Source organism: Burkholderiales bacterium (genome assembly GCA_036262035.1).
In the GTDB taxonomy this organism is placed as follows: domain Bacteria; phylum Pseudomonadota; class Gammaproteobacteria; order Burkholderiales; family SG8-41; genus JAQGMV01.
The window spans coordinates 342,129-423,497 of record DATAJS010000005.1; the positions used below are offsets into that span (position 1 = coordinate 342,129).

The 81,369-nt window shown below is 67.1% G+C and carries 77 protein-coding genes and 1 tRNA gene (1 of these 78 cut by a window edge); 25 read left to right on the plus strand and 53 right to left on the minus strand.

The window, feature by feature from the left end:
- The 18 genes from VHP37_04540 to greB all read right to left on the minus strand — a co-directional run.
- On the minus strand, window positions 1-517 hold the start of the coding sequence (locus tag VHP37_04540) for an MFS transporter (GenBank protein ID HEX2825591.1). The gene continues 713 nt to the left of window position 1, outside the view; 517 of the gene's 1,230 nt are visible here — the first part of the coding sequence; the start codon lies at window positions 515-517; its stop codon lies off the left edge, out of view.
- Between the two features lie 16 nt (window positions 518-533).
- Window positions 534-2,624, minus strand: coding sequence for a TRAP transporter large permease subunit (locus tag VHP37_04545; protein ID HEX2825592.1), 2,091 nt, complete (start codon window positions 2,622-2,624; stop codon window positions 534-536).
- Complete coding sequence (locus VHP37_04550; protein ID HEX2825593.1) at window positions 2,621-3,244, minus strand: TRAP transporter small permease subunit; 624 nt, start codon at window positions 3,242-3,244, stop codon at window positions 2,621-2,623. Before VHP37_04550 ends, VHP37_04545 begins: the two co-directional genes overlap by 4 nt.
- Window positions 3,245-3,353: 109 nt before the next feature.
- The gene (locus VHP37_04555; GenBank protein ID HEX2825594.1) at window positions 3,354-4,562 is read right to left on the minus strand and encodes a C4-dicarboxylate ABC transporter; all 1,209 of its coding nucleotides are present in this window, start codon (window positions 4,560-4,562) and stop codon (window positions 3,354-3,356) included.
- A gap of 203 nt (window positions 4,563-4,765) precedes the next feature.
- Window positions 4,766-5,554 (minus strand): slipin family protein, encoded by a 789-nt coding sequence (locus VHP37_04560; GenBank protein HEX2825595.1) that lies wholly within the window; start codon window positions 5,552-5,554, stop codon window positions 4,766-4,768.
- A gap of 39 nt (window positions 5,555-5,593) precedes the next feature.
- Entirely contained in the window at window positions 5,594-6,919 is a 1,326-nt protein-coding gene (locus tag VHP37_04565; protein ID HEX2825596.1) for a nodulation protein NfeD, read from the minus strand.
- Window positions 6,920-7,088: 169 nt separating this feature from the next.
- A complete protein-coding gene (locus tag VHP37_04570) occupies window positions 7,089-7,640 on the minus strand; it encodes a hypothetical protein (protein ID HEX2825597.1) in 552 nt (183 codons plus the stop codon).
- A 181-nt stretch (window positions 7,641-7,821) separates the two neighbouring features.
- A complete protein-coding gene (locus tag VHP37_04575; protein ID HEX2825598.1) occupies window positions 7,822-9,318 on the minus strand; it encodes a trehalose-6-phosphate synthase in 1,497 nt (498 codons plus the stop codon).
- Window positions 9,319-9,352: 34 nt separating this feature from the next.
- On the minus strand, window positions 9,353-10,132 hold the full coding sequence (gene otsB, locus VHP37_04580; GenBank protein HEX2825599.1) for a trehalose-phosphatase: 780 nt from the start codon (window positions 10,130-10,132) through the stop codon (window positions 9,353-9,355).
- 207 nt (window positions 10,133-10,339) lie between these two features.
- Window positions 10,340-10,993, minus strand: a complete 654-nt coding sequence (locus VHP37_04585; GenBank protein ID HEX2825600.1) for a lactate utilization protein C — start codon at window positions 10,991-10,993, stop codon at window positions 10,340-10,342.
- A gap of 17 nt (window positions 10,994-11,010) precedes the next feature.
- Window positions 11,011-12,531, minus strand: a complete 1,521-nt coding sequence (locus VHP37_04590; protein HEX2825601.1) for a CoA-acylating methylmalonate-semialdehyde dehydrogenase — start codon at window positions 12,529-12,531, stop codon at window positions 11,011-11,013.
- A 95-nt stretch (window positions 12,532-12,626) separates the two neighbouring features.
- The gene (locus VHP37_04595; GenBank protein HEX2825602.1) at window positions 12,627-14,033 is read right to left on the minus strand and encodes a LutB/LldF family L-lactate oxidation iron-sulfur protein; all 1,407 of its coding nucleotides are present in this window, start codon (window positions 14,031-14,033) and stop codon (window positions 12,627-12,629) included.
- Window positions 14,034-15,125 carry an enolase C-terminal domain-like protein gene (locus VHP37_04600; protein ID HEX2825603.1) on the minus strand — a complete coding sequence of 364 codons (1,092 nt, stop codon included), beginning with the start codon at window positions 15,123-15,125 and terminating at the stop codon, window positions 14,034-14,036. It lies immediately after the preceding gene.
- Between the two features lies 1 nt (window position 15,126).
- Window positions 15,127-16,056: a 2-dehydropantoate 2-reductase gene (locus VHP37_04605; GenBank protein ID HEX2825604.1), complete on the minus strand. Its 930-nt coding sequence runs from the start codon at window positions 16,054-16,056 to the stop codon at window positions 15,127-15,129.
- A complete protein-coding gene (locus VHP37_04610) occupies window positions 16,053-16,787 on the minus strand; it encodes a (Fe-S)-binding protein (GenBank protein HEX2825605.1) in 735 nt (244 codons plus the stop codon). The genes VHP37_04605 and VHP37_04610 overlap by 4 nt, the downstream gene beginning before the upstream one ends.
- A gap of 270 nt (window positions 16,788-17,057) precedes the next feature.
- Entirely contained in the window at window positions 17,058-17,390 is a 333-nt protein-coding gene (locus tag VHP37_04615) for a helix-turn-helix transcriptional regulator (GenBank protein HEX2825606.1), read from the minus strand.
- A 294-nt stretch (window positions 17,391-17,684) separates the two neighbouring features.
- Window positions 17,685-18,671: a S1C family serine protease gene (locus tag VHP37_04620; protein ID HEX2825607.1), complete on the minus strand. Its 987-nt coding sequence runs from the start codon at window positions 18,669-18,671 to the stop codon at window positions 17,685-17,687.
- Window positions 18,671-19,207 carry a transcription elongation factor GreB gene (greB, locus tag VHP37_04625; protein ID HEX2825608.1) on the minus strand — a complete coding sequence of 179 codons (537 nt, stop codon included), beginning with the start codon at window positions 19,205-19,207 and terminating at the stop codon, window positions 18,671-18,673. The genes VHP37_04620 and greB overlap by 1 nt, the downstream gene beginning before the upstream one ends.
- Before the next feature lie 72 nt (window positions 19,208-19,279).
- On the opposite strand from greB, the gene VHP37_04630 reads away from it, so the two are divergent.
- The 5 genes from VHP37_04630 (at window position 19,280) to VHP37_04650 (ending at window position 23,810) form a co-directional block, all read left to right on the plus strand.
- Window positions 19,280-20,050 carry an IclR family transcriptional regulator gene (locus VHP37_04630; GenBank protein ID HEX2825609.1) on the plus strand — a complete coding sequence of 257 codons (771 nt, stop codon included), beginning with the start codon at window positions 19,280-19,282 and terminating at the stop codon, window positions 20,048-20,050.
- Window positions 20,051-20,127: 77 nt separating this feature from the next.
- A complete protein-coding gene (locus tag VHP37_04635) occupies window positions 20,128-21,525 on the plus strand; it encodes an exonuclease domain-containing protein (protein HEX2825610.1) in 1,398 nt (465 codons plus the stop codon).
- A gap of 49 nt (window positions 21,526-21,574) precedes the next feature.
- A complete protein-coding gene (locus VHP37_04640) occupies window positions 21,575-22,543 on the plus strand; it encodes a tripartite tricarboxylate transporter substrate binding protein (protein ID HEX2825611.1) in 969 nt (322 codons plus the stop codon).
- A gap of 11 nt (window positions 22,544-22,554) precedes the next feature.
- Complete coding sequence (locus VHP37_04645; protein ID HEX2825612.1) at window positions 22,555-23,076, plus strand: hypothetical protein; 522 nt, start codon at window positions 22,555-22,557, stop codon at window positions 23,074-23,076.
- The gene (locus VHP37_04650; protein ID HEX2825613.1) at window positions 23,073-23,810 is read left to right on the plus strand and encodes an aldolase; all 738 of its coding nucleotides are present in this window, start codon (window positions 23,073-23,075) and stop codon (window positions 23,808-23,810) included. The genes VHP37_04645 and VHP37_04650 overlap by 4 nt, the downstream gene beginning before the upstream one ends.
- A 96-nt stretch (window positions 23,811-23,906) precedes the next feature.
- Here VHP37_04650 and VHP37_04655 read toward each other — a convergent pair whose 3' ends face one another.
- The 3 genes from VHP37_04655 to VHP37_04665 form a co-directional block, all read right to left on the minus strand.
- Window positions 23,907-24,140, minus strand: a complete 234-nt coding sequence (locus tag VHP37_04655) for a DUF3567 family protein (protein HEX2825614.1) — start codon at window positions 24,138-24,140, stop codon at window positions 23,907-23,909.
- Window positions 24,141-24,247: 107 nt separating this feature from the next.
- A complete protein-coding gene (locus VHP37_04660; GenBank protein HEX2825615.1) occupies window positions 24,248-25,168 on the minus strand; it encodes an EamA family transporter in 921 nt (306 codons plus the stop codon).
- A gap of 164 nt (window positions 25,169-25,332) precedes the next feature.
- Window positions 25,333-26,676 carry an MmgE/PrpD family protein gene (locus VHP37_04665; protein HEX2825616.1) on the minus strand — a complete coding sequence of 448 codons (1,344 nt, stop codon included), beginning with the start codon at window positions 26,674-26,676 and terminating at the stop codon, window positions 25,333-25,335.
- Between the two features lie 86 nt (window positions 26,677-26,762).
- On the opposite strand from VHP37_04665, the gene purB reads away from it, so the two are divergent.
- The 3 genes from purB to VHP37_04680 all read left to right on the plus strand — a co-directional run bounded on the left by purB (window position 26,763) and on the right by VHP37_04680 (window position 31,321).
- Complete coding sequence (gene purB / locus VHP37_04670; GenBank protein HEX2825617.1) at window positions 26,763-28,148, plus strand: adenylosuccinate lyase; 1,386 nt, start codon at window positions 26,763-26,765, stop codon at window positions 28,146-28,148.
- Window positions 28,148-29,002 carry a tetratricopeptide repeat protein gene (locus tag VHP37_04675; protein HEX2825618.1) on the plus strand — a complete coding sequence of 285 codons (855 nt, stop codon included), beginning with the start codon at window positions 28,148-28,150 and terminating at the stop codon, window positions 29,000-29,002. The genes purB and VHP37_04675 overlap by 1 nt, the downstream gene beginning before the upstream one ends.
- Window positions 29,003-29,302: 300 nt before the next feature.
- Window positions 29,303-31,321, plus strand: a complete 2,019-nt coding sequence (locus tag VHP37_04680; protein HEX2825619.1) for a DUF6600 domain-containing protein — start codon at window positions 29,303-29,305, stop codon at window positions 31,319-31,321.
- Here VHP37_04680 and VHP37_04685 read toward each other — a convergent pair.
- The 18 genes from VHP37_04685 to hda form a co-directional block, all read right to left on the minus strand.
- On the minus strand, window positions 31,318-31,854 hold the full coding sequence (locus tag VHP37_04685) for a thioesterase family protein (GenBank protein HEX2825620.1): 537 nt from the start codon (window positions 31,852-31,854) through the stop codon (window positions 31,318-31,320). The genes VHP37_04680 and VHP37_04685 overlap by 4 nt on opposite strands.
- 22 nt (window positions 31,855-31,876) lie before the next feature.
- Window positions 31,877-32,542, minus strand: coding sequence for a DedA family protein (locus tag VHP37_04690; GenBank protein ID HEX2825621.1), 666 nt, complete (start codon window positions 32,540-32,542; stop codon window positions 31,877-31,879).
- 7 nt (window positions 32,543-32,549) lie between these two features.
- The gene (gene secF, locus VHP37_04695; GenBank protein ID HEX2825622.1) at window positions 32,550-33,527 is read right to left on the minus strand and encodes a protein translocase subunit SecF; all 978 of its coding nucleotides are present in this window, start codon (window positions 33,525-33,527) and stop codon (window positions 32,550-32,552) included.
- A gap of 104 nt (window positions 33,528-33,631) precedes the next feature.
- Window positions 33,632-35,485, minus strand: a complete 1,854-nt coding sequence (gene secD / locus VHP37_04700) for a protein translocase subunit SecD (GenBank protein HEX2825623.1) — start codon at window positions 35,483-35,485, stop codon at window positions 33,632-33,634.
- A complete protein-coding gene (gene yajC, locus VHP37_04705) occupies window positions 35,482-35,805 on the minus strand; it encodes a preprotein translocase subunit YajC (protein ID HEX2825624.1) in 324 nt (107 codons plus the stop codon). Before yajC ends, secD begins: the two co-directional genes overlap by 4 nt.
- Before the next feature lie 54 nt (window positions 35,806-35,859).
- Window positions 35,860-36,966: a tRNA guanosine(34) transglycosylase Tgt gene (gene tgt / locus VHP37_04710; protein HEX2825625.1), complete on the minus strand. Its 1,107-nt coding sequence runs from the start codon at window positions 36,964-36,966 to the stop codon at window positions 35,860-35,862.
- Window positions 36,966-37,406, minus strand: coding sequence for a thioesterase family protein (locus tag VHP37_04715; protein HEX2825626.1), 441 nt, complete (start codon window positions 37,404-37,406; stop codon window positions 36,966-36,968). Before VHP37_04715 ends, tgt begins: the two co-directional genes overlap by 1 nt.
- The gene (gene queA / locus VHP37_04720; protein ID HEX2825627.1) at window positions 37,403-38,431 is read right to left on the minus strand and encodes a tRNA preQ1(34) S-adenosylmethionine ribosyltransferase-isomerase QueA; all 1,029 of its coding nucleotides are present in this window, start codon (window positions 38,429-38,431) and stop codon (window positions 37,403-37,405) included. The genes VHP37_04715 and queA overlap by 4 nt, the downstream gene beginning before the upstream one ends.
- Before the next feature lie 15 nt (window positions 38,432-38,446).
- Window positions 38,447-38,533 (minus strand) — tRNA-Leu (locus tag VHP37_04725).
- Between the two features lie 39 nt (window positions 38,534-38,572).
- On the minus strand, window positions 38,573-39,406 hold the full coding sequence (gene panC / locus VHP37_04730) for a pantoate--beta-alanine ligase (protein HEX2825628.1): 834 nt from the start codon (window positions 39,404-39,406) through the stop codon (window positions 38,573-38,575).
- Window positions 39,406-40,197 carry a 3-methyl-2-oxobutanoate hydroxymethyltransferase gene (panB, locus tag VHP37_04735; protein HEX2825629.1) on the minus strand — a complete coding sequence of 264 codons (792 nt, stop codon included), beginning with the start codon at window positions 40,195-40,197 and terminating at the stop codon, window positions 39,406-39,408. Before panB ends, panC begins: the two co-directional genes overlap by 1 nt.
- 58 nt (window positions 40,198-40,255) lie before the next feature.
- Window positions 40,256-40,900, minus strand: coding sequence for a deoxynucleoside kinase (locus tag VHP37_04740; GenBank protein HEX2825630.1), 645 nt, complete (start codon window positions 40,898-40,900; stop codon window positions 40,256-40,258).
- A complete protein-coding gene (gene folK, locus VHP37_04745; protein HEX2825631.1) occupies window positions 40,897-41,394 on the minus strand; it encodes a 2-amino-4-hydroxy-6-hydroxymethyldihydropteridine diphosphokinase in 498 nt (165 codons plus the stop codon). Before folK ends, VHP37_04740 begins: the two co-directional genes overlap by 4 nt.
- Window positions 41,391-42,758 carry a polynucleotide adenylyltransferase PcnB gene (gene pcnB / locus VHP37_04750; GenBank protein HEX2825632.1) on the minus strand — a complete coding sequence of 456 codons (1,368 nt, stop codon included), beginning with the start codon at window positions 42,756-42,758 and terminating at the stop codon, window positions 41,391-41,393. Before pcnB ends, folK begins: the two co-directional genes overlap by 4 nt.
- Window positions 42,759-42,824: 66 nt before the next feature.
- Window positions 42,825-43,589: an ABC transporter ATP-binding protein gene (locus tag VHP37_04755; GenBank protein ID HEX2825633.1), complete on the minus strand. Its 765-nt coding sequence runs from the start codon at window positions 43,587-43,589 to the stop codon at window positions 42,825-42,827.
- Window positions 43,573-44,556: an iron ABC transporter permease gene (locus tag VHP37_04760; GenBank protein ID HEX2825634.1), complete on the minus strand. Its 984-nt coding sequence runs from the start codon at window positions 44,554-44,556 to the stop codon at window positions 43,573-43,575. The genes VHP37_04755 and VHP37_04760 overlap by 17 nt, the downstream gene beginning before the upstream one ends.
- Entirely contained in the window at window positions 44,553-45,209 is a 657-nt protein-coding gene (locus VHP37_04765) for an HAD family hydrolase (GenBank protein HEX2825635.1), read from the minus strand. The genes VHP37_04760 and VHP37_04765 overlap by 4 nt, the downstream gene beginning before the upstream one ends.
- Before the next feature lie 10 nt (window positions 45,210-45,219).
- Window positions 45,220-45,900: a DnaA regulatory inactivator Hda gene (gene hda / locus VHP37_04770; GenBank protein HEX2825636.1), complete on the minus strand. Its 681-nt coding sequence runs from the start codon at window positions 45,898-45,900 to the stop codon at window positions 45,220-45,222.
- Between the two features lie 130 nt (window positions 45,901-46,030).
- Here hda and purM point away from each other — a divergent pair, with 130 nt between their 5' ends.
- The 6 genes from purM (at window position 46,031) to VHP37_04800 (ending at window position 52,167) form a co-directional block, all read left to right on the plus strand.
- Window positions 46,031-47,077, plus strand: a complete 1,047-nt coding sequence (gene purM / locus VHP37_04775) for a phosphoribosylformylglycinamidine cyclo-ligase (protein ID HEX2825637.1) — start codon at window positions 46,031-46,033, stop codon at window positions 47,075-47,077.
- A 10-nt stretch (window positions 47,078-47,087) separates the two neighbouring features.
- Entirely contained in the window at window positions 47,088-47,735 is a 648-nt protein-coding gene (gene purN / locus VHP37_04780) for a phosphoribosylglycinamide formyltransferase (protein ID HEX2825638.1), read from the plus strand.
- Window positions 47,736-47,788: 53 nt separating this feature from the next.
- A complete protein-coding gene (locus VHP37_04785) occupies window positions 47,789-48,499 on the plus strand; it encodes a DUF3108 domain-containing protein (GenBank protein ID HEX2825639.1) in 711 nt (236 codons plus the stop codon).
- Between the two features lie 19 nt (window positions 48,500-48,518).
- The gene (locus VHP37_04790) at window positions 48,519-49,550 is read left to right on the plus strand and encodes a DUF3108 domain-containing protein (protein ID HEX2825640.1); all 1,032 of its coding nucleotides are present in this window, start codon (window positions 48,519-48,521) and stop codon (window positions 49,548-49,550) included.
- Window positions 49,551-49,620: 70 nt separating this feature from the next.
- Entirely contained in the window at window positions 49,621-50,865 is a 1,245-nt protein-coding gene (locus tag VHP37_04795) for an RsmB/NOP family class I SAM-dependent RNA methyltransferase (GenBank protein HEX2825641.1), read from the plus strand.
- Between the two features lie 138 nt (window positions 50,866-51,003).
- Window positions 51,004-52,167, plus strand: coding sequence for a fatty acid desaturase (locus tag VHP37_04800; GenBank protein HEX2825642.1), 1,164 nt, complete (start codon window positions 51,004-51,006; stop codon window positions 52,165-52,167).
- A gap of 153 nt (window positions 52,168-52,320) precedes the next feature.
- On the opposite strand, the gene rpmG is transcribed toward VHP37_04800, so the two are convergent.
- From rpmG to radC, 3 genes are all read right to left on the minus strand, one after another.
- Window positions 52,321-52,476 (minus strand): 50S ribosomal protein L33, encoded by a 156-nt coding sequence (gene rpmG / locus VHP37_04805; protein HEX2825643.1) that lies wholly within the window; start codon window positions 52,474-52,476, stop codon window positions 52,321-52,323.
- A 23-nt stretch (window positions 52,477-52,499) separates the two neighbouring features.
- Window positions 52,500-52,733: a 50S ribosomal protein L28 gene (rpmB, locus tag VHP37_04810; protein HEX2825644.1), complete on the minus strand. Its 234-nt coding sequence runs from the start codon at window positions 52,731-52,733 to the stop codon at window positions 52,500-52,502.
- A 151-nt stretch (window positions 52,734-52,884) separates the two neighbouring features.
- Entirely contained in the window at window positions 52,885-53,559 is a 675-nt protein-coding gene (gene radC, locus VHP37_04815; protein ID HEX2825645.1) for a DNA repair protein RadC, read from the minus strand.
- A 110-nt stretch (window positions 53,560-53,669) separates the two neighbouring features.
- Here radC and coaBC point away from each other — a divergent pair, with 110 nt between their 5' ends.
- The 4 genes from coaBC to VHP37_04835 are packed head-to-tail and all read left to right on the plus strand — an operon-like array spanning window position 53,670 to window position 56,201.
- Complete coding sequence (gene coaBC / locus VHP37_04820) at window positions 53,670-54,869, plus strand: bifunctional phosphopantothenoylcysteine decarboxylase/phosphopantothenate--cysteine ligase CoaBC (GenBank protein HEX2825646.1); 1,200 nt, start codon at window positions 53,670-53,672, stop codon at window positions 54,867-54,869.
- A 60-nt stretch (window positions 54,870-54,929) separates the two neighbouring features.
- Window positions 54,930-55,379 (plus strand): dUTP diphosphatase, encoded by a 450-nt coding sequence (gene dut, locus VHP37_04825; protein ID HEX2825647.1) that lies wholly within the window; start codon window positions 54,930-54,932, stop codon window positions 55,377-55,379.
- Window positions 55,376-55,753 carry a CbiX/SirB N-terminal domain-containing protein gene (locus tag VHP37_04830; GenBank protein ID HEX2825648.1) on the plus strand — a complete coding sequence of 126 codons (378 nt, stop codon included), beginning with the start codon at window positions 55,376-55,378 and terminating at the stop codon, window positions 55,751-55,753. The genes dut and VHP37_04830 overlap by 4 nt, the downstream gene beginning before the upstream one ends.
- A gap of 10 nt (window positions 55,754-55,763) precedes the next feature.
- Window positions 55,764-56,201 (plus strand): DUF192 domain-containing protein, encoded by a 438-nt coding sequence (locus VHP37_04835; GenBank protein ID HEX2825649.1) that lies wholly within the window; start codon window positions 55,764-55,766, stop codon window positions 56,199-56,201.
- A 107-nt stretch (window positions 56,202-56,308) separates the two neighbouring features.
- Here the strand turns inward: VHP37_04835 and VHP37_04840 are convergent, their stop codons facing one another.
- The 3 genes from VHP37_04840 to ybiB all read right to left on the minus strand — a co-directional run bounded on the left by VHP37_04840 (window position 56,309) and on the right by ybiB (window position 58,714).
- On the minus strand, window positions 56,309-56,812 hold the full coding sequence (locus tag VHP37_04840) for a urate hydroxylase PuuD (GenBank protein ID HEX2825650.1): 504 nt from the start codon (window positions 56,810-56,812) through the stop codon (window positions 56,309-56,311).
- A gap of 286 nt (window positions 56,813-57,098) precedes the next feature.
- Window positions 57,099-57,680, minus strand: coding sequence for a superoxide dismutase (locus VHP37_04845; GenBank protein HEX2825651.1), 582 nt, complete (start codon window positions 57,678-57,680; stop codon window positions 57,099-57,101).
- Between the two features lie 74 nt (window positions 57,681-57,754).
- Window positions 57,755-58,714, minus strand: a complete 960-nt coding sequence (gene ybiB, locus VHP37_04850) for a DNA-binding protein YbiB (GenBank protein HEX2825652.1) — start codon at window positions 58,712-58,714, stop codon at window positions 57,755-57,757.
- 263 nt (window positions 58,715-58,977) lie between these two features.
- Here ybiB and VHP37_04855 point away from each other — a divergent pair, with 263 nt between their 5' ends.
- On the plus strand, window positions 58,978-59,775 hold the full coding sequence (locus VHP37_04855) for a YaiO family outer membrane beta-barrel protein (protein ID HEX2825653.1): 798 nt from the start codon (window positions 58,978-58,980) through the stop codon (window positions 59,773-59,775).
- A gap of 9 nt (window positions 59,776-59,784) precedes the next feature.
- On the opposite strand, the gene VHP37_04860 is transcribed toward VHP37_04855, so the two are convergent.
- From VHP37_04860 to VHP37_04870, 3 genes are all read right to left on the minus strand, one after another.
- Entirely contained in the window at window positions 59,785-60,468 is a 684-nt protein-coding gene (locus VHP37_04860; GenBank protein ID HEX2825654.1) for a protein-L-isoaspartate(D-aspartate) O-methyltransferase, read from the minus strand.
- A 206-nt stretch (window positions 60,469-60,674) separates the two neighbouring features.
- Window positions 60,675-61,064: a PsiF family protein gene (locus tag VHP37_04865; protein HEX2825655.1), complete on the minus strand. Its 390-nt coding sequence runs from the start codon at window positions 61,062-61,064 to the stop codon at window positions 60,675-60,677.
- A 76-nt stretch (window positions 61,065-61,140) separates the two neighbouring features.
- A complete protein-coding gene (locus tag VHP37_04870; GenBank protein ID HEX2825656.1) occupies window positions 61,141-62,097 on the minus strand; it encodes a hypothetical protein in 957 nt (318 codons plus the stop codon).
- Between the two features lie 152 nt (window positions 62,098-62,249).
- Between VHP37_04870 and glgB the strand changes: the two genes are divergently transcribed.
- The 6 genes from glgB (at window position 62,250) to VHP37_04900 (ending at window position 77,986) form a co-directional block, all read left to right on the plus strand.
- Window positions 62,250-64,127 carry a 1,4-alpha-glucan branching protein GlgB gene (gene glgB, locus VHP37_04875; GenBank protein HEX2825657.1) on the plus strand — a complete coding sequence of 626 codons (1,878 nt, stop codon included), beginning with the start codon at window positions 62,250-62,252 and terminating at the stop codon, window positions 64,125-64,127.
- The gene (locus tag VHP37_04880; protein ID HEX2825658.1) at window positions 64,117-66,285 is read left to right on the plus strand and encodes an alpha-1,4-glucan--maltose-1-phosphate maltosyltransferase; all 2,169 of its coding nucleotides are present in this window, start codon (window positions 64,117-64,119) and stop codon (window positions 66,283-66,285) included. Before glgB ends, VHP37_04880 begins: the two co-directional genes overlap by 11 nt.
- Window positions 66,286-66,296: 11 nt before the next feature.
- Window positions 66,297-69,614: a maltose alpha-D-glucosyltransferase gene (gene treS / locus VHP37_04885; GenBank protein ID HEX2825659.1), complete on the plus strand. Its 3,318-nt coding sequence runs from the start codon at window positions 66,297-66,299 to the stop codon at window positions 69,612-69,614.
- Between the two features lie 120 nt (window positions 69,615-69,734).
- Window positions 69,735-70,463, plus strand: a complete 729-nt coding sequence (locus VHP37_04890) for a hypothetical protein (GenBank protein ID HEX2825660.1) — start codon at window positions 69,735-69,737, stop codon at window positions 70,461-70,463.
- Window positions 70,464-70,698: 235 nt separating this feature from the next.
- A complete protein-coding gene (glgX, locus tag VHP37_04895; protein HEX2825661.1) occupies window positions 70,699-72,828 on the plus strand; it encodes a glycogen debranching protein GlgX in 2,130 nt (709 codons plus the stop codon).
- A gap of 55 nt (window positions 72,829-72,883) precedes the next feature.
- Entirely contained in the window at window positions 72,884-77,986 is a 5,103-nt protein-coding gene (locus tag VHP37_04900) for a malto-oligosyltrehalose synthase (protein ID HEX2825662.1), read from the plus strand.
- A 56-nt stretch (window positions 77,987-78,042) separates the two neighbouring features.
- Here the strand turns inward: VHP37_04900 and VHP37_04905 are convergent, their stop codons facing one another.
- The 5 genes from VHP37_04905 to VHP37_04925 all read right to left on the minus strand — a co-directional run.
- Window positions 78,043-78,258, minus strand: coding sequence for a hypothetical protein (locus VHP37_04905; protein ID HEX2825663.1), 216 nt, complete (start codon window positions 78,256-78,258; stop codon window positions 78,043-78,045).
- A gap of 15 nt (window positions 78,259-78,273) precedes the next feature.
- Window positions 78,274-78,786, minus strand: a complete 513-nt coding sequence (locus VHP37_04910; GenBank protein ID HEX2825664.1) for a hypothetical protein — start codon at window positions 78,784-78,786, stop codon at window positions 78,274-78,276.
- 236 nt (window positions 78,787-79,022) lie between these two features.
- Window positions 79,023-80,117, minus strand: a complete 1,095-nt coding sequence (locus VHP37_04915; protein ID HEX2825665.1) for a PA0069 family radical SAM protein — start codon at window positions 80,115-80,117, stop codon at window positions 79,023-79,025.
- A 5-nt stretch (window positions 80,118-80,122) separates the two neighbouring features.
- On the minus strand, window positions 80,123-81,136 hold the full coding sequence (locus VHP37_04920; GenBank protein HEX2825666.1) for an integron integrase: 1,014 nt from the start codon (window positions 81,134-81,136) through the stop codon (window positions 80,123-80,125).
- Window positions 81,137-81,232: 96 nt separating this feature from the next.
- Window positions 81,233-81,369 (minus strand): IS630 family transposase (locus VHP37_04925; protein HEX2825667.1); only part of this gene is annotated, 137 nt, incomplete at its 5' end.

Genomic DNA, 81,369 nt, shown 5'->3' on the forward strand with positions numbered 1-81,369 from the left:
GCGATACCACGCCGATCGCGCCGAAGACCGCGCGCCACGACACGAGCGTGATCAGCCACGCGAGCGGCACGGTCGCGGCGAAGGCGCCGGCGATGCCCACCACGTTCGCCCACGCGGTCATCGTCGCGAAGCGGCGCTCCTCGAACCAGCTCGCGTTGAGCTTCATCACGCACACGAACGCGACCGATACGCCGAGGCCGATCAGCGTGCGGCCCGCTGCGGCCATCGCGAGATCCGGCGCGGCGGCGAACATCAGCGAGCCCACGCCGGCGAGGAACGAGCCCGCGGCGAGCGTCAGGCGCGGACCGAGCGTGTCGGCGAGGACGCCGGTCGGGAGCTGCATCAGCGCGTAGACGTAGAAATAGGTCGCGGCGAGCGCGCCCAGCGCGGCGCCGCTGACGCCGAAGGCGTGGGTGAGCTCGCCCGCGAGCGCGGCGGGCGCGACGCGATGGAAGAACGACAGCCAGAAGGCCGCCACGCCGAGCGTGAAGACCGCCCGGCGCAGCCGCGAGGTCACATGGGCAGCCAGGCCGCTACTTGTACAGCACCTGCGGCAGCCACAGTCCGATGCCCGGGAACATGTACAGCATGAACAGCGCGATAACCTGTATGGCCATGAAAGGCATCATGCCGGCGAAGATCTGGTTGAGCGTCACGTGACTCGGGGCGACGCCCTTCAGATAGAACGCCGCCATCGCGACCGGCGGCGAGAGGAAGGCGGTCTGCAGGTTGAGCGCGACCAGCAGTCCGAAAAACAGCGGGTCGATGTGGAAGTGCGGCAGGAGCGGGATGAAGATCGGCATGAAGATGACGATGATCTCGGTCCATTCCAGCGGCCAGCCGAGGATGAAGATGATCGCCTGCGCGAGCAGCATGAACTGCACCGGCGAGAGCTCCATCGACAACACCCACTTCTCCACGAGCTCCTGTCCGCCGAGCAGCGCGAACGCCGCCGAGAAGATCGCCGAGCCGATGAAGAGCCAGCACACCATCGCGCTCGTCTTCGCGGTGAGGAACGAGGACTCCTTCAGGATCCCGCCGAGCTCGCGCAGGCCGCTGCCGATCGCGCTCGACTTGGGTCGGCCCGGCGGCACCGTGCGGAATTTCTCGATCATGCGATAGGCCACCGCGAGGACGAATCCGCCGAAGGCGCCGACGGCTGCGGCTTCGGTCGGCGTCGCGAGCCCGAACACGATCGATCCGAGCACCGCCAGGATCAGCAGGGCCAGAGGGAAAAACGATGCGAGCAGCATCTTGAAGACCTGCAAGCGCTCCCAGGTCCACAGGAGATAGACGACGACGAGGATCACGACGAACACACCGAGTGTGATCCAGAACCACTCCGGCGTCGGCTGCCGCTCGGCCGCGCTCGCTTTCACGTCGGGAACCTTGGCGACGTCGGGCGCCGGCGCAGGCGTCCCGGGTGGCGCGGGAGCGGGCGCGGGCTCGGCTTTCACGTCCGTGCCCGGGGGCGACCCGGTGAGTCCGCCCGCGCTCGCCGGCGGCTCCGACACACCCCCGGCGGGCGGCGGCTCGGCGAGGCCCGTGCCGCTCTCGCTCGGCGGCGGTTCAGCAAGTCCGGTCGATTCGGCGGGCGGCGTCGCAAGACCGGTGCCGCTGTCGGTGCTCGCCTGCGAACCGGTCGTCAGCTCGAGGCCTGCGGTGCTCACCTCGGTTTTCGGCGCGGTGGAGACGTCCCACATGAAAAGGGAGAGGCTGCCGAGCACCAGGAACGGCAGCAGCGAGATGAAGAGCTGTGCGATGGCGCCTCTCTTCGGCGCGCCGTTCGCTCCCAGAGCGCGGACCGTCGCGATCAGCGGGTTGCGCCCGAGCGGCTTGAGCTGCTCGGCGACCGGCGGAAGCGGCACGCGCCGCTCGCTCTCGGGCAGCGGCGGCATGAGCTCCGGCCGCCACTTGGCGAGCACGATCACGTACACGAGATAGAGTCCGGCGAGCATGAGCCCCGGAAAGAACGCACCGGCGTAGAGCTGCACGACCGATACGCCAGCTGTCGCTCCATACACGATGAGCAGCACCGACGGCGGGATCAGGATGCCGAGGCAGCCGCCCGCGGTGATCGCGCCTGCCGAGATCTTGATGTTGTAGCCCGCTTTCAGCATCGCCGGAAACGCGAGCAGCCCCATCAGCGTCACGACCGCGCCGACGATACCGGTAGCCGTGGCGAAGATCGCGCACGTGACGATCGAGGCGACGGCGAGAGAGCCCGGCACGCGCGCGGTCGCAAGGTGCAGGCTGCGAAACAGCTTGTCGATCAGCGCCGCGCGCTCGACGAGGTAGCCCATGAACACGAAGAGCGGCACCGCGATCAGCACGTCGTTCGACATGACGCCGTACGAGCGCTGCACGAAGAGGTCGAGCACCTGCCGCGGCGCGAGGTCCGGATTGACGCTGCGATAGGCGAGCCACGAAAAGAACACGCCCATTCCCATCAGCGTGAACGCCGTCGGGAAACCGAGCATGATGCCCACGACGATGAGCGCGAGCATCAGCAGGCCGAGGTGCCCGTTCTGGACCGGCTGACCCCACGGCCAGAAAACGAGAATGGAACCGATGATGAGGCCCATCAGCCCCAGGCCGAACCACAGCTCGCGGCGTATCCTCATTTACCGTGCTCCTGCTGCACCACAAGCTTGTCGAGCTTCTCGATATCCTCGTCCTTGACGTGGACCATCTCCTTCAGCTTGTCGACGTCGACCTCCTCGACGTCGGCGGTGCGCGACGGCCACTCGCCCTGCTTGATGCAGATGATGCAGCGGATGATCTCGACGATGCCCTGCACGAGCAGGATCGCGCCGGCGAAGGGGATGACCGTCTTGAAAGGATAGATCGGCGGGCCCTCGGCGGTGATGTTCGAGTGCTCGTCGATGCGCCACGAATCCGCGGCGTAATAATACCCGGCCCACACCAGCGCGACCACGCCGGGGATGAAGAACACGATGTAGAGGATGAGGTCGATGGTCGCCTGCGTGCGCGGCCGGAAAAATCCGTAGAGCACGTCACCGCGGACGTGACCGTTCACCGACAGCGTATACGCGCCCGCCATCATGAACAGCGTGCCGTAGAACATGATCATGACGTCGAACGCCCACGCGTGCGGAGCGTCGAGCGCGTAGCGCGAGAACACCTCCCACGACACGAGCAGCGTGAGCGCGACGATGAACCAGGAGAATGCGTGACCGATGAAGGTGCTGATCTTGTCGATCGTCAGCAATAGTCTTTGCATACCGCGTCATCCAGTGCCGCCGTCAGCTTCACGACAGCTTTTTCGGACGTCCACAAAAAAAAACCATCCGGCGGCCGGCCGGATGGTGTGAATGCCCAGGTTCAGGTGCTTAAGCCTTCTTCTCCGCCGGCTTCTTGCCGCCGAAGTAGTGGTTGTACGCCATGCGGCGGCTGACGTTGGTGTCGAGGTCCCAGCGCACCGCGCGCTCGGCGAAGCGGCGCTGCGATTCGTTGATCTCCTTGAACAGCGGGTTCTCGGCGATCTTCTTCTGGATGGCGTTGTCGTAGCCCGTGAGCTGGCGCTGCAGCACCGAGTCGGGCGTCTTGTAGAACTTCACGCCCTGCTTCTGCTGCATCTCCATGTAGTCCTGCGAGTAGCGGTGCACCGCTTTCCACGACATGTCGGCCGACGCGGCTTCGCAGGCGTTCTCGATGATCGCCTTGATCTTGGCGGGCAGCGCGTCGAACTTCTGCTTGTTGAACATGATCTCGAACTGCTCGGCGTTCTGGTGGAAGCTCTGCAGCATGCAGACCTTGGAGACGTCGGGGAAGCCGAGCAGGCGGTCCGAAGTCGCGTTGTTGAACTCCGCCGCATCCAGCAGGCCGCGGTCCATCGCCGGGACGATTTCGCCGCCGGGCAGCGCGTTGACCGCGGCGCCGAGGGCGGTGAACACGTCGATCGAGATGCCGACGGTGCGGAACTTGAGTCCCTTGAAGTCTTCGGCCTTGGTGATCGGCTTCTTGAACCAGCCGAGCGGCTGGGTCGGCATCGGGCCATACGGGAACGAGACGACGTTGGCGCCGATCGAGCTGTAGAGCTTGTTCAGGAGCTCCTTGCCGCCGCCGTACTTGTGCCACGAAAGAAGCATGTTGGCGTCCATGCCCCATGCCGGGCCCGAGCCCCACAGCGCGAGCGCGTTCTGTTTGCCGTAGTGATACACCAGCACGCCGTGGCCGCCGTCGAGGGCGCCCTTGGATACCGCGTCCAGCAGGCCGAAGGCCGGAACGACCGCGCCGGCCGGGAGCACCTCGATGCGCAGATCGCCGCCGGTCATGTCGTTGACCTTCTTGGCATAGTCCAGCGCGTACTCGTGGAAGATGTCTTTCGCCGGCCACGTGCTCTGCCAGCGCATGTTGATCGGCCCGCTCGACGAATGGACGGCGGGCGCTGCCGGGGCTGCCTTCCCCTTGTCCTGGGCCATCGCGAACAGGGGCATCGCGCCGGCCGCAGCGGCGGTCGTCGCGGCTGCACGCGTCAGGAACTTGCGGCGCGGGGGTACCGATTGCTCTTGGGCGGGACTGGCGGGCTTTTTGGACATGCTTCCTCCGTGGTGTGGTATCGACCCTTCGGCTTGCCCTCACATGACGCCCCGGCGGAAAGACTGGAAGCTCAGGCGGACAGCCGCTCTATTTCTTGTCTGATCCAGCTATGTCGCGGCAATCCTATACCTCGCTCCCAGGCAACGCAAGCGGGTTGCACGAACTGAGAAGCGCTCGATTCCATCGGAATATCCGCCGAGCGTCACGTGTGCGGCGCACCCCCGCGCGAGCGCGTGAGCGCCTCGGCGATCGGCGTGATCACGTCGACCGGAACCGGGAACACGATGGTGTTGCTCTTGTCGCCCGCGATCGAAGAGAGCGTCTGCAGAAACCGCAGCTGCATCGCCTCGGGCTGCTGCGCGAGCATGCGCGCGGCTTCGAGCAGCTTCTCGGCCGCCTGCTGCTCGCCTTCGGCATGGATGACCTTGGCGCGCCGCGTGCGCTCCGCTTCGGCCTGCTGCGCGATCGCGCGCACCATCGACTCGTTGATGTCGACGTGCTTGATCTCGACGTTGGCCACCTTGATGCCCCAGGCGTCGGTCGCCGCGTCGAGGATCCGCTGGATGTCGATGTTGAGCTTGTCGCGCTCGGCGAGCATCTCGTCGAGCTCGTGCTTGCCGAGCACCGCCCGCAGCGTGGTCTGTGCGAGCTGGCTCGTCGCCTCGAAGAAGTTGGCGACCTGGATGATCGCTTTCTCCGGATCGATCACGCGAAAGTAGACCACCGCGTTCACCTTCACCGACACGTTGTCGCGCGAGATCACGTCCTGGCTCGGCACGTCGAGCACGATGGTGCGCAGGTCGACCCGCACCATCTGCTGCACGCCGGGGATGAGGAAGATGAGGCCCGGGCCCTTGACCGAGGTGAAGCGGCCGAAGGTGAACACGACGCCCCGCTCGTATTCGCGCAGCACGCGCAGGCAGAAGAACAGCACGAACAGGACGACGAGTATCGCGACGCTGCCCAGCCCCATATTGAAGATCGAAGTCATGTTTTCCTTTCGTCCGGGTCCGACCCCGGCTTTTCGGGGTCAGACCCCGGTTTTTTCGACTGTAAGCAGCAACCCGGCGATCGACTTTACGCGCACGTGCTCGCCCGCGCGCAGCGGCTCGGCGCTCTTCACGCGCCACGTCTCGCCGTGCACGCGCGCCCAGCCTTCGCGCTCGCAGTCTTCGAGCATGACGCCTTCGGCGCCGCGCAGCTCTTCGCGCCCGCTCACCACCGGGCGGCGCCGCACCTCGAGCGCGAACCACGCGGTCGCGAAGACCAGCGCCGACATCACCACGGTGAAGCCCGCGACGAACGACAGGGGGATCGCGAGACCCGGGGCGGTCTCCGGATCGACGAGCACCACCATGCCGATCGCGATCGCCGCGACCCCGCCGACGCCGAGCGCGCCGAAGCTCGGCATGAAGGCTTCGCCGACGAGGAACGCGATGCCGAGCAGTATCAACGCGACGCCCGCGTAATTGATCGGCAGGAGCTGCAGCGCGTACAGGCCGACCAGCAGACAGATGCCGCCGAGCACCCCCGGCAGCACGAAGCCCGGGTTCATGAACTCGAAGAGGAGCCCGTAGACGCCGATCATCATGAGGATGACCGCGACGCTCGGGTTGGTGACGATCATGAGCAGCCGCGTGCGCCAGTCCGCCTCGACGCGCGTGATCTGCGCGCCGGCGGTGTGCAGGACCCGGTCGACGCCGTTGACGGTGACCTTGCGGCCATCGAGCTTCGCCAGGAGATCGCTGACGTCGCGCGCGACGACGTCGATCACCTTGAGCTTCAGCGCCTCGGCGGCGGGCAGGCTCACGGCTTCGCGTACCGCGCGCTCGGCCCAGTCGGCGTTGCGGCCGCGCATGCTCGCCAGCCCGCGGATGTACGCGGCGGCGTCGTTGATCGCCTTGCTGCGCATGCTCTCGCGGGTCGTCGGGACGCTCTTGCCTTTATCCTTCTTCTCGTCGGCGCGGGCAGGCTCGTCGCCGCCGCCGATCGACACCGGCGTCGCGGCGCCAAGGTTGGTCGCGGGCGCCATCGCCGCGACGTGGCTCGCATAGAGGATATAGGTGCCGGCGCTCGCCGCGCGGGCGCCGTCGGGCGCGACGTAGGTGGCAACCGGAACGGGCGACGCCAGGATAGCCTTGATGATCGCGCGCATCGAGGGATCGAGCCCGCCGGGCGTGTCGAGCTCGATGACGACGAGCGCGGCCTCCTCGCGCGCGGCTTTGGACATCGCGCGGCTCACGTAGTCCGCGCTCGCGGGCGTGATGGGGCCGTCGACGTTGACGACGACCACACGGGGCGCAAGCTCCCCTGCCGCCGCAAGGCATGCGGCGAGCGCGATCAGAACTGCCCACATCCGGCACCGCACCTTCAAAACGCCTCCCGTACGTGACTGAGCCGCCCGGCTCACGCCGGACGGCTCTTTCACTATACCGCTAGAGGCGGTCCAGTCGTAGGGTGCGTGGCAACGCACCGCTAAAGGCGCGGTGCGCTTGCGCGCGCCCTACGATGTACGATGCGTACGTCTACCTCGGTTCCTGCGGGCCCGTGCCCAGGATCTGCCCGCCCGCGTCGACGCCGGCCGCGCCGACCGCCTGCGTCTCGACGCTCGCCGGCCAGCGGAACTGCGCGGTCTTCAGGCCCTTGTTGCCGACGCTGAACTTGCTCGTCACCGTGTGGCCATTGTACGTCGCCTGCGCGGTGTACGAGCCGGCCGGCAGGCGCGCGAGGAGCCATGGGCCGTTAGACACGTCGTCGATCACGAGCTGGCCCTTGGAGTTCGTCACTTTCACGCCGACGTCGGACACGTAGTTGCCGGTGTTGAGCGCGAACACCATCTTCACGTTGGCGTTCGACTCCGAGCCGCGCAGCGTGTCGCGCGCGTTGAGGCTCACGCCGCCGCTGACCGCGGGAACGCTGGCATTCGCTTTCTTCGCGTCGGTTTGCAGCGCAATGCCGCCGTCGGCCGACTGCCCGGTCACTACACCCGGCTGTCCCTGGCCCGCGGGCCTGCTGGTGCCGTCGCGGGACATCGATTGCGCCCACGCGGTCGTCGTCGCGAGGGCGGCCGTAACCATGATTACGCCAAGCTTTTTCATAGGCTCACTCCTGATCGTCGTTGGACAGATTACGCCGGGCCGGGCATTCCGGCGCGTGCGCCATTCTGGGATGGAAGGGCAACCGGCGTGCCTGAGGCAATATACTGAGGAATAAAGTCAAAACCAGGGTCAGACCCCGATGACGCCGGGGTCCGACCCTTTAGATCGGAACGTAGTCCGGAGTAACCTCGGGAACGTAGTTCTGCGGCTGCGGGTAGTCGGACAGATCGCGCTCGATCGCCGCCTGCAGGTAGCTGTCGACCCACCAGAAGATATCGCACTCGCGCACGCCGCGCCGCAGCCGACGCATGCGATTGCGGCGCTCGTCGTCGCTCATCGTGTACGCATGGTAGATCGCGTCCGCGACCCCTTCGATGTCGTGGGGGTTGACGAGCAGCGCGCCGCGCTGGAGCTGCGCCGCTGCGCCCGCGAACTCGGAGAGGATGAGCACGCACTCCTCCTCGATGCTGCACGCGCAGTATTCCTTGGCGACGAGGTTCATGCCGTCCTTCAACGGCGTGATGAGCGCGATGTGCGCGGCGCGGTAGTACGCGAGCAGATCGCTGCGCGAAAGGCTGCTGTAGACGTACCACACCGGCACCCAGCCGCCGGGCCGCATGTACTTGCCGTTGATCTCCCCGACGAGCTGCTCGATCTCGATCTTGAGCGAATGGTATTCGGGGATGTCGACGCGGCTCGGCACCACGACCTGGATGAGCGAGATGCGCTCGCGCAGCTCGGGATAGCGGTCGAGCGCGTTCCTGAACGCGCGCAGCCGGTGCGGGATGCCCTTGGTGTAGTCGAGGCGATCGATGCCGAGGACGAGCTTGCGGTTGGGCAGCAGGCGGTGCAGCTCGTCGGCCCGCGCCGAGACGTCCGCCGACGCGGCCTGGCGCGCGAAGTTGCCGTAATCGATGCTGATCGGGAAGTTGCCGACGCGCGTCGTAAACGCGCCCGCGGTGACGGTCACGACATTGCCCTTGCCCTGCACGGTCGCCTGACCTTCCGACAGCCGCAGGCACTGGATGAAATTGCGCCGGTCGCGCATCGTCTGGAAGCCGATGAGGTCGTAGCGCAGCAGCGCGTGCAGCAGGCTCGAGCGCCACGGCAGCTTGAAGAAGATGTCCGGCGGCGGAAACGGGATGTGCAGGAAGAACCCCATCCTCACCTTGCAGCCGAGCGCGCGCGCTTCCGCCGCGACGTTCATGAGGTGATAGTCGTGCACCCACACGAAGTCGGCCTTGCCGCATTCTTCCACCACCGCCTCCGCGAAGCGCCGGTTCACTTCCTTGTAGCTCTCCCAGTACTTCGGATCGAAGACGCACAGCGAAGGCAGATCGTGGAACAGCGGCCAGATGACCTCGTTGGAGAAGCCGTGATAGAAGTTGTCGACGTCGGTCGCGTCGAGCTGCACGCCGCGCAGGTTGAAACCGAGGTCTTCGGACGCCGTGGCCATCGCGCCCTCGAGGCCCGTCGCATCGCCCGAGCTGCCGGTCCAGCCTATCCACGTGCCGCCGCGGTCGCGCAGCACGGGCACGAGCGCACTCACCAGTCCGCCCGATCCGCCTTCCGTTTTCCACTCGCCGTCGGCCTGGCGCGCGAACACATACGGGAGCCGATTCGAAACTACGATCAGGCGCTCTTTGTTTCTCTTCATTCAGCGTCCCCTGCTGAGCGTTTCCTAGGATAAGTCAATTCGATACTGCCCACATCTGCAGGAATGAAGCCAGCTCGTGCGGCGGTTTGAGCCAGAGATCGGCAGCGGTCTTCCTGAGCTCCGGGCGCACGAGCACCGCAAGCCCGCGCGGTTTCACCGCGCGGAAGGCGTCTTCATCCGTCACATCGTCGCCTAAGTACGCGACGGCGCAGTCTTCATGCGTTTCGGCGAGGACCGCCTCGACCGCGTTCGCCTTGGTGTGGCCGCACGCGCGAAGCTCGATACCGCCCTCGAAAGGCAGCATCTCGAACTGCGCCTGCCGCGTGAGCGGCTCCCAGCGCTCGAGCGCGGTATCGCGTGCGAGCGCGGCGAGCGCCTCGGACGAGCCGCGCCAGTGCAGCGCGACGCTCGCGAGCTTGCGCTCGACGCGGGTGCCGCGCAGACCGGCGACGGCGCGCGCGGCTTCGTCGAGCCGCACCCGTGCTTCGTCGGCGGGCGCCGCGACGCTGCGCGCCCCGTCGGGGCGCAGGCGCTCGCGGCCGTGCGCGCCCCAGATCTCGGGCAGCGGCGCAAGGCCCAGCAGCGGCGGCACCTCGTCGGCAGGCCTGCCGCTCACCACCACGAGGCGCGTGCCGCCGGCGCGCACGATGTCGCGCAGCGCGGCCGATGCTTCGGGATACGGCACCGCGAGCTCCGGACGCACGTGAAAAGGCGCGAGCGTGCCGTCGTAGTCGAGCATCAGCACGCGCGTGCGAGCGCGCGCGATGCGCGCCTCGAAAGTGTCGATCGCCAGGCCGGGCGTCAAAACCTGCAAGAAAGTCCCCGTAGACGTTGTCGCGCAACCGTTTGCAACGTTCGCACCAGTCGTGCACCTCGCGCGCGCGGCTGAGCTTAAAAACCTAATCGAATCAATACGAAGCCTCGCACCATCGGCGAGGGCGGGCGCATGGAGCGCGCGCGCATCGTTAAGGTAAGAATTACCGGCACCGCGCCGGCTTTTCGTGATCCGAAACGCGGCGACTCAGGCCGCGAGAAGGATGATATGCACGCGATACGGACCGTGCGCGCCGAGCGTGACGGTCTGCTCGATATCGGCGGTACGCGAAGGACCGGAAATGAAGTTGACCGCGCGCGGCATGCCGCCCGTCTCGCGCACGAGCGCCCACGCATCCTCCATCGAGCGCACCACCCGCGACGCGCGCACGACCGCCATGTGGGTTTCGGGCAACAGGCTCAGGGTGGACGGCGTGTGCCGCCCCGTCAGCGTCACGAGCGTGCCGGTCTCGGCGACCGCGCAGAAAGCGCCGGTGATGCCGACGAGATCGTCACCGCGCGCGCTGCGCGCTTCGACGTCGAGTCCGCTCCCCGGCCAGTCGAGCGCGGCCAGCTCCGGCCAGCACACCGCGCGCGTGCCGAGATGGCGCTCGGCGAGATAGCGCGCGACAGCGCGCGGCACACCTTCGAGCGTTTCGACTTCTTCGAGCGTGGAAGCGAGCGTGAGCGCGCGCTCGCGAAAGCGCGTCAGGTCGTCGAACTGATCGCGCGGGCCGGGATTGCGCGGATGCGCCGCGAGATGCGAGCGCACCGCTTCGATCTCCAGAGGTTGCGGCTCTCGCGGTTTGCCCTGCCGCTCGCGTATCCGCGCGAGCAGGCGATCCCGCGCTTCACCCTTCACCCTTCACTCTTCACGCGCTAGCCCAGCGTCGGCATGTGAAACCCCGTCGGAATCGCATCCGAATCCGGCCACCGCGTCGTGACGACCTTGGCGCGCGTATAGAAGCGCACGCCTTCCATGCCGTGCACGTGCGTGTCGCCGAAGAGCGAGCCGCGCCAGCCGCCGAACGAGAAGAACGCGACCGGCACCGGGATCGGCACGTTGACGCCGACCATGCCGACTTCGATCTCGCGCTCGAATTTGCGCGCGGCCCCCCCGGAGCGCGTGAACACCGCGGTGCCGTTGGCGTACGGATTCGCATTGATCATCCTGATCGCGTCGTCGAGCGTCTTCACGCGCACCACCGAGAGCACCGGCCCGAAGATCTCGTCCTTGTAGATCGCCATCTCGGGCTTGACGTTGTCGAACAGCGAAGCGCCGAGGAAAAAGCCTTTCTCGTGTCCGGCGACTTTGATCTTGCGTCCGTCGAGCACGAGCTTGGCGCCTTCGGTGACACCTTTGTCGACGTAACCCGCGACCTTGTCGCGATGCGCCTGCGTCACCAGCGGACCCATGTCCATGTCCTTGCCGCTGCCGGGGCCGATCTTGAGGTTCGACGCCTTCTCCGAGAGCTTCTGCACCAGCGCATCGCCGACGTCGCCGACCGCGACGATCGCCGAGATCGCCATGCAGCGCTCGCCCGCCGAGCCGTAGCCCGCGCCGATCAGCGCGTCGGCGGCGAAGTCGAGGTCGGCGTCGGGCAGCACCACCGCGTGGTTCTTGGCGCCGCCGAGCGCCTGCACGCGCTTGCCGTGCTTGGCGCCCATCTCGTAGATGTACTGCGCGATCGGGGTCGAGCCGACGAACGAGATCCCTCGCACGTCGGGATGCGTGAGCAGCGCGTCGACCGCCTGCTTGTCGCCGTGCACCACGTTGAGCACGCCGTCGGGCAGGCCGGCTTCCTTGAAGAGCTCGGCGAGACGCATCGCGGCCGACGGCACTTTCTCCGAAGGCTTCAGCACGAACGTATTGCCGCACGCGATCGCCACCGGGTACATCCACATCGGCACCATCACCGGGAAGTTGAAAGGCGTGATGCCGGCGCACACGCCGATCGGCTCGCGCATGGAATGCGTGTCCACATCGGTGCCGACTTCGGAGCTGTGCTCGCCTTTCAGCAGGTGCGGGATACCCATCGCGAACTCGACGACTTCCAGGCCGCGCTGCACGCTGCCGAGCGCGTCGACGTGGGTCTTGCCGTGCTCTTCGGTGACCAGGCGCGCGAGCTCTTCCCTGTTCTGCTCGATGAGCTCGCGGTAGCGCATGAGGATGCGCGCGCGGCGCAGCGGCGGCGTCTTGCGCCACTTCGGCAGCGCCGCTTTCGCCGACTGCACCGCGGCGTCGATGTCTTGCTCGTTGCAGAACGCGACGCGGCGCACGATCTCGCCGGTGGCCGGATTGGTGACGTCGCCGGCGCGGGTGCTCTTGGCGGCCTGGCGTTTGCCGTCGATCCACAGGTCGACGGTGTCGGGGGTTTTGATGTCGGTAGGCTTGTTCATCGTTTACTCCAGAAAGTTCTTGACCGCTGCTTCGGCCCGGCTGCGCCGGACCTCGCCGTGCAAAAGCGCGCTCATGCGGCTATCGCCGCTACATGTTATCTACGCCGCCTCGCGGCGTAGAGCTCGCGGAAGGTCTTGCCCTCCGGCGCAGGGAAATCTCGCTGCTTCGTCCAGCCGCGACCGAGAGGCAGGTCGTGGATGCGTTCATCGCTGCCGCCCATGCGCTTCAGGACCGAAACACCCAGACGCGACAGCAGCGCGTAGATCGTCGGATGCCGCGCGGCCCAGCCCCAGAGTGCGAGGCCGGCGCGCTCGGTCCATGGCCGCAGGCCCTGCTCGAACTGCCGCTCGCGCAGCTTGCGCAACAGATCGGGAAGCGGAATTTTAACCGGACACACGACCCCACACTGGTTGCAGAACGTCGAGGCGTGCGGCAGGTCGAGCGCTTTCTCGATGCCGACGTAGGTCGGCGTCAGCACCGAGCCCATCGGCCCCGGGTAGACCCAGCCGTAGGCGTGGCCGCCGATGCTCTGGTACACCGGGCAGTGGTTCATGCACGCGCCGCAGCGGATGCAACGCAGCATCTCCTGCATCTCGCCGCCCAGGAGCGCGCTCCGCCCGCCGTCGACCAGGATCACGTGGAAGTGCTCCGGGCCTTCGACGTCTTCCGCCCTGCGCGGCCCGGTGGTGACCGACACGTAGTTGGTGATCGTCTGCCCGGTGCCGTGCCGCGGCAGCAATCTCACCAGGGTAGCGACGTCTTCGAGCGTCGGCACCACCTTCTCGATGCCGGTGATCGCGACGTGCACGCGCGGCAGCGTCGTCACCATGCGGCCGTTGCCCTCGTTGGTGACGATCAGCGTGGACCCGGTCTCGGCCACGACGAAGTTCGCGCCGGTGATGCCCATGTCGGCGGACAGGAAGTGCGGCCTGAGCATCTCGCGCGCTTCGCGCGTGAGCTCGGGGATCGCGTCGGTGCGGGGCCGGCCGTGCTTCGCCTGGAAAAGGTCGGAGACTTCGCCGCGCGTCTTGTGCACGACCGGCGCGACGATGTGCGAAGGCGGCTCTTTCGCGAGCTGCAGGATGTATTCGCCGAGATCGGTCTCGACGACCTGTATCCCCGCGGCTTCGAGCGCGTCGTTGAGCGCGCACTCCTCCGACACCATCGACTTCGATTTGGCGGCCTTTTTCACCCCGTACTTCGCCGCGAGCTCGCAGACGATGCGGTTGACGTCGTCGGTCGTCTCCGCCCAGTGCACGACCGCACCGTGGGCGGTTGCGTTGCGCTCGAATTCGGCGAGATAGAGATCGAGGTGGTCGAGCGCGCGCTGGCGGATTCCCGCCGCGGCGTCCCGGATCGCCTCGAAGTTGTCGAGCTCCGCGACGCGGTCGGCGCGGCCTTTGACGAAGTTGGTCTGGAGCTTGTCGAGCGCCGCCTGCAGGTTCGCGTCGGCGAGCTTCACCCGCGCGGTGTGCTTGAAGCGGTCGGAGGTCAGTTCCATCTACGTCAGCGCATACCGTCTGACTGCGTCTTCGTCCCACTCGATGCCGTTGCCCGGCCGATCGGGGGGAACCGCATGACCATCGACGATACGCAGCGGCTCCCGCACCATCGTGCCCAGCCAGTCGACGTATTCGAGCCAGTGGGCGGTCGGCGTCGCGGCGAGGAGATGCACGCTCACTTCCGGGTACAGGTGAGACGACATCGGAAGGCCGCGCGCGTAGGCGAGCCCCGCCGCCTGCAGCCAGCCGGTGACGCCGCCGATGCGCTCGAGGTCGGGCATGGCGTAGTCGCACGCGTTGGCGGCGAGCGCTTTCTGCATGTCGTACACCGTCGAGAAGTTCTCGCCGATCTGCACCGGCGTCGCGATCTCCGCCGCGAGCGCGGCACAGCCGGCGTAATCGTCGTGACGGATCGGCTCTTCGAGCCAGTACACGCCTTCGCGATCGAGCGCGCGGCCGCGCGCGATCGCCTCGGGCACCGTGAGCGCCTGGTTGTAATCGGTCATGATCGTGACCCGCTCGCCGACGCGCTTCCTCACCGCGTGGAGCGCGGCGAGATCTTGTTCCAGCGTCGCGTAGCCCAGCCGCAGCTTCACCGCCGAGAAGCCCTCTTCGACGAGCGCTTCGGCTTCGTCGGCGAGCGCGCCGGCGGCCATGAGGCCGAGGCCGTTGCTGTTGTAGGCCGGGATCGGCCGCGGTGTCGCGCCGAGACACGCCGCAAGCGGAACGCCTGCGGCGCGCGCCAGCGCATCCCATGCCGCGACGTCGATCAGCGCCATCGCCATGCGCACCACGCCCTGCACGCCGATGAGCGTGTAGCGCTTCGCGAGCAGTGCGCGGATATCCTGCGGCGCGACCGGCCTGCCGCGTATCGCTTCGATCGCATCGTCGAGGATCGCCTGGATCGCGCGCGCGGCGGTGGCGACGTAGCAGAACTGGTACGCGCGACCGGTGATGCCTTCGTCGGTCTCCAGGTCGAACAGGAGCAGCGGCGCCGCGGTGACCTTCGCCGCGCTCGTGCCCAGCACGTGCTTCATCGGCGCGCTCACCGCCCGCGCGCGCAGCGACTTTACGGTGAGGCGAGGCGCCACGTTACGACCTCGGCTTGCCGCCCGCGTGCAGCGCGAGGATGTCCCACACCGCGCGGTTGAGCGGCGTCGGCACCCCGGCCTGTTTGCCGAGCTGCACCACGCCGCCCGCGAGCCACTCGACTTCGAGGCGGTTGCCGTGCTGCAGATCGTGGTGCAGCGACGAATCCATCGCGGGCGCGACCGAATCCGCGAACTGCAATCGCTGCTCGGCGTAGTCCTCGGGCAGGTTGACGCCGAGCGCACGGCCGACCGCGACGGTCTCTTTCATGATGTCGAGCAGGAACGCGCGCGTCTGCGGGTTCCCGCGGATCGGGCCGATCGTCGAGCGCATGCTCGCGGTGGTGCTCGACAGGCCGACGAGGAAGACGTACTTCTCCCACAGCGTGCGCTGGATGTCTTCGGAGAGCTCGGCCTGTATGCCCGCCTTCAGAAGCGCCTGCAGGAACTGCTCGGCGCGCTCGCTGCGGCGCTTGTCGTACTCGCCGAAGAGCAGGCGCTGCAGCGTTCCCGTCTGGAGGATCACGCCGGGGCGCGCGATGTGCGTTCCCACGTACGCGACGCCGCCCATCAGGCTTTCGGCACCGAACTCGCGACGCAGGATGTCGTCCTTGATCACGCCGTTCTGCAGCGACAGCACGCCGGTCTTGGGTCCGACGATCGGTTTCAGCGCACGCGCGGCGGCTTCGGTGTCCCACAGCTTCACGGCGAGGATGACCAGATCGACCGGGCCGATCGTCGCCGGATCCTCGGTGACCTTCACGTTTTTGACGAGGATGTCGCCCTGCGCTTCGTTCTCGATGAGGAGACCGTTCTCGCGCATCGCTTTCAGATGCGCCCCGCGCGCGACGAACGTCACGTCGTAACCCGCATTCGCCAGACGGCCGCCGTAGAAGCCGCCGACGCCGCCCGAACCCATGACTGCAATCTTCATCTCTTTCCTTCTGTCGTTCCTGCAAGCACTTCCGCCACGTGCAGCACGCGTGTCGTCGTGTCGCCGCGGCGCCTCAATCGTCCTTCGATGTTCAGCATGCAGCCCAGATCGCCGAGCACGACCGTATCCGCCCCGGTCGCTTCGATGTCCAGGCACTTGCGGTCGGCGATGTGCGCCGAGATGTCGCCGAACTTGATCGAGAACGTTCCGCCGAAGCCGCAGCACTGCTCCGGCTGCGTCATCTCGTTCACCGTCACACCCGCGAGTCGGAGCAGCGCACGCGGCTGCGCTTTCACGCCGAGCTCGCGCAGTCCCGCGCACGAATCGTGATAGGTCACGGCGCCGTCGTAGCGCCCCGGCACGCGCTCGACCTCGAGCACGTTCGCCAGAAAATCGGTGAGCTCGTAGGTCTTCGCGCATACCGCCCGCACGCGAGCGAGCTCTTCGGGAGCATCACGGAAGAGGTCCGGATAATGCGTGCGGATCATGCCGCCGCACGATCCCGAAGGCACGACGACATAGTCGACGCGCTCGAATTCACTCACCACCTTGCGCGCGAGCGCGAGCGCGCTCGCGCGATCGCCGCCGTTGTAGCCCGGCTGGCCGCAGCAGGTCTGAGTCTCGGGAACGATCACTTCGCAACCGGCGCTCTCCAGCAGCTTCAGCGCCGCGAAGCCGATGCGCGGGCGCACCAGATCCACCAGGCATGTGACGAAAAGCCCTACACGCATAGATCAGTCAAGAGCAAAGCAGGGACACGGAGGTCACGGAGGTCACGGAGGAAGATCGAATGTCGATTGTAAGGCAGACGACCGGTGGCGCTGGCCGTAATTACTTCTGCGCCCACTCGATTCGCGAGTCCTCGTCTTCCACCGCCTTGAACCGGTCGACCGCCGGCTGAGCGATCTGTCCTCGCCGTCGTCATCGCGAGTCGCCCACAGGGCGACGTGGCGATCCCGTGGCGCACGAGGCGCCGCCGGGCTCGATTGTTTTCGGGATGCTTATACCACCGACACCGATACCAGCCCCGCAGCGCGCCCCTTCGCTTTGGGCCGAATCACGATCTCCACGTCGCGATCGAGCAGAGTCAGAAAGCGCAGCAGACGCTCCGATGAGAACCGCGACAGCTTGTAGTTCTTGAGCTCGGATACGTGGGGCTGAGGAATGCCGAATAGCCCAGCGGTCTTCGTCTGCGTCAGCTTGCGCTCAGCAATCAAATCGTTCAGACGCATCGCAAGCTGCACCCGAAGCTTGCGTTCGCCGGCATCTTCGAAGCCGAGGTCGACGAACACATCACCGCTCCCGGTCTCGACCGTTTCACGCTTTCTTGCCATAGCGCACCTCGTAATCCGCCTGCGCGGCCTTCAGACGTTCGCGGATCAGCGCGACATCGGTCCGCGCCGTACGTACGCCCGCAGGCGATTTCTTGGAAGCCGTGAAGCCTCCACGACTGCCTCCGGGACGACAGCAGGTCTTTCTTCGACGAGCCGACCCGGTGCAGCGGTTTTTTCGGAGGACGTGACGCTGCCGGGCATAGAAATTATATCGTATTCGGTATGTGCGCCTACGTTTCGCTTCTGCTTTTCCTCCGCGTCCTCTGCGTCCTCTGCGGTAAAAGCTTTTGACGTTCAGCCCACGCGCCACGGACGCAGGTAATCCATGCGGTCCGCGGTGCGCACCGTGACCTGCTTCACCGCTTTCTCGTGCAGGACCTGCAGCGTCACGTCGCAGCCCGCTTCGCCGGCGTTCCAGAGCTTGTAATAGAAATCGCTCTGGCCGCCGATCGCCTCGCCGGCGACACCGAGGATGACGTCGCCGCGCGCGAGACCCGCGCGCGCGGCCGGCGAATCGGGCAGCGTGCGCGACACGAAGAGATGGCCTTCGTGCTGCTCCGAGTACACGCCGAGCCACGGACGCGACGGGCCGCGGCGCCGGCCCAGACTGACGAGGTCGTCGAGCAGCGGCTTCAAGAGGTCGATCGGCACGAACATGTTGCCGGGAAACGCCGCGCCGATCTCCAGCGTGTCGCTCACCCACAGCGACGCGATGCCGACGAGCCTTCCTTCCTGGTCGAGTAAGCCCGCCCCGCTGTGCTCGTAGCGCGGCGGCGCGGTGAAGATCGCGTCCTCGATCATGTATTCCCACCAGCCGGTGAAGCGCCGGCGCGCCACCACCGCCGCCGGCGAGTTCCCGCCCGCGCCGCCGTGCGCGACGATCGTGCAGGTGTGCAGCTCGCGCAGGCCTTCGGAGTGGCCGAGATCGACCGCCCCGGCATTGAGCCCGCTCGCCACGCGCACCAGGCCGAAGCCGCTGGCGTGGTCGAAACCCGCGACGCTGGCCGGATAGATGCGGCTGCCGCGCGTCATCACGAGGATCGACTGCGCCTCGAGCACGAGATAGCCGATGGTGAGGATGAGACCGCGCTTCTGGTCGATGACGATGCCGGTGCCTTCGCGCTCGGCGCCGAGCGTATCGGCGGTGCGCGCGTCGGGCGCCGCCTTGATCGAGAGCTTCACCACCGCGTCGCTCTCGCCGGCGGTCGCGTAGCCGCCGGGCGGCTCGCTGTAGGCGGCGCGCCACGCGGCGAGCGAGGCGGTGAAGAACGGCAGCGCCATTACGGCAGGGCCTCGTAGCGCACGTCGACCACTTCGATGTCTTCCACCCCGCCGGGTGTCGAGAGGCGCACGCGGTCGCCCGGCGTCTTCTTCAGCAGCGCCTTGGCGATGGGCGAGATCCAGGAGACCCGCCCGCGCGCGGGATCGACTTCGTCCATGCCGACGATGCTGATCGTCTGTTCCGACCCGTCGGCGGTCATGTAGGTGACGGTCGCGCCGAAGTAGATCTGCTCGGTCTCGCCGCGCTCGGCGGGATCGACGACGACCGCGCCGTCGAGGCGTTTGGAGAGATAGCGCAGGCGCCGGTCGATCTCGCGCAAGCGCTTCTTTCCGTAGATGTAATCGCCGTTTTCGCTGCGGTCCCCGTTGGAAGCAGCCCACGCGATGGTCTTCACGAGCTCGGGCCGCTCGTTTTCCCAGAGCTGCGAGAACTCGGCCTTGAGCTTCGCATAGCCCTGGGGGGTCATGTAGTTACGGGGGGCTTCGGCGGCCGGGGCGCCCGCCGCCGGCCGCGTCCGCTGAGGCTGGGCTGGCATGCGGCTAGTTTAATTGCTCCACGAAATTTCATCCTATAAAATCGCCCGCTTCAAATCGCTTGGGCGCGAGCGATGCCTGTCAAAGAAGCGAAATCGTCCATACAGGTGATCGAGCGGATGATGAGTCTGCTCGACGCGCTGGCGCAGCACAGCACGCCGGTCAACCTGAAGCAGCTCGCGGCCGAGACCACGCTGCACCCCTCGACCGCCCACCGCATCCTCGGCGTCATGGTCGAGAGCCGCCTCGTCGACCGCATCGAGCCCGGCACCTATCGGCTCGGCATCCGCCTCCTGGAGCTCGGCAGCCTCGTCAAATCGCGCATCAGCGTGCGGCAGGAGGCGCTGCCGTACATGCAGCAGCTCCACCAGGCGCTGGGCGAGACGGTGAACCTGTCCGTTCGGCACGACGACGAGGTCGTCTACGTCGAGCGCACCGCGGCGGGCAACTCGATGATGCGCGTCGTGCAGATCATCGGCGCGCGCGCGCCGCTCCACATCACCGCGGTCGGCAAGATCTTTCTGGCGGACGAAGGGGTCGCGGGCGCGGCGGAGTATGCGCGCCGCACCGGGCTGCCGCGCTTCACCGAGAACACGCTGGCGGACAGCGACGCCCTCGCGCGCGAGATCCAGGCCATCCGCGAGCACGGCTACGCGTTCGACAACGAGGAAGCCGAGAAAGGCGTCTCGTGCATCGGCGCCGGGATCTACAACGACGAAGGCCGCCTCGTCGCCGGGCTCTCGGTGTCGGCCCCCTCCGACCGCCTGGACAGAGGCTGGGCGCCGCAGGTGCGCGACGCGGCCGAAAGAATCTCTCGCGCCATAGGCCACCGCGCGACGGCCTGAGCCTGAGAGGAGAGAGGAGACAGGAGAGATTCCTGCTCCACGCCGTTTCTCCTCTCTCTTATCTCCTCTCTCTTCTCTTGTTCGATCAGAACCTCGTCTTCCTCGACCTCGAAACCACCGGCGGCAGCGTAGGTTACGACCGGATCATCGAGATCGGCGTGGTGGAGATCGCGAACGGCGAGCGCGTCGCCGAATGGTCGACGCTCGTCAACCCGGGACGGCGCGTCCCGCACTCGATCCAGGTGCTCACCGGCATCACCGAAGAGGATTTGCGGGCAGCGCCGGCCTTTGCGGAGATCGCGCCCGCGCTGCTCGAGCGGCTGCGAGGCAAAGTCTTCGCCGCGCACAACGCGCGCTTCGACTACGGCTTCCTCAAGACCGAGTTCGCGCGCGCCGGCCTCACCTTCGAAGCGCCGGTGCTGTGCACGGTGAAGCTCTCGCGGCGCCTCGCGCCCCAGCACGACAAGCACAACCTCGATGCGCTGATCGTGCGCAACGGCCTCTTCTGCCTCGATCGGCATCGCGCGCTGGGCGATGCGCGCGTCCTGTGGGATCTCGCGCAGATCTGGCGCCGCGAGATCGATCCCGCGACGCTCGCGGCGGCGTGCGCCGATCTCATGAAGCGACCCGCGGTGCCGGCGGGTCTTCCGCCCGATCTCTACGACACGTTGCCCGAGACCGCGGGCGTCTACACCCTGTATGGCGACGACGGCCGGTCGCTCTACGTCGGCGCGGCCGCCAACATCCGCTCGCGCGTGCTGGTCCAATTCACCGGTGAGCGCCGGTCGGGCAAGGACCTCAGGCTCACCGCGGACGTACGCCGCGTGGACTGGAACGAGACCACGGGCGAGCTATCGGCGCATTTCGAAGCCGCGCGGCTCGTCGCGCAACTGCAACCGGCGCACAACCGGCTCGCGGCCGACGAGACGTGCTCGTGGTACTGGCGCTCGGACACGCCCGAAATCCCGCCGCGCCTGATCGGCACGAACGGGATCGACGACGTCGAGCCCGAGCATCTCTACGGCGCTTTCCGCGCGCGCTCGGGGGCGAGGAACGCGATGCGCGAGCTCGCGCGCACCTACTCGCTGTGCCACAAGCTCGTCGGGCTCGAGCCGCCCGGCGCAGGTCCGTGCTCGGCGCACACGGCAGGCCGCTGTCGCGGCGCGTGTGTCGGCAAGGAGCCTGCGGTGTCGCACGCGATGCGCACGATCCAGGCGCTGTCGCGTCTGCGGATCAAGCCGTGGCCGTATCCCGGCCCGATCGCGATTCGCGAGCGCCACGTATGGAGCGAGCGCACCGAGACTCACGTCTTCGACCGCTGGCGCTATCTCGGCACCGCGCACGGTGAAGACGAGGTCGCCGAAATCGTGCGCGAGCGTGGCGCTGCGCGCTTCGACCTCGACACCTATCGCGCGCTCCAGCGCCTGCTCAAATCGCCGCCGCGCAACTGTCAAATCGTCGCCCTTGCGGCATAATGGCCCGCCTCGCCGCCGCTCGAGCGGCGGGTTTCCCGAGGAGCTTTCCATGACGACATTCAAAGCGATGGCGGCCGCCGCGGCGGCCGCGCTCGCCTGCACGTGCGCCGCGCACGCGCAGCAGTGGCCGACCAAACCGGTGCGCGTGATCATCCCGTTCCCGCCCGGCGGGCCGACCGACATCATGGGGCGCTTCGCCGCGGACACGCTCACCAAGGCGTACGGCGTGCAGTTCGTCGCCGACAACCGCGCGGGCGCGGGCGGCAACATCGGCACCGAGCTCTGCGCCAAATCGCCGCCCGACGGCTCGACGATCTGCGTGATGACGGTCGCGCAGAGCATCGCGCCGGCGGTGTATCGCAAGCTGCCGTTCGATCCGATGAAGGACCTCACGCACATCATGCTGATGGCCTCGCTGCCGAGCATGCTCACCGTGCATCCCACGCTGCCGGTGAAGAACGTGAAAGAGCTGGTCGCGCTGGCCAAGTCACAACCCGGCAAGCTGACCTACGCGTCGACGGGCAACGGCACCAGCCCGCACATGCTGATGGAGATGCTGAAGTCGATGGCGGGCATCGACCTCGTCCACGTGCCCTACAAGGGACAGGCGCCCGCGGTGCTCGATCAGCTCTCGGGGCAGGTGCAGGTCGCGTTCAACACCGCGATCGGCGTCATCCCGCAGGTGAAAGCGGGCAAGCTGCGCGGCATCGCGATCTCCACGCGCGAGCGCTTCCCGGCGATGCCCGAGCTGCCGAGCGTGGAAGAAGGCGGCGTCAAAGGCTTCGACGGCGGGTCGTGGAACGGGCTCGTCGCCCCTGCGGGCGTCTCGCAGGACATCGTGAACCGCGTGCACGCGCCGGTCGCCAAGGAGCTCAAATCGCCCGCAGGGCGCGAGGCGATGCTCAAGAACGGCGCCGTGGTCGGGGGCGGCACGCCGGCCGAATTCACCGCCTTCATCAAATCGGAAGCGGCGAAGTGGGCGAAGGTCGCGAAGTTCGCAAAGATCCAGCTCGACTGACCGCGCCGGGCGTGGTGGAGCTGTACTTTCCGCCCCTGCGCTCGCCCGCGGCCGCGATACCGCTCGCGCTCTTCGGCGCGATCGCCGCCGCGGTGCCGGCGGCGGTGATCGCGGCCCTGCTGCCGACGCTCGTCGCCAATGCAGGCAACCTGCTGGCGACGGTGCTGATCGCGAGCTTCGTCCTGCCGTTCGTCGTGTTCGGCGCGATCCTCGTCGCGATCGCGGTCTACATGCTCGCGAACGCGCTGCACGTGCGCTCGGATGCATCGGGCATCGAGACGACGCGGCTCGTCTTCGGCACGATCGTAAAGCGGCGGCGCATCGCGCGGGCCGAGATCCGGTCCATCGAGCCGCAGATCCCGACGCGTTATCAGAGCCCGTTCGGCGCCGCGCCCGCGTATCACCTTTACGCACGAATCGCCGACGGCCGCCGCGTCGTGGTTGCCGAAACCCTGCGCGGCGAAGAGGCGATGGAGCGCGTCAAGGCGCTGATCGAAGATCCGTCCGCAAATGATCCCGGAGGAAACCCGTGAACCCGACCACGACCGAAACCAACGCCCGCATCGACCTCGCCGCCGCCTTGCGCTGGGCGGCGAAGCTCGGCTTCGGCGAAGGCATCTGCAACCACTTCAGCATGGCGCTGCCCGGCGAAGACGATCGCTTCCTCATCAACCCGCAGGGATTCCACTGGTCGGAGGTGACGCCCGCCGATCTGGTCATCGTCGACGCGCACGGCCGGAAAGTGACCGGCGGGCACGATGTCGAGCCGACGGCGTTCTTCATCCACGGCGCCATCCATCGCGGCAAGCCGGGCGCGCGCTGCGTCCTCCACACGCACATGCCGTACGCGACGACGCTGACCACCTTACAGGACGGCCGCCTCGAATGGGCGAGCCAGACTTCGCTGAAGTTCTACGACCGGGTGGCGTACGACGATGCGTACAACGGCCTCGCGCTCGACGAGGCCGAAGGCGATCGGATGTGTGCCGAATTGAAAGACGCCGAGGTGCTGTTCCTCGGCAATCACGGCGTCATCGTCACGGGCAAAACGATCGCCGAAGCGTTCGACGATCTGTACTACCTGGAGCGTGCCTGCCAGCTCCAGGTCATGGCGATGCAGACCGGCCGGCCGTTACGCGTCGTCCCGCGGGAGATCGCGGCGATGACCGGCCGGCAGATGGCGGGAGAATCGCAACAGCCGCTGCTGCACTTCGAAGCGCTGAAGCGGATGCTCGACCGCGACGAACCGGGCTGGCGTGGTAACTGAGGCGTCATCCCGCGAAAGCGGGAATCCATGTTGAACTTATCGAAAGTCAAAATGGATTCCGGATCCCGTCTGCGACGCGTCCGGAATGACGGCTTGTCAGTGGAAGACGACGGGCAGGGTCAGCAGCACGTCGAACTGGTCCAGGAACTCGTCCACGTGCTCGGCCGAAGCGTCTTCGGAGATCGCCGTCTTCATCGACTCGAGAAACTTGTCGGCGGTATCGCCCGATAGGTACGTGCCGCGCGCCGCGTGCTTATCCACCAGCTCGTAGCCGTGCTGGGACGGATACTCGACGACGTAGTAGTTGTCGCTGTTGTAAATGACGTTCATGTCCTGTCCTTTTCGGCAGCGCCGGTTTCGCGGCACTTTCAGTTTCCTCGACCTTGTCAATGCAGGGCCCGTGCCTGCGTATAAATGTCGGGCCGGACAGCACTTTTTCAAGTCCCGTTGTCGGGACGCGGCGACGCGACGCGGCTCGCCCACTGGCTCAAGGCGATGCCCAGCAGGATCATCCCGAGCCCCGCATAGGCGGTGACGCCGGGCTGTTCGCCGAGCAGCACGACGCCGAGGTACACCGCGACCGCCGGGCTGAGATAGTTCACGAGCGACATGAACGTCGGTCCCGCCGAGCCGATCAGCGCGAAGTAGCAGATCGTCGCGACGGCGGTCGGACCGATGCCGAGCCAGACGATGGAAGCGATCGACGCAGCGCCGGGCCGCAGCGTCCACGGCGCGTCGTAGACCAGCGCGACCGGCAGCATCATGACAGCGGCAACCAGGAGCGTGCCGGTCGCCGCGGCGAGGAAGTCGGTCTTGATCGTGAGGCGCGCGAGCACGCTGTTCGCCGAGTAGCACAGCGCGCCGCCGAGTATCGAGAGCTGAGCGAGGATCTGGATCGCCGCGCCGCCGAGCCCCGCCACGGCCGCGGGCTCCATCAGCAGCACGATGCCCGCGAAGCCCAGCGCGAAACCCGCGCTGCGGTTGAGCGTGATGCGCTCGCCCTGCACCACGAAATGCGCGAGCACCAGGGTCGCCAGCGGCATCGCGGCGATCAGGATGCCGGCGAGCGCGCTGTCGACGAACTGCTGTCCCCACGCGATGAGGTAGAACGGGAAGGCGTTGCCGACGAAGCCGAGCAGCGCATACGCGCCCCAGATGCGCCCCCACGGCGGCAATCGCGCGCCGCGCGCGTGCACGATCGCCAGCAGCGTGAGCGCACCGAGCGCGAGCCGCGCCGCCACGACCGTGGCGGGCGGGACGCTCGCGAGCGCGACCTTGTTGAACATGAAGGACGAGCCCCACATCGCGACCAGCGAGAGGAGGAGCGCCCAGTCTTTGAGGGTGCGTTGCGGCTGCATCGGTCAATGGAACCTCGGGCGGCGCATTGGCACGCACCCTGCGCGGCGTAGGCGCTCTTCGTACGTGCGCGCGAGCGCACCGCGAAAGGCCCCGCGATCGCGGGCTATCGAGACGTAGGGTGCGTTAGCGCCGAAGGCGCGTAACGCACCGCAACGGTCCCGCCTTAATCGAACAGCCCCGTCATGCTGTCGAGCGTCTCGAGCTTCTCGAGCTTCGCGAGCACCGCTTCGGGGTCATACGCCTGCGTACCCTTTGTCAACTTGAGGAACTTCGCCCGAAGCTGCTCGCGCGACAGCGGCCGCTGCGGCATGCCTTCGTAGTCGAAAGCTTCGGTCGTCAGCTCGCGGCCGTCCTTGAGCTTCACCGTCAGACGCGTCGAGAAGCGGCCTTTCGCCTGCGCCGCCGGATATTCGCTGACGGTGGTGTTGCGGCACACGCGGCGGATCGATTCGTCGTTCAGCGTGGCGTCGCCGAAGTTACGGGGATCGGTGGGATCGCGGTGGAAGGCGAGCGCGACGCAGAACGGCACGCTGTACTGCGCCATCATCGCGTCCTGCGGCTCGAGGATGTTGTGATGGCTGACCACTTTCTCGTTCGTCGCGATCGCGACCGAAGCGATGTCCTCACCCGCGAAGCCGTGCTTGGCCCGCAGCTCGAGCGCGGCGGTGACCGGCACGTGCGCGGTGATATGGCAGGAGTAACGCTTCAGCATCGTGTTGAGCGTATGCCACTTGGTGCCGAGCTCCTGGGTGAGACGCGGCGGATCGATGTCCCTGGCGAACACGTTGAGGAAGCCGTACTTGCCGTCGAGCACGCCCTCCGGGCCGGTGAAGCCTTCGCGCGCGAGCGTCGCCGCCATCGCGCCGCCCTCCGCCGCGCGCCCCAGGTGCAGCCGCTTCACCATGCCGCCGCCCGATTTCGAAAACTCGAGCAGACCCGAGCACAGCGAGCCGCCGATGCCGAGCGCGTTGGTCATGCGGTCGGCGTCGAGCTTCATCAGCAGACCCGTCACGATCGCGCCGCCGAAGACGCCGGTGAGGCCCGGCGCGTGAAAGCCGATCTTCTCGCTCGAATGCCGCGCCGCATCGCCGATGCGGTACATCACCTCGAAGCCCGCGACGAACGCGGTCAGCAGCTCCTTGCCGCTGCGGCCCTGCGCCTGCGAGACCGGGATGCCGGGCGCCGACAGCGAAGCACCCGGATGCACGCCGACGGACGGATCGCACAGGCTGTCGAGCTCGAAGGAGTGCGCGAGCACGCCGTTGGCGAGCGCGGCGAGCTGGCCGCGCGCCTTGTGCCTGGTCCCGACGATCGAGCCTTTGCCGGGCGCGCTGGTGCGCTGCACGTACTCGATCATGATGCGGCTCCACGGCAGGTCGGCCCCGAACGTCATCGCACCGATGGTGTCGATGAGCGCGGTCTTGGCGCGGTCGATGGCGTCGGCGGGGATGTCTTCGTACTTCAGGTTGCAGGCGAATTCGGCGAGGGTGCGGGCGGGAGAGGTCATGGGGGCGCGTGTTAAAATTGTAGGGTTCAAAACCGGGGTCAGACCCCATAAAGCCGGGGTCAGACCCCGAGTATAGCGTCCCTCTCATGCCCGCCTCGCCTGCCCTCTCCGCCCTTACCGCCCTCTCTCCGCTCGACGGCCGCTACGCGGCCAAGGTCGCGCCGCTGCGCAGCCTGTTCAGCGAATACGCGCTCATCCGCTTCCGCGTCCTCGTCGAGATCGAATGGCTCAAGGCGCTCGCGGCCGAGCGCGGCATCGCGGAGGTGCCCGCGTTCTCCGCACAAACGATCGCGGAGCTCGACAAGCTCGCCGCAGGCTTCTCCGAGGAGGACGGCGCCCGCGTCAAGGCGATCGAGTCGCAGACCAATCACGACGTCAAGGCGATCGAGTACTTCCTGAAGGAGCGGCTCGCGGGCAACCAGGAAATCGCGCGCGTCGCCGAGTTCATCCACTTTGCGTGCACGTCGGAAGACATCAACAACCTCTGTCACGCGCTGATGTTGAAGCACGCGCGCGAGGACGTGATGCTCCCGGCGCTCGACGGCATCGTCGGCAAAATCGCGGCGCTCGCGCACGGTCTCGCCGACGCCTCCATGCTCGCGCACACCCACGGCCAGCCCGCGTCGCCGACGACGCTCGGCAAGGAGATGGCGAACGTCGCCTATCGCCTCAAGCGCGCCCGCGGGCGCATCGCGGCGGTGTCCCTGCTCGGCAAGGCGAACGGCGCAGTGGGCAACTACAACGCTCACCTCGCCGCCTATCCGCAGGTCGACTGGCCCGGTTTCTCGCGGCGCTTCGTCACCGCCCTCGGCCTCGAATTCAACGAATACACCATACAGATCGAGCCGCACGACGCGATCGCCGAGCTCTTCGACGCCTACGCGCGGGCGAACACCGTCCTCGTCGACTTCAACCGCGACGTGTGGGGCTACATCTCGCTCGGTTACTTCCGGCAGAAGCTCAAGGCGGGCGAAGTCGGCTCCTCGACGATGCCGCACAAGGTGAACCCGATCGACTTCGAGAACTCCGAAGGCAACCTCGGGATCGCCAACGCGCTGCTCAAGCACATGAGCGAGAAGCTCCCGGTCTCGCGCTGGCAGCGCGACCTGACCGACTCGACCGTCCTGCGCAACATGGGTGTCGCGCTCGGCCATACGCTGCTCGCGTACGACTCGTGCGTGCGCGGGCTCGACAAGCTCGAAGCGAACCGCGCGCGTCTCGCGCAGGACCTCGACGACAACTGGGAGGTGCTCGCCGAGCCGATTCAGACGGTGATGCGGCGCTACGGCGTCGCGGGCGCCTATGAGCAGCTGAAGGAACTCACGCGTGGCAAGGAAGGCATCACGCGAGAGTCCCTCGAAGCATTCATCAAGGGCCTCAGCGGCATTCCGGAGGAAGAACGGCAGCGGCTGCTCGCGATGACGCCTGCGACCTACGTCGGCATCGCCGCCGACCTCGCGCGGAAGATCTGATGACCGTCGTCGACGTCGACCGCTCGAGCTTCGAACGAGTCGTCATCGAAGGCTCGCGCGCGACGCCGGTCGTCGTCGATTTCTGGGCGCCCTGGTGCGGCCCGTGCCGCGCGCTCGGCCCCATCCTCGAAAAGCTCGCGGAGGAATACGGCGGCCGCTTCGTGCTCGCCAAGATCAACTCCGACGAGAATCCCGAGCTGTCGAGACGTTACGGCGTGCGCGGCATACCGAACGTGAAAGCGTTCATCGACGGCGAAATGGTCGACGAGTTCTCCGGCGCATTGCCCGAAGGGCAGGTGCGCCAGTTCCTCGATCGCCTGGTGCCGTCGCCGGCGGACGAACTGCGCGACGAAGCGGCGGCGGTGTACGCGCAAACGCGCGACGCCGATGCGGCGCTCGCCGTCCTCGCGCGCGCCGAGGCGCTGCAGCCCGACGACGAAGAGGTGCGCATCGACCGCGCGGCGATCCTCGCCGACGCGGGCCGCGCCGACGAAGCGCGCGCCGCGCTCGATGCCTTGAAGCCGCTCACCCAGATGGACGATCGCGTGAGCGCCTTGCGCGCCAAGCTCGACCTGGCGAAAGGCGCGGCCGGCGCCGCGGGCGAAGACGAGCTCGCGCAACGCATCGCGGCAAACCCCGGCGATCTCGATGCCCGGCTGCAGCTCGCGCACGCCCTCGCCGGCCGCCGCGCGTATCGCGAAGCGCTCGCCCAGCTCCTGGAGATCGTGCAGCGCGACCGCCGCTTTCGCGACGACGCCGGCCGTAAGACGATGCTCAAGATCTTCGAGCTCATCCCCGACGAGCGCGAGCTCGTCAGCGAGTTCCGCCGCAAGCTCGCACAATCGTTGAACTGACGCGCGGGCGTTCCCGCGCGTCATCGCGAGGAGCCCGGCAGGGCGACGTGGCGATCCCGGCGCGGCCGTAACGGTTGTCGTGCGCCACGGGATCGCTTCGTCGCGTTGCGCCTCGCGACGACGGCCGCGCCGGGGTCGCTTCGTCGCTGCCGCTCCTCGCGACGACCCGCCGTCAGCGCCGGCGGGTCGTTTGTAAAAGTCTGTAATTGCAGCGGCTTCCTGCAAACCGACTGCGTAGACTGCGCGTTATCCTACGTCGAGGCCCGCCTTTTGCGTGCCGACGGACGAACCGAGGCGCTCATGCTCCGCCGACTCAACGTCTTGTTCTCGATCGCGCTGCTGGTGTGCAGCGCGGCAGCCTATTCCGCCGAGCCCATCGATCCGCCGGGCCGCGTGGCACGGCTCAATCTGATCAACGGTCCGGTCTCTTTCGCGCCGTACGAAGCGCCCGATTCATGGGTGCAGGCGGTGGTCAATCGCCCGGTCACGTCCGGCGACCGTCTGTGGGCCGACCAGAACGGCCGCGCCGAGCTGCACGTCGGCTCGACCGCGATCCGCCTCGATGCGATGACCAGCGCCGATGTCCTCAACCTCGACGACGACGTGCTGCAGCTTCGTCTCGCGCAGGGTGCGCTGAATCTGCGCGTGCGCGAGCTGGACGCGAACGACATCGTCGAAGTGGCGACGCCGATGGGCGGCGTGCTCCTGCGGCAGCCGGGCAGCTATCGCGTCAGCGTCGATCCTTACGGCGGCACGACGCGCGTGCTCGTCAATTTCGGCCAGGCCGAAGTGGTGACGCCCTCGCAGACCTTCGCGGTGCCTTCGAGCCAGGCCGCGACCATCAACGCGTCGGGCGCTCCGTCGTTCGAGCTCGCGCAGTACGCACCTGCCAGCGAGTTCGATCGCTGGAGCAGCGACCGCGACCGCCGCGAGGACCGTTCCGTTTCGGCGCGCTACGTCTCGCGCGACATGACCGGTTACGAAGACCTCGATCAATACGGCACGTGGCGCGCGCTGCCCGAATACGGCAACGTCTGGGTGCCGACGCGCGTCGCTTCGGACTGGGCGCCGTATCGCTACGGCCACTGGGTGTGGGTCTCGCCGTGGGGCTGGACGTGGGTCGACGACGCGCCGTGGGGCTATGCCCCGTCGCACTACGGCCGCTGGGTGTACGTCGACAACTACTGGGCGTGGGCGCCCGGCCCGGTCGCTCGCCGTCCGGTCTACGCGCCGGCGCTGGTCGCTTTCGTCGGCGGCTCGAGCTTCTCGGTCTCGGTGCGCAGCGGCCCTGCGGTCGGCTGGTTCCCGCTCGGCTGGCGCGAGCCTTACATCCCCTGGTATCGCGCGAGCCATCGCCACGTGCAGAACGTGAACGTCACGCAGGTGACGAACGTCACCAACATCACCAACGTCACGAACGTTCGCTACGTGAACCGCGACCGTCCGGGAGCAGTCACCGTCGTGCCGCAGCAGGCGTTCGTCTCGTCGCGGCCGGTCGCGCGCTCCGCCGTCCCGGTCACGCGCAACGAGCTCACGCGCGCCGAGATCCTGCGCGAGCGTGCGCCCGCCGAGCCCATCCGCGCGAGCTTCGCGCCGGAACGCACGGGGCATCGCCCGCCCGCGCAAGCGGTCACCCGCGAAGTCGTCGCGGTGAATCCGCCCGCTTCGCCCACGGCTCGCGAAACGCCGTCGTGGCGCGAGCGCCCGCGCGGCGACGACGCCGCGCCGCGCGTGCAGGTGCTGCGGCGCGAACGCGATCAGGATCGCGAACGCGGGCAGCCTCCGCGTGCGGCGACCGCACCCGGCGTGGTTGCAACGCCCGGAGCGGCCGGCGCCCCCGGTGTCACCGCGGTGCCCGGCTCTGCCGCCGCGCCCGGCGCGGTGACGACTACGACGCCGCGCTTCGACCCGGAGCGTGCGACCGACCGCCGCGAGCAGCAGCGCCAGGAGCGCCGCGAAGCCGCGAACGAACGGCGCGAGCGCGTCCCGCAAGCCCAATCCCAATCCGAGGTCGAAGCACGGGCCCGAGCCGAAGCGCACGCGCGCGCCCAGGCCGAGGCGCAGGCTCGTCAGGCGCGTGCGCACGCCGAAGCGAGGGAGCGCGCGCAGCAACAACATCAGCAACAACGCCAGCAGCAACAACAGCAGCAGCAAGCACAGCAGGCTCAGGCCCGCGCACAAGCGCAGGCGCAGCGCGAAGAACGCCGCGAAGAGCGCCGTGACGAACGTCGTGAAGAGCGGCGCATGCAGAACAGCGGGAACGAGCGCCCGCCGGCAGGCCCCCAAACGGGCACCGGCTCGCGACGGCAGACGGACTAGCTTTGTTCGTCGGCGCGCTGCTTCTTGGCGCTGCCGAGCTCGGTCCAGAGGCGCAGCTCCTCCGGCATCTGCGGCGCCGGCGCATCGTGGCCGAGCAGCGCCACCACGCCCGCGTTGGAAACGCGCCCTTCCGGGCCGAGGAAGAGCCCCTTCACGAAGGCATGCGCGCACAGCTCGCCGCGCGACTCGAAGCGCTGCTCCATGTAGACGTACTTCTCGTCCCACGTGACGACCCGCGTCACCAGATCGAACGGCTGGAACGGCGCGAGCTGCCGGATGAAGTTGATCTCGGCGGCGGCGAGCACCGGCCGCCAGCGATTCCTGAAGATCGTCGACAGCAGCCCGAGCTGCACGATGAGGTGCACGCGCCCCAGGTCCATGAACGACAGATACCGCCCGTTGTTCATGTGCAGGTTGACGTCGCAGTCGTTCGGCAGCACGCGGAAGCGCACGCACGAATCGTCGAGCACCCCGCGCCGCGGCAGCCCGATCATGCGCAAGGCGAGAAAGATCAGGCGCAGGTAGAGGTTCACGGCCCGGCGCCGGGAGCCCGCGTCAGGAGCGCGGCACCGGTGCGCGCGGCGCGGCTGCGCGGCGGCCGCGGACGAACTCGATGACGCCCGGCATGATCGAGATCAGCACGATCGCGACGATGACGATAGACAGGTTCTCGCGCACGAAAGGCAGGTTACCGAAGAAATAGCCCGCGAAGACCAGCGAGCCTATCCACAGCACCGCGCCGCCGAAGGCATACGCGACGAAGCGCGCGTAGATCATGCGTCCCATGCCCGCGACGAAAGGCGCGAAGGTGCGCACGATCGGCACGAAGCGCGCGATCAGCACCGTCTTGCCGCCGTGCCTTTCGTAGAACCCCTGCGTGCGTGCGAGGTGCTGCGGATTGAGGAAGCGCGAGGTCTCGCGGCTGAAGAGGCGCGGCCCGATGAAGCGCCCTATCCAGTAATTGGTGTTGTCGCCGAGGAAGGACGCGAGCACGAGCGCGCCGAAGAGCGCCTCGACCTGCATGCCGCCGCCGGCCGCCACGGCCCCCGCCACGAACAGCAGCGAATCGCCCGGCAGGAACGGCGTGACCACGAGCCCGGTCTCGCAGAAGATGACGAGGAACAGGATGAGGTAGATCCAGCCGCCGTAGTTCGCGACCAGCCACTGCAGGTATTTGTCCAGGTGCAGGACGACGTCGATGAAGCCGGTGACGAGCTCCATCGACGCGCTACACCACGGCTTCCGGCTGTGCTTTCTTCTCCGCCTGCGCGAGGTCGTCGCGCGACACGCCCAGCCACATCACGATCGGCGAGGCGACGAGCACCGACGAGTAAATACCGAAGCAGATGCCGATCGTCAGCGCGAGCGCGAAGTAGAACAGGGTCTCGCCGCCGAAGATCAGCATCATCAGCACCATGAGCTGGGTCGAGCCGTGGGTGATGATCGTCCGCGACATCGTCGCCGTGATCGCGTGATCGAGCACGTGCGGCACCGTATAGGTGCGGAAGCGGCGGTTCCGGAACACCTCGCGCACCCGGTCGAACACCACCACCGACTCGTTCACCGAGTAGCCGAGCACCGCGAGGACCGCGGCGAGCACCGGCAGCGAGAACTCCCACTGGAAGATCGCGAAGAAGCCGAGAATGATCACCACGTCGTGCAGGTTCGCGATGATCGCCGCGACACCGAACTTCCACTCGAAGCGGAACCACAGGTAGAACACGATGCCCATCGAGACGAACAGCAAGGCAAGAGCGCCGTTCTCGAGGAGCTCGCGGCCCACCTGAGGGCCGACGAACTCGACGCGCTGGAGCTTGGCGCCCGCGTCGATCTTGCTGAGCTCGGCCATCACCTGGTTGGACAGCTGCGCGCTGGTGAGGCCCTGCTTGACCGGGAGCCGCACCATCACGTCGGCGGAGCTGCCGAAGTTCTGCACGGCGGCGTCGGTGAAGCCGAGCTTGGTGATCGCCTCCCGCACATGCGGCAGGCTGGCGGCGGCCGGCGTGCAGGACGCTTTCGGGTCGGCCTGCGGCTCCTTGCAATAGCGGATCTCCATCACCGTGCCGCCGGTGAAATCGACCCCGAGGTGCAGACCGCGCACGGCGAGCGCGCCCACGGCGATCAGGAACGTGACGAGCGAGATCACGTTGAAGATCAGCGCGTGCCGCATGAACGGGATGTCGCGCTGGATGCGGAAGAATTCCATATTAAGACCCGTGAGACGTGAAATGTGAAATGTGAAGCGACGCGCGAAACGGGGTGGTCATCGGTGCGAACACGGCGAGCCCATCACGTTTCACGTTTCACTTTTCACGTGGTTTTAGGCCGCCAGACCTGGCCGATGGAAACGTTCTCCAGCCGGCGGCGGCTGCCGTAGATCAGGTTGACCAGCGCGCGCGACACCATGACCGCGCTGAACATCGAGGTGAGAATGCCGAGGCAGTGCACGACCGCGAAGCCCTTGATCGGACCCGAGCCGAACGCGAACAGCGCGATGCCCGCGATGAGCGTCGTGATGTTCGAGTCCAGAATGGTGTTCCATGCGCGGTCGTAACCCGCGGCGATCGCCGCCTGCGGCGAGTTGCCGTTGCGCAGCTCCTCCCTCACCCGCTCGTTGATCAGCACGTTGGCGTCGATCGCCATGCCCAGGGTGAGCGCGATCGCCGCGATGCCCGGCAGGGTCAGCGTCGCCTGCAGCATCGACAGCAGCGCGATCAGCAGCAGCAGGTTCATCGACAACGCGATCACCGAGATCACGCCGAAGAGCCGGTAATAGATGATCATGAAGAACGCGATCGCGGCGAAGCCGTACCACATCGAGTGGAAGCCGCGCCTGATGTTGTCCGCGCCCAGCGACGGGCCGACCGTGCGCTCCTCGATGATCTCCATCGGCGCCGCCAGCGCGCCGGCGCGCAGGAGCAGCGCGACGTCGCTCGCTTCACGCGTGGTCATGCGCCCGCTGATCTGCACGCGCCCGCCGCCGATCTCGGTGCGGATCACCGGCGCGGTGACGACCTCGCCCTTGCCTTTCTCGAAGAGCAGGATCGCCATGCGCTTGCCGACGTTCTCGCGCGTGACCTGCTGGAAGATGCGCGCGCCCTGGCCGTCGAGGCTGATGTGCACCGCGGGCTCGCCGGTCTGCGAATCGAAGCCCGGCTGCGCGTCGTTGATGCGGTCGCCGGTGAGCACGACCTGTTTCTTGACGAGGATGCCCGCGCCGCCGCGCTCGACGTAATACTCGGTGTTGAAAGGGGCAGTGCCCTGGGCCGCCGCAGCGAGCGAGGCGGGATCCATCTTGTCCTCTTCGACCATGCGGATCTCGAGGGTCGCGGTGCGGCCGAGGATCTCCTTCGCCTTCGCGGTGTCCTGCACGCCGGGAAGCTGGACGACCACGCGATCGCCGCCCTGCTGCTGGATGATCGGCTCGGCGACGCCGAGCTCGTTGACGCGGTTGCGCAGCGTCTGGATGTTCTGCTGGAGCGCGAAGTCCGCCGTCTTGCGCTGCGCTTCGGGCTTGAGCGTGCCGACGATGCGGAAATCGCCGGCGTCGTCGATCGGCCTGAGCTCGAGGTCGGGCATGGTGCGCTGGATCTCGTCCAGGCCGCGATCGCGCGTGGCGGCATCGCGAAAGCGCACCACGACGCTCTGGCCGTCGCGGCTCACCCCGCTGTACTGGATGCGCTTCTCGCGCAGGCCGCCGCGGATGTCGTTGCCGGCCGCGTCGAGGCGCTTCTGGATCGCGCCCTTCATGTCCACCTGCAGCAGGAAGTGCACGCCGCCGCGCAGGTCGAGGCCGAGGTACATCGGCTTGGCGCCGATCGCGTGCAGCCACTCGGGGTTGTCCGACAGCAGGTTCAGCGCGACGACGTAATCGTCGCCGAGCGCTTTCTGCAGGACGTCCTTGGCGCGAAGCTGGGTATCGGTGTCCTCGAAGCGCGCCTTCACGCTCGTCGGATCGAGGAAGATGCCGTCGGCGGCGACGTTGTTCTGCTTGAGCGCGTCGCGCACGCGTTCGAGCAGCGCCTCGTCCGCCTTGAGCGTCGCGCGCACCGGCGAGACCTGCACCGCGGGCACTTCACCGAAGAAGTTCGGCAGCGTATACAGCAGCGCGATCAGCAGGATGACGCCGATCAGCGTGTATTTCCAGACGGGATAGCGGTTCACGTGTTTTTGATCGTGCCCTTGGGCAGCACCGTCTGCACCGCGGCGCGCTGCACCTGGATCTCGGTGTTCGGCGCGATCTCGACCGAGACATAGCCTTCGCCGATCTTGCTGATGCGCCCGAGGATGCCGCCGGCGGTGACGACCTCGTCGCCCTTCTGCAGCGCGTCCACCATCGCCTTGTGCTCTTTCTGGCGCTTCATCTGCGGACGGATCATCAAGAAGTACAGCACCGCGAACATCGCGCCGATGAGCAGCATGCTCTCGAAACCGCCTCCGGTCGCGCCCCCGGTTGCCTGCGCCCAGGCGTTGTTAATGAACATGTACGTTCTCCGTTGAGCCGCCGGCGCGAGCGGCCGGCGAAAAATCGTCGAATTTTAGCACCCTTCGTCAGACCCGCCGCTGCGGACGGACGCCGCGTACGCCGCATACCGGCCTTCTTCGATGGCGGCGCGGGCGCCCTTCATGACGGTCTGGAAGTAATGCAGGTTGTGCAGGGTATTGAGTCGTGCACCCAGGATTTCGTTCGCGCGCTGCAAGTGATGGAGGTAGGCGCGCGTGAAGTTCCGGCACGTATAGCAGGCGCACGCCGGGTCGAGCGGCGACAGGTCGTCGCGCCAGCGTGCATTGCGAAGCTTGATGACGCCGCGGCTCGTATACAGCCAGCCGTTGCGCGCGTTGCGGGTCGGCAGCACGCAGTCGAACATGTCGATGCCCGCGGCGACCGCGTCGACGAGGTCGGTCGGGGTGCCCACGCCCATCAGGTAGCGCGGCCGGTCCGCGGGCAGCCGCGGCGCGGTGTGCGCGAGGATGCGCGCCATCTCTTCCTTGGTCTCGCCGACCGAGAGACCGCCGACGGCGTAGCCGTCGAAGCCGATGCCTTTCAGGCCGGCGAGCGACTCGTCGCGCAGGTCCTCGTACATGCCGCCCTGCACGATGCCGAAAAGCGCGTTCGGGTTAGCGTCATGAGCGCGCTTGCTGCGCTCCGCCCAGCGCAGGCTCATGCGCATCGAGTCGGCCGCCTGGTCGCGGCTTGCCGGATACGGCGTGCACTCGTCGAAGACCATCACGATGTCGGAGTTCAGCACGCGCTGGATGCGCATCGATTCCTCGGGCGAGAGGAAGCACGCGTCGCCGTTCACCGGCGACTGGAACTTCACACCTTCTTCGGTGATCCTGCGCAACGCACCCAGGCTGAAGACCTGGAAGCCGCCCGAATCGGTGAGTATCGGACCGTCCCAGCCCATGAAGCGGTGCAGCCCGCCGTGCGCGGCGATCACCTCGAGACCGGGCCGCAGCCACAGGTGAAAGGTGTTGCCGAGGACGATCTGCGCGCCGAGCTCGCGGAGGTCGACCGGCGTCATCGCCTTGACCGTGCCGTACGTGCCGACCGGCATGAACGCCGGCGTTTCGACCGCGCCGTGCGCGGTGGTGAAGCGGCCGCGGCGCGCCGCGCCGTCGCTGGCGAGCAGCTCGAATTGCATCAGGGCATCCGTATCGCTTCGAGCGCTTCGCGCACGCGCGGCGGCATGTCGATCGGGCGCTGCGTGGAACGGTCGCAGGTGACCTGCACGAACCAGCCCTGCGCCGCCGCGAGCGGCTCGTCGTTCCTGAAGAGGCCGATCTCGAAGCGCATGCTGCTCTTGCCGACGTGCGCCACGCGCAGCCCGCAGTGCACGACGTTGGGGAACGCGATCGGGCTGAAGTAGTTGCAGCCGTTCTCGACGGTGAAATACGCGATCGCGTCGCGCCCGAGGTCGCGCCCGAGCGCGTTCGCGAGGTACGAGGTCACCGCGGTATCGATGAACGAGTAATACGTCGCGTTGTTGACGTGGTTGTAGATGTCGTTGTCCATGAGCCGCGTGGTGATCGTCACGAAGTGCGCGTAACGCTCGCGCGGCTCGGGTTTTGCGCGCGTCGTCATGGCGCCCTTTCGATCAGCATCGCGTCGCCGTAGCTGAAGAAGCGGTAGCGCTCGGCGACCGCATGGCGGTACGCCGCCCGGACGTTCTCCATGCCGGCGAAAGCCGAGACCAGCATGAGCAGCGTCGACTTCGGCAGGTGGAAGTTGGTGATCAGGCGGTCGACGACGCGGAACCGGTAGCCGGGGACGATGAAGAGATCGGTCTCGCCGGCCCCTGCGCGCAATCCGCGCGCCGCGGCGCTTTCGAGCGCGCGTAAAGAAGTCGTGCCCACCGCGATCACGCGGCCGCCGCTCTCACGTGCGGCCCCGATCGCGTCGACGGTCTGCTGCGGCACCGAATACCACTCGCTGTGCATCCGGTGCTCCGCGACGTCGTCGACGCGCACCGGCTGGAACGTTCCCGCGCCGACGTGCAGCGTGACGTATGCGACGCGGGCGCCTTTCGCACGCAGCGCGTCCAGCGTCGGCTCGTCGAAGTGCAGTCCCGCGGTCGGTGCGGCCACGGCTCCGGGCTCGCGCGCGTAGACGGTCTGGTAACGCGATTCGTCGGCCGCGTCGGGCGTGTGGGTTACGTACGGCGGCAGCGGCACCTCGCCGTAGCGCTCGAGCAGCGCGAACACGTCGCCGCAGCCTTCGAAACGCAGCCTGAAGAAACCGCGGTCGCGCTGCGTCACCGTCGCGGTGACGGCATCGCCGGCGAGCGTCACGGTGTCGCCGGGACGCGGCGGATGGCTCACTTTCATCTGCACCCACGCTTCGTCCGCCGCGAGCACGCGCTCGACGAGCACCTCGATGCGCCCGCCGCTCGTCTTGCGCCCGAAGAGGCGCGCCTTGATCACGCGCGTGTCGTTCGCCACGAGCACGTCGTTCGCCCCGATCAGGCCGACGATGTCGCGGAACGCGAGATCGCGCAGCCCGCCGGTCGCGCCGTCGAGATGCAGCAGACGGCTCGCGGTGCGCTCGGCCGCGGGCGTCTGCGCGATCAGCTCGGGGGGGAGCGCGTAATCGAAGTCGGAGAGCTTCAAGTCGGGGGGGAGTGCTGGTGCCGGGAAAGGGACTCGAACCCTTACAGTGTCGCCACCGGCGGATTTTGAGTCCGCTGCGTCTACCAATTCCGCCATCCCGGCATGGGAGGTGCGCGATTATCCCGTACTCGCGACGATCGGTCAGCCGCGAGTCACTTCGATGTTGTCGATCAGCCGCGTGCGGCCGAGGCGCGCGGCGGCGACCACCACCAGCTCGCGCTCGTCGTCGATCGGCGGCTGGAGGTCGGACTGGCGGCGCAGCGCGACGTAATCGGGATGCCAGCCGTAGTGGGCGAGCTCGGCCATCGCTTCGAGCTCGATGCGCTGGTAATCGTGCGCGCCGCCGACGAGCTGCGCCTTGGCGTTCTGCAGAACGCGATAGAGCCGCGGCGCTTCGGCGCGCTCCTCCGGCGTGAGGTAGCCGTTGCGCGACGACAGCGCGAGGCCGTCGGGCGCGCGCACGGTCTCCGCGGGAATGATCTCGATCGGCAGCGCGAACTGCTTCACCATGTCGCGCAGCACGAGATACTGCTGGTAGTCCTTCTTCCCGAAGATTGCCGAGTGCGGCTGCACCAGGTTGAAGAGCTTCAGCACGACCGTCGCCACGCCCTTGAAATGCCCCGGCCGGTGCGCGCCTTCGAGGATGTGCTGGAGGTCCGAAGGCTCCACGACGAAAGTCTGCGGCTCGGGATAGATCTCCCGCTCGTCGGGCGCGAAGACGACGTCGACGCCGACCTCGCGCAGCCTCTCGGCGTCCACCGGCAGGGTGCGCGGATAGCGGTCGAAATCCTCCCGCGGGCCGAACTGCAGGCGGTTGACGAAGATGCTGACCACCGTGCACGAGGCGCGCGGCTTGGCGATGCGGATGAGCTCGATGTGGCCTTCGTGCAGGTTGCCCATGGTCGGCACGAAGACGTTGTCGGGCTCGCGACGCAGCCGCTCGCGCAGCTCCGCGACTGAGTGAACGATATCCATCAGAAGCTGTGCTCGGGTCCCGGGAACGTCCCGGCCTTCACTTCCCTGACGTAGAGCTCGACGGCCGCCTGCACGCTGCCGCCGGGTTTCATGTAGTTCTTGACGAACTTCGCTTTCTTGCCGGGATAGACGTCGAGCATGTCGTAGAGCACGAGCACCTGGCCGTGGCAATCGACACCCGCGCCGATGCCGATCGTAGGACCGCGCACGCTGGCCGTGATCTCTTTCGCGAGCGCCGCCGGTATCGCTTCGAGCACGATCATGCCGGCGCCCGATTCCTCGAGCAGCTTCGCTTCCTCGAGCAGGCGCTCGGCGTCGGTCTGCTGCTTGCCCTGCACCTTGTAGCCGCCGAGCTGGTGAACCGACTGCGGCGTGAGGCCGAGGTGCCCGCACACCGGGATGCCGCGCTCGGTGAGGAAGCGCACCGTCTCCAGCATCGGGCGCCCGCCTTCGAGCTTCACCATGTGCGCGCCGGCCGCCATGATCTGCGCGGCGTTGCGCAGCGCGTCCTCCCGCGAGGTCTGAAACGTGCCGAAAGGCATGTCGCCGATGATGAACGCGCGCTTGGCCCCCCGCGCAACGTTCGCGGTGTGATAGCAGATGTCGCGCAGCGTGACCGGGAGCGTGGACTCGTGGCCCTGGAGCACGTTGCCCAGCGAGTCGCCGATCAGGAGCGTCTCCACGCCCGCGGCGTCGAGCACGGACGCGAAGCTCGCGTCGTAGCACGTGAGCTGGGTGATCTTGGTGCCCTCGTGCGCCATCTTCTGGAGCGCGGTCAGGGTGATACGCATGGCGTTTTCGTTCGGACGGAGAGATTCCGGGCCGGAGATTATAACCAGCCGCCGAAAATCAGCCGCCCAGCGAGAAGAATTCGCGCGGGCCGCGCATCGCCGCGATGCGCTCCATGAGCAGCGCGAGATCCTCCTGCGACTCGTGGAAGTTGAGCCGGTCCGAGTTGACGATGAGCAGCGGCGCGCCCGAATACTGGTAGAAGAACCGCGTGTAGGTGTCCGCCAGCGTCACGAGATACGCGTCGGGCATGTTCTCCTCGTACGGCACGCCCCGCCGCTGCACGCGGTCGATCAGGGTGTTGGGCGTCGCCTGCAGATAGATGACCAGGTCGGGCGCGGGCGCCTGCGGCCTCAGGTGCGAATAGATCTGCTCGTAGAGCTTGAGCTCGTCGTCCTTGAGCGTGAGGCGCGCGAACAACGGGTCCTTCTCCAGCATGAAATCGCCGACGATCGCGCGGCGGAAGAGATCGGCCTGGTTGAGCGCGGTGAGCTGGTCGATGCGCTGGAACAGGAAGAAGAGCTGCGTCGGCAGCGCGTAGCGCTCGGCGTTCTCGTAGAAGCGAGGCAGGAACGGGTTCGCGTCGGGCTCTTCGAGCATGAGCGCGGCGCCGCTCGCTTCCGCGATGGCCTTGGCGAGCGTCGTCTTGCCGACCCCGATCGGGCCTTCGACGACGATGTAGCGGTATTTGTCGGGCAGCTTCATTGTTGTTCTTGTTCGATGCGGGTGACGCCGCTCGCGTCCACGCGCGCCGCGAGCTCGCGCACTTTCCCCAACCCGGGCACGACCGCGTCCGGCGCGATCTCGGCCAGCGGCACGAGCACGAACGCGCGCTCGTGCATGCGCGGATGCGGGATCGTCAGCGCTTCCCCGGATTGCGCGGTATCGCCGTACAGGACGATGTCGAGGTCGAGGGTGCGCGGGCCGTTCTTCATTCCGCGCACGCGGGCGTATCGCTTCTCGATCGCGAGCAGCTCGTCGAGCAGCGCGCGGGCGCCGAGCTCGGTCTCGATCATCGCCACGGCGTTGATGAAATCGGGCTGATCGTCGAATCCGACGGGGGCCGTGCGATACAGCGACGACACCGCGCCCAGACGTGTATCGGGCAGCATCGCGAGCTCCTCGATCCCGCCTTCGATCTGGCGGAGCGGGTCGTCGAGATTGCTGCCGAGCGCGATATACGCCGGTGTCAGCTTCAAGTCGGCTCCGTCTCGGCGGCGCCGGCGCTCTCGCCGGCGGGCTTGCGGCGACGGCGGCGGCGCTTGCGCTTCGGTGCATCGAAGTCTTCCTGTTGCGCGAGCAGCGCGCGGCGCTCGGTCTCGTCGGCGTGCTGGAAGCGCGTCCACCACTCGCCTACGCCCGCATCGACCTCCCCGCTCGCGCAGCGCAGCAGCAGGAAATCGTAGCCTGCGCGAAAGCGCGGGTTCTCCAGCAGCCGGTACGGCCGACGGCCGTTGCGCTGCATGAAGCGCGGCTGCATGACCCAGATCTCCTTCATGTCCGCGCCGTAGCGGCGCGGGATCGCGAGCTTCTCGGCCTGCGTCTGCGCGACCTGCTCCATCGCCTGGAACAGCGCGGGGATCGGCGGCACGCCCTCGCTCTCGAATTTCTTCCAGGCCACGAGCACCTCGTGCCACAGCAGCGACGCGAAGAGAAAGCTCGGCGAGACCGGCTTGTCGCTCTTGATCCGCGCGTCGGTGTTCCTCAGCGCCATCATCACGAAGCGCTCGCCCATCGGCTGCTCGAGGATGACGTCGAGCATCGGCAGCAGACCGTGGTGCAGCCCTTCCTGGCGCAGCGCCATCACGCACTCGTACGCATGGCCCGAGAGGAGCAGCTTCAGCATCTCGTCGAAGAGCCGCGCCGCGGGCACGTTGGCCAGGAGCTTTGTCAACGCCTTGATCGGCGCGCGCGTCGCCGCGTCGATCTCGATGCCTTTGCTCGCCGAGAGACGCACCGCGCGCAGCATGCGCACCGGGTCCTCGCGATAGCGCGTCTCGGGGTCGCCGATCATGCGCATCTTTTTCTTCTTCAGGTCGTCGAAGCCGCCGTGGTAGTCCCAGACCTCCTGCGTCGACGGATCGTAGAAGAGCGCGTTGATGGTGAAGTCGCGCCGCACCGCGTCCTGCTCCATCGTGCCGAACACGTTGTCGCGCAGGAGGCGCCCGTGCTCGTCGGCCACCTGCTCTTCGGTTTCCTCGGCGGCTGCGGCGCTGGCGCGGTAGGTGGAGACCTCCACGATCTCGCGGCCGCACATCACGTGCACGATGCGAAAGCGCCGGCCGATGATGCGCGAGCGCCGGAAAAGCTCACGCACCTGCTCCGGCGTGGCGCTGGTGGCCACGTCGAAGTCCTTGGGATCGAGACCGAGGATCGCGTCCCGCACCGCCCCGCCGACGACGTACGCGGTGTGTCCGTTCTCCTGCAGCGTCTGCGTCGTTTTGAGCGCGCACGAGCTGATGCGGTCGCGCGAGATGCCGTGCTCGCTGAATGGAACGACTTTCGGCCGTCGAGCCTTGAAGATGCGGCCCGAGAAGACCTTGCCGAGGAATTTGGTGATCATCGAATGAGAGTGGGGCGGATCGAGCGCGGTCTTGCGCCGCATCGCGTCGAATTCAGCCGTCGCAAATTATACATGCGGCAAGAAGCACCTCTGCGCACCGGCGCCGATCTCGACGAGCGCGCAGCCGTACGCGCGCTCGAGGTTTTCGCGCGTGAGCACGTCGCCTGCGGCGCCAGTGGCGGCGGTGCCATCGCCGAAGAGCACGAGCGCGTGCGTGCAGCAGCGGCCGAGCCACATCGGCTCGTGCAGCACCATGATCGCGGTCTCGTCACGCTCGCTCACGCGCGAGGACACGAGCTTCAGCACGTGGGCCTGGTGCGCGAGGTCGAGGTGCTGCAAAGGCTCGTCGAGCAGCATCGAGGCGGCTTCCTGCACCAGCATCTGGGCGATGCGCACCCGCTGGCGCTCGCCGCCGGAAAGCGTCGCGAAAGCGCGGTCCGCGAATGCGGCCATGCCGACCGCATCGAGCGCGGCGCGGGCGGCGTCTTCGTCCGCGCGCGTGTATCCGGCGAGCGCCGCGCCGTGCGGATGCCGTCCCAGCACGACGTACTCCGCCGCGGTGCCCCAGTACGCGCCCGGCTCGATCTGGAGCAGCACGCTCGAGCGTCTGGCGCGCTCGCGCGGCGAGTGATCGGCGATCGGCTTGCCGTCGAGCTCGACGCGGCCCGCCGCCGGCGCGGCGAGCCCCGCCAGCGCGTGGATCAGCGTCGTCTTGCCGGTACCGTTGCGGCCGAGCACCGCCCATGCCTGGCCTTTGCCGAAAGTCACCGAGAGCGAGCGGCAAAGCACGCGCCCGGGAACCTCGAGCGTCAGATCAGTGCAGCGAAGCATCGCGCGGCCTTGACAGGAGGAGCAGCATCGCGGGAACGCCGATCAGGGCGGTGACGACCCCGACCGGGAGCTGCTGGGGCGCCCACACGCTGCGCGCGGCGGTGTCCGCGACCGTGAGCAGCGTGCCGCCGAGCATCGCGGCGAGCGGCAGCAGCGCACGGTGGCGGTGCACCCCGGCGAGCCTCAGGGCGTGCGGCGCCATGAGACCGATGAAGCCGATCGCGCCGCCGAGCACGACCGCGGCGACCGTCGCGAGCGCCGCTGCCCCGAACACCGCGAGCTTGAGCCCGCCCACGCCGACGCCGAGCGAGCGCGCCTTGAGCTCGCCGAGCGCGAGGAGATCGAGCTGGTTCGCGGCGACGATCCCGAGCGCCGCGACGACGCCGAGCACGATCCACGACGGCACAGCCGATCCGGCCTGCGACAGATCGCCCATCAGCCAGAACAGCATGCCTTTCACCTGCGCCTCGGGCGCGAGCACCAGCGCGAGGCTGATGAGCGCCGACAGCCCGGCGGAGAGCACGACGCCGGTCAGCAGCAGCCGATAGACGTTCCACTCGGCGCTGCGCCAGGTCAGGCCGAACACGATGCACAGCGCGGCAATCGCGCCCAGCAGCGCGTAGGCGTTCGTCATGGCCGCGCTCGCCCCCGCCGCGATCGCGAGCAGCGCGCCGACCGAGGCGCCGCCCGAAACGCCGAGCACATACGGATCGGCGAGCGCGTTGCGCAGCAGCACCTGGAGCATCACGCCCGCGACCGCGAGCAGGGCGCCGCAGGCGTACGCCGCGAAGGCGCGGGGCGCGCGCAGGTTCCAGATGACGTCGTGGACGATACCGGACGCGGGAAAAGCGATGCTGTCGAACACCGCGGTAAAGCCGAGCGGCAGGCTGCCGGACGCGAGCGCGGTGGCGAGGCTCGCGACGCTCGCGCACGCGAGGACGATCGCAGCCGCGCCAGTGCGGTTCACGCGAGGGTCATGACCGGCCAGCCGTGCGCGCTCGCGTGCGCGCGCAGCGTGTCGTCGGGATCCACCGCGACCGGATCGGTCACGCGCGTCAGCAGCGGCAGGTCGTTCAACGAGTCGCTGTAGAACCACGAGCGCTCGAAGGAGCCGAGCGACCTGCCCTGCGCGGCGAGCCACGCCTCGAGCCGCTGCACCTTGCCGTCGCGAAAGCACGGTATGTCGGCGACCCCGCCGGTGAACTGCCCGTCGCGCTGCTCGGGCTCGGTCGCGATGAGATGCTCGATGCCGAACTCGCGCGCGATCGGCGCGGTGACGAAGCTGTTGGTCGCGGTGATGAGCACGCGCGTGTCGTTCTGGTGGCGCGCGACGAGCTCGCGGGCGGAGTCGCGGATGATCGGCATGATCTTGCTCCGCATGAACTCGGCGTGCCATGCGTCGAGCACGTCACGCCCGTGACGCGACAGCGGCTTCAACTGGAAATCGAGGAACTCGCGGATGTCCAGCGTGCCCGCCTTGTACTGGTCGTAGAAGTGCTGGTTGCGCGCTTCGTAGACTTCGCGATCGAGCACGCCCTGCTCGATGAGGAACTGCGCCCACTCGAAATCGCTGTCGCCGGCGAGGAGGGTGTTGTCGAGGTCGAACAGTGCGAGATTCAATTCGGGTCTTTCATTTCTGTGCGGCGGCGAGGAGCTCGCGCAACAGCGGCACCGTCACGGGGCGCTTCGCTTCGAGCGAGTAGCGGTCGAGCGCGTCGAGGGTCGCGAGCAGCGCCGGCATGTCGCGCCGCGCATGGGTGAGGAGGTACTGCGACACGTCGGGCTGCAGCGTGAAGCCGCGCGCTTCCGCCCGCTCCGCGAGGGCCCGTGCCTTTTCCGCATCGCTCAGGGCGCGCACTTCGTAGACGAGCCCCCACGCGAGGCGGCTCGCGACGTCCGCGCGCAGATTGAGTTGCGCCGGCGCGACCGAGCCCGCGGCGATCAGCACGCCGCCGCTCTCGCGCAGCACGTTGTAGAGATTGAACAGCACGACCGCGCCGTCCCCGCTCAGGCGGTCGACGTCGTCGATCGCGACCGCGCGGAGCTCGTGCAGCGCGGGCACGATGTCCGCATCGCCGGTGCATGCGCGATACTCGGCGGCGGCGCCCGCGCGGCGAAACGCCGCGATCGCCGCGCGCAACAGGTGCGTGCGTCCGCTGCCCGGCGCACCCCACAGATAGATGAAGCGCTCGCCGCGATCGCCGCGCGCGAGGCTCGAAAGCCGCTCGACGAGCTCTGCGTTGCAGCCCACGACGAAATTGTCGAGCGTCGGATCGGTCGAGATCGAGAAGTCGAAGGCGAGTTGCTTCACTGCTTTGTTAAAGGCGTGAACGGGTGAACGAGTGGACGGGTGAACGGGTAAAAGCGCGGGCGTGCGCATTTTACACGCGCGAAGCGCCGGATTCGGCTAACGCGACAGCGACTTCCGGTAAAATTGCGTGATGAATCCCTCCTCCTCTCTCACCTACCGCGACGCGGGCGTCGACATCGACGCGGGTGACGCGCTCGTCGAAGCGATCAAGCCTTACGCCAAGCGCACGATGCGTCCCGGCGTGCTCGCCGGCATCGGCGGCTTCGGCGCGCTGTTCGAGATTCCCAAGGGCTACAGCGAGCCGGTGCTCGTCTCGGGCACCGACGGCGTCGGCACCAAGCTCAAGCTCGCGTTCGAGCTCGATCGTCACGACACGATCGGCATCGACCTCGTCGCCATGAGCGTGAACGACATCCTCACCCTCGGCGCCGAGCCGCTGTACTTCCTCGATTACTACGCGTGCGGCAAGCTCGACGTCGCGACCGCGAGCGAAGTCGTCAAAGGCATCGCGGCCGGCTGCGAGCGTGCGGGCTGCGCGCTGATCGGCGGCGAGACCGCCGAGATGCCGGGGATGTACACGCCGGGCGAATACGACCTTGCGGGCTTCGCGGTCGGCGTGGTCGAGAAATCGCGCATCGTCGACGGCTCGAAGATCGCGCCGGGCGACGTCGTGCTCGGGCTGGCGAGCGACGGTGCGCATTCGAACGGGTATTCGCTGATCCGCAAGATCGTCGACAAGAGCGGCGGCATCGCGCAGAGCATTCCCGCCGACGGCGGCGCGCAGCCGCTCGCCGATCTCGCGCTCGCGCCGACGCGCATCTACGTCAAACCCGTGCTCGCGCTGATGAAGGACGTGACGGTCAAAGGCATGGCGCACATCACCGGCGGCGGCATCACGGAAAACGTGCCGCGCGTGCTCGCCGACGATCTCACCGCGCGCATCGAGCGCAATGCGTGGACGATGCCGCCGCTCTTCCAGTGGCTGCAGCGCCAGGGCAACGTCGCGGAGGACGAGATGCTGCGCGTCTTCAACTGCGGCATCGGCATGGTGCTCGTGGTCGACGCCGCCGATGCCGACCGTGCGATGCGCTTTCTGACCGATCAGGGTGAGCGCGTGTGGCGCATCGGCCGCATCGACCGGCGCAGCAGCGACGAACCGCAGACGATCGTCGCTTGAGCTCGCGCGCGTGAAGCGCATCGTCGTCCTGATCTCCGGCCGCGGCAGCAACATGCAATCGCTGCTCGAAGCCGACCTGCCCGCGAGCTTCGAGGCGGTGATCAGCAACGTGCCGAATGCCGGCGGGCTTGCGATCGCGCAGCGCCACGGCGTGGCGACCTCGGTGATCGATCACACCGCGTACGCCGACCGCGAAGCCTTCGACGCGGTGCTGCGGACCGAGATCGACCGCCACCAGCCCGATCTCGTCGTGCTCGCGGGTTTCATGCGCGTGCTGACCGAGGCCACGGTGAAGCACTACGCGGGGCGCATGCTCAACATCCACCCCTCGCTGCTGCCCGCCTTTCCCGGCCTGCACACGCACCGCAAGGCGCTCGCGGCCGGCCTGCGCATCCACGGCTGCACCGTGCATTTCGTGACGCCTCAGCTCGACCACGGCCCCATCGTCGTACAGGCGGCGGTGCCGGTGCTCGACGGCGACACCGAAGCGGGCCTCGCCGCGCGGGTGCTCGCGCAGGAGCATCGCATCTACGTCCAGGCGGTGCGCTGGTTCTGCGAGGACCGGTTGAGCATCGCGGACGGCAAAGTACATATCGCAGCGGTTGCAGAGGCGGCCGGCGCGCTGCTGAGTCCTCCGCCCGACGCCCTAAAGCGTTGATCGTATGAGCCGCGGCGCGAACCCGCGCGGCGCTTCGTGGTCTAGGGTCTGTCATGAAATCTCGCATTCGATACCTCGCGCTTCTCGCCGTCCTTTGCGTCGCCGCGGCGAGCGCTCAAGCTGCGCCGCGCTCGGTGCGCGCGACCTACAGCGCCACGATGAACGGCCTGCCGATCGGGACCATCAGCGAGCATTTCGAATCCGACGGCAGCACCTACAAGATCGTCAGCGACACCAAGCCGCAGGGGCTCGCGGCGCTGATCCAGCGCCAGCCGCTGCGCTTCACGAGCGCGGGTGCGCTCACCACGCAAGGCCTGAAGCCGTCGCAATTCGACGGACGGCGCAGCGCCGGCGAAGCGCCGCAGGTCTCCGCCGAGTTCGACTGGGGGGAGAAGCAGGTCACGCTCAAGCACCAGGGCAAGATCGAATCGTTCCCGCTGCCGCCCGGCACGCAGGACCGGCTGTCGGTCATGTACCAGTTCATGTTCCTCGCGCCCGAGCGCATCCGGCAGCTCGATTTCCCGATGACCAACGGGCGCAAGATCGACCGTTACCGCTATCGCGCGACCGACGACGTGGAGATCGATACCGGCGTGGGCCGCCTGAAGACGGTGCATCTGGTAAAACAGCGGGAGCCGGGCGACACCGTCACCGAGGTGTGGATCTCGCCCCGGCACCAGAACCTGCCGGTCAAAATGCTGATCGTCGAAAAAGACGGCGTGCGCTTCGAACAACTGATCCAGAGCGTGGAGGTCCGCGATTAACGCCGCCTCCTGGAGGCGTTTGGCGCTCGCGGCCGGCCTGTCCGGCGTCGCGCACGCGCTGGTGGCCGGCTACGCGCACTTCGAGCTCCCCGAAGCCCCGGCGGACCGGATACCGCTGGCCGTGCGGATTGCCGAAGCGCCCCCGCGCGCTCCCCCATCCGTCGCGCCCCCGAAGCCCAAGCGCCGCGCTCGGCCCGACGTGCAAGTCGCCGCCGCGGTAGCCATGCCGTCGCCGATTCCGGCCGCGATCGGCGATCCTGAAGACCCGGTCGTGGAGGACGCGCCGGCGGTCGAAAGCGCCGAAGCGCCGCAGCGCGAGCCCGTGGTCGTCGCCGAGGCGCCGAAGCCCGGGCCCGAAGCCGCGCCCGAGCCCGCCGCGCCGGTGCGCAAGCTCCCGCGCAGGGGCCGCATCACGTACGACATGCTCTACGGCCGCGACGGCTTCCCGGCCGGACGCACGGTGCAGACGTGGGAAGCGGACCAGGGCCGCTATCGGCTCGCGAGCCATTCGGAGACGATCGGCATCGTCGACCTGATCCGCTCGCAGTACCGCACCTATTCGAGCCGCGGCGCGGTCACGCGCGAAGGGCTGAAGCCCGAGTCCTTCAAGATGGTGCGCAACCGCGGGCGCGGCCGTGCGAACGAGGAAGCGAGCGCGCAGTTCGACTGGAAACAGGCGACTCTCACGCTGGGCCGCACGGCCGAGCAGCGGCAGGTGAAGCTGCCGCCGAAGAGTCAGGACCTGCTGTCGTTCATCTTCCAGCTCTCGCTCGACCCGCCCGCGCCGGGGCGGCTCTCGCAGGTCGTCACCACCGGCTCGCGCATCGAGGTGTACGAGCTCGACGTGCTGGGCGAGGAAGTCATCGACACACCGCTCGGCATGATGCGCGCGCTCCCGATCAAACAGGTGCGCAAAGGCAACGAGGAATCGATCGAGCTGTGGCTCGCGCTCGAATACCGCTACCTGCCGGTGAAGCTGCGCTTCTTCGACAAGCAGGGCGAGCCGCAGGGCGAGCAGGTCGTCGCGGATATTCGGCTGATCGAAAACTGAGCGAGCGCCTCGTCCGTCACCGACTTATCCGTCACCGCCTCATCCGTCACCGCTTCACCCGTCACTTGTCATGCAACGAAAACTCCTCGACGCAGCCACCGAGGCCCTGGGCCGCGTCCTCAAGTTCGAGCAGCCCGCAGACGCCGTACTGAGCGCCTGGTTCCGCGAGCATCACGCGCTCGGCCCGCATGACCGCGCATTCGTCGCCGAAGGCGTGTTCGGCGTGCTGCGCCACAAGCGTACGCTCGAGCGTGTGGTCGGCACGCCGACCGCTCGCCGGCTGCTCCTCGGCTGGGTCGCCCGCCATTCGGGCATGACCGCCAAGGTGAAGCCGCTGGTGAAGCCGGCGGAAGCCGAAGCGCTCGAAACCTATGCCGCTGCGGCACCCGAGCTCACCCCCGCCGAGCGCGCGGAGCTGCCGGACTGGGTGTTCGAGCGGGTGGGAGCCGACCTGGGCGAAGCCGGTGCGCTTGCGCTCGGCGCCAGCCTGCAGGAGCCGGCGCCGCTCGACCTGCGGGTGAACACCCTCAAGGCCGACCGTCACGACGTCCTCAAGTCCTTGCGCGGCAAAGGTATTCCGGCCGAGCCGACGCCCTACTCACCGGCCGGCGTCCGGATTTTCGGCAAGCCCGCCATCAACCGCGACCCGCTCTTCACCGAGGGCGCGCTCGAGGTCCAGGACGAAGGCAGCCAGCTCGTCGGCTATCTCCTCGCGCCGACGCGGCACGATCTCGTGGTCGATTTCTGCGCGGGGGCCGGCGGCAAGTCGCTGATGCTCGGCGCGATGATGCGTTCCCAGGGACGGCTGTACGCGTTCGACGTTTCGGCTGCCCGGCTGGCGAGGCTCAAGCCGCGGCTCAAGCGCTCGGGTCTTTCCAACGTCCATCCGCACCAGATCGCCAACGAGCACGATCCCAAGGTGAAGCGGCTCGGCGGTAAGATCGACCGGGTGCTCGTCGACGCGCCGTGCACCGGCCTCGGCACGCTGCGCCGCAATCCCGACCTCAAATGGCGGCAATCGCCGCAAACGGTCGTCGAAATGCGCGCCAAACAGGCGGCGATCCTCAGGGCGGCGGCGTCGCTGGTGAAACCCGGCGGGCGGCTGGTCTACGCCACGTGCAGCGTGCTAACCGAGGAAAACGAGGCGATCGTCGCGTCTTTTCTGGACGAGACGCCAGGGTTCGGGATCGTAAAATGCAGCGATCTCCTGAAGCACCACGGCATCGACATCGACGTGGGGCAGACCTTGCGGCTGTGGCCGCACATCCACGGCACGGACGGCTTTTTCGCGGCGGCGCTGGAACGCGCCCGCTAGCGCGGTCGCGCGGGTAAAACGCGTTTGGCTCCAGCGGTTTGCAACGCCGCTCAAACCTCGTTAAATGTTTTGCTGCGCCGGTTGAACTTAGCTACACTCCCCCCGTCAAAAGGGGGCGTTTTTAACTCAGGGAGTCGCATGTTTACAGGGGTCTGGGATTTACCGTGGTGGGGCTACGTCGTTTACACGCTCGTCCTCACGCACATCACGATCGCCGGGGTCACGATCTATCTGCATCGTCACCAGGCGCACCGTGCGCTGGACCTGCATCCGCTCCCTAGCCACTTCTTCCGCTTCTGGCTGTGGTTCACCACCGGCATGATCACCAAGGAGTGGGCGGCGATCCATCGCAAGCACCACGCCAAGTGCGAGACCGCTGACGATCCGCACAGCCCGCAGATCTACGGCATCAAGAAAGTGCTGTGGGAAGGCGCCGAGCTCTATCGCAAGGAAGCCCTGAACAAGGAGACGATGGACCGCTACGGGCACGGCACGCCCGATGACTGGATCGAGCGCAATCTCTACAGCCGCTACAACGTCCTCGGCATCTCGATCCTGCTCGTGCTGAACTTCGTGCTGTTCGGCTTCATCGGCATCACGATCTGGGCGGTGCAGATGGTCTGGATCCCGCTCCTCGCCGCGGGAGTGATCAACGGCATCGGCCACTACTGGGGCTATCGCAACTTCCAGCCTTCGGACACCAGCCGCAACATCCTGCCGTGGGGCATCCTCATCGGCGGCGAAGAGCTGCACAACAACCATCACGCGTACGGCACGTCGGCGAAGCTGTCGAACGCGTGGTACGAGTTCGACATCGGCTGGCTGTACATCTGCATGCTGAAGTCGCTCGGACTGGCGGAAGTGAAGAAGATCGCGCCCAAGCTCAAGCTCGCGCCGGCGAAGCCGCAGTGCGATCACGAGACGCTGCAGGCAATCGTCACGCACCGCTACGAAGTCATCACCAAGTACGCGAAGTCGGTGCGCAAGACGTGCGCCGCGGAGATCGCCACGCTGCGCGCGACCAAGGTCACCATCGAGTGGTCGCGCCTGAAGCGCTGGCTGCACATCGACACCAACGCCCTTCCCGCGCCGGAGCGCGAGCAGCGCGACCAGATCATCCGGGCGAGCAGCAAGCTCGCGACGGTCTACACGATGCGCGACGAGCTCGCGGCGCTGTGGCAGCGTTCCGCCGCGTCGAAGGAGGAGCTGGTGCACAAGCTCGAAGACTGGTGCAAGCGCGCCGAGGCGAGCGGCATCGAAGCGCTGAGCACGTTCTCCCGGCGCCTGCGCTGCTACGCATAAGCGAAACGCAGAAACGAAAAAGCCCGCGAATTCGCGGGCTTTTTTTATTGCATCGCGCCCGGTCAGACCCGGCCTCTTGGGATTGCCCCCCGGTTTTTCACGGCGACAAAAAACCCGCTCGAGGCGGGTTTTTGGTCGCACCGAAAACCAGGGTTACTTGATTTTGGTTTCCTTGTAGATCACGTGCTTGCGCGCGACGGGATCGAATTTCTTGATCTCCATCTTGTCCGGCTTGGTGCGCTTGTTCTTGGTCGTCGTGTAGAAGTGGCCGGTTCCGGCCGTCGACTCCAGCTTGATCTTTTCTCTCATCGCTTAGCTCCCAGTGACGGCAGTTAGATCTCGCCGCGCTCGCGCAGATCGGCGAGGACGACGTCGATGCCCTTCTTGTCGATGGTGCGCAGCCCCGCGTTCGACACGCGCAGGCGCACCCAGCGGTTCTCGCTCTCGACCCAGAAACGGCGCGATTGCAGGTTCGGCAGAAAGCGCCGCTTGGTCTTGTTGTTCGCGTGGGAAACATTGTTCCCGACGATCGGCTTCTTTCCCGTGACTTGACAGACGCGTGCCATGACTATGGCTCCAGAATTCGCAAAACAGCGGATTTTACTGATTTTTTGCCGTGCGCTCAACCCTGGGGACAGAGGCAGGAAGGGCGGTCCGCAAGGAGGGAAACCTCGGTTTCCCTCCTTGGCGTTACCGGGCGAAGCCGAGCGGGGCCTGCTAAAGCAGGCCCCGCTCGGCAAACGACATCGCCGCGTCCCCGCCGACCACGAAATGGTCCAGCACCTTCACGTCCACCAGCGCCAGGGTGTGCTTGAGGGTCTGAGTGAGCGCCTCGTCGGCCCGGCTCGGCTCCGCAACGCCCGACGGGTGATTGTGCGCGAAAATCACCGCCGCGGCGTTGTAGTGCAGCGCCTGCTTCACGATCTCGCGGGGGAATACGCTGGTCTGGGTCAGCGTGCCGCGGAAGAGCTCTTCGACCTCCAGCACCCGGTTCTGCGCGTCGAGAAAGACCCCGACGAAGACTTCGTGCGCCTTGCCCTGCAGCCTCAGCCGCAGGTAATCGCGCACCGCCTGCGGCGACGAGAGCGCCGCGCCGCGGGCGAGCGTCTCGCGGAGCGCGCGGCGGCTCATCTCGAGCACGGCATGGAGCTGAGCGTACTTGGCGTCGCCGAGCCCCGCGATGCCTTCGAACTTCCTCTTGTCCGCGGTGAGCAGCGCGTGCAGCGAGCCGAAGCGCTTCAGCACCTCGCGTGCAAGGTCGACGGCGGTCATCCCCTTGATCCCGGTCCGCAGCAGGATCGCGATGAGCTCCGCGTCCGACAGGAACTCGGGTCCCTTCGCGAGCAGCTTCTCGCGCGGCCTTTCCTCCAGCGGCCAGTCGACGATTCTCATGTCGCGCCCTCCCCTGTCAACCGCTTGTGTGACTAACGTCGCATGTGCGTGCGTCGTCGCCAAGCCATGCGGTCTAAGCTACACTGAGCGCCGCCCGAAAGTGTCCTTACGTGACTGAAACCGCTAAGAAAAAACTCCTCCTCGGCGTGACCGGCGGCGTCGCCGCGTACAAGTCGGCCGAGCTCGTGCGCCGCCTCTCCGAGCGCGGCTTCGAGGTGCACGTCGTGATGACCGCAGCGGCCTGCCGCTTCATCACGCCCGTGACGATGCAGGCGCTGTCGGGAAATCCCGTCTACACCGACATGTGGGACGCGCGCATCCCCGACAACATGGCGCACATCGAGCTCTCGCGCGACAAGGCGTTGATCGTCGTCGCGCCCGCGACCGCCGACTTCATGGCGAAGGCCGCGAACGGCATCGCCGACGATCTGCTGTCCACGCTGTGTCTCGCGCGCGACTGTCCGCTTGCGGTCGCCCCCGCGATGAATCGCCAGATGTGGGAGCACCCGGCGACGCAGCGCAATGTCGCGCAGCTTCGCGCCGACGGCGTCGAGGTCTTCGGCCCCGCGAGCGGCGGCCAGGCGTGCGGCGAAATCGGCATGGGCCGCATGCTCGAAGCGGTGGAAATCGCCGACGCCGTGTCAGCGCTCCTCGCCCCCAAAGCGTTATCCGGAGTGCGCATGCTGATCACCGCCGGCCCGACCTTCGAAGCGGTCGACGCGGTACGCGGCCTCACCAACAAGAGCTCGGGCAAGATGGGTTATTCGGTCGCGCGCGCCGCGATCGACGCGGGTGCGAAGGTCACGCTGGTGTCGGGGCCGACGAGCCTTGCCGCGCCGGCGCAGGCGGAGCGCGTGGACGTCGTCTCGGCGGAAGAGATGCTGAACGCGGTGAAAGCGAGAGTCGCGAACGCCGACATCTTCGTGAGCGTCGCCGCGGTCGCCGATTACCGGCCCGCCAGGCCGAGCGAGCAGAAGATCAAGAAGACCGACGCCGCGATGACGCTGGAGCTCGTGCCGACGACCGACATCCTCGGCACCATCGCGGCGCTGCCGAACGCACCGTTCTGCGTCGGGTTCGCGGCGGAGAGCGAGAAGCTCGAGGAATACGCCGAAGCCAAGCGCAAGCGCAAGAAGCTGCCGCTCCTCGCGGCGAACCTCGCGCAGGAAGCGATCGGCGCGGATGACAATCAGGTCATCCTCTTCGACGACGACGGCGCGCATCCGCTGCCGCGCGCGGCGAAGGAGACGGTGGCGCGACAGCTCGTCGCGCACATCGCGAAGTTATACGGGAAGAAGCGGCGGGGCTGAGAGGCTCTGCCGGAAAGTCAGAATGGATTCCCGCCTGCGCGGGAATGACGAACGCTCCGGATGAAATCGATCGAAGTCAAAATCCTCGACGCGCGGCTGCGCGAGCAGATGCCCGCGTACGCGACGGCGGGCAGCGCCGGCCTCGACCTGCGCGCGTGCCTGCAGTCGCCGCTCACGCTCGAGCCCGGCCAGACCGAGCTCGTGCCTTCGGGCATCGCCATCCATCTCGCCGATCCCGGCCTGGCCGCGATGATCCTGCCGCGCTCGGGCCTCGGCCACAAGCACGGCATCGTGCTCGGCAACCTCGTCGGCCTGATCGACTCCGATTACCAGGGGCAGATCTTCGTCTCGACGTGGAACCGCGGCCGCGCAGCTTTCACCATCGAGCCGATGGAGCGCCTCGCGCAGCTCGTCGTCGTGCCGGTGATACAGGTCGGCTTCGAGGTCGTGGACGAATTCCACGCGAGCAGCCGCGGCGCCGGCGGCTTCGGCAGCACGGGCAAGGCTTGAAGACGGGCGTCGTGCTGTTCGCTCACGGCTCGCGCGATCCCGAGTGGGCGCGGCCGTTCCGCGCGATCGAGCGCAAGGTCGCGCAAGCGAACGCCGACAAGACCGTGGCGCTCGCTTTTCTGGAGCTCATGCAACCTACGCTGCCGGAGGCGATCGATCGCCTGGCCGCCCAAGGCTGCGCGCGCATCACCATCGCGCCGCTCTTCATGGCACAGGGCGCGCATCTGAAGCGCGATCTCGCGAAGATCGTCGAGGAGGCGCGTGCGCGTCATGCGAGCGTCGAGCTCGCAACGCTTCCCGCGGCGGGTGAAGCCGATACGGTCATGGGCGCCATCGCCGCGTGGATCGCGGACAACGTCGATTCGAAGACATGAAAGGACGACAGTGAAGCAGCTCTTCGCCGCATTGGTGCTCGTCGCAGTCAGCGCTCTGGCGCGCGGCGCCGAGCTTCCCGAGATTCCGCTGACCATCGCCGGTCACAAGGCGACCGCGGAAGTCGCCAGCACCGACCCGCAGCGCGCCACGGGGCTGATGCACCGCCGCATGCTGCCGGAGAACCGCGGCATGCTCTTCGTCTTTCCGGACATCGCGATGCACGGGATGTGGATGATGAACACCTACGTGCCGCTGTCGGTCGCCTTCCTCGACCGCGAGGGCCGCATCATCAACATCGAGGACATGCAGCCGCAGACGCAGAACTCGCACACCGCGGCGAAGCCGGCGAAATATGCGCTGGAGATGAACCTCGGCTGGTTCGCCAAGCGCAACATCAAAGCGGGCACCAAGGTCGAAGGACTGGAGAAAGCGGGCCCCGCCCGATAGACAACGAAAAGCCCGCGTCGCCGCGGGCTTTGAAGCGCCGAGCCGCCTCAAGCTTTCGGTGCTGATTCAACGCGGCCGAAAGCAGGTTTTTGCTTTCGGCCGGTTTTTTATCCGAAGACCGCAGTCCTGAACACCCCGCCGCTCGCGACCATGAAGAAGACCATGGGTATCGAGAGCATGGTGTTCGTCCTCGATGCGAGGAAGGCGACGCGGCGCGCTTTAGCCTTCTCTTCGTCGCTCGCGGGCTTCATGCCGAGGATCTTCTGCTGGTTGGGCCAGATCAGCACCCACACGTTGAAGATCATGATCGTGCCCAGCCACGCGCCGACGCCGATCGCGTAGTAAGGCGCGGCACGGAACAGGAACGCGTCGAGGAAGTGCGCGCCGAGGACGGCGGCGCCCATGACCCACGTGGCCACCGCGCCCCAGCGGAACCAGAAGAGCGCGCGCGGTGCGACGTGCTTGGTGATGCCGGCGCCGGTGCCGTCTTTCGCCGCTTCCGCGAGCGCGGGCACCTGCACGAAGTTGAAGTAATAGAGGAGGCCGATCCACATGATGCCGGAAAGGATGTGGAGCCAGCGGCCGAGCCCGAGCTGTATGAATTCGCCCATGGTCCCTCCCCTATTGCAGCGCGAAGCGAACGACGTTGTAGAGGATCAACGTGAGCACGACACCGCTTATGACCGTGCCCCACAGTGAATCGAGTGGATTCTTCATGGCGCCCTCCAAGTTGGTGTAGTAGTTCTTCTCGGACTGCGGCGGCTAGAGTACCGGAAACCGTACGGCCGAGGCAATACCGACGGTATGCGCGCAAAAAAGGGCGCTCGAGGCGCCCTTTGCGTTCATGACAACGTGGTAGCGCGTACGCCGCCTGGTTCCTCGCGGCGAAGGCGCGTCTTACGCCGCGAAGTTCCTCGCGGCGAAGTCCCAATTCACCACGTTCCAGTATGCGGCCACGAAATCGGGCCGCTTGTTGCGGTAATCGACGTAGTACGCGTGCTCCCACACGTCGAGCGTGAGCAGCGGCTTCGCCTCGGTCGTGAGGGGCGTGAACGCGTTGGAGGTGGTCTCGATGCCGACGCTGCCGTCGGGACGCCTGACCAGCCACGCCCAGCCCGAGCCGAACACCGCGACCGCGGCGGCCGAGAACTTCTCGCGGAACTCCTCGAACGATCCGAACGCCTCATCGATCTTCCGCGCGAGCTGGCCGGTGGGCTTGCCGCCGCCGTTGGGCGACATGCTGTGCCAGAAGAACGTGTGGTTCCACGTCTGGGCGGAGTTGTTGAAGATGCCGCCCTGCGATTTGCGCACGATCTCCTCGAGCGGCATGTTTTCGAATTCGGTGCCCTGGATGAGCTTGTTCAGGTTGGTGACGTACGTCTGGTGATGCTTGCCGTAATGGAACTCCAGCGTCTCGCGCGAGATGTGCGGCTCGAGAGCGTTCATCGCATAAGGCAGCGGGGGCAGTTCGTGTTGCACTTCGTGTCTCCTTACGAGTTGCTGTGTAGCGCAGCGCGCATCGCGGGGCGCGACGCACGGGACCGCCGATGATATCAGGCCGCGAGCAGACTTCCGGTCTGCACGGCGGCGATGGCTTTCGCCTGATTCATGTCGACCGTGTAGCCGGCGCCGTAGAGGCAGCAGGCGATCTGGTTCACGAGGGGCAGCGGCATCGGAAGCTCGCCGCGCATGATCGCGCGCGTCCATTCCGCGGTGCCCCGCGCATCGTTCGTGCGCGGAACATTCGACGCGCAGCGTACGCTGCCCGCTTCCGCTTCGAAGAGTAATTCGCCTCTGCCGTTGCGTATGAGCTCCAGGACGGGCCTGCGCCGCGGATCTGCAAAAGGGTCTCCGTGGCCCGCGTCGAGCAGCAGATGGTTGCCTGCGCGCTCGCGTAACAGACCACGTAGCAGCCGCCGTTCCCGCTCGTCGGCCGCGGCGACGACGGTCAGCCCTTCGCCGCGAAAGGGATCGACGAAGCGCGCGAGGCGCTCGGCGAAACCGCCGAAGCCGATGCGGCCTCTCAATGCGAGCAGATCGGCGAGGCCGGGTGACAGCACGGCGGTGGGCACGAAGGCGAAGCCCGCCTCGTCCAGCTCTTTTTGCGCCTGCGACAGCGTGACGCTCGGCAGGAGGCCGAGCTCGCGAAAGACCTGCGCCGACACGACGCGCCCCGGCGTGCCCAGCACGCCGTGGACGACGACCTGCAGCGTCAGCCGCTGCAGCGCGAGGGCGAGGAGCGGCAGGAGGTTGGGACCGTCGGCGCTGCCGATGTGGCCGGCCAGCACGACCGGGCGCACCCCCGACGGATGGGCACGCAGGCGAAAGCAGCGCTCGGACAGCGCGGACTCGCAGCCCGCGAGCTCGGCGATCTCGTCGGCGCGCGCGTCGAGCAGCGCCAGCAATGCGCCCTGCTCGAGCTCGGGAACGCCGCCGTCGAGCAAGGCCGCGGTCGTCTGACGCGCCACGGCTTCGGACAGGCGCTCGCGCCGAGTGAGAGTCTTCAACGCCACGGCCAGGCTCATCTCCGCCTTTCGGGCCGCCCTGTCGCGACCGTTAAACACGATGGCGGCTGTCAAAAGCAACGCCTATGCCAATGAGATAAGCGCTTGGCTGCAGGCGATTTCGCCCGGCGGACGCGCGCCAGCGGTGCGTTGCGTGCGCGCAACGGCCGCTTTTTGGTGCGGCAAAAGCCCTCGAAATATGCCTTCCGGAATACCCTCGAACCGTGGGTGTATTAGAATTGTTCAAACCAAAACTAGAAACAGGGGCGATCATGAGAACAGCGACTTACGCGTGGCTCATCGCCGGTTTGGTTTGCTGTCAGGGTATTTCCTACGCGGGTGAAGGGTCTTCGCTGCGCGGGCTCAAAGCCCCGCGGGACTCGGTCGAGGCGGTGGGCTTGTCCTTGGCCGCGGACCGCACCGAACAGGGACTCGACCTGCATGCTGCCGCGCTGCGTGACGACCTCGCGCCGAGGCTGACGCTGTACACCGGCACGCGCGAGTCTCTCCACTTTGCCGCGGGCCATGCCGCTTACACCACGAGCCTGCATCAGGCCGCGGGACTGCCGGCAAGCGCGATCCCGCATTCGCCTTTCGATCCGCGCTTCACGGGCGCGCCCCGCTACACGCTCTCCAGCCAGGTCACGCAAAGCCTGCCCGGCGGCTGGGGCGTCGGCTTCGGACTGCGCCAGACCGATTACGGCTTCGCGACGGGCAACCTGCTGGCGCTGTCGGCCGAGCGCTACTTCGGCAACGTTCGCGGCGCGTACACGCTGTATTCGAACGGCGCGAACGGCGGCGGCTTCGGCGCCGCGCATCGCTTCCAGGTCAACTACCTCTACGGCGAGCGCAACGTCGTCGGTCTCGCCTACACCACGGGCCGCGACATCGAGAACATGAACATCTCGGCGGTCGGCCTGCCCGTCGCGGACAGCCGCGACGTCACGCTCTCCGGCCGCCACTGGCTCTCCACCAACTGGGCGCTCACGTACGACGTGGTGTCCCAGGAGCAGAGCCTCTGGAACAAGAGCCGGCAGGGCCTGCGCCTCGGGGTGAGCCGCAGCTTCTAGGCGTTCGCCTCATTTCCCGCCGCCGGTCAGCGGCACGAAACGCACCGCGAGCACCGGGCGGCGGCTCACGCCGCCGTCGCTGCCCTTCCGGATCAGGTACAGCGTCTGCGCGCCCAGTTGCGGGCCGAGCGGGATGACCAGCCGTCCGCCCGGCCTGAGCTGGCGCGTGAGCTCGTCGGGCACCTCCGGCGGCGCGGCAGTGACGATGATCGAATCGAAAGGCGCCTGCTCGGGCCAGCCCTGATACCCGTCGCCGATGCGCGTCTCGACCGACGCGTAGCCGAGCTCCTTCAGCCGCCTCGAAGCCTCGCGCCCGAGCGGCTCGACGATCTCGATCGAATAGACTTTCGCGCCGAGCTCGGCGAGCACGGCAGCCTGGTAACCCGACCCGGTCCCGATCTCGAGCACCTTGTCGCCGGGCTTGATCTCGAGCAGATCGGTCATCAGCGCGACGATGAAAGGCTGGGAGATCGTCTGGCCCTGTCCGATCGACAGCGGCTGGTTGCGGTAGGCGACGCGCTCGTCGCCCGCGGCGACGAGCCGATGCCGCGGCACGCGCGCGAGCGCCTGCATCACGCGATCGCTCAGGGCGTCGCGGCCGGTCTCCGTCGCGGTCTCGCGGGTGGTGCGCGCGATGTCGTCGAGCATCGCCCGCTTCTCGGCGGCGTAGCGGTCCTGGGCGTCGGCGTCCATGGCGAGCGCGGAAGCAAGCAGCGCACCTTTGAGCGCGCGCCGAAAGAAAAAGGGCATACCCATAAGAGTATGCCCTTTCCCGCGCAGCGGAAAAAATGGATCCCCGCCTGCGCGGGGATGACGACGCGCGCCTGCTGGCGACTCGTCAAGCGGAAAACGGATCCCCGCCTACGCGGGGATGACGAGTCGCGCTTGCGCGCGCCTCGTCACTTGGAGAGGCAGTCTTTCATGAAGGCTTTGCGCTCGTCGCCTTTCATCTTCTTCTCGCCGGCTTCCTTGTTGCAGGCTTTCATCTTGTCCTGCTGGGCCGCCTGTTTGGGCGTGGCCTCGGCTTTCTTGTCCATCTCCCCGCCGCCCTTGAGGCACGAGCTCATGAATTTCTTGCGGTCGTCGCCTTTCTTGTCGCCGGCCTTGGCCGAGCAGTCCTTCATCCGTTCCTGCTGGGCCTTCTGCTTCTCCGACGGCTCCTTCTTGTCGCCCTTGGCGGACTTCTCGGCGGCCATCGGCGACTTCTTTTCCGCGTCCTTGGCCTTGTCCTGGGCGAACACCGGCGCCGCCGCCAGCATGAAGCACACCGCCGCGATCAAACCTTTCATATCTCCTCCCGTGAAGTGGCGCCGGCCGCTGCCGGCACTCACCTAACGCGCCAGCGCGGCGTTCCGCTGACAGCGCCTATCTTTCCGAGCCCTTGATGAATTCGTCGAGCACGGCGCACCACGCCGCGGCGAGATTGCCTCGGTTGTAACCGCCGCCGCCGAAACCCATGATGCGGCCGTCGCACAGCTCGTTCGCGAGGCCGCAGAGGCTGCGCGCCGCGTGGGCGTGTGCTTTCGGGGTGTACTGCAGGTGCGCGAGCGGGTCGCCCGCGATGCTGTCGGCGCCGCACTGGAAGATGATGAATTCCGGCTGGTGCGCGCGCACGTGGTCGACGACGCGCTCCCATGCCGCGTAGAACTCGGTGTCGCCCCAGCCGGGCTGCATCGGGATGTTGAGCTTGAGGCCCGCGCCCGCTCCCTTGCCCTGCTCGTAGTCGTGGCCGGTGCCGGGATAGAGATAATGACCGTCCTCGTGGATGTCGGCGTAGACGAGGTCCGGATCTTCTTCGTAGGGATAGTAGAGGCCGTCGCCGTGATGCACGTCGATGTCGACGTAAGCGACGCGCTTGACGCCGTACTGGCTGCGCAACGTATCGATGACGACGCCGCAATCGTTGAACACGCAAAACCCGGCCGCGCCCGCGCGGCGCGCGTGGTGCAGGCCGCCGATCGGTTGGAAGGTGCGCAGCGTCTCGCCGCTCATCACGCGGTCGAGGCCGTTGAGCGCGGCGCCGACCACGTTGGCGGACGCATCGTACACGCCGGGATACGCCGGGGTGTCTCCGTAGTCGATCGAGCCGTAGCCTTCGTGCGACAGCACGCGCACGCGCTCGACGTGCTCGTGCTTGTGAAAGCGCTCGATCTCCTCGCGCGTCGCCTCGCGCGGCTCGCGCAAGCTGACGCGGCTCGGCAAGCCTTGTTTCGCCGCCTCTTTCCAGAACGCGTCCTGCCGGTCGGGGCCGAACGGGTGTCCGTGCGGAAACCCGTAACGCCCGAGCGCATCACCCACGTAAAGCTCGACTTCCTGACTCATCGCGCACCTCCGTCGCGGAATTATGAACGATGCGCGCAGCTCCGCCCCGCGTGTGGTAATTGTTGCGCTTGCGTGCGCTCTTATGGCCCATGCCTGGTGCAAGGTCTCAAGTACAGCGGCAGGCCGAGGAATTGCTTCCGCGACTGAAAGCCATGACCAATCTCACCGATCACGACATCTACCTCTTCAGGGAAGGTAGCCACGCCCGGCTGTACGAAAAGCTGGGCTGTCACTTCGTGTCCGACGATACCGCGCATTTCGCGGTATGGGCGCCCAGCGCGCGATCGGTCGCCGTCGTCGGCGACTTCAACGGCTGGACCGCGGCCGCCAACGAGCTCAAGCCGCGCTGGGACGGATCGGGCATCTGGGAAGGCGACGTCTCCGGCGTCAAAGTCGGCGCCGCTTACAAGTACCGCATCGTGTCGCCGTACGGCAGCGCCACCGACAAGGGCGATCCGTACGCGCTGTACTGGGAAGAGCCCCCGCGCACCGCGTCGCGCGTGTGGAAGCTCGATTACGAGTGGAACGACACCGACTGGATGCGCAGCCGCGCTTTGATGAACGGCCTCGCCGCGCCGATGTCGATCTACGAAGTGCACCTCGGCTCGTGGCGGCGCGGCGCCGACGGCAAGTCGCTGACCTACCGCGCGATCGCCCACGAGCTCGTCGAGCACGTGAAGCGCACCGGCTTCACCCACGTTGAGATCATGCCCATCACCGAGCACCCGTTCTACGGCTCGTGGGGCTACCAGACGACGGGCTACTTCGCGCCGACCTCACGCTACGGCTCGCCGCAGGATTTCATGTACTTCGTCGACACGCTGCACCAGAACGGCATCGGCGTTATCCTCGACTGGGTGCCTTCGCACTTCCCGAACGACGAGCACGGGCTCTATCGCTTCGACGGCACCCACCTCTACGAGCACGCCGATCCGCGCCAGGGCTTTCACCCCGACTGGAACAGCGCGATCTTCAACTACGGCCGGCACGAGGTGCGGGGCTTCCTCACGTCGAGCGCGCTGTTCTGGCTCGAGAAATATCACCTCGACGGCCTGCGCGTGGACGCGGTCGCCTCGATGCTCTACCTCGATTACGCACGCAAGCACGGCGAGTGGATACCGAACCAGTACGGCGGGCGCGAGAACCTCGAAGCGATCCACTTCCTGCGCAGCCTCAACGAAGCGGTGTACCGCGACCATCCCGACGTCCAGGTCATCGCGGAGGAGTCGACGGCGTGGCCGATGGTGTCCCGCCCGACCTACATCGGCGGCCTGGGTTTCGGCCTGAAGTGGAACATGGGATGGATGCACGACACGCTGCATTACTTCAGGGAAGACCCGGTTCACCGCAAGTATCACCACGGCGAGCTCACGTTCTCGCTGATCTACGCGTTCAACGAGAACTTCGCGCTGCCGCTCTCGCACGACGAGGTGGTGCACGGCAAGGGCTCGCTCATCGGCAAGATGCCGGGCGACAACTGGCAGCAGTTCGCCAACCTGCGTGCGCTGTACGGCTACATGTGGGCGCATCCCGGCAAGAAGCTCCTCTTCATGGGCGGCGAATTCGGCCAGCGCCGCGAATGGCAGCACGAGGAAAGCCTCGAATGGTGGGTGCTCCAGTACCCCGACCACAGCGGCGTCATGCACTGGATCGCCGATCTCAACAGGGTCTACGCCTCCGAGCCCGCGCTGCACGAGGTCGATTTCGAGCCCGGCGGCTTCGAGTGGATCGACGCGCAGAACGGCGAGATGTCGACGCTGTCGTTCGTGCGCAAATCGCGCGACGGCCGGGACATGATCCTCGTGGTCTGCAACCTGACGCCGGTGCCGCGCGAGAACTTCCTGCTCGGCGTGCCGCAGCCGGGCTTCTGGCGCGAGATGCTCAATTCGGACGCGGCATGCTACGCCGGCAGCGGCGTCGGCAACTCGGGCGGCGCGCACTCCTCGCCCGTCCCGGCCCATGGCCGGTATCATGCGATTCGCATAACCCTGCCGCCGCTGTCGGTGGTGTATTTCAAGCATGAGCGCTAAGACCACACGAAAAGAACCCAAAGTAGCCGCCGGAAGTAACGACGCGGCAAGAGCGGCCGCGCAAGGCGCGCCGGGCACCGCAGCCGAGAAGCTCGAAGGCACGACTTTGAGGCCGCGCGCGCCCCGGCAGAGCAAATCCGGCGCGCAGAGCGATCCCGGCGCTGCGAAGCCCGCCCGGCGCGGCGGGCAGGACGGGCGCATCCGCGCGATCATCGACCGCGTCATCCCCGAAGTCGACTGCGGCCGCTTCGCGGTGAAGCGCGTGGTCGGCGACACCATGAACGTCGAGGCGCACGTCTTCACCGACGGCCACGACACGCTCGCGGTCGTGCTGCGCCATCGCCACGAGAGCGAGAGCGAATGGCGCGAGACGCCGATGGCGCTGCGCTACAACGACGAATGGCTCGCGAGCTTTCCGCTGCAACGCCTCGGGCACTATCACTACTCGGTGATCGCGTGGGTCGATCACTTCCTGTCGTGGCGCAACGAGTTCAAGCGCCGCGTCGATCCCGCGGACATCGCCATCGCCGCGCGCGTGGGCGAAAAGCTCGTCCGGCACGCGGCCGAGCGTGCCGACGGCGACGACGCGAAAAAGCTGGGCGAATGGGCACGCAAGCTCGGCTCGGCGAAAGACACCGAGGAGATCAAGCGCCTCGTGCTCGACGACTCGCTGGCGGAGATCGCCAGGCGCTATCCCGACCGCAGCCTCGCCGCCGAATACGACAAGGGCCTGCGGGTTTTCGTCGACCGCGAGCGCGCGCGCTTCTCGAGCTGGTACGAGTTCTTCCCGCGCTCGACCGGAAAGGACGGCAAGCACGGCACGTTGCGCGACGCCGCGGCGCGCCTCGACTACGTCAAGGGACTCGGCTTCGACGTCGTGTACCTGCCGCCGATCCACCCGATCGGCAAGGTGAAGCGCAAAGGCAGGAACAACGCGCTCGAAGCCGCACCCGGCGATTACGGCAGCCCGTGGGCGATCGGCTCGGACGAGGGCGGCCACAAGGCCATACACCCGGAGCTCGGCGGCATCGAGGATTTCCGCGCCCTGGTCGCGCGCGCGAAAGAGCTCGAAATCGACGTCGCGCTCGACATCGCGTTCCAGACCGCGCCGGACCATCCGTATGTCAAGGAGCATCCGTCGTGGTTCAACTGGCGCCCCGACGGTACGGTGCAGTACGCCGAGAACCCGCCCAAGAAGTACCAGGACATCTACCCGTTCAACTTCGAATCGGACGACTGGACGGGTCTGTGGGACGAGCTCAAGAGCGTCTTCGATTACTGGATCGACGAGGGCGTGCGCGTCTTCCGCGTCGACAACCCGCATACCAAGCCCTTCCCGTTCTGGCAGTGGGCCATCGGCGAGATCCAGCGTCAGAATCCGGACGTGATCTTTTTGGCCGAGGCGTTCACGCGGCCGAAGATCATGCACCGGCTCGCGAAGCTCGGCTACACGCAGTCCTACACGTACTTCGCGTGGCGCAACACCAAGCGGGAGCTGATCGAGTACTTCAACGAGCTCGCACACGGCCCGGGCGCGGAATACTTCAGGCCGAACGTGTGGCCGAACACCCCCGACATCCTCACCGAGCATCTGCAGCACGGCGGGCGCCCGGCGTTCGTGTCGCGCCTGCTGCTCGCCGGCACCCTCGCCGCCAGCTATGGCATCTACGGTCCCGCTTACGAGCTTTCGGAGCGCGTGCCGCGCGAGCACGGCAGCGAGGAATACCTCCACTCGGAGAAATACGAGATCCGCAGCTGGAACCTCGAGCGCGAGGACAGCCTGCGTTACCTCATCGCGCGCGTGAACCAGATCCGCCGCGAGAACCCGGCGCTGCAGAACGACAGGACGCTCACCTTCGTCGGCACCGACAACGACCAGCTCATCGCCTATCTCAAGGTCACGCCGGACCTTTCGAACGCGCTGCTGATCGTCGTCAACCTCGATCCCCACCACCGGCAGACCGGCTGGGTCGAGGTCGATCTCGACGCGCTCGCGCTCGCCCACGACGCGCCGTACCAGGTGCACGATCTGCTGACCGACGCCTGCTTCCACTGGCGCGGCCGCCGCAACTACGTCGATCTGGGCCCCGGCATGGGCCACGTCTTCGCCGTCGGGCGGCACATGCGCGACGAGCGCGACACCGACAACTTCGCATAAAGATAATGCCTATGGATCGCCCCGTTGCAGCGATGGCTGCGACCGACGTCATGACCGCGGACGACCCGCTGTGGTACCAGGACGTCGTCATCTACCAGCTGCACGTCAAGGCGTTCTTCGACTCGAACGACGACGGCATCGGCGACTTCCGCGGCCTCACCTCCAAGCTCGACTACATCAAGGAGCTCGGGGTCAACGCGATCTGGCTCCTGCCCTTCTATCCGTCGCCGCTGAAGGACGACGGCTACGACGTCGCCGATTACCACAACATCCACCCGATGTACGGCACGCGCGCCGACTTCCGCACGTTCATGCGCGAAGCGCACCGCGCCGGGCTCAAGGTGATCACCGAGCTCGTCGTCAATCACACGTCCGACCAGCACCCGTGGTTCCAGGCCGCGCGCCGCGCCCCGATCGGCTCGCCCAAGCGCGACTACTACGTGTGGAGCGACGATCCGGAGAAATACGCCGGCACCCGCATCATCTTCACCGACACCGAGCCGTCGAACTGGACCTGGGACGACGTCGCCAAGCAATACTTCTGGCATCGCTTCTTCAGCCATCAGCCCGATCTCAACTTCGACAATCCCAAGGTGCTGCAGGCGGTCATCAAGACCATGCGGTTCTGGCTCGACATGGGCGTCGACGGTTTCCGCCTGGACGCGATCCCCTACCTGATCGAGCGCGAAGGCACCAGCAACGAGAACGTGCCGGAGACGCACGACGTCGTGAAGAAGATCCGCGCAGCGCTCGACGTCTCGCACAAGAACAAGCTGCTGCTCGCCGAAGCCAACATGTGGCCCGAGGACGTGCGCGAGTATTTCGGCAACGGCGACGAATGCCACATGGCGTATCACTTCCCGCTGATGCCGCGCATGTACATGGCGATCGCGCAGGAAGACCGCCACCCGGTGATCGAGATCATGCAGCAGACGCCGGAAATCCCCGACAACTGCCAGTGGGCGATCTTCCTCAGGAACCACGACGAGCTCACGCTCGAGATGGTCACCAACAAGGAGCGGGACTACATGTACCGCTTCTATGCGGCGGACCCGCGCGCGCGCATCAACCTCGGCATCCGCCGGCGTCTCGCGCCGCTGATGGAGAACAACGTCGACACGATCAAGCTGATGAACAGCCTGCTCCTGTCGATGCCCGGCTCGCCGATCGTCTATTACGGCGACGAGATCGGGATGGGCGACAACATCTTCCTCGGCGACCGCAACGGCGTGCGCACGCCGATGCAGTGGTCGCCCGACCGCAACGCCGGCTTCTCGCGCGCCGATCCGCAGCGGCTCTATCTGCCGCCGATCATGGACCCGATCTACGGTTTCGAGGCGGTGAACGTCGAGGCGCAAATGCGCGAGCCCGGATCGCTGCTGAACTGGATGAAGCGGCTGCTCGCGGTTCGTAAAACCAGCCGCGCTTTCGGCCGCGGCAAGCTCACGTTCCTGCGTCCCGGCAACCGCAAGATCCTCGCGTACTTACGCGAGCTGGGGGACGAAGCGATCCTGTGCGTCGCCAACCTCGGGCGCTCCGCGCAGCCGGTCGAGCTCGATCTCGCGCGCTTCAAGGGCCGCGTGCCGCTCGAGCTCCTCGGCCGCACGCCGTTCCCGCCGATCGGCGAGCTGCCGTACATGCTCACGCTGCCCGCGCACAGCTTCTACTGGTTCAAGCTCACCACCGACGCGCCTGTGCCTCACTGGCACGAAGAACGCCTCGCGCGCGAAGACCTGCCCATCGTCATCCTCTTCGACGGCTGGATGAGCTTCTTCCGGGACAAGGTCATGCCGTGGCGCATCGCGATGGCGGAGAAGACCCGCACGCAGCTCGAGGAAGCCGTGCTGCCGAAATACGTGCAGACGCAGCGCTGGTTCGCCGCGAAAGGCGAAGCGATCAAGGGCATCCGTCTCCACGACTATGCGCTGTGGGAAAGCGGCAAGTCGACGTGGATGATCGCGCTCTTCAACACCGACGGGGGATCGCAACCGGCGTGCTATTTCCTGCCGCTCGCGCTGGCGTGGGAGGACACCGACGAGGACCGCATCCGGGCGATGGCGCCGGTGACGATCGCGCGGGTGCGGCAGCAGGCGAGCGTCGGCATACTCGCGGATGCGTTCGGCGACGAGCGCTTCGCGCGGGCGCTGGTGATGGCGATCGGCCGCGGCGGCGAGATCCCGACGGCGCGGGGCGTCATCAAGCTCGCGCCGACGCATGCGTACGCGCAGCTCGCCGGTCCCGACCTCGCGAACCTGCCGGTGCGGATAGCGGCCGGCGCGAGCAGCAACTCGATCGTCTCGATCGGCCAGCGGCTCTTCCTCAAGGCGTATCGGCGCGTGCGGCACGGCGTCAACCCGGAAGTCGAGATCGGCCGCTTCCTCACCGACGTCGCGAAGTTTCCGAACTGCGTGCCGCTCGCAGGCGTGGTAGAGCAGGCCGACAACGACGGCACGCGCACGACGCTCGCGGTGCTGCAGGCGTACGTGCAGAACCAGGGCGATGCCTGGACCTACACCCTCGAATACGTCGCGCGCTTTCTCGACACCCAGCGCGGCGCGGCCGAGGTCCCGCCGGACATCCACGGCGCGTATCTCGCGCTGGTGCAGACGCTGGGCATGCGCACCGCCGAGCTGCACAACGCGTTCGCGAAGCGCACCGGGGATCCCGCGTTCGATCCCGAGCCGGCGCTGCCGGAAGACCTCGCGCAATGGCGGCGCAAGCTGCAGGAGGAAGCGGCGGCGACGTTCGAGCTGCTCGCCAGCCGCGTCGACCAGCTTCCCCAGCCCGCGGCCGCGGAGGCGCGCGCCTTCCTCGGCCGTCGCGAGCAGGTGATGGCGCGGGTGAACGCGCTATCCATGCCGACGAACGTGGCGCTCAAGACCCGCCACCACGGCGACTACCACCTCGGCCAGGTGCTCATCAACAAGGACGATTTCATCATCACCGATTTCGAAGGCGAGCCCGCGCGCGGCCTGGAGGAGCGCCGCCGCAAGCACACCCCGCTGCGCGACGTGGCGGGTATGCTGCGATCGTTCGACTACGCCGCGGCCGCGGCGCTGCAGAAGGCGGTGGAATCGCCCGAGGACGAAGCGAAGCTCACCCCGCTCGCGGACGACTGGGAGCGCCAGGTGCGCTCCGCCTTTCTCACCGCGTACGACGAGACCGCGCGCGCGTCGGGCATCTACGCGCACAAGAGCGACTTCGACGCGCTGCTGGCGTTCTTCGAGCTGGAGAAAGCGCTCTACGAGCTGCGCTACGAGATCAATAACCGTCCGGACTGGGTGAGGACGCCGCTGGCGGGCATCATGCGATTGGTGCCGGCGGGTTGATGACCGGGTTGGATGACACGACATTTTCGTCCTCTCACCCCCGCCCCCTCTCCCCGCACGCGGGGCGAGGGGAGATTCGTGACACCGCGCCTGTAGGCGCGGCGTAAGGAGCTACCGACAATGGAATTCGACGCCCTCCTCGACCCGCTGCGCGGCGCGTGGCTGCGCTTCGGCGCGTTCCTGCCGAGCCTCACGTTCGCGATCGTCGTCGTCATCGCCGGGTGGCTGCTCGCCAAGATGGCGCGCTTCGCGGTGGTGAAGGCGCTGCGCGCGATCAACTTCAACGTGCTGACCGAGCGCGCCGGCCTCGACGAGTTCCTGCGCCAGGGCGGGATCAAGCGCGATACCAGCGACATCTTCGGCGTGCTGGTCTACTGGGTGGTGATCCTCGCCGCGCTCGTCGCCGCGTTCAACGCGATGGGCATGAACTACGTGACCGAGCTCCTGCGCCAGGTGCTGCTGTTCGTGCCGCGGCTCATGCTGGCGCTGTTGATCCTCACGCTCGGCGCGTATTTCGCGCGCTTCGTCGCGGGCGTCGTGATGGCGCACTGCCGTAACGCGGGGATACAGGACGGCGAGCTCCTGGGAAGGCTCGCGCAGTACGCGACGCTCGCGTTCGTGTTCCTGATCGCGCTCGAGCAGATGCAGATCGGCGGCGACATCGTGCGCTACAGCTTCCTCATCCTGCTCGGCGGCACGGTGCTCGCCCTCGCCCTCGCCTTCGGCCTGGGCGGCCAGGGCTGGGCTGCCGAGATGCTCGAGCGCTGGTGGCCGCGCCGCCGCGAAGACCGCCCGCGCATCGAGGACGTGACCAAGCGCAGCCAGACCGGCGGGCGCCAGGATTTCTAGTTCGAAAAGTCAAAAACTTTACCGCAGAGGACGCAGAGGACGCGGGGAAAACATCGTCATTCCCGACCGCGCGGCAGCGCGATGTGATCGGGAATCCATTCTGACTTCGAACGGTTGAAGATGGATTCCCGCCTGCGCGGGAATGACGACTCTTGCTTTTCCTTTGCGTCCTTTGCGTCCTTGGCGGTTAATATTCGCCGTCCGGCGTCAGCCGTAACGGGACATAACAACAACGATGCTCCCCTCGATCACCACCGTCTGGCCTGGACGCCCGTATCCGCGCGGCGCGACGTGGGACGGCGAAGGCGTGAACTTCGCGCTGTTCTCCGAGCACGCCGAGAAGGTCGAGCTCTGCCTCTTCGACGAGAAAGGCCGCAGGGAAGTAAAACGCATCACGCTCACCGAGCAGAGCGACCAGGTGTGGCACTGCTATCTGCCCGAAGCGCGGCCGGGCATGCTGTACGGCTACCGCGTCCACGGCCCCTACAAGCCCGAGGAAGGCCACCGCTTCAACCCCCACAAGCTCCTGATCGATCCCTACGCGCTGTCGCTGCACGGCTCGATCAACTGGAGCGACGCGCATTACGGCTTTCGCGCCGGGCACCCGCGCGAGGACCTGTCGTTCGACCGCCGCGATTCGGCCGCGGGCATGCCGAAGTGCCGTATCGTCGACCCGGCGTTCACGTGGGGCGACGACCGCCGCCTGCGCACGCCGTGGCGCGACACGATCATCTACGAGGCGCACGTCAAGGGCATGACCATGCGTCACCCCGGCGTGCCGCCTTCGCTGCGCGGCACCTACTCGGGGCTCGCCACGCCGGCGATCATCGCGCACCTGCAGCGCCTCGGCGTCACCGCCATCGAGCTGCTGCCGACGCACGCGTTCGTCGACGACCGCTTCCTCGTCCGTCGCGGCCTGCGCAACTACTGGGGCTACAACTCGATCGCGTACTGCGCGCCCGAATGCCGTTACCTCTCGAACGGCAGCATCTCCGAGTTCAAGTCGATGGTGAAGGCGTTCCATCGCGCCGGCATCGAAGTCATCCTCGACGTGGTCTACAACCACACCGCCGAAGGCGACCATACCGGTCCGACGCTGTCGTTCCGCGGCATCGACAACGCCGCCTACTACCGGCTGAAGCCCGAGAACCGCCGCTTCTACGTCGACTACACCGGCTGCGGCAACACGCTCAACACCATGAGCCCGTGCGTGCTGCAGCTCGTGATGGACTCGCTGCGCTACTGGGTCACCGAGATGCACGTCGACGGCTTTCGCTTCGACCTCGCCTCGGCGCTGGCGCGCGAGTCGTACGAGGTCGACCGCCTCGGCGCGTTCTTCGACATCATCCGGCAGGACCCGGTGATCTCGCAGGTGAAGCTCATCGCCGAGCCGTGGGACCTGGGCGAGGGCGGCTACCAGGTCGGCAACTTCCCCGCGGGGTGGACCGAGTGGAACGACAAGTACCGCGACACCATGCGCGCTTACTGGAAAGGCGACCGCGGCATCATCGGCGACTTCGCGGCGCGTCTCACCGGCTCGAGCGACCTCTACCAGCACGGCGGCCGCCGGCCGCAGGCGAGCATCAACTACGTCACCTGCCACGACGGCTTCACCCTGCGCGATCTGGTCAGCTACGACCGCAAGCACAACGAGGTGAACGGCGAGGAGAACCGCGACGGGTTCGACAACAACCGCTCGTGGAACTGCGGCGTGGAAGGCGAGACCGACGACCCCGGGATCCTCGAGCTGAGGGCGCGCCAGAAACGCAACTTCATCGCGACGCTCCTGCTCTCGCAGGGCGTGCCGATGATGCTCGGCGGCGACGAGCTCGACCGTACGCAGCGCGGCAACAACAACCCCTACTGCCAGGACAACGAGATCTCGTGGTACGACTGGCGCGCGACGCCCGAGCGGGAGCGGCTGTGCGAGTTCTTCGCACGCATGATCCGGCTGCGCCGCAAGCACCCGATGTTCCAGCGCAGGAATTTTTTTCACGGCCGTCCCCTGCCCGGCGCGGACGTGAAGGACATCATCTGGCTGAGGCCCGACGGCGGCGAGATGACCCACACCGAATGGCGCTCGGACGCCCGCGTGCTGGGCGCCTACATTTCGCGCAAGGGGCTGGCCGAGATCGACCGGCAGGGCCAGCCGCTCGCCGACGCGAGCTTTCTCGTGCTTTTCAGCGCCGAAGACCGCGAAATCCGCTTTCAACTGCCGACCTACGTGCCCGAATCGCGCTGGCTGGTCGTCATGGACACCGCCTACGAGCACCGGCTCTCGCCGGCCCACGCCATCGGCACGGGCGAGACTTACCCGCTGCATGCGCGGTCCATGGTCCTGCTTCAGGAAAGCGGCCCGGCCTGAGTCATGCTTCTACGGACGCGAGCACCGTGTGCCCGAGTCCGACATGAACGCCCCGATGACCCAGCAAGCCCATTCCCGATCCGCGCTCGACGCCCTTTGCACTCGTTTCGGCGTGGTCTCCGAATACGCCGACATCTGGGGCAACCGCCAGCGCGCTTCCGATGCGACGCGCATCGCGCTGCTCAAAGCCCTGGGCGCGATCGAGGACGAATCGGACATCGAAGGCGCCGTTCAGCGGCACGAGGCGCTCGCATGGCGCGAAGTCGTGCCGCGCGCGGCGGTCTTCGCCGTCGACGAAGCGCCCTATCGCATGCGCTTCCGCTTTCCCGAAACGCAATCCGGCACGACCTACAACTGGACGTTCGACATCGAAGGCGAAGGCCGGCGCGACGGTGTGTTCCGGCCGAGCGACCTTGCGACGGTCGACCGCGCCGAGATCGACGGCGAGCGCTACGTCGAGGTGGCGTTCGACTGGAACGACCGCCTGCCGTACGGCTATCACCGTTACACGCTCGAAGGGCCCGGCCTTTCCGCGGACGACTGGGTGATGCTCATCGTCGGCCCCGCAAGCTGCTATCTGCCGCCGGCGATCGAGGCCGGCGCGCGCGTCTGGGGACCGGTCGTGCAGCTCTACAGCGTGCGCTCCGAGCGCAACTGGGGCATGGGCGACTACACCGACTTGAAATCGGTGGTCGAGCGCTGGGGCCAGCGCGGCGCGGGCGTGGTCGGCGCCAATCCGCTGCACGCGCTCTACCCGCACAACCCGCTGCACATGAGCCCGTACAGCCCGTCGTCGCGGCTCTTCTTCAACGTGATCTACATCGACGTCGAGGCGGTGCCCGACGCGCGCGAGTCGGCCGAGGTGCTGGCCGCGATGGGCACCGCCGGGTTCCAGACCAAGCTCCAGGCCGCGCGCGGCAGCGAGCTCGTCGATTACGCGGCGATCTCGGCGCTCAAGTTCCCGCTGCTCGAGCTCGCCTACCGTCACTTCAGGCAACACCACCTCGAGCCCGACGCGGAGCGCGGCCGCGCGTTCCGCGATTTTCAGAAGCACGGCGGCGAGCGCCTGCGGCGCCACGCGCTGTTCGAAGCGCTGCAGGAGCATTTCCATCGGCAGGATCAGTCGATGTGGGGCTGGCCGGTGTGGCCCGAAGCGTATCGCCGCCCCGACGCGCCCGAAGTCACGCAGTTCGCGCAAGACAACGTCGAGCGCATCGAGCATTACGAATACCTGCAGTGGCAGGCCGCGCTGCAGCTCAGCCGGGCGAACGCGCGCGCGGACGAGCTCGGCTACGGTGTCGGCGTCTACCAGGATCTTGCGATCTCCATCGACCGCGGCGGCGCCGAGAGCTGGGCGAACCAGGAGGTCTACGCGGTCGGCGCGAGCGTGGGCGCGCCGCCGGACGAAGTGAACCTCAAGGGCCAGAACTGGGGCCTGCCGCCGCTGCGGCCGGAAGCGCTCAAGCACGCGCGCTATGGCCCGTTCATCGACACGCTGCGCGCGACGATGCGCTACGCCGGCGCGCTGCGCATCGATCACGTCATGGGCCTGTATCGGCTGTACTGGATACCGCCCGGCGCCTCGGCCGCCGAAGGCGCGTACGTGTGCTATCCCTTCAAGGACCTCGTCACCATCCTCGCGCTCGAAAGCCGTCGCAACGAGTGCATGGTGATCGGCGAGGACCTTGGCACGGTGCCCGACGAAGTGCGCGAAGGTCTTTCGCGCGGACACGTCATGTCGTATCGCCTGATGATGTTCGAGCGCGACAAGGACGGCGAGTATCTGCCGCCGGACGTCTATCCGGACAACGCGCTGGTCGCGGTGTCGACGCACGACCTCGGCACGCTCACCGGCTGGTGGGAAGGCCGCGACATGGAGGTGCGGCAGGCGCTCGATCTCTTCCCGTCCGAGGAAGTCCGCAGGAAATTCGTCGCGGGCCGGGTGCAGGAGCGTGCGCGCCTCGTCAAGGCGCTCGAGCGCGAGAAGCTCGTCGAGCCCGGCGCGATCGATCCCGACGAGTCGCCGATGACGCCCGAGCTCTCGCGCGCGGTGCACGAGTATCTCGCGCGCAGCCCGTCGCGGCTGATGGGCGTGCAGCCCGAGGACGTGCTGCTGGTGCGCGAGCAGGCGAACATGCCGGGCACGGTGGACGAGCATCCGAACTGGCGGCGCAAGCTGCCGATCTCGCTCGAGGAGATGGACCGCGACCCGCGCTGCCTCGAGATGACCGCGATGCTCCAGCGCGTCCGACCTTCGCCGGAGACCGCGCGCCCAAAGCCGGGTGAGCTGCAGGCGAAGATTCCCCGCTGCACGTATCGCCTGCAGCTCAACGCCGGATACACCCTGAACGACGCGACCGCGCTGATCCCTTATCTCGCGCGGCTCGGGGTATCGCACCTCTACTGCTCGCCGTACCTCAAGGCGCGGCCCGGCAGCACGCACGGCTACGACATCATCGACCACAACGCGCTCAATCCCGAGATCGGCACCGCGGAGGATTTCGAGCGCTTCGTGGAGACGCTGTCCCAGCACGGCATGGGCCACATCCTCGACATGGTGCCCAACCACATGGGCGTCATGGGCGCGGACAACGCGTGGTGGCTCGACGTGCTGGAGAACGGGCCGGCGTCCGCGTACGCCGACTTCTTCGACATCGAGTGGCACCCCGCGAACCCGGCGCTTGAAGGCAAGGTGCTGGTGCCGGTGCTCGGCGACCAGTACGGCCACGTGCTCGAGCGCGGCGAGCTCAATCTCTCGTTCCACGCCAAGCGCGGCGAGTTCTTCGTGTGCTACTACGACCACCGCTTCCCGCTCGCGCCGCGCCAGTACCGGACCATCCTCGAAGCCGCCGCCGCGACGCTGCACGGCGACGTCCCCGCCGACGCGAAGGCCGAGCTCGAGAGCATCGCGTCAGGCTTCCAGAACCTGCCGACGCGGCGCGAGACCGACGTCGAGAAGAAGCTTCGCCGCCAGCGCGACAAGGAAGTGCACAAGCGCCAGCTCGCGCGCCTTGCCGCCGAGCACGAAGGCGTCGCGAACGCGGTCGACCGCGCGGTGCAGGCGCTGAACGGCAGGCCCGGCGACGCGGCGAGCTTCGAGAAGCTGCACGGCATGCTCGAGCAGCAGGCGTATCGCCTCTCGTCGTGGCGCGTGGCGGCCGACGAGATCAACTATCGCCGCTTCTTCGACATCAACGACCTCGCCGCGCTGCGCATGGAGCACGAGCACGTGTTCGACGCGACCCACCGCTTCGTGCTCAAGCTGTGCGCCGAGGGCAAGGTCGACGGGCTGCGCATCGACCATCCCGACGGGCTGTACGATCCCGAGCAGTACTTCCGGCGATTGCAGGAGCGCTACGCGCAGGCAGCGGACATCGTCGCCGAGCCGGGCGAAGACGGCAGACCGCCGCGCCCGCTCTACGTCGTCATCGAGAAGATCGCGGCCTCGCACGAGAAGATGCCCGAGTCGTGGGCGGTCTACGGCACGTCGGGCTACCGCTTCGCGACGGTGGTCAACAACGTGCTCGTCGACTGCACCGCGGCCGACGAGATGGAGCGCGTCTATCGCGCCTTCGCCCCTGAAGCCGAGGATTACGAAGAATCGGTGCACGACGGCAAGCGTGCGGTGCAGCGCGCCGCGCTGTCGGCGCCGCTGATGATGCTCGCCACCGAGCTCTCGCGCGTCGCGCTGGCCGACCGCCGCACGCGCGACTACACGCTCAACAGCCTGCGGCGCGCGCTCGCCGAGGTCGTCGCGTGCTTCCCGGTCTATCGCACCTACATCGTCGATGGGCCTTCGGCGCAGGACCGCCGCTACATCGAGTGGGCAGTCGCGCAGGCGCGGCGTCGCAGCCGGGCGGCGGACACCGCGATCTTCGAGTTCCTCCGCCGAACGCTGCTCGCGGAGGCGCCCGAGGACGCACCGCCGGCCTTGCGCGAGCGCATCCGCGCCTTCGCGATGAAAGTGCAGCAGTTCACCGCACCGGTGACCGCCAAGGGCATCGAGGACACCGCGTTCTATCGCTACAACCGCCTGGTCTCGCTCAACGACGTCGGCGGCGATCCCGGCCAGTTCGGCATGCCGGTGTCCGCTTTCCACGGCGCGAGCGCCGAGCGCGGCGCGCACCGGCCGCACACCATGCTCGGCACCTCGACGCACGACAACAAGCGCAGCGAGGACGTGCGCACGCGCATCGACGTGCTCTCCGAGATGCCCGCCGAGTGGCGCGCGCTGCTCAAGCGCTGGGAGCGCATGAACCGCAGCAAGAAGACGGCGGTCGAGGACAAGCCCGCGCCGTCGTCGAACGACGAGTACCTCCTCTATCAGGTGCTGCTCGGGAGCTACGCGCAGGAATCGGGCGACGCGCTGGAAACCTACCGCGAGCGCATCCAGGCCTACATGCAGAAAGCGCTGCGTGAAGCGAAAGTGCACACGAGCTGGATCAACCCGAACGAGGACTACGAGAGCGCGGTGTCGGCGTTCGTCGCGGCGCTGCTCGCGGCCGGCGGGCGGAACCTCTTTCTCAAGGACCTGGCCGGGAAGAGCGCCACGCTCGCGTGGTTCGGCATGCTGAACAGCCTGTCGATGACGCTCATCAAGCTCACCTCGCCGGGCGTCCCGGACATCTACCAGGGCAACGAGATCGCCGATCTCTCGCTCGTCGATCCGGACAACCGCAGGCCGGTCGATTACGGCAAGCGCGCGGAGATGCTCGATCGCATCGAGCGCTCCGCGCAGAGCGCGAACGTCGCCCGCGACGCCAGGGCGCTCGCCGCGTCGGGACTCGACGGCCGCGGGAAGCTCTGGATCGTCTCGCGCGTGCTGTCACATCGCCGCGATCACGCCGACCTGTTCCGTCACGGCGATTACCTGCCGCTGCACGCGCACGGCGAGCACGCGGATCATGTCATCGCGTACCTGCGCCGCCACCGCGGGCGCTCGATGGTGGTGATCGCCGGCCGGCTCTTCCGCAAGCTCGGAACCGAGGAAGGCAAGCTGCCGCTGGGCCAGGCGATCTGGGGCGATACCGCGATCGAGTCCGGCCCGCTCGCGCGGCCGCTGACGAACCTGCTGACGGGCGAGACGGTGGAAGTAAAGGACGGGCGCATCCGGCTCGCGGATGCGTTCAGGTCGTTCCCGGGGGCGGTGCTGGTGTAAAGCGCGACGCGCTAGCGCGCATCCTACGTAGGGTGCGTGCTAACGCGGCGCGCCGTTCAACGCTGCGGTCTCGGGATCCGCGCCGGCTGCAGCCTGCTCGCCAGCGCCCGCTGTCGCGGATGCACGTAGCCGTGCCGCATGGCGTGCGCCACGCAGTCGATACGTTCCTTGAAGTAATTCGCGCTCTTGCGGAGCAGACGCCCCATGTCGTCGAGCTCGAGCCAGTACCACTTGCGGCTCTCTTCTTTGCGAAACTGCCAGATCTTTTTCATGTTCGATACGATTTCTTAAATGCGTGCTGCTGTGAGCTCCCCTGTCGTGCCGCCTGGTGCAACGCGTGTGCCGGTCTTGACCTCGGCGCGCGTGCGGGCGGGTTTGTCCACCGGTACCGCGCCGTACTCGCCGAGGATGCGCTCGGCGGTCTCGATGTCGCCGCAGCAGTAGACCACCGCGTCACCCGGGACCATGCTCTCCACACAATGGCGCAGCGCCCGGTGAGGGTCGCCGACCACGAGGCATTCGGCGCGGCCCGCGCTGCGCACAGCGCGCGCGAACATCGCGGCCGCGTGGCTGCCCGTCGCGCAGCCCGCGTCGCACGATTCGCAGATCACGACGCGGTCGAACGCCTGCGCCGCGCGGCCGAGCTCGGCGAGATCGTCCGCGGTCGCGCCCGCCGGCGCGCCGGTGATCGCGATGAAGTGATGCTCGCGCCAATCGGCTGCGATGGCGCTCAAGCCTTCGGCGCCGCGCCGCACCGCGGCCTCATCGAGGACGATATAGCCGCCGTCGAGGCGGAACAAATTCGGTTTCGTAATGCCGGGATTCGAGGTGCTGCGTGCGCGCGGGCTGAGCGCCGATCTTTTTCGGGTTTTCATCAGAAGCGTGAAGGTTCGTTGCCGAATGTCCCGTCGCAAGTGTCGTGCCACCACGACAGCGCCTGCGGGCTCGTCCGGACGCCCTCATTCAGCGCTCGCGCCGGCATCGCTACCGCCCTTGTTTTTACGGCAGCGTGTAAACGTTACCCGCCCCATCCTTCTCAGAAGAGCTCCATCTGGTCCGGCTTCCCCGGCACCCTGAAGAGCGTCCTGTCCAGGCCACGCGCGCGCTGCGTGTTGTAGCCGATGCGCTTCGCGGCGATGTCGAAACGCTTCTCCAGCAGCTCGGCCAGCAGTCCCGCACCGACCATGCGCGAGCCGAACCCCGGATCGTTGTCCTTACCGCCGCGCATCTGGTGCACGCGGCTCATCACATGCTTCGCCTTGAGCGGATAGTGGCGCTCCAGCCAGTCCTTGAAGATGTCCTTCACTTCCCACGGCAGGCGCAGCAGCACGTAACCCGCCGAGCGCGCGCCGTGCTCCCACGCGGCTTCGAGCACCGGCTCGATCTGGTCGTCGGTGAGAAACGGAACGACGGGCGCGACCAGCACACACACCGGGATACCCGCGTCGGACAGCGCCCTGATCGCCTGCAGCCGGCGCCGCGGCGCCGAGCAACGCGGCTCGAGCCTGCGCGCGATCTCGTGATCGAGGTTGTTGCACGAGATCGTCACCGCCGCGAGCCCTTTCGCCGCCATCGGCGCGAGGATGTCGATGTCGCGCTCGATCCCCGCGTTCTTGGTGATGATCCCCACGGGCTGGTTGAACTCCGAGCACACCTCGAGCACCGAGCGCGTGACCTTCCACTGCCGCTCGATCGGCTGGTATGGGTCGGTGTTCGCGCCGATCATGATCTCGTCGCACTGGTAGCTCGGCGCCGAAAGCTCCTGCCGCAGCACTTCGGGCGCGTTCGCTTTCGCGAAGAGGCGCGTCTCGAAGTCGATGCCGGGGGAGAGATTTTTGAACGCGTGCGAGGGACGGGCATAGCAGTAACCACAACCGTGCTCGCAGCCTTGATAGGGGTTGAGCGACTGCGAGAAAAACAGATCCGGCGACTGATTGCGCGAGATGATGCTCTTCACGCGCTCCACGGTGACCTGCGTCTTGAGCGGCGGCGGATCGCCGTCTTCAGGAGTATCCCAGCCATCGTCGAACGCCTCGCGTTGAATCGTCTCGAAGCGGCCTTCGGGATTGATGCCGGAGCCGCGGCCTTTGCGAGGATCGGCGTGCTTGCCGGTGAGCGTCTTGAGCGGCATCGGCTCTACTTGCGATCGAGCGGGCTGACCACGGCGCGGCCGCCCTTGTTCAATACGTGCGTGTAAATCATCGTCGTGGAAACGTCCTGGTGGCCGAGCAGCTCCTGCACCGTGCGTATGTCGTAACCGCTGTCGAGCAAATGCGTGGCGAACGAATGTCTGAGCGTGTGCGGGGTCGCCGGTTTCGCGATGCCGGCGCGTCGCAATGCCTCGTGCAAAGCGCGCTGCACCGCCTGAGGAAGAACGTGGTGACGGCGAATTGCTCCGCCGCGAGGATCCTTCGACCGACGGTCCGCCGGGAAGACATACTGCCAGCGCCATTCACGTCCCGCGCGCGGATACTTGCGCGCCAGGGCGAACGGCAGATAGACCTCGCCATAGCCGTCCTCGAGATCGATCGCATGAATTCTCCGCGCGCGCTCGAGCTGCAGACGAAGATCGGCGATCAGCGACTCCGGCAGCATGGTCACGCGGTCGCGCAGCCCTTTGCCTTCGCGCACGACGATCTCGCGGCTTTCGAAATCCACATCCTTCACGCGCAACCTGAGCGCCTCCAGCACGCGCATCCCGGTTCCGTACAGCAGCGTCAGCACGAGACCGTGAACCCCATCGGTCCGATCGAGCAGCCGCCGCACCTCGTCGACCGTGAGGACCACCGGGAGTTTCGCGGGTCTCTTTGCCGTGACGACATCGTCCAGCCACGGCAGCTCCATACCGAGCACTTCCTTGTACAGAAACAGCAATGCGCTTCGTGCCTGATTCTGCGTTGAGGCGGTAACACGTCCCTCGACCGCCAGGTGCGTGAGGAACGCTTCGACGTGCGCCGCTCCGCACTCGCGCGGGTGAGTCATATCGCAGAAGCGCACGAACCGCCGCACCCAATCGACGTAAGCGATCTCGGTCCGGATGCTGTAGTTCTTGCGGCGAATGACGCCGCGCAACTCGTCCACCAGACGCGGGCGCGCAGGCCCGTAGTCCTGACGCGTTTGCTCGAGCGTGCAGGAAGCAGTAGCCGCCATCGCAACTCCTTTGATACGATGGGGTTGTGAAGCCGATACTGGTTATTTATACAGGTTGGACGCCGCTTTGTAAAGCGGCGCGTACGCCTACCACTTCTAGTGTGCCGTCCCGTTAATTCGCCTGCAAAGCCGTTCCAGTTTCTGGATGATCGAGTCGGCGGTGGCGGTCCATATGAATGGCTTGCAGTGTTTGTTGTATTGCTGCACGAAGCAATCAATCTTCGCGATCAGGT

Excerpts from the sequence above, each read along its gene's own strand:
- VHP37_04545 (HEX2825592.1), bottom strand. The coding sequence starts at position 2,624 with ATGAGGATACGCCGCGAGCTGTGGTTCGGCCTGGGGCTGATGGGCCTC.
- VHP37_04550 (HEX2825593.1), bottom strand. The coding sequence starts at position 3,244 with ATGCAAAGACTATTGCTGACGATCGACAAGATCAGCACCTTCATCGGT.
- VHP37_04555 (HEX2825594.1), bottom strand. The coding sequence starts at position 4,562 with ATGTCCAAAAAGCCCGCCAGTCCCGCCCAAGAGCAATCGGTACCCCCG.
- VHP37_04560 (HEX2825595.1), bottom strand. The coding sequence starts at position 5,554 with ATGACTTCGATCTTCAATATGGGGCTGGGCAGCGTCGCGATACTCGTC.
- VHP37_04565 (HEX2825596.1), bottom strand. The coding sequence starts at position 6,919 with ATGTGGGCAGTTCTGATCGCGCTCGCCGCATGCCTTGCGGCGGCAGGG.
- VHP37_04570 (HEX2825597.1), bottom strand. The coding sequence starts at position 7,640 with ATGGTTACGGCCGCCCTCGCGACGACGACCGCGTGGGCGCAATCGATG.
- VHP37_04575 (HEX2825598.1), bottom strand. The coding sequence starts at position 9,318 with ATGAAGAGAAACAAAGAGCGCCTGATCGTAGTTTCGAATCGGCTCCCG.
- VHP37_04590 (HEX2825601.1), bottom strand. The coding sequence starts at position 12,531 with ATGAACAAGCCTACCGACATCAAAACCCCCGACACCGTCGACCTGTGG.
- VHP37_04595 (HEX2825602.1), bottom strand. The coding sequence starts at position 14,033 with ATGGAACTGACCTCCGACCGCTTCAAGCACACCGCGCGGGTGAAGCTC.
- VHP37_04605 (HEX2825604.1), bottom strand. The coding sequence starts at position 16,056 with ATGAAGATTGCAGTCATGGGTTCGGGCGGCGTCGGCGGCTTCTACGGC.
- VHP37_04610 (HEX2825605.1), bottom strand. The coding sequence starts at position 16,787 with ATGCGTGTAGGGCTTTTCGTCACATGCCTGGTGGATCTGGTGCGCCCG.
- VHP37_04615 (HEX2825606.1), bottom strand. The coding sequence starts at position 17,390 with ATGGCAAGAAAGCGTGAAACGGTCGAGACCGGGAGCGGTGATGTGTTC.
- VHP37_04620 (HEX2825607.1), bottom strand. The coding sequence starts at position 18,671 with ATGGCGCTGCCGTTCTTCACCGCCTCGCTCGCCGCGTGGCGCGCCGCC.
- greB (HEX2825608.1), bottom strand. The coding sequence starts at position 19,207 with ATGCCAGCCCAGCCTCAGCGGACGCGGCCGGCGGCGGGCGCCCCGGCC.
- VHP37_04630 (HEX2825609.1), top strand. The coding sequence starts at position 19,280 with ATGCCTGTCAAAGAAGCGAAATCGTCCATACAGGTGATCGAGCGGATG.
- VHP37_04640 (HEX2825611.1), top strand. The coding sequence starts at position 21,575 with ATGACGACATTCAAAGCGATGGCGGCCGCCGCGGCGGCCGCGCTCGCC.
- VHP37_04655 (HEX2825614.1), bottom strand. The coding sequence starts at position 24,140 with ATGAACGTCATTTACAACAGCGACAACTACTACGTCGTCGAGTATCCG.
- VHP37_04660 (HEX2825615.1), bottom strand. The coding sequence starts at position 25,168 with ATGCAGCCGCAACGCACCCTCAAAGACTGGGCGCTCCTCCTCTCGCTG.
- VHP37_04665 (HEX2825616.1), bottom strand. The coding sequence starts at position 26,676 with ATGACCTCTCCCGCCCGCACCCTCGCCGAATTCGCCTGCAACCTGAAG.
- purB (HEX2825617.1), top strand. The coding sequence starts at position 26,763 with ATGCCCGCCTCGCCTGCCCTCTCCGCCCTTACCGCCCTCTCTCCGCTC.
- VHP37_04675 (HEX2825618.1), top strand. The coding sequence starts at position 28,148 with ATGACCGTCGTCGACGTCGACCGCTCGAGCTTCGAACGAGTCGTCATC.
- VHP37_04680 (HEX2825619.1), top strand. The coding sequence starts at position 29,303 with ATGCTCCGCCGACTCAACGTCTTGTTCTCGATCGCGCTGCTGGTGTGC.
- VHP37_04690 (HEX2825621.1), bottom strand. The coding sequence starts at position 32,542 with ATGGAGCTCGTCACCGGCTTCATCGACGTCGTCCTGCACCTGGACAAA.
- secF (HEX2825622.1), bottom strand. The coding sequence starts at position 33,527 with ATGGAATTCTTCCGCATCCAGCGCGACATCCCGTTCATGCGGCACGCG.
- yajC (HEX2825624.1), bottom strand. The coding sequence starts at position 35,805 with ATGTTCATTAACAACGCCTGGGCGCAGGCAACCGGGGGCGCGACCGGA.
- tgt (HEX2825625.1), bottom strand. The coding sequence starts at position 36,966 with ATGCAATTCGAGCTGCTCGCCAGCGACGGCGCGGCGCGCCGCGGCCGC.
- VHP37_04715 (HEX2825626.1), bottom strand. The coding sequence starts at position 37,406 with ATGACGACGCGCGCAAAACCCGAGCCGCGCGAGCGTTACGCGCACTTC.
- panC (HEX2825628.1), bottom strand. The coding sequence starts at position 39,406 with ATGGATATCGTTCACTCAGTCGCGGAGCTGCGCGAGCGGCTGCGTCGC.
- panB (HEX2825629.1), bottom strand. The coding sequence starts at position 40,197 with ATGCGTATCACCCTGACCGCGCTCCAGAAGATGGCGCACGAGGGCACC.
- VHP37_04740 (HEX2825630.1), bottom strand. The coding sequence starts at position 40,900 with ATGAAGCTGCCCGACAAATACCGCTACATCGTCGTCGAAGGCCCGATC.
- pcnB (HEX2825632.1), bottom strand. The coding sequence starts at position 42,758 with ATGATCACCAAATTCCTCGGCAAGGTCTTCTCGGGCCGCATCTTCAAG.
- VHP37_04755 (HEX2825633.1), bottom strand. The coding sequence starts at position 43,589 with ATGCTTCGCTGCACTGATCTGACGCTCGAGGTTCCCGGGCGCGTGCTT.
- purM (HEX2825637.1), top strand. The coding sequence starts at position 46,031 with ATGAATCCCTCCTCCTCTCTCACCTACCGCGACGCGGGCGTCGACATC.
- VHP37_04785 (HEX2825639.1), top strand. The coding sequence starts at position 47,789 with ATGAAATCTCGCATTCGATACCTCGCGCTTCTCGCCGTCCTTTGCGTC.
- VHP37_04795 (HEX2825641.1), top strand. The coding sequence starts at position 49,621 with ATGCAACGAAAACTCCTCGACGCAGCCACCGAGGCCCTGGGCCGCGTC.
- VHP37_04800 (HEX2825642.1), top strand. The coding sequence starts at position 51,004 with ATGTTTACAGGGGTCTGGGATTTACCGTGGTGGGGCTACGTCGTTTAC.
- rpmG (HEX2825643.1), bottom strand. The coding sequence starts at position 52,476 with ATGAGAGAAAAGATCAAGCTGGAGTCGACGGCCGGAACCGGCCACTTC.
- rpmB (HEX2825644.1), bottom strand. The coding sequence starts at position 52,733 with ATGGCACGCGTCTGTCAAGTCACGGGAAAGAAGCCGATCGTCGGGAAC.
- radC (HEX2825645.1), bottom strand. The coding sequence starts at position 53,559 with ATGAGAATCGTCGACTGGCCGCTGGAGGAAAGGCCGCGCGAGAAGCTG.
- dut (HEX2825647.1), top strand. The coding sequence starts at position 54,930 with ATGAAATCGATCGAAGTCAAAATCCTCGACGCGCGGCTGCGCGAGCAG.
- VHP37_04840 (HEX2825650.1), bottom strand. The coding sequence starts at position 56,812 with ATGGGCGAATTCATACAGCTCGGGCTCGGCCGCTGGCTCCACATCCTT.
- VHP37_04855 (HEX2825653.1), top strand. The coding sequence starts at position 58,978 with ATGAGAACAGCGACTTACGCGTGGCTCATCGCCGGTTTGGTTTGCTGT.
- VHP37_04860 (HEX2825654.1), bottom strand. The coding sequence starts at position 60,468 with ATGGACGCCGACGCCCAGGACCGCTACGCCGCCGAGAAGCGGGCGATG.
- VHP37_04865 (HEX2825655.1), bottom strand. The coding sequence starts at position 61,064 with ATGAAAGGTTTGATCGCGGCGGTGTGCTTCATGCTGGCGGCGGCGCCG.
- VHP37_04870 (HEX2825656.1), bottom strand. The coding sequence starts at position 62,097 with ATGAGTCAGGAAGTCGAGCTTTACGTGGGTGATGCGCTCGGGCGTTAC.
- glgB (HEX2825657.1), top strand. The coding sequence starts at position 62,250 with ATGACCAATCTCACCGATCACGACATCTACCTCTTCAGGGAAGGTAGC.
- VHP37_04880 (HEX2825658.1), top strand. The coding sequence starts at position 64,117 with ATGAGCGCTAAGACCACACGAAAAGAACCCAAAGTAGCCGCCGGAAGT.
- treS (HEX2825659.1), top strand. The coding sequence starts at position 66,297 with ATGGATCGCCCCGTTGCAGCGATGGCTGCGACCGACGTCATGACCGCG.
- VHP37_04890 (HEX2825660.1), top strand. The coding sequence starts at position 69,735 with ATGGAATTCGACGCCCTCCTCGACCCGCTGCGCGGCGCGTGGCTGCGC.
- glgX (HEX2825661.1), top strand. The coding sequence starts at position 70,699 with ATGCTCCCCTCGATCACCACCGTCTGGCCTGGACGCCCGTATCCGCGC.
- VHP37_04900 (HEX2825662.1), top strand. The coding sequence starts at position 72,884 with ATGACCCAGCAAGCCCATTCCCGATCCGCGCTCGACGCCCTTTGCACT.
- VHP37_04905 (HEX2825663.1), bottom strand. The coding sequence starts at position 78,258 with ATGAAAAAGATCTGGCAGTTTCGCAAAGAAGAGAGCCGCAAGTGGTAC.
- VHP37_04915 (HEX2825665.1), bottom strand. The coding sequence starts at position 80,117 with ATGCCGCTCAAGACGCTCACCGGCAAGCACGCCGATCCTCGCAAAGGC.
- VHP37_04920 (HEX2825666.1), bottom strand. The coding sequence starts at position 81,136 with ATGGCGGCTACTGCTTCCTGCACGCTCGAGCAAACGCGTCAGGACTAC.